This window comes from Streptomyces sp. NPDC107575 (assembly GCF_055657265.1).
Genome location: NZ_JBVKBG010000009.1, coordinates 112,597 through 225,834 on the forward strand (window position 1 = coordinate 112,597; position 113,238 = coordinate 225,834).

Consider the following 113,238-nt stretch of genomic DNA (forward strand, 5'->3'; position numbering starts at 1 on the left):
GGTCGAGGGCGGTGGCGGCGGGGCCCGCGAGCGCGGCCATCAGTTCGGCGGGGCCGGGCGGGGTGAGCGTGTACTGGCGCGGGTTGGCGTCGAGGTGCCGGCCGAGCAGGAACGCGAACGTGCCGCGGGCGCCGAGCTCCGCCGCGAGTTCGGCGGCGCCGCGCAGCAGCGGCACCGACGGCAGCAGGGCGGCGGGCGACGGCGTGGCGACGGCGCGTTCGGTGGCGTGGCCGAAGCGCGGGGTGAGGACGCCTTCGAGGGCGGCGGACAGGCGCTGGGCCAGGTCCCGGTCCTGATCCTGGTCGGTCGCGGCGTCGGCCGCGGCGAGCGCGAGCCATTCCGTGGGGCGGTCGTGCACGAGCAGCAGGGCGCAGCCCGTGTGCAGGAGTGCGGTGACCGGGCCCGCCGGGTGGCCCGCGAGCTGCTGCCACACGCGCTCGCGCAGCGGGACCTCGGCGAGCTTGCCCTGGTCGCGCAGCCACTCCTCGACCTCGGCGAGCGCGAAGGAGGGGCTGGTCTCGGTGCCGCCGACGGGCCTGGGGAAGTCCGCGTGTCTGCGCCGCCAGTTGCTGACGGCGGCGCGCCCCACCCCGGCGAGCCGGGCGATTCCCGCGGCCGTCACCTCTGTCGCGTTGTCCTGCACCGGGCCGACTCCTCTCCGGACGTCCGCCGCGCGGTGACGTCCTGACGTGCCTGTGCGACCGACCATACAGACTCCCGCGCAAGACCCGCATTCACAGCCGTGAGCGCATGAAGTTTTGTGAACCAGGTTGACTCGGTTCACAGCTAGTGCTGTTATTGCCTCAGCCAACCGCCGGATACACGGAAAGCCGGGGGGAGGTTGGCTTCTCTCATCTCGGAGGAACAGCTATGTCCCAGACCCAGCCGCCCCAGCAGTACCCCCAGTACCCGCCGTTCCAGCAGCAGCCGCCGCGGCAGGTCGCGCGCAACGGGCTGGGGACGGCGGCGCTGATCCTCGGCGTCATCGGCGCCCTGTCGGGTCTCATTCCGCTGCTGTTCTGGCTGGCGGGGATCCTCGGCGTGATCGCCCTGATCCTGGGCCTGACGGGGCGCGGCAGGGCCAAGCGCGGCGAGGCCACGAAAAAGGGCATCGCCCTGGCCGGCACGATCCTCGGCCTCGCGGCCATGGGCCTCGCGGTCTTCGGGGCGTACACGGTGTTCAAGGCGGCGGACGACCTGGTCGACGACCTCAACAAGTCGGTGTCCGACACGAAGGCCAAGGACACGTCGTCCGGCGACGCGAAGGGCAAGGACGGCGGCAAGGGCGGGGAGAAGCCGGCCGCGGGCAAGACGCTCGCCGCGGGCGACGCCGTGGTCTACGACGACGACCTGACCGTCTCCGTCTCCAACGCGGTCACGTACAGCCCGGACGAGTTCGCGGCGGGCCACAAGAAGGGCAACCACGCGTACAAGGTGACGGTGACCGTCACGAACGGCTCCAAGGAGAAGTTCGACGCGAGCCTGCTGACGGCCGACGCCCGTTCGGGCAAGGACGGCGTGAAGTCGGAGCAGATCTTCGACGAGAACGTCGGTGACGGCTTCAGCGGCACGATCCTGCCCGGCAAGAAGGCCACGGTCGTCTACGGCTTCGACGCCCCGGCGGACGCGAAGAACCTGACCGTCGAGGTCACGCCGAGCTTCGACTACGACGGCTCGCAATGGGACCTGAAGCTGTAACCGGCTTCGGAAAATGGGGGGAGTGGACGCGGCACGCGCTCAACGCGCGTGCCGCGTCCGCGTGTTCACAGGGTTCACAGCGGTTCACGGGTTCACACGGTGTGCCGCACCCACACGTTCGGCTCGACGTACACGGCGTAGTCGTGCTCGGGCTCGCAGCGCACCGGCACCAGCGCGGCGGGGACCTCGACCGGGCCCTCCTTGTCGAAGGGGAGACCGGTCCAGTTCCGCCACTCCGCCAGCGATCCCGCCACGACCATCGAGGCGGGCGCCACCTTCTCGATGACGCCGCCCGCCCGTACGTGCACCCGCAGCCAAGGGTCGTGCGGCAGCCCGTCCGCCTCCCGCACCCGGAACGCGTACTCGCCGATGGGCGCCCGGGGTTCGAGGTGCTTGGCGCTCGGCCGCACCGGAGCGACGACCTCGGCGAAGCCGCGGGCGCGGGCGTTCTCCCGCATCGCGGCCAGCATCCGGCCGGAGAGTCCGCGCCCCTGACACTCCGGCGCGATGGCGATCTCGATGGCACTCACGGTGTCCGGCGCGACCCCGGCGGACCGGTCGGCGAACGCCCACTGCAGCACCTGGTCCCAGCCCCCGTCCGGCAGCGCACCGCGCCCCTCACCGTGCAGCGCGAACGGCACGCTGTACGCCTTGGCGACCACGGCCCCCTCGGCGTCCGTCGCCACGAACGCGTACTCGGGCAGCTCCTGCCAGATGCGCCGCAGAAAGGTCGCGGCGCACGCGTCGTGCCCGATGAACGCGGGCCAGGTGTCCGGCATCGTCCACATGGCGAGGGCGAGTTCGGGCCGCTCGGCGAGGGTGGTGATCGTCAGGTCCGTGCCGGGGTCGGGGCTCATGCGCACATCGTGCAGCGGACGGGTCCGGGCCGCAGCCGGTTTTCCCGCCCGCGCCGTGTGTGTCAGGCGTAGACCCAGCGGTTGGAACCGGAGCTGAAGGTGCACTTCACGATGCGGCCGTTGGCGGCGTGCGTGGTGCGGCCGACGTCGGCGTTTCGGCAGAACTGGCCCGCGTTGTAGCAGTTGCCCGCGTTGGAGACGATCTCGCAGGTGGGCGCGGCCGGCTTCGGTGCGGCGGTCGTCCGCGTGGGCGCCGGGGCCTGGGTCGTCCTGGTCGGCTTCGGGGCGGGGGCCTGCGTCCTCGTCCGGGTCGGCGTGGGCGTCGCCCTGGGGGCCTTGGGAGTCGGCGAGTGCGTCGTCCGGGTCGGGCTCGGCGTCGGGGTCGGCGACTGCGTGGACGGGGTGGGGCTCGGAGTCGGCGTCGCGGAGACGGACTTCGAGGGCCGCGCGTCGGCGACGTCGTCCGTTCCGGAGCCGGCCCCGCAGGCGCCGACGGCCAGGGACAGGGCAAGGGCCCACGCGGCGGCGAAGCCCGCGGAGCGTCTGCGTATCGACGACTGGCCAGATCTGTTGAACATGTGGACCCCGTGTGGAGAAAGCGTGAAGAACTGCGGTCGTCGCGCACAGTAATCCACGAGGCGCCGCACGGGGAGCCTGTTCGGTTATTTGGGGCAGGTGAAAACAGGTGGGGGCGGGCCGACGCCCGCCCCCACCTGTTGATCGGCCGGAGGGCTACGCGCCCAGGATCGAGGTCAGGAACTCGCCGACCCACGCCAGCAGTTCGCGGCCGACCACCGGCTTGCCGCCCATCTTCTTGGGCTTCGGGCGCGGGACGAGGAGCTGGCCGGTGGCCGACTTGATGACCGTGCCGGGGTAGAGGCGCTTGAGGCGCAGCTCCTGGGACTCGCGCAGCTCCACCGGCGCGAAGCGGATGTTGTTGCCCTGGAGGACGATCTCGCCGACCCCGCAGGCCCGCGCCAGCATCCGAAGACCCGCCACGAGCAGCAGGTTCTCCACCGGCTCGGGCAACTTGCCGTAGCGGTCGACGAGTTCCTCGCGGACGTGCTTGACGTCCTCCTCCGTGTTCGCGGAGGCGATGGCGCGGTAGGCCTGGAGGCGCAGCCGCTCCCCCGGCGCGTAGTCGTGCGGGACGTGCGCGTCGACCGGGAGCTCGATCTTGACCTCCAGCGGCGGCTCCTCCTCGACGCCGCCTTCCAGCGAGGCGCGGTAGTCCGCGACGGCCTCGCCCACCATGCGTACGTACAGGTCGAAGCCGACGCCCGCGATGTGACCCGACTGTTCGCCGCCGAGCAGGTTGCCCGCGCCGCGGATCTCCAGGTCCTTCATCGCGACGTACATGCCCGCGCCCATCTCCGTGTGCTGGGCAATCGTCGCGAGACGCTCGTGCGCCGTCTCCGTGAGGGGCTTCTCCGGCGGGTACAGGAAGTACGCGTAACCGCGCTCGCGGCCACGGCCCACACGACCGCGCAGCTGGTGCAGCTGGGAGAGGCCGAAGTTGTCGCCGCGCTCGACGATCAGGGTGTTGGCGTTCGAGATGTCGATGCCGGACTCGACGATCGTCGTCGAGACGAGGACGTCGAACTTCTTCTCCCAGAAGTCCACGACGACCTGTTCCAGGGCCTGTTCGGACATCTGGCCGTGCGCCGTCGCGATCCGCGCCTCCGGCACGATCGCCCGGAGCCGCGCCGCCGCCTTGTCGATCGACTCGACGCGGTTGTGGATGTAGAAGACCTGGCCCTCGCGCAGCAGTTCGCGACGGATCGCCGCGCCGATCTGCTTCTCCTCGTACGGGCCGACGAAGGTGAGCACCGGGTGTCGCTCCTCCGGCGGCGTGGTGATCGTCGACATCTCGCGGATGCCGGTGACCGCCATTTCGAGCGTACGGGGGATGGGGGTCGCGGACATCGTCAGCACGTCGACGTTGGCGCGGAGCTTCTTCAGCTGCTCCTTGTGCTCGACGCCGAACCGCTGCTCCTCGTCGACGATGACCAGGCCGAGGTCCTTGAACTTGGTCTCGGAGGAGAACAGGCGGTGCGTGCCGATGACGATGTCGACCGCGCCGTCCTTGAGGCCTTCGAGCGTCGCCTTCGACTCGGTCTCCGTCTGGAAGCGCGACAGTGCCTTGACGCTCACCGGGAACTGGCCGTACCGCTCGGTGAACGTGCCGAAGTGCTGCTGCACGAGCAGCGTCGTGGGCACGAGGACGGCGACCTGCTTGCCGTCCTGGACCGCCTTGAAGGCGGCGCGGACCGCGATCTCCGTCTTGCCGTAGCCGACGTCGCCGCAGATCAGGCGGTCCATCGGGACCGTCTTCTCCATGTCCTCCTTGACCTCGGCGATCGTCGTCAGCTGGTCGGGCGTCTCCGCGTACGGGAACGCGTCCTCCAGTTCCCGCTGCCAGGGCGTGTCCGAGCCGAAGGCGTGGCCGGGCGCCGCCATGCGCGCGGAGTACAGCTTGATCAGGTCGGCCGCGATCTCCTTGACGGCCTTCTTGGCCTTCGCCTTCGTCTTGGTCCAGTCGGCGCCGCCGAGCCGGTGCATCGTCGGGGCCTCGCCGCCGACGTACTTGGTGATCTGCTCCAGCTGGTCCGTCGGGATGTAGAGGCGGTCGCCGGGCTGGCCGCGCTTGGCGGGCGCGTACTCGACGACGAGGTACTCGCGGGTCGCGCCCTGCACCGTGCGCTGCACCATCTCGATGTAGCGGCCGACACCGTGCTGCTCGTGCACGATGTAGTCGCCGGATTCGAGGGTGAGCGGGTCGATGGTCTTGCGGCGCCGCGCGGGCATGCGGGCGCCTTCCTTGCCGGCGGCCCGCTGCCCGGTGAGGTCGGTCTCGGTGAGGACGGCGAGCTTCAACGCCTGGTCCACGAAGCCGAATTCGAGGCTGCCGCAGGACACCTGGACGACGGACGGCGCGAGTTCGCCGAGGTCCTTCTCCAGGCGGGCCGCGATGCCCTCGCCGCCGAGCACCTCCACGGTGCGGGTCGCGGGGCCGTGGCCCTCGGTGACGTAGACCGCGCGCCAGCCGTCGGCGAGCCAGCCCTTGGTGTCGGCGAGCGCGCGGGCGGTGTCGCCGCGGTACGTCTCCGGGGCGTGCATGCCGAGCTGGAGGGTGTCCGTGTCCGAATCCGTGCTCGCCTCGTCCGCCGCGAACGGGGACACCGACCACCACATCATCCCGAGCTCGCGCGCCCGGTCCCGGACGTCCGCGATGGCCCACAGGGACGCGGCGCCGACGTCGATGGGGGCCTTGCCGCCGGTGGCGGAGGCCGCCCAGGACGCCTGGAGGAACTCCTGCGACGTCGCCACCAGGTCGGCTGCGCGCGTACGCACTCTCTCCGGGTCGCAGACGATGGCCATCGCCCGGGCCGGCAGCACGTCGAGCAGCAGCTCCATGTCGTCGACGAGGACGGGGGCGAGGGACTCCATGCCCTCGACGGCGATCCCCTCGGCGATCTTGCCGAGCAGTTCGCCCAGCTCCGGGTGCTGTTCGGCGAGCTCGGCCGCGCGGGCGCGGACGTCGTCCGTGAGCAGCAGCTCGCGGCAGGGCGGCGCCCACAGGCCGTGCTCGGCGATCTCCAGGGAGCGCTGGTCGGCGACCTTGAAGTAGCGGATCTCCTCGATGTCGTCGCCCCAGAACTCGACGCGGAGCGGGTGCTCCTCCGTCGGCGGGAAGACGTCGAGGATGCCGCCGCGCACGGCGAACTCGCCGCGCTTCTCGACGAGCTCGACCCGGGCGTACGCCGCCGCGGCCAGCGCCTGGACGGTCTCCTCCAGGTCGGCGCTCTGCCCGGTGCGCAGGGCCACGGGCTCCAGGTCTCCGAGGCCCTTGACCTGCGGCTGGAGCACGGAACGGATGGGGGCGACGACGACGGAGACCGGGCCGGTCTCCGGGTCGTCGGTGCTGGGGTGCGCGAGGCGGCGCAGCACGGCGAGGCGGCGGCCGACGGTGTCCGAGCGCGGGCTGAGCCGCTCGTGCGGCAGCGTCTCCCACGAGGGGTACTCCACGACGCCGTCGGCCGGGAGCAGTGAGCGCAGCGCTGCCGCCAGGTCCTCGGCCTCGCGCCCCGTGGCGGTCACCGCGAGGACGGGGCGCTTCGCCTCGCGGGCGAGCGCGGCGATGGCGAAGGGGCGGGAGGCGGGTGGGCCCACCAGGTCGACGTGCATCCGGTTGCCGTCACCGGCGGCCTTCACCGCTTCAACGAGGGCCGCGTCCTTGACGACGGCGTCGAGCAGTCCGTGCAGGCTCATGGAGAAGGTCCGTCCCGGGTCGGAGGGCAACGCGAAGGGCCCGACACGTGGTACGGGCCGGGGGTTCCCAGCGTACGTCTTCCTCCGGGGGCTCACCCGTTTGATCCGTTTCGCCCCGCCCGGGTGTGGCAGCCCCCGCGGCGTTGCGGTCGCGGGGCTCCGCCCCGGACCCCGCTGCTCAATCGCCGCAGGGGCTTGATTTGGCTCACTCTGCGCTTACTCCGTCGCGATCGCGCCCAGGACGTTCATGCGGCCTGCCCGGAACGCCGGGATCAGGGCGGCGAAGAGGCCCACGAAAGCCGAGGCTATGAAGACCGCGGTGATGGTCGGCCAGGGGATCTCCAGGACGCCGAGGCCCTCCAGGGCCAGGAGCTGCTGGGCCGTCGCGCCCCAGCCCATGCCGAGGCCGAGGCCCAGGAGGGCGCCGAAGACGGCGATGACCACCGACTCCAGGCGGATCATGCGGCGCAGCTGGCGACGCGAGAGGCCGATGGCGCGCATCAGGCCGATCTCCCGGGTCCGCTCGACCACCGAGAGGGCCAGCGTGTTCACGACGCCGAGCACCGCCACGATGATCGCGAGCGCGAGCAGCCCGTAGATCATGTTCAGGAGCTGGCCTATCTGGTCCTTCAGCGTCTGCTTGTAGTCGGTCTGGTCCTTGACGTGGACCGTCGGATCGGCGGCGACCGAGGCCTTGAGCGCCTTGTACGCCTGGTCGGCCTTGCCGGGCTCCGCCTTCGCGAACATCATCCCGTTCAGCGGCATCCGGTCCGCCGGCAGGTAACTCGCCGCCGTCGTCAGGTTCGTGTACATGGCGCCCTTGTCGAACGTGGTGTCGTCCGAGGTGACGGCCGCGATCCTGAGCTTGGCGGTGCGCCCGTGGTCGAAGGCGACGGTCATGGTGTCGCCGACCTTCACCCCGTGCTTCTCGGCGAAGCCGGAGCCGACCGACATCGCGTCCTTCCCGTACGCCGCCGACAGCTCGCCGGAGGTCGTCTCGCGGCGCAGGTCCTGGGCGTAGGTGGGGCTGGCCGCGACCAGCTCCTCCGACTTCTTCGCGCCGTTCGGCGCGGTCAGGTCGGCCTTGACGTACTTGACCTCCGTGACGTGGGAGACGTACCCGTCCTGCTCGACCTGCTTGAGCTCGTGGGCCGCCTGCGGCTTGATGCCGCCCTGGCCCTCGACGATGTAGTCCGCGCCGACCGACTTGTCGAGCTCGCTGGTCGCCGAGGCCACCATCGAGGAGCCGACGACGGAGAGGCAGGCGACGAGCGCGAGACCGATCATCAGGGCCGCGCCGGTCGCACCGGTGCGGCGCGGGTTGCGCAGTGCGTTGCGCTCGGCCATCCGCCCGACGGGGCCGAAGATCCGGAGCAGGACCGCGCTGATCACGCGGACCACGACGCCGGCGAGCAGCGGGCCCACGACGACGAAGCCGATGAGCGAGGCGACGATGCCGACGCCGAGCCACAGCGCGCCCTCGCTCGCCTTGTCGGCCTGCGCGGCGAGATAGAGGGAGAAGCCGCCGCCCGCCGTGAGGGCGACGCCGATGATGCCGCGTACGACGCCCGCCTTGACGTCGGCGGGGGTGCCCGCGTCGCGCAGCGCCGCCATCGGGGAGACCTTGCCCGCGCGGCGGGCCGGCAGATACGCGGCGAGGACGGTGACGACGATGCCGAGCAGCAGCCCGATCGCCGGGGTCGTCCACTTCACGGTGAGGTCGTCGGTCGAGAGGTCCATGCCCATGGAGGACATGAGCTTCATCAGGCCGATCGCCAGGCCCATGCCCGCGCCGACACCGAGCACCGAGCCGACGACGCCGAGCAGCAGCGCCTCGACGAGCACCGACCGGTTGACCTGCTTGCGCGAGGAGCCGATGGCGCGCATCAGGCCGATCTCGCGGGTGCGCTGGGCGACCAGCATCGAGAAGGTGTTGATGATCAGGAAGATGCCGACAAGGAAGGCGATGCCGGCGAAGCCGAGCAGGGCGTACTTGATGACGTCCATGAAGGAGCCGACGTCCGCCGCGTTGGCGTCCGCGGCCTCCTGCTGGGTCTGGATCTTGTACGTGCCGTCGGCGCCGAGGCCCGCGGCGACGTCCTTCTTGAGCTGCGCGTCGCTGACACCGTCGGCGGCGGCGACGTTGATCTGGGTGAACCGCCCCGTCTTGCCGATGAGTTCGTGCTGCGCGGTCGCGGTGTCGAAGTAGACGACGGCCGCGCCGGGGTTGGTGACCTTGAAGGAGGCGATGCCGGTGATCTTCGCCTTGATGTCACCCGAGGCCGTGATGGTGCGCAGCTCGTCGCCCATCGCGAGGTGGTGCTTCTTCGCCGTGTCGGCGTCGACCATCACCTCGGTGGGGCCGCGCGGCGCGTGCCCGGAGGTGATCTCCATCGAACGCAGGTCGTTGTGCGTCCAGTTGCCCGCGATGGTGGGGGCGCCGGTCGTGGACCCCATGTTCTTGTTGTCGGAGTTCACCACCGTCACGTTCATCGAACTGACCGCGCCCTCGGCGGACTTGACGCCCTCGGCCTTCCGGACGGTCGCGAGCGCGGACGCGGGCAGCGCCTCGGGCCGACCGGTGGCGCTGCCCTCGGCCTCGGCGTCCTTGGGACTGACGGTGACGTCCGACGCGGTGGCCGTGAACAGCTTGTCGAAGGTCTTGTCCATCGTGTCGGTGAACACGAGGGTGCCGCAGACGAAGGCGACCGAGAGCAGGACGGCGACCGCCGAGAGGGCCATCCGGCCCTTGTGCGCGAAGAAGTTGCGCAGGGAGGTCTTCATGACCGTGTTGGCACTCATGACGTGCGACCCCGGGCGTCGAAGTCCTTCATGCGGTCGAGGACGGCCTCGGCGGTCGGACGGGCCATCTCGTCGACGATGCGGCCGTCGGCGAGGTACAGGACGCGGTCCGCGTAGGAGGCGGCGACCGGGTCGTGCGTGACCATCACGATCGTCTGCCCCAGCTCGTCGACCGAGCGGCGCAGGAAGCCGAGGACCTCGGCGCCCGCCCGCGAGTCGAGGTTTCCTGTCGGCTCGTCACCGAAGATGATCGACGGCCGGGAGGCCAGGGCGCGCGCCACGGCGACCCGCTGCTGCTGACCGCCGGAGAGCTGCGTGGGCCGGTGCTTCAGGCGCTCGGCGAGCCCCACGGTCTCGACGACCTGGCGCAGCCACGCGGCGTCCGGCTTGCGGCCGGCTATGTCCATCGGGAGCGTGATGTTCTCGATCGCGTTCAGCGTCGGAAGCAGGTTGAACGCCTGGAAGATGAAGCCGATGCGGTCCCGGCGGAGCTTCGTGAGCTTCTTGTCCTTCAGGCCGGCGATCTCGGTCTCGTCGAGGAAGATCTGTCCCGACGTGACCGTGTCCAGGCCCGCCAGGCAGTGCATCAGCGTCGATTTACCGGAGCCCGAAGGGCCCATGATCGCGGTGAACCGGCCGCGCGCGATGTCCACGTCGACCTGGTCGAGCGCGACGACGCGGGTCTCCCCCGACCCGTACGCCTTCACCAGTTGCCGCGCTCGCGCGGCGACGGCCGAACTCTGTCCAGTGCCCCCGTGCCTGGGGATGGTTGCAGCCGTAGTCACGGTAAGTCTCCTAAGTCGGTCACGCGTCGGATGCGTGGAACAACGCCTTGTGCGGCCAAGTCTGGTGGAGCGGGGTGCCCCGGCGCGTTGCAGAAAAGCCCCGTCTTTTCCGGGGGAAAACCCCACCCCCCAAACGCTACGAAGGTCCCCGCGCCCCCTCGTCCTCCAGCGGGACGACCCGACCCTGCCCCCTTCTACGGAGCCCCCCTTAGGGGAGGTCCACCCCTCGGTGGACCTCTACTCAGGGTCGCCTCCACCCGCCTAAGCTCCTGACGTAGATACGTGCAGGGGGAACGCATGCAGGGAACCACCGACCGGCGCCGCGCGGCGGTCGTCGCCGCGCTGATGCTGAGCATGGCGCTCGCCGCGCTCGACACGACCATCGTCTCGACCGCGGTGCCGCAGATCGTCGGCGACCTCGGCGGCTTCTCCGTCTTCTCCTGGCTGTTCTCGGGCTATCTGCTCGCGGTCACCGTCACCCTCCCCGTCTACGGGAAGCTGTCGGACACCTTCGGCCGCAAGCCCGTGCTGATCGCGGGCAGCGTGCTCTTCCTGGTCGGCTCGCTGCTGTGCGCGTCCGCGTGGAACATGGGCGCCCTGATCGCCTTCCGGGTGGTCCAGGGCCTCGGCGGCGGCGCGATCCAGGGCACGGTGCAGACCCTGGCCGCCGACCTCTACCCGCTCAAGGAACGCCCCAAGATCCAGGCCAAGTTGTCGACCGTGTGGGCCACGTCATCGGTCCTCGGCCCGGCGCTCGGCGGGCTGCTCGCCTCGTACGCGGGCTGGCGCTGGATCTTCCTGATCAACCTGCCGATCGGCGCCGTCGCCCTCTTCCTCCTCGTACGTCATCTGCACGAACCCCGGGCGGACCGGGAGCGCACGGAGCGGCCCCGGATCGACTGGGCGGGCGCGCTCGCCGTGTTCGCGGCCGGCGGGGCACTGCTGACCTGGCTGGTGCAGGGCGGCGTCGCCTGGTCGTGGGGGTCCGCGCCCTCGATCGCCCTGCTCTGTACGGGAGTTGCCCTCATCGGCGCCGTGTTCGTGATCGAACGCAGGGTGTCCGAGCCGATCCTGCCGGGCTGGGTGTGGCGGCGGCGCACCATCGCGGCGGTCAATCTGGCGCTCGGCGCGATGGGCCTGCTGATGGTGGCACCGACCGCGTTCCTGCCGACGTACGCGCAGTCCGTCCTCGGCCTGTCCCCCACGGCCGCCGGCTTCGTGCTCTCCGTGATGACGCTGAGCTGGCCGGTCTCCGCGGCCCTGAGCCAGCACGTGTACCGCAGGATCGGCTTCCGCGACACGGCCGCGCTCGGCATGGCAGGGGCGCTCGTGCTGCTCGCCGCGTTCCCGCTGCTGCTGCCGTACCCGGGCGAGGTCTGGCAGCCCACGCTGCTCAGCCTGCTGCTCGGCGCGACCCTCGGCCTCTTCCAGCTCCCGCTCATCGTCGGCGTGCAGTCCACGGTCGGCTGGGCGGAGCGCGGCACCGCCACCGCGTCGGTGCTGTTCTACCGACAGATCGGGCAGACGGTCGGCGCCGCCGTCTTCGGCGCGGTCGCCAACGGCGTGATCTCGGCCCGCCTCGGCTCCGGCGCCGACCTCGACTCGGTGGCCCGCGACAAGGGCGCCGACGGGGTGCGCCGGGCGATCGACGCGGCCGTCGACTCGGTGTACGTCGGCGCGGCCTGCGCCGCCGCGGTCGCCCTGCTCGTCCTCCTGACACTGGCCCCGCGGCGCTTCCCCGTCCTGGAATCGGAGCCTCCCGATCCCATAGCGGACGGCGGCGATCAGGAAAAGTCATCCGCCGTACAAGTCCCCCACCAGCAACACTCACCTCACGTACAAGAAAAGTCGCCCCGCACGGACTGATCGTTCGACTAAACGCTCCCCAACTCGTCTACCTACGAGTAACGTTCCGGCTCCCCACACACTCCCTGCGGTCCGCCCAGTCCCCGGCGGACCCGAGCCACGCAAGGAGAACAGGGATGTCGTACCAGCCACACCCATCGCGGCCCCATCCGTTCCAGCCGTACGCCAACCCCCACACACCGCCCCGCTCGCAGCCCCACTCCCACCGCCTCCCCCGCCACCCCGACGCCCCCAGCGGCGAACTGCGCCTGCTGCGCACCGCCTACCGCTGGCAGCGCCGCGTCGCCACCCTCACGGCGCTCGGCTACTTCACGCTGTTCCTGCTGCTCTCCGCGTTCGCGCCGGGCCTGATGAACCGCTCGGCCACCGGCGGCCTCTCCACGGGTCTGCTCATCGGCCTGTGCCAACTCCCGGTCACCTGCCTGGCGTTGCTCCTGTACGAGTACACGGCCCGGCACCGCGTGGACCCGCTCGTCCACCGCATCCGCCGGCAGTGCCGCAAGGGCGGGGGCTACGCGCGATGACCCCAGGTCAAGCCGTCGCCGCCGCGTCCACCGACGCCATGTCCCTGGTCTCGTTCACGGCGGTGGCGACGATCACGCTGCTGCTGTGCATCATGACCGGCCCCGACCGCGACGGCCTCGAGGAGTTCTACACCGGCTTCGGCCGCCTCGGCCCGATCCGCAACGGCCTGGCCATCGCGGGCGACTACATCTCCGCGGCCACCGTCCTCGGCACCGGCGGCGTCATCGCGTTGCTCGGCTACGACGGCGTGGTGCTCGCCCTGAGCACCGCGCTCTCCCTGATGCTGCTGATGTTCCTGCTGGCCGAACCGCTGCGCAACGCGGGCCGGTTCACCATGGGCGACACGCTCGCACGCAGGATGCCGGGCCGCTCCGTACGCATGGCCGCCTGCGCGGCGACCATCGCGGCCCTGATGCCCATGATGCTCGTCCAACTGGCGGGCGCAGGCGATCTGTTGGCCTTCCTCCTCGGCTTCACCAACGAGGGCTTCAAGACGGCCTGCGTGATCGCGCTCGGCGGGCTCATGATCAGCTACGCGGCCATCGGCGGCATGAAGGGCACCGCCGTCATCCAGATCTTCAAGATCGTGATGCTGCTCGGCTCGGGCGCGGTGATCGCCGTACTCGTCCTGCGCCGCTTCGACTGGGACCCCGGAACCCTGCTCGCCGCCGCCGCACGCGGCAGCGGGGCGGGCAACGGCTATCTGACCTCGGGCCTCCAGTTCGCGCACAGCCCCACCCCCCGCCTCGACATGATCACTTCGGAGCTGACGGTGGTCATCGGCGGGGCCGCGCTGCCGCACGTCACGATGCGCATGTACACGGCCCGGCACGCGCGCGAGGTGCGCCGCTCGATGACCTGGGCGGTGTCCGCGGTCGGAATGTTCGTCCTGGTCATCTCCGTGGTCGCCTTCGGCGCGACGGCGATGCTCGGCGCTCCGGCCATCGCGGCGGCCGACCGCCAGGGCAACACGGCGTATCTGCTCGGGGCGCGGGCCGTCTTCGGCGCGACGACCAGCACGGGCGAGTCCCTGCTGTTCACCGCCGTCACCACGGCGCTGTTCCTGACACTCCTCGCCTCGGTCGCGGGCATGATCCTCGCCTGCGCCAACTCCCTGGCCCACGACGTGATCGCGTACGCCAAGCGGGACCTGACGGACCGTACGGAACTGTCGATCGCCCGGATGTCGGCCCTCGGCGTCGGCGCCTTCGCGATCGCCCTGGCCTGCGTCTTCCAGCACCGCAACCTGCAGCCGCTGGTCACGCTCTCCTTGTGCCTGGGCGCGTCCGCCATCGCCCCGGCCCTCGTGTACAGCCTCTTCTGGCGGCGCTACACGCGGGCGGGCCTGCTGTGGACGCTGCTCGGCGGCACGGCGGCCTGCGTCGTCCTGATGACCGGGACCAACCTGGTGTCGGGCTCGCCCACGTCGGCGTTCCCCGGCATGGACTTCAACTGGTTCCCGTTCACGTCGACGGGGCTCGTGTCCATCCCGCTGGGCTTCCTGTTCGGCTGGCTCGGCACGGTCCTCACGGACCGGCGCAGGGCCGACACCCAGCGACAGCAGTACGAGGCCGTGGAGGCGTGGATCCTGGCGGGCTCGCCGACGGCGCCGGGCGAGAGCACGCGGCACTGAGCGCGCCCCAGCGCTACTTCTTGCTACCGAGATTCATTCGTAGTGCATCGGGCTTCGGCCCGGTGGTGAAGCGGATCTGGTGACTGTGATGCGGAGGGTCGCAGTGTCGTTCCGGCGGAGCCGGATGGAGCGGTCCCTGGCGAGGGTGATGGGGCGAACGGGTGTTCCCGGTTACGGAGGGTGTGGTCCGTTCGTACGATCTTCGCATGCAGCTTCGGTATGCCTTCCGGTTGTACCCGGAGCCTGGTCAACGCGTCGCGTTGGCGCGGGCGTTCGGGTGTGCCCGTGTCGTGTTCAACGACGCGGTGCGTGCCCGCGAGGACGCCCGCAAGGCCGGGCGGCCTTCCCCCACGGCCGGGGAGCTGTCCCGCTCTCTGATCACCGAGGCCAAACGGACGAGCGAGCGGTCGTGGCTGGGCGAGGTGTCCGCGGTCGTGCTCCAGCAGTCCCTGCGGGACGCCGAGTCCGCCCACCGCAACTTCTTCGCCTCCCTCACAGGCGCCCGCAAGGGCCCGAGGCTTGGCCCGCCCCGCTTCAAGTCCCGCAAAGACGCCCGGCAGTCGGTCCGGTTCACCGCCAACGCCCGCTGGAGCATCACCGACAGCGGCCGCCTAAACCTGCCGAAGATCGGCGCGGTGAAGGTGAAGTGGTCCCGCACCCTGCCTACCACCCCCACCTCGGTCACCGTCATCAAGGACGCGTCAGGCCGGTACTTCGCCTCGTTCGTCATCGACACCGACCTTGCCGCCGACGCCGCCCGGATGCCGGAAACCGACCGCACCATCGGCATCGATCTCGGACTCACCCACTTCGCGGTCCTCTCCGACGGCACGAAGATCGACTCCCCCCGCTTCCTGCGGCGCGCGGAGAAGAAGCTGAAGAAGGCCCAGCGGGATCTGTCCCGCAAACAGAAGGGATCCAAAAACCGGGCCAAGGCCCGCCTCAAAGTCGCCCGCGCCCACGCCAAGGTCGCCGACGCACGCCGTGAGTTCCACCACCAGCTCTCCACGAAGCTGATCTCCGAGAACCAAGGGATCGCCGTGGAAGACCTGTCGGTGGCGGGACTGGCGCGCACCAGGCTGGCCAAGTCCGTGCACGACGCCGGATGGTCCACCTTCGTCGGCATGCTGGCCTACAAGGCCCAGCGCTACGGCCGCACCCTGGTGAAGATCGGCCGGTTCGAGCCGACCTCCCAGACCTGCTCCACCTGCGGGGGCAAGGACGGGCCCAAGCCCCTTGGTGTCCGGGAATGGACGTGTACCGCTTGCGGGACGGTCCATGACCGGGACATCAACGCCGCGATCAACATCAAAACGGCCGCCGGACTGGCGGTATCGGCCTGCGGAGCGCCGGTAAGACCGGGAGCAGTCCCGGCACAGCGCGCAGAAACAGGAAGCCACGGAATCCCGACCCAAGCCCGTGCCGCGTAGCAGCACGGCAACACGTCGGGAAGGCCAGAATCCTCGGGCTTCAGCCCGAGGAGCAAGTCATTTGCCGAGCCGCTCCGCCAGCTCGGCACGGCGCGCGAGGACGCCGTCCTTCAGCTCCTCCATCTCCCGCAGCGCGTCCTTGCGGTCGCGCTTGGCGAGGCGGTCGATGTAGAGGCGGCCGTACAGATGGTCCGTCTCGTGCTGGAGGCAGCGGGCGAAGTAGCCGCGGCCCTCGACGGAGATCGGGTTGCCGTCCTTGTCCTGGCCGCGCACGACGGCGTGGTCGGCGCGCGCCACGGACTTGTAGGGGCCCGGCACGGAGAGGCAGCCCTCCATCTCGTCGACGAGCCGGCGCTCGGCCGGGGGCTGCTCGTCGAGGACGGGGTTGCAGATGTGGCCGGTGTGCCGCACACCCCAGTCGTCCTCCATGTCGTAGACGAACAGCTGGAGGTCGACGTCGACCTGGTTGGCGGCGATGGCGGCGCCGTGCGCGACGTGGTTCGTGGCGAACATGTCGTCGATCAGGCGGTCGAGCTCCGGTGTCCCGAAGAGGGTGTCGGTGACGGGGGCGCAGCGGCGGCGCAGGACGTCCTCGCCCACGATGGTGATGCGCCGGACGGTGCCGCGCTCCACCTCCGGTGTCAGCTGGCCATCACCCATGCCGATTCAACCTCTCGCATCCGCCCACCACTTGACGACCGCCCACCTTAACGGTGCGCCCGTCCGCCCCTACGCCACGGGGCTCCGCCCCGGACCCCGCGCCTCAATCGCCGGCGGGGCTTGATAAATCAAGCCCCGCCGGCGGCTGATGGATCAAGTCCCGCGGTGCTTGGCATTTCAAGCCCCTGCGGCGATTGAGCAGCGGGGTCCGGGGCAGAGCCCCGAGAGCGGCGGACGGGTCGCCGTCACTCCGCGTCGGCCGTCTTGCCCGTCAGGGCGGACAACGACGCCCGGACATGTTCCATGTGCGCGCGGAGCTCCTCCCGCTGCTCCTCGTGCCCCTCGAGGATCGACTCCGTCTCCCGCTCAATGCGCTCCGCCCGCGCCCGCGCCTGCGCGAGCAGCTCCGCCGCAGCGGCCTCCGCGTCCTCCTGGCCGTGCCGCGCCTCCTCCTCGGTCTCGCCGAGCGCCCGCTTCGCCCCGGACAGGCGCTCCTCGGCCTCGGCGACGGCGCCCGCCTCCCACGCCTCGGACGCGGCGACCTGCTCGGCCGCCTCCCGGTCCGCCTCCTCGATCCGCTCGGCGTGCTCCTTCGCCTGGGCGGCGAGGTCCGCCTCCGTGCGCTCGCGCATCGCGCGCAGTTCCTCCAGGGCCTCGCCCCGGGTCTCCTTCGCGTCCCGCCGGGCGGACACCCGGATGTCGTCGGCCTCGGCCTGCCCGGCCGCGATGCGCCGCTGCGCGTACTCCTCGGCCTTGGCGCGCACCTCGTCGGAGTGGGCCTGCGCGTCGTCCCGCGCCTCGTCGGCCGCCGCCCGCGCGGCGTCGGCCTCGGCCTGCGCGTCGTCCCGCGCGGCGCCGCGCACGGCGATGTCCTCCTCCTCCGCCAGTTCGAGGAGGTACTGGGCCCGCTTGCCGAGCGACTCGTACGTCTGCGGGGCGAGGTTCGCGACGGCCTCGCGCAGCCGCTCGGCCTCCTCCTCCATCTCCTTGGCGAGGACGGTCAGGCGCGCGGCCCGCTCCCAGGCCTCGTCCCGTTCCCCGGAGAGTTGCGCGGCGGCGGCCTCCACCTGCTCGGGGCGGTAGCCCCGGCCCCGTACGACGACGAAGCCGTACTGCGACGACCCCGCTCCACCCGCACCGCTCATCTGGAACCCCTCTCCGGCAAGGCACACCGACCGGCATCGGCAGGCCCGATCTACGACATTTTGCGCGATTGGCGCACATCTTGATGGAACAACCGGAGGCGGCCACATTCCGACACACGTGACACTCAGGTCGACCCACTCGGTCCAGGATGCGTCAATTGCCGTCGAAAGTCGGAATCGCCTTGTCCTCGCGCAGCGCGGTGAAGAGCTGATCGGCCTCGCTCTCGTTCCACATCACCACGTCCCCGGCCCCCGAAACATTGGGCTCACTGCCCACAGGAACGGTCGTCGTCGCGGCCGGGTCCGACATTTTGACACCCATGTTCGCCAGCGCGGCGACCCCGGTGTCCTGGTCGACGGTCAGCGCGTCGAGCGAGGCGCTCATGAACGGGATCAGGTTCCACGGCGGCACCAGCACGCCCGGGCTGAGCGCCTTGGCGGCGATCGCGTCCACCAGCTGCTGCTGCCGCTTGACGCGGCCCAGGTCGCCGGTCGGATCGGAGTAGCGGGCACGCGCGTACTGCAGGGCCTGCGTGCCGTTCATCGTCTGGCAGCCCGCGTCGAAGTCGGCGCCCGACTTCTCGTCGTGCAGGCCGCCGTCGGCCACGCAGATCTCGACTCCGCCGAGCGAGTCGACGACATCGACGAGACCCAGGAAGCTGACCTCCGCGTAGTGGTCCATGCGCAGCCCCGTCGACTGCTCCACGGTCTGCGTGAGCAGCTTCGCGCCGCCCACCGAGTACGCGTAGTTGATCTTGTTCTGGCCGTGTCCCGGGATCGGGACGTACGAGTCGCGCGGGATCGAGACCAGATACGGGCCGTTGTCCCCGTAGTGCAGCACCATGATCGTGTCGGTGCGGTTGCCCTCGTCGTTGCCGACGTGCAGGTCCTTGCGCTGTTCGGGCGTCAGGTTCGCCCGCGAGTCCGAACCGACCAGCAGCCAGTTCGTGCCCGCGCCCGCGGCCGGACGGCCCTGGTAGTCGCTGAACGCGTCCGTCTTCTGCAGCCGCGAACCCGCCCAGAAATACAGGCCGACGCCGTACGCGACGAGCACCACCAGGACGACGAGCAGGGTCAGCACGAGCCGCCGGGGCCAGCGCCGCCGCGGCCGCGTCGCCCGCACCGTCGTCGGCTCACTCCACTCACCAGCCATGTGCGCATGATCGGGGCGCCCGACCGATCCCGCAGGTCGAGCGCCCCCTCACAACCGTCCGCGGGTGCCTACAGCAGGCCGTCCCACATCTGCTCGAGCAGCACCGACCACCAGGTCTCGGGCGAGCCGAGCGCCGCCGAGTCGATCGCGCTCAGCTCCGCCTGGAAGTCGACGGTCCAGCGGCCCGCCTGCTCCTGGTTGAGCCCGAAGCGCAGCCGCCACATCCGGCCGAGCAGGGCGAGCGACCGCACAAACTCCGGCAGCCCGCTGTTCACGAACTGCGGCGGCGCCGGGGCGCCATCGGGCCCGGCCTCCACCGGCACGGCCACGATGTTCGCCGTCCCGTACTGCACGCACAGCGCCTTGCCGAAGTCGCTGCCCATCACGAGGTACGAGCCCGCGTCCGACGCCGCCTGCACGCCACGCTCCTGCGCCAGCTCGGCGAGCGTCGGCACCGGGCGGCCCGGCTGGGCCTGCGCCCAGAAGAACGGCCCGAAGTCGGACGGCAGACCTGCGACGACGAGCGTGTGCGCCACGGTGTCCGGGACACCCTGCCGCGACACGGCCCGCTGGTCGAAGCGGAACACACCTGGCCCGAACGCCGCCGCCAGCTCCTGCGCGATCGCCTCCGGCGCGGCCGGGGGCGCGGGATGCGCGGGCTGCAGCGGGGCGCGCACCGGCGCCGGACGCGCCGGGCCGTCGGCGACCTGGTGCAGCTCGCCCTGGTGCGCGAGGAGCTGCTGCATGCCCTGCTGACGGCTCGCGTGATCCGTGCCGTACGGCGCGATCGACGTGATCCGCGCCTGCGGCCACTGCTCCTTGATCATGCGCGAGCAGTAGGCCCCCGGCAGCGAGCAGGACTCCAGCTCCGTGTGGAGCTCGAGGACCTGGTCCGGCGGGATGTTCATGCCGCGCAGCTCGTGGAAGATCTGCCACTCCGGGTGCGGCGTCCCCGGCGCGGACCGCCGGATGAGCTGCTGCTCGGACCCGTCGGGCGCGCGGTAGCGCAGCACGGCCTGGTACCCGGGCCCGACCGTCGGCTGCCCCACCGGCTGGGCGGGCGGCTGGGGCTGCTGCGGCTGCGGATACCCGTACGCCGCCGGGGGCGGGCCGGGAACCTGCTGACCGGGAGCGGGCGGGGGCATGGGGCCGGGCGGCGGGGGCTGGTGGCCGCCCGGGGCGCCGGGCGGGGGCGGAGGCGGAGGCGTCGCGCCGGGGCCCTGCGGGGCGGGGCCCGAGAGCATCGTCGCGGCGTGATGCACGCCCTCGCCGGGAGCACCCGGAGCGCCAGGAGGCGGCGGCGGACCAGGGACGCCCGGAGCGCCGGGAGGCGGCGGGGTCTGGCCCGCGGGACCGCCGGGCGGCGGGCCCGACAGCATCGTCGCGGCATGGTGCACGCCCTCGCCGGGAGCACCGGGAGCACCAGGAGTACCGGGAGCGCCAGGAGGCGGCGGCGGACCGGGCGTCCCGGACGTCTCCGGCGGCCCGTCCGGGCCGGGCGCGGACACCATCTGCGTGGGTACGTAGCCGCCCGCCGGGGCGCCGGGCGGTCCCGGCGGCGGCGGAGTCTGCGCGCCACCGCCCCGCGGGGGCTCCGCCTTGCTGGTCGCGGCGTTCGCGATGTCACCGGCGCCGGGCGCGAGCGGCCGGCCCGCGGCGTCGCGGCCCTCCGGACCCTCCTGCGGATAGCCGTACGAGGCACCCGGAGGCGGCGGCCCGGGAATCGCGGTCCCCGGAGCGGGCGGCGGGAACGAGGACGGAGGCGGCTGCGAGCCCGCGTCGGGCGCGGCCTGCGGGAAACCGTACGAAGGAGCAGGCGGCGCCGGCGGCTGCGCGGCCGGATCGGGCGGGCCCTGCGGACGGGCGTACGAAATGGGGACGTCCGACGGAGGCGGCGGCGGAGGCGGCGGGATCGCGCCCTGCGGATAGCCGTACGAAGAAGCCGGAGCAGGCGGAGCAGCAGGCGGCTGTGCAGCGGCCGCGTCGGGGGCGCCCTGCGGATAGCCGTACGACGACGCCTCCGGCTCCTTGTCCAGCGCAGGGGACACCGCCGTCGGCGGCAACTGGCTGCCGCCCACGATGCGGGCCGTGTGCGCGTCCGGCAGGACACCGGGCGGCGGCGCGTCCTCGGCGAGCGGCGGCGAGAACACCGTGTCGGGCAGCGGGACCGAACGGTCCTCCTCGTCGCCCACCCCGTTCGTGTCCGTACCGGCCCACGGCGTCGCGTCGACCGGAAGCGGCGGCACGGCGTCCCGCGGTTCGTCCTGGAACGCCGCCGGAACCGCGTCCGCGGGCGTCTCGTCAACCGAAGCGGACGCGGCCGAAGCGGGCACGGCAGAAGCGGCCGGAGCCACCGGCCCCGGCTCGTCCGCCTTCTTGTCCGCCGCCTCCTGCAACCACTCCGGAGGAGTCAGCAGGAACGACGTCTGGTTCAGGTCCACCCGCTCCGGCGGCTTCGCCGCCTGCGACCCGGCAGGCGCGTCCGGCAGCCCGTACTCCTCCTCGTACCGCCTGATCACCTCGCCCACCGGCAGCGCGGGCCACAGCGAGGCGTCCCCGCTGTCCCGCGCGATCACGAGGCGCTGCCGCCCGCCGTCGGACACCGGACCGGCCTCCCGGTCCTCCGCCCACACGACGAAGCCCAGCTCGAACTCCCGTACCCGCACCTCACGATGCTGGTACGCGGGCACGTCCCCGTTGATCCATTCCTCGGCGCGCTCCTGCGCCTGCGCGAACGTCACCATCGCAAGCTCACTCCCCACCGGCGACGGGAACGGCGCGCGCGAAGCCGCCGTCCACCATCAGATTCGCCACCGTCTCCAACTCCGGCGGACTGCCCGCGAGCCGGGACAGAAACCCGTCGAAGTCCGCACCACAGGGCAGCAGCAGCCGCTCCACCCGCTCGGCCACCGGCAGCTCCGCCGTCCCACCGCTGTCCCGCGCGTCGTCGTACGCGCAGAACCACACGGAACCGGCCGCGTCGCCCCGCACCTTCACGGCGAGCAGCCCGCCCTGCACGAACGCGACACCCAGATAGTCCTTCGTCAGGTGATCGCGCAGACACTTGTTGACGTACACGAGGTCGTTCACGGCCGCCTCGTCGCGCACCGTGAAGAACGGCTGGTCGACCAGCAGACCCAACTCGGCGTCCAGGCCCGTACCTACGGGCGCACACCCGCCGCCCGCCTTCAGGAACGAGCGGTACGCCCCCGGCAGCCGGTACCCCAAGTCCTCCTCCGCGGACAGCACTTGGCTCTCCGTCACCGCGACACCGGACTTCGGGAGACCGAAGTGCACGGGCCGCGTGTCCTGCAACGGCCGCGTGCCCCGCTTGTGCTGGTCCACCGCCGCCGTCGCGAGACCACCGTGATGCCGCAGCAGCGCCTTCACCTCGACCGGGATCAGCTCCAGACGCCGCGAACCGCGCGCGTGGTGCCACGTCCAGCCGTGCGGAGTCGCCACCTGCGGGACCGTGTCCCACAGTTCGTGCCCGGACGCCGCGAGCGCCGCGTTCGCCGACACGTAGTCCGTCAGCCGCAGCTCGTCGACACCGAAGCCCTGCGGCGGATCCGCGATCTCCGCCACGGCACGGGCATACGGGGCGAAATCCGGGAAACCGTCACCGTCCACCCGCACCCCGCGCGGATGACGGGCCGCACGGACCGGGTCCGGGAAGTGCACGACCTGCCCGGCATAAGCCGCGTTCGGCGGCGCGGCCTGCTGCCCGAGCCGACCTGTCGTCATGGCTGTTGCCCCCTGCGGCGCTGGTGACGGATGCGGATCTGTCCCGGGGCTGTTCCGGGTCTGTTCCGGACCTGCTCCCGATCCGTACGAATCAAACGACAGCCTATGCGGTTGCGCGACACCGGTCACCGGGCCTCCGGTTCCATGACCAGCAGTCACCCGAGGATCACCACGACGTGACGATCGGGCGATGACAGCGCCGAGATCGGGGTCCGGCTTCCGCTCCCGCAGGCCCGTTTGGCAGTCTGTGCAGGCAACCAGGGGGATTGCAGTGGGGAACTGCAGGAGGGGAAACAACAGATGCGCAGCGGTACCGCAGAGGAAACTGCACCCGCGGACGAGCAGCCCGGCGACGACCCGCGCGTCGGCTGGAGCGCCACCGACGACGGCGCCGTCCCCACCCTTCGCGTGCGCCGGGACGGCATACTCCCCACCGTCGCCGCCGCCCTCTCCGTCCGCGGCACCACCCTCACCGCGACCGCGGCCCGCGGCGAAAAGGCCCCGGAACTGCACCCGTTGGTCCAGGACTTCCTGGATACGTTGACCAGCGCGCAGCGCGACCGCTTCACCGGGCGCTGCGCCGAGGCCATCCTCGTCTCCCGGCACCTCGCGGCGAGCGACACCGAGCGCACCGAGAAGTCGAAGCGGGCCCGCCGCAGACCCATGACCATCGGAGAGGCCCGCAAGGCCCTCAAGCAGTCCAAGCTCACCACCCGGCGCATCCGCGAGGACGGGGACCCGCTGCACGGCGGCTTCGCCCGCCCCTGCCGCGCCTGCACCGCGCTGACGGCCCACTTCGGCGTCCACGTCGTGGCCCCCGACACCGACACCCCGCACGACGACAACGAGGCCGCGCACTGATGCCCCACCCCACCTCCCAGGACGCCCGCTTCTCCGACCTGGTCGACGCCACGCTGCGCGTCGCCGGGTGGCAGCCGGGCCGCTGGGACATCAAGCAGGCGGAGTTCTGGGCGGACGCGCTGCGCACGCACGTCTCGCCGGCGGGGCACCGGCACTCGGTGTTCCCCGCGGCGGTCGAGGCCTGGGCCGAATTCGGCGGCCTCCACCTCACGCCCACGGGCCCCGGCCGGCACATCGCCCCCGCCCAGCCGCACCTGGACCCGCTGCACGGCCTCCACGCGGCCCGCACCCTCGGCGACCTCGGCCGCGCCCTCGACACGGAACTCGCTCCGCTGGGGGCCGAGTCGGGCACGGAGGCGCTCCTCGCGATCGACACGGAGGGCCGCATCTACGCCCTCGACCACAGCGGCGACTGGTACCTGGGCCCCGACATAGACGAGGCCCTCTCCACCTTGATCACCGGCGTCCAGCCACCTCGGTTGTCGCCTCCGGGGTAACCGGGGCGGCCCCTGCGGGGTGGCTGAGGCTGTCCCTGCGGGGTGGCTGAGGCGGCCCCTACGGGGGCCGGGCCGGGCCGTCCGCGTACGGTGCGGCGCCCTTGGGCGGCACCGCCGCTCATGGCCGACGACGTGCCCTCGGCACCGCAACGTGTCCGCGGACGCCAACGGCCCCTCGGGCAACGTGCCGCCCACGCCCATACACGTGTCGCTCTCTCCCCCGCTCATCTCCCACCCACCCGCCCCCTCCGGGGGCTTCGGCGCCACGGGTGCCGGGACTGTCACCGGCTTCGGCTTCGGCCCGGGTGCCGGGCACCACCACCTTGGGTCTCGGCCCCGCCCGGTGCCGACTGCTGTCACAGGCTTGGGCAATCTGCCGCCACCCGCGGCTCCCCACCCGTGGCGGTCGGCCCCACCCGACTTGGGCAATCTGCCGCCTTGGGCGGCAGGGTGGGCAAGGCGGCCCCCGGTGCCGCGCACCCATGACGACGGGCCCCGCCCCCGGCAAGAGCCCCGGCCACCGGTGCCGCGCAACGACGACGAACGGCCCCGGCCACGACACAGCGACCGGGCCCCGGACGGGCCGAAGCCCCCGGAGGGGACGGGTGGTGGGAGATGAGCGGACACCGGCGCAGCCGACCGGAGGACCGGTGCCGCGCAACCATCACGCCGCCCGGCAGCACCACTCGGCCCCCAGTGCGCCCCGCCTAAGACGCCGCCGGCAGCACCGCCGACACCCGGAACCCACCCGCGTCCGTCGGGCCCGACACGAAGACGCCGCCGAGGCCCGCCACGCGTTCCTTCATGCCCACCAAACCGTTTCCCCCGGACGGCAGCCCGGCCGACGCGGCAGCGCCCGGCTCCGGCGGCGGATCGTTCTCCACCTGCATCGCCACCTCCGCACCCCGATGCGCCAGCCGGACATACGTCTTCGCGCCCGCCGCATGCTTGTGCACGTTCGTCAACGCCTCCTGAACCACCCGGTACGCCGTCTGCTCCACCACCGCCGCGTACCCCCGCACCTCACCCTCCACGGACACCTGGACCACCATCCCGGCCGCCCGCGACTGCTCCACCAGCTCCTCCACCTCGGACAGCAACGGCCCACCGTCCGTCTCCGCCTCGGCCCGCGAGGCCGCCGCCGCCGCGGCCACCCCCACCGCCTCCAACGGCATCCGGTCCGCACGCCGCGGCACCGGATCCCCGGCCCGCAGCACCCCCAACATCTCCCGCAACTCGGTCAGCGCCTGCCGCCCCATGTCCCCGACCAGCGCCGCGTTCTTCACAGCCTTCTCCGGGTCCTTCCGCGCAACCGCCTGCAACGCCGCCGCATGCACCACCATCAACGACACCCGGTGCGCCACCACGTCGTGCATCTCCCGCGCGATCCGCGTCCGCTCCTCGCCCCGCGCCCACTCGGCCCGCTCCTCGGCCCGCTCCGCGAGCAGCCCCAGCTCCCGCTCCAGCGACTCGTTCCGCTCCTGCAGCGAATCCATCAGCCGCCGCCGCGCCCCCACGTAGAGCCCGAGCAGCAACGGCGGGGCCGTCACCCCCAGCGCCGTCGTGATCGCCAGGAACGGCACCACCCAGTTCGCCACCTGGAACGTGTCCGCATGCGCCGCCGAGTCCTGCTGCACCCGCACCACCGACACGATCAACGTGCCGAGGAACGACATCCCCGCGAGCGCCCCGATGATCCGCCTCGGCACCTCGGACGCCGCCAGCGAATACAGCCCGACGACCGTGAGCAGCACGCCCATCTGCGCCGGCGTCACCGCCACCGAGATCAGCACCACCGCGATCGGCCACTGCCGCCGCAGCACGAGCGTCGAACCGGTGAGCACCCCGAAGAGCACCCCCACCCAGACCGGAAGACCGGCCTTGTGCGCGAACGGCACCCCCTCCACGGCACACTCCACCGCGGACGCCACCGCCAACACCACATCCAGCGCGGCGGCCCTGCGCCGCGCCCACCACCACGGCCCCCCGGCCGCGACTCGGTGAACTTCCCCCGCTGTGGTCATGCCTTCCAGACTACGGGCGTCGACTGCCCGTTTTCCGGTGAGTTTCGGTGGACATCGTCACCACTGGTCAGTACCGCCCCGCCCTCGCCCGTCACCTCGAAGGCTGTCGCATCGAAGGCTCTTGGTACGGCATAGTGTTGGGTGCTGATCGACGGCCTGACGTTATGTCCACTTCGGGCCGTAACGATCCCCCGTGGTGTAATTGGCAGCACTGTGGCTTTTGGTGCCATCTGTCCGGGTTCGAGTCCTGGCGGGGGAGCTGTACGCGGTTGCGGGGCCCGATCGAAACGGTCGGGCCCCGCCCCCATGCCCGGCCCAAAACGCCCCGGTATCCTGCGGATGTCCACCCCACAACGCATCCGACGCCGAAGGGCCCACCCGTGAGCAGCGCCAACACCCCGGCAGCCGTCGTCGTACTCGCAGCGGGTGAGGGCACCCGTATGAAGTCGGCCACGCCGAAAGTCCTGCACGAACTCTGCGGCCGTTCGCTCGTCGGTCATGTGCTCGCCGCCTCCCGTGAGTTGGAGCCCCAGGAGCTCGTCGTGGTCGTCGGTCACGAGCGGGAGAAGGTCGCCGCGCATGTGAACACCATCGACGCCGGGGCCCGTACCGCCGTGCAGGCGGAGCAGAACGGCACGGGGCACGCCGTGCGGATGGGGCTGGAAGGTCTCAACCCCGACAACGGCCTGGACGGCACCGTCGTCGTGGTCTGCGGCGACACCCCGCTGCTGACCGGCGGGACGCTCAAGGCGCTGTCCGCGACGCACGCCGCCGACGGCAACGCCGTGACCGTGCTGACCGCCGAGGTCCCGGACGCGACGGGGTACGGGCGGATCGTCCGCGACAACGTCTCGGGCGCCGTCACCGCGATCGTCGAGCACAAGGACGCGACCGAGGCGCAGCGGGCGATCAATGAGATCAACTCGGGTGTCTTCGCGTTCGACGGGCGGCTGCTCGTCGAGGCGCTGAAGCAGGTGCGGACGGACAACTCGCAGGGCGAGGAGTACCTCACCGATGTGCTCGGGATTCTGCGGGAGGCGGGGCACCGGGTCGGTGCGTCCGTGGCCGCCGACCATCGTGAGATCGCCGGGATCAACAATCGGGTGCAGCTGGCGGAGGCTCGTCGCACCCTCAATGACCGTCTTCTTGAGCGGGCCATGCTCGCCGGTGTCACCGTCGTCGACCCCGCCAGCACGTTCATCGACGCCACGGTGACGTTCGAGCGGGACGCGACCGTGCTGCCGGGCACGCAGTTGCACGGTTCCACGCATCTCGCCGAGGGTTCCGTGGTCGGTCCCAACTCCCGGCTCACGGACACCCGTGTCGGTGCGGGCGCGCACGTGGACAACACGGTGGCGTACAGCTCCGAGGTCGGGCCCGAGGCTTCCGTCGGGCCCTTCGCCTACCTTCGCCCCGGCACGCGTCTCGGCCTGAAGTCGAAGATCGGGACGTTCGTCGAGGCGAAGAACTCGTCGATCGGTGAGGGTACGAAGGTGCCGCACCTGTCGTACGTGGGCGACGCGACGATCGGCGACTTCACCAACATCGGTGCCGCGAGTGTCTTCGTGAACTACGACGGGGAGAGCAAGCACCACTCGGTCGTCGGGTCCCACTGCAAGACCGGTTCGGACAACATGTTTGTGGCTCCTGTCACTATCGGGGACGGCGCGTACACCGCCGCCGGGTCCGTGATCACGAAGGATGTGCCGGCCGGCTCGTTGGCCGTGGCGCGGGGCCAGCAAAGGAATATCGAGGGTTGGGTGGCCCGAAAGCGTCCGGGGAGCGCGGCCGCGAGGGCGGCCGAGGCGGCGTCCCGGAATCCGGAATCCGCGGACTGACGTGGTCTGACCGGAAACAGGTGCGCTCGACACGGCGTACCGTGATAGGTGCACACGATTCGCCTGGCTCGCTGCTAATGGGACGCGCGGGCAGCTGCGGCGGACGAACTCGTCTGAGGAGACTAGTGCTGTGAGCGGGATCAAGACGACCGGCGAGAAGAAGATGATGCTCTTCTCCGGCCGCGCCCACCCCGAGCTTGCCGAGGAGGTCGCGCACCAGCTCGGTGTCGGGATCGTCCCGACCAAGGCTTTCGACTTCGCCAACGGCGAGATCTACGTCCGCTACCAGGAGTCCGCTCGCGGCGCCGACTGCTTCCTGATCCAGAGCCACACGGCTCCGATCAACAAGTGGATCATGGAGCAGTTGATCATGATCGACGCGCTGAAGCGCGCGTCGGCCCGCTCCATCACCGTCATCGTGCCGTTCTACGGTTACGCGCGGCAGGACAAGAAGCACCGCGGACGTGAACCGATCTCGGCGCGTCTGGTCGCGGACCTGATGAAGACGGCGGGCGCGGACCGCATCCTGACGGTCGACCTGCACACGGACCAGATCCAGGGCTTCTTCGACGGCCCGGTGGACCACCTGTTCGCGCTGCCGATCCTGGCGGACTACGTGGGCGCGAAGGTGGACCGGAGCAAGCTGACGGTCGTCTCCCCGGACGCCGGCCGCGTGCGTGTCGCCGACCGCTGGTGCGACCGGCTCGGCGCGCCGCTGGCGATCGTGCACAAGCGCCGCGACAAGGACATCGCGAACCAGGTGACGGTCCACGAGGTCGTCGGTGACGTGAAGGGCCGCGTCTGCGTGCTCGTCGACGACATGATCGACACCGGTGGCACGATCTGCGCCGCCGCGGACGCCCTGTTCGCGCACGGCGCGGAGGACGTCATCGTGACGGCGACGCACGGTGTGCTCTCGGGCCCCGCCGCGGACCGTCTGAAGAACTCGAAGGTGAGCGAGTTCGTGTTCACGGACACGCTGCCGACGCCGGGCGAGCTGGAGCTCGACAAGATCACGGTCCTGTCGATCGCCCCGACGATCGCCTCCGCGGTGCGCGAGGTCTTCGAGGACGGCTCGGTGACCAGCCTCTTCGAGGGCGAAGCGTAAAGATCGATTTGAGTACGGCTTTCCTCGCCGAGTAGACTGTCGAAGTTGCTCGGCGAGGGAGGCCGTACTTTTTTGTACGGCGATCCGTTATCGACGCGCTCTTCGTAGCAGGCCGTTCGTGGCCGGGTGACCATTTCCCCAGATCTACGAGGAGTTGAAGAGCATGTCCGAGGTCAAGCTTTCCGTCGAGACCCGCACCGAGTTCGGCAAGGGTGCCTCCCGCCGTCTGCGCATGGTCGAGAAGGTTCCCGGTGTCGTCTACGGCCACGGCAACGAGCCGCAGCACATCGTCCTCGACTCGCACGCCCTGATGCTGGCCCTGCGTACGCCGAACGTCCTGATCAACCTGGACATCGACGGCAAGACCAACGAGCTGGTCATCCCGAAGTCCGTGCAGCGTGACGCGATCACGAGCTTCCTGGTCCACGTCGACCTGCTCCAGGTGAAGCGCGGCGAGAAGGTCACCGTCGAGCTCCCGATCCACACCGAGGGCGAGCTGGCCCCGGGCGGCAACCTGCTCGAGCACGTGCTGAACACGCTGTCGGTCGAGACCGAGGCCACGCACATCCCCGAGTCGGTCACCGTCTCCGTCGAGGGCCTCGAGGCCGGTGCCTCGATCCACGCCAAGGACATCGCGCTGCCCAAGGGCACCACGCTGGCCACCGACGAGGACGCCGTCGTCCTGCAGGTCCTGGCCGCGCAGGCCGAGGAGGCCCCGGCCGAGGCCGAGGGCGACGAGGCCGCCGCGGAGGCCTGAGCCTTCAGGGTCTGACCTGGTTGTACGGGGTGGTGGGCGCGGCCCACCACCCCGTTCCGCTATCTCTACGAAGGAATGTGCATGTCCGACGAGAACGCTCCCTGGCTGATCGCCGGCCTTGGCAACCCCGGGCCCGAGTACGCGATGAACCGGCACAACGTCGGTTTCATGGTGGCCGATCTGCTGGCGCAGCGGATGGGCGCCAAGTTCAAGCGGGCGACCAAGGGGCAGGCGCAGGTCGTCGAGGGGCGGATCGGTCCGCCGGGGCCGTTGAACCGCCGGGTGATCCTCGCGAAGCCGATGTCGTACATGAACGTCTCGGGTGGTCCGGTGACGGCGCTGTGCGACTTCTACAAGGTGCCGACGGAGCACATCGTGGCGGTCCACGACGAGCTGGACATCGACTACGGGGTGCTGCGGCTGAAGCTGGGCGGCGGCGACAACGGGCACAACGGCCTGAAGTCGATCACGAAGTCGCTGGGCCCCGACTACCACCGGGTGCGGTTCGGGATCGGTCGTCCGCCGGGGCGGATGCAGGTCGCGGACTTCGTGCTGAAGGACTTCTCGTCGACGGAGCGCAAGGAGCTCGACTACTTCGTGGACCGCGCGGCCGATGCGGCGGAGGCGTTGGTCATCGAGGGCCTTGAGCGGGCGCAGTCGACGTACAACTCCTGACCTGTACGGACTTGTCGGGGGCGGGTTCCGGCCGGGAGTTGACCGTGCGCAGGGTGATGGCCAAGGATCCCGGCCATGTTGCCTGTTGCCCGTCAAGTCGCGGCGGCCGTGGTCGCCGCGTTGTTGCTGATCGCCGGCGTGTGGGCGTCGTGGGGTGCGGCGCAGCACGTGATGTTCCCGACGGGCCGTGAGCGCGGCACGATGACGGTGAGCCGGTGTGCGGACGAGAGCTGCGCCGGCTCGTTCTCGCCGGCCTCCCCCACCGCCGTGCGGCATGCGAGCGTGACGATCGACCGCTCGATCGGGGAGAAGAAGGGCGCGCGCTTCCCCGTGGTCCTCAAGCCGAGTTCGACCGATGCGGTGCGCGCGGGCACGGCCGGTTTTCTGCACGCCTGGGTGCCGCTCGGCGGTGCGCTGCTGCTGGCGTCGGTGGTGCTCGCGGGCGGGATACGCAACCGGCGCCTCACGTGGGTCACGGGAGGCGCCGGTCTCGCGCTGCTGACGGCGGCCTTCGCCGCCCTGAACCTCTAGGTCAGCCGGTGTTGCGCAGGCCTGCCGCCACACCGTTCACGGTGAGCAGCAGGGCGCGGCCGAGCGTCGGGTCGGGGGTCTCGCCCGCGGCCGCCGCGTCGCGCTGCCGCTTGAGCAGGGCGACCTGGAGGTACGAGATCGGGTCGAGGTAGGCGTCGCGGATCGCGAACGTCTGCTTCAACACGGGCTGTGCGTCGAGGAGTTCGCTGCCGCCGGTGATGCGCAGGACCTCGGCGACGGTCAGCTCGTGCTCGGCGACGATGGCGTCGAAGACGTGCTTGAGGTTGTCGGGCACGAGCGTGTCGACGTAGTGCTTGGCGATCCGCAGGTCGGTCTTGGCGAGCGTCATCTCGACGTTGGAGATGAAGTTGCGGAAGAAGTGCCACTGCTCGTGCATCTCGTCGAGCACGGTGTCGAGGCCGGCCTCGCGCAGTGCCTTGAGGCCGCTTCCGACGCCGAACCAGCCGGGCACGATCTGCCGGGACTGGGTCCAGCCGAACACCCACGGGATGGCGCGCAGGCCGTCGAGGGAGACACCGGAGCCGGGGCGGCGCGAGGGCCGGGAGCCGAGGTGCAGGTCGGCGAGCTGGTCGACCGGCGTCGAGGCGAGGAAGTAGTGCGGCAGGTCCGGGTCCTCGACGAGCTCGCGGTACGCGGCGTGGGCGGCGTCGCTCACGACGTCCATGGCGGCGTCCCAGCGGGCGAGGGCCTCGTCGGACTGGCGCGGCGCCGTGTGCAGGGCGGAGGCCTGCAGTGTCGCCGCGACGGTCAGTTCCAGGTTCTCGCGGGCCAGGGACGGCACGAGGTACTTGTCGGAGATGACCTCGCCCTGCTCGGTCACCTTGATCTCGCCCTCCAGCGTTCCCCACGGCTGGGCGAGGATCGCGTCGTGCGAGGGGCCGCCGCCGCGGCCGACGGTGCCGCCGCGGCCGTGGAAGAGGCGCAGGCGGACGCCGTAGCGGTGTGCGACGTCGCGCAGGCGGCGCTGGGCGCGGTGGATCTCCCACTGGGAGGTGGTGATGCCGCCGAACTTGGAGGAGTCGGAGTAGCCGAGCATGACCTCCTGGACGTCCCCGTTGAGCGCGACGAGGCGCCGGTAGGACGGGTCGGAGAGCATGTCCTCGAGGATCGTGTCGGCGGCCTTCAGCTCGTCCGTCGTCTCCAGGAGCGGCACGATGCCGATCTTCGCCCAGCCGGCGTGCAGGTCGATGAGGCCCGCCTCGCGCGCGAGGACGGTCGCGGCGAACACGTCGTCGGCGCCCTGGCACATCGAGATGATGTACGACTCGATGACCTCGGGCCCGAAGACCTCGAGGGCCTTGCGGATGGTGTGGAAGACACCGAGCGTCTTCTCGCCGTCGGCGTCGAGGGGCGCCGGGGTCGGGCCCAGCGGGCGCCGGGAGCGCAGTTCCTTGGCGAGCAGCTTGCCGCGGTAGTCGCGCGGCATGTCGGCGTAGCGCCAGGACTCCTCGCCGAGCCGGTCGAAGAGCTGGCCGAGGGCGTGGTGGTGGGCGTCGGCGTGCTCGCGGACGTCCATCGTGGCGAGCTGCAGGCCGAAGGCGGAGAGCGTACGGATCGTACGGTTCATGCGGCCTTCGGCGAACAGTCCGCCGCGGTGCTCGCGCAGCGAGGTCTGGATGACCTTCAGGTCGTGGAGCAGCTCGGCGGTGCCGAGGTAGTCGCGGCCGTCCTGGTGCGGGGTGTTGTTGGCGAGCCGGGTCTTGGTGTTCTCCAGCTTCTGCCGGATCGCGGTGGCCTTGAGCCGGTAGGGCTCCTCGGCGTTGAGCCGCTTGTAGCGGGGGCTGATCTCGGGGAGGCGCTCCAGGTCGCACTGGAGCGAGGTGAGCAGCTCCTCGGTGGCGCCCGTGTAGCGGATGGAGTTGGAGAGGAAGCCGCGCAGCTCGTCGATCATGTCGAGCGCGTCGTTGATGCCGTGCTCGTGCTGGAGGATCAGGACGTCCCAGGTGACGGCGGGCGTCACGTTCGGGTTGCCGTCGCGGTCGCCGCCGATCCAGGTGCCGAAGGTGAGCGGGCGGCTCTCCTCGGGGAGCTGGAAGCCGACGCGCTCCAGTTCGGCGGTGAGGTCCTCGAGGACGTCGCCGACGGCGCCGGCGTGCAGCTCGTCCAGGTAGTAGATCGCGTTGCGGGACTCGTCGGTGACCTCGGGGCGTACGACACGCAGCTCGTCCGTCTGCCACACGAGGTCGATGTTCTCGGCCAGGCGGGTGTCGTAGCGGCGGCGGTCGGTCTCCAGGACCGGGGTCTCCAGGAGCTCGGCGACGCGGCGCAGCTTGTTGAGGACGCTTCGCCGGGCGGCCTCCGTCGGGTGCGCGGTGAAGACGGGCCGCACGTTGAGGTTCTTGACCGTGTCGCGCAGGTGCTCCGGGTCGGCGTCCTTGAGCCGGTCCGCGGTGCGGGCGAGGAGTCCGCCCTCGGCGGCCCGCATGGCGCGCAGCTCGCGGCCACGGTGCACCTGCTCCGTGACGTTGGCCAGGTGGAAGTACGTGGAAAAGGCGCGGACCAGCTTGGCCGCGGTGTCCAGCTCGGTGCCGCGCAACAGCTCGGCGGCGGCCTCGCCGTCCTCGCGGGTCAGGCGGCGGACCCTTTCGACCAGCTCGAGGAGTTCCGGGCCCTCCTGGCGGACCAGGGTCTCGCCCAGCAGGTCACCGAGCCGACGGATGTCGGCGCGCAGCTCGGCGCTCGTCGCAGCGGTCTGTTCGTCGGCACTGCTCACAGGTGCGGCTCCTTGCAATGGTGAAGCACGTGGTGAAGCACGTCGGGAGGAAGGATCCCCGGATCCGGGTACGTAACCCAGGGTGGAGATTCAGAGCGGACCGCGCTGTCCGACCGATTCCAAGGATATGTGCCACCGCCGACGGCGAGGTCGGAGCCTCTTGCCGCCACGGCTGCACGCTTACGTGGTTACGGTGCCGTAGGTTACGGAACCGTAGGCAAGCTGTCCGCGGATCCCCGTGGATCTCCTGACCCGTCTCAGCCCGTCTCAACCCTCGACTTACAGGGGACTCACATGGCCACCAGTACCGATGTGATCGAAGAACCCGCCGGTCCGGCGTCAGGACCGCCCGCCACCTCGCATTCTGCGACACTCGGCGGCGAACAGAAGCGTTCCGTGGAGCAGATCACACTGCTCCTGTTCATCGCCGTCCCGTTCCTGGCCCTGCTCGCGGCGGTGCCGCTGGCCTGGGGCTGGGGGGTGAGCTGGCTCGACCTCGGGCTGCTCGTCCTCTTCTACTTCGTCGGCTGCCACGGCATCACGATCGGCTTCCACCGGTACTTCACGCACGGCTCCTTCAAGGCGAAGCGGCCGCTGCGGATCGCGCTGGCGATCATGGGCTCGCTGGCGGTGGAGGGACCGGTCGTGCGCTGGGTCGCCGACCACCGCAAGCACCACAAGTTCTCCGACGCGGAGGGCGACCCGCACTCGCCGTGGCGGTACGGGGAGACGGTCCCCGCCCTGCTGAAGGGCCTGTGGTGGGCGCACATGGCCTGGATGTTCGACGAGGAGCAGACCTCGCAGGAGAAGTACGCGCCCGACCTGGTCAAGGATCCGGCGATCCGCGCGATCTCCCGCCAGTTCGTCCTGTGGACGGCGCTGTCGCTCTTCCTCCCCGCCCTGATCGGCGGTCTGGTCACGATGTCGTGGTGGGGCGCGTTCACGGCGTTCTTCTGGGGCTCGCTCGTGCGGGTGGCGCTGCTGCACCACGTCACGTGGTCGATCAACTCGATCTGCCACGCCGTCGGCAAGCGCCCCTTCAAGTCCCGGGACCGCTCGGGCAACGTGTGGTGGCTGGCCGTCCTGTCCTGCGGCGAGTCCTGGCACAACCTGCACCACGCGGACCCGACGTCGGCGCGGCACGGTGTGGAGCGCGGCCAGATCGACTCCTCGGCCCGTCTGATCCGCTGGTTCGAGCGGCTGGGCTGGGCGCACGACGTGCGCTGGCCGTCGCGGGACCGCATCGCCTCGAAGCGCAAGGAGCAGGTCGCCGACGCGGCCTGACCACCACACGGCATGATGGAAGACGTGGCGACCGACTCAAGCACCCCGGGCAACTCGAGCGACTCGAGCAGCGACAGGCCGGACCGGCCCGAGAAGACCCGGCGCGCGCGCAGAACGCGGATGACGGGGGCGGAGCGGCGTCAGCAGCTCCTGGAGATCGGTCGCGTCCTCTTCGCCGCGAAGGGCTTCGAGGGCACGTCGGTGGAGGAGATCGCGGCGAAGGCCGGGGTCTCCAAGCCGGTGGTGTACGAGCACTTCGGGGGCAAGGAGGGCCTGTACGCGGTGGTCGTGGACCGCGAGATGCGCCAGCTCCTGGACATGGTGACCAGCTCCCTGACGGCCGGGCACCCGCGTGAACTGTGCGAGCAGGCCGCCTTCGCGCTCCTCGACTACATCGAGGAGTACACGGACGGCTTCCGCATCCTGGTCCGCGACTCCCCCATTCCGCAGTCGACGGGTTCGTTCGCGTCGCTGATCTCCGACATCGCGACGCAGGTCGAGGACATCCTCGGCCGCGAGTTCAAGACCCGCGGCTTCGACCCGAAGCTGGCGCCGCTGTACGCGCAGGCGCTGGTCGGGATGGTCGCGCTGACGGGCCAGTGGTGGCTGGACGCGCGCAAGCCGAAGAAGGCGGAGGTGGCGGCGCATCTGGTGAACCTGGCGTGGCATGGGCTGGATGGTCTTGAGCCGAAGCCGAGGCTGATAGGTCACCGGAAGAGTTGAGCGCGCACCGGCGTTGACGTCTCGGGGCTCTGCCCCGGGCCCCGCGCCTCAATCGCCGGCGGGGCTTGAAATGTGGAGCTTCGAGTCCAGAATCTCCAGTCTGTTGCCCACGGGGTCTTCGCAGTAGAAGCGGCGGCGGCCCGGTAGCGCGTCGTCCCAGGTGAGCGGAACGCCCCACCCCGTCAGTCGTCGCGCGTACGCCTCGATGTCGTGGACCAGGAGGCCCGGGTGGGCCTTTTTCGCCGGGCGGAAGTCGGGGTCGATGCCCAGGTGGAGGTGGACCGGGCCCGCCTCGAACCAGCAGCCGCCGCGCGCCGCGAGCGCCGGGGGCTTCGGGACCTCGGTCATGCCGAGGGCGTCGGCGTAGAAGGAGCGCAGGGCCTCCTCGCTGCCCGGCGGCGCCGCGAGTTGCACATGGTCCACGCCGACGAGCGTCATGAGCGGGTCGCCACCACGAAGATGCGGCGGAACGGGAGCACCGTGCCGTGCTCCGTCGCCGGGTACGCCTCGCGGAGCAGGTCGCGGTATTCGGCGACGAACGCGTCGCGGGCCGTCGGGTCGTCCTCCAGTGCCGTCAGGACCGGGCGCAGGCCCGTGCCCTTGACCCAGTCGAGGACCGGGTCGGGGCCCTGGAGGAGGTGCAGGTACGTCGTCTCCCAGGCGTCGACCTCGCAGCCGAGGCCGGCCAGGCGTTCCAGGTACGCCGCGGGCGCGATCACCGCGTCGCCGTGGCGCAGCACTCCGGACAGGCGGTCCTTCCAGCGGGCCGATTCGGCCAGTTCGCGCATCAGGACGTGGCTGGGCGCCTCGAAGTTCCCCGGCACCTGGAAGGCGAACGTGCCGCCCGGGGCCACCGCGTCGATCCAGCGGGGGAAGGCGTCGGCGTGGCCCGGGACCCATTGCAGCGTCGCGTTCGACAGCAGCAGGTCGTACGTCTCCGTGGGCGCCCAGTCGGCGGCGTCCGCGTACGCGAAGTCGAGGCGGTCGGTGGCGTGGTCGGCCGCCTGTGCCAGCATCTCCCGCGAGTTGTCGTAGCCGGTGATGCGGGCGGTGGGCCAGCGCTCGGCGAGCAGTGTCGTGACGTTGCCGGGGCCGCAGCCGAGGTCGGCGATCCGGGCCGGTTCCCCGGGAAGATCGGGGACGCGGGCGAGCAGATCGACGAACGGGCGGCCGCGGTGGCCCGCGTGCCGGAGATACTGCTGGGGGTCCCAGGTGGGTGCAGGCGTCATGGTTTCAAGCCTCCGCCCGAAGTATCTCGATGTCAAGATAGTCGACCTCAAGAGACTTCACGTCGACACACCCCCTACACTGATCGTCATGGAGGACGAGGTCGACCGTCTGGTCTCAGCGTGGCGCCGAGAGCGCCCCGACCTCGACGTGGAGCCCCTTGAGGTGCTCAGTCGGGTCAGCAGGCTCGCGCGCCATCTCGACCGGGCCCGCCGCCTGGCCTTCTCCGAGCACAACCTGGAGCCGTGGGAGTTCGACGTCCTGACGGCGCTGCGCCGCGCGGGCACCCCGTACCAGCTCTCCCCCGGTCAGCTGCTCACGCAGACCCTGGTGACGTCCGGCACGATGACGAATCGTATCGACCGGCTCGCCAAGAAGGGGCTCGTCGAGCGGCTGCCCGATCCCAGCGACCGGCGCGGTGTCCTGGTCCGGCTCACGGACGAGGGGCGCGACCGCGCCGACCAGGCCCTGGCCGGGCTGCTCGACCAGGAGCGGGCGATCCTGGCGGAACTCTCGCGAGCGGAGCGGGGCGAATTGGCGTCGCTGCTTCGGCAGTTGACGGCGCCGTTCGACAACATTCCTGGTTGACGCTGGTCGACGTCGCGGGGCTCTGCCCCGGCCCCCGCGGGCTCTCGTCCCAAAAGCGGGGCTTAACTTGCTCAGCTGGCCGCCTCCAGGTCGACCGGGCCGACCCCCGCCCTGCGCGCGAGCGCGACCGCCGCCAGTGTCGAGTGGACGCCGAGTTTGCCCAGCACGTTCTGCATGTGCGTACGCACCGTGTGCGGGGACAGGAAGAGGCGTTCCGCCACCGCCTTGCGGCCGAGGCCCGCCACCATGCAGCGCAGCACCTCGCGCTCGCGCGGCGTCAGGGACTCGACGAGGCGCTCGGACTCGGTGCGGTGCTTGCGCGCCGCGGTCAGCTCCCGCAGGACGCCCGTGAGCAGCGCGGGCGGCAGGTGCGTCTCCTCCCGCAGCACGCCCCGTATGACGGTCAACAGGCGTGACAGGGAACAGTCCTTGGCCACCCAGCCGGACGCGCCCGCCTGCAGCGCGAGTGCCGCGCGGCGCGGGTCGTCGCGCTCGGCGAGCACCACCGTGCGGACGGCGGGCTGGGCCGAACGGACGCCCGCCACCAGGGAGATGCCGTCGACGAGGCCGTCCTGAGCGGCGCTGTCGGGCACCGGGGTCGGCGCGCGCATGCCCTGGAGCGATGCGGCACCCAGGTCCGCGTCGATCAGCAGCACGTCGAACCGGCGGCCCTCCGCGACCGCCCGGTCGAGGCAGCGCAGAGCGGCGGGGCCGCTCCCCGCGGCCGACACGTCGACATCGGGCTCGGCGGCGAGCGCCGCCGCGAGCGACTCGGCGAAGATGCGGTGGTCGTCGACCACAAGGACCCGGATGCGTACCACGTGATTACCCCCTTCCCCGAGCTCCGGTACGGAGCAGGGGATACCCCATCGTCGGGGAACGGATCAACGCAGGTACGGCGCCCGGAGTGCGGGTCGCCGCGACCGCACGGCCGCCGCCGTGAGCCGAACTGCCACCCCCGCCCCGGGCGTCGTACCCGGCTGTCTCGCCCCCTGATCGGCACCGGCCCCCACCGGTGCTGTCCTCAGACTAGAGGCGAAGGCCCACAGGGGAAGTCAATTCGCAGAACTGGTTGGCGGTTGGCGGAGCAGCGACTGTCCTGCGCGTTTATGGTGATGCGCATGTTTCGCATCGAGACAGAAGTCGACAAGGAGCGCGCCCTTCGACTCCGGTCGCTGCTGAGGGAGACCAACACGGCGGCGTCACCGGTCCTGCGGGAGCTGCGCGGCACCGCCGCCGACCAGCATCTCCCGTTGCAGGTCTGGCTGGTGGACGAGGACGGCTCCCTGGCGGCGGGGCTCGACGGGTACACGTGGGCGCACTGGCTGCACGTGGATCTGCTGTGGGTCGCCGAGCAGCACCGCGGCGCGGGCCTCGGCTCCCGCCTCCTCGCGGAGGCGGAGCGCATCGCGTACGAGGACCGCGGCTGCGGCGGCTCCCGCCTGGAAACCTGGGACTTCCAGGCCCCCGGCTTCTACCGCCTGCACGGCTACGAGATGGTGTCCGTGATCCCCGACTACCCGCCGGGGCTCAAGGAGTTCACGCTGACGAAGCGGCTCGGGTAGCCGTTACGCGGTGCGGCGGGCGCCCGCCGAGGGCACTGCCGGGAACACGCGCGGCGCCGTGAAGCCGGCCTCCGCGAAGGCGTCGGCGATCGACTTCGTGACGGTGTCGGCGTCGTCCGCCTCCACCAGGACGATCGCCGAGCCGCCGAAGCCGCCGCCCGTCATCCGCGCCCCGATCGCGCCGGAGGTCATCGCCGTGCCGACCACCAGGTCGAGCTCCGGGCACGAGATCCGCAGGTCGTCGCGGAGCGAGACGTGGCCCTGGACGAGGATCGGGCCGATGGCACGGACGTCGCCGGAGTCGAGCAGCTCGATGACGCGCTCGACGCGGTGGTCGTCGGTGACGATGTGGCGGACGTAGCGGACGACCTTCTCGCCGACCCCCGCCATCTCCAACTCGGCGACGGATTTGCCCAGTTCGGCGTACGGCACGTCGCGCAGGTGCGAGACGCCGAGGACGCGGGCGCCCTCCTCGCAGCCCGCGCGGCGCTCCGCGTACGCGCCGTCGCCCAGCTCGTGCTTGACGCGGGTGTCGACGACGAGGAGCTGCAGGCCGTGCGCCGCCAGGTCGAAGGGGACCTGGCGGATCGACAGGTCGCGGCAGTCGAGGTGCAGGGCGTGGCCCTCGGTGGCGCAGGACGAGGCCATCTGGTCCATGACGCCGCAGGGCACGCCGACGAAGGCGTTCTCGGCGCGCTGCGCGAGGACCGCCAACTCGGCGCCGGTGAGCCCGAGTTCGTACAGGTCGTTCATCGCGTACGCCGTGACGACCTCCAGGGCCGCCGAGGAGGACAGACCCGCGCCGGTCGGCACGGTGGAGGCGAGGTGGATGTCGGCGCCGGTGATGCCCGTGTGGCCAGCGTCGCGCAGCGCCCAGACGACACCCGCCGGGTACGCGGCCCAGCCGCCCTGCCCGTACTTCGAAAGGGGCGCCAGGTCGTCGACGCGCAGTTCCACGACCGGGGCGTCGATGTCGGCCGAGTGCAGGCGAAGCACGCCGTCCTCGCGCCGGGCCACCGCGGCGACCGCGGTGTGCGGCAGCGCGAGCGGCATGACGAAGCCCTCGTTGAAGTCGGTGTACTCACCGATGAGGTTGACGCGGCCGGGGGCCGCCCAGACTCCGGCGGGCTCGTACCCGTACAGGTCCTTGAACTGCGTGGCGACGGACATCAGTTGGCTACCTGACCCTCGTAGTGACTACTGCTGCTCTCGGGCCTGGGCGAACGCCCAGGCGTCGGCGACGATGCCCGCGAGGTCCGCGCGGGACGGGTTCCAGCCGAGGCGCTCGCGCGCGGTCGCGGCGGAGGCGACGAGGACGGCGGGGTCGCCGCCGCGGCGCGGGGCGACGACCTCGGGGATCGGGTGCCCGGTGACCTGGCGGACGGTCTCGACGACCTCGCGGACGGAGAAGCCGTTGCCGTTGCCGAGGTTGCAGATGAGGTGCTCGCCGGGCTGTGCGGCCTCGACGGCGAGCAGGTGGGCCTCGGCGAGGTCGGCGACGTGGATGTAGTCCCGGATGCAGGTGCCGTCGGGCGTCGGGTAGTCGTCGCCGAAGACGTTGATCGCCTCGCGCCTGCCCTGGGCGACCTGGAGGACGAGCGGGATCAGGTGCGACTCGGGGTCGTGCCGCTCGCCGCAGCTGCCGTACGCGCCCGCGACGTTGAAGTACCGAAGGGATACGGCAGCCAGTCCGTGCGCGGCCGCCTCACCGGTGATCATGTGGTCGACCGCGAGCTTCGAGGCGCCGTACGGGGACGTGGGCGCGGTCGGGTCGGTCTCCGTGATCGGGGTGTTGACCGGCTCGCCGTACGTGGCCGCGGTCGAGGAGAAGACCAGCTTGCGGACGTCGGCCGCGCGCATCGCGGCGAGCAGCTCCATGGTGCCGCCGACGTTGTTCGCCCAGTACTTCTCGGGCTTCACGACGGACTCGCCGACCTGGGAGAACGCGGCGAAGTGCAGCACGGCGTCGTAGGAGGAGTCGAGCCACTTGGCCGCGTCGCGGATGTCGCCCTCGACGAAGGCGGCGCCCGCGGGCACGCCCTCGCGGAAGCCGGTGGAGAGGTTGTCGAGGACGACGACCTCGTGGTTCGCCTCAAGAAGGTGCTGGGCGACGACCGAGCCGACGTATCCCGCACCACCTGTGACCAGGTACTTTCCCATTACTCGCTCGCTACCTCTCGCAGTCGCTCGGCCGCGGTCTCCGGCGGCACGTCGTTGATGAACACACTCATGCCGGACTCGGAACCCGCGAGAAACTTCAGCTTGCCGGAAGTGCGGCGGATGGTGAAAAGCTCGAGGTGCAGCGCGAAGTCGTCGCGGCTCACGCCCTCGAACTCGTCCAGCGAGCCGAACGGGGCCTGGTGCCAGGCCGCGATGTACGGCGTCACCGGCTGGTCATCACCGAAGATCCGGTCGAAGCGCCTCAAGAGTTCCAGATAAATCTTGGGGAACTCTGTGCGCGCGTCGTCGTCGAGCGCGAGCAGGTCCGGGACCTGGCGCTTGGGGTAGAGGTGCACCTCGTAGGGCCAGTGCGCGGCGTAGGGCACGAAGGCCACCCAGTGCTCGCCCTCGAGGACGACGCGCGTGCCGTCCTCGACCTCCTTCTCCACCACGTCGGCGAAGAGGTTGCGGCCGCCGGTCTGCTCCTTGTGCTCGGCGGCGTTGCGCAGCATCAGGGCCGTGCGCGGGGTGGTGAAGGGGTAGGCGTAGATCTGGCCGTGCGGGTGGCCGAGGGTGACGCCGATCTCGGCGCCGCGGTTCTCGAAGCAGAAGACCTGCTCGACGGAGTCGAGGTGGGACAGCTCGGCCGTGCGGTCGGTCCACGCGTCGAGGACGAGCCCGGCCTGCTCCTCGGTGAGGTCGGCGAAGGACTTGTCGTGGTCGGACGTGAAGCACACGACCTCGCAGCGGCCGGAGTCCCCGGCGAGCGAGGGGAAGCGGTTCTCGAAGACCACCACGTCGTACGAGGAGTCGGGGATCTCACTCAGCCGCTCGCCCTCGGAGGGGCACAGCGGGCACTCGTCGGCCGGCGGGTGGTAGGTGCGGCCCTGGCGGTGCGAGGCGATGGCCACGGAGTCGCCGAGCAGCGGGTCGCGGCGCACCTCGGACGTGGTGACCGTGGGGTCGAGGGGGCGGCGGTCGGCCGCGTCCCGGACGACGTCGTCGCGCGAGTCGTAATAGATGAGCTCACGACCGTCGGCGAGCCGGGTCGACGTCTTCTTCACGTCCGATGCTCCTCATCACACCAACCAAACAGAACCAAACACAACAAAGCATAAGCCAACAGTGACGTCAAGGGGAACGCGTCGCAGCCGTCTGTGCGCTTTCTGTGCCGTCCGGAAGGTTCGGAGCGGGATCTCGATCACAATCCAACAAAGAACATCACTCGAACTGTTCACTTATTGAAGCCGGAGGCGTAGGTTCCGGACTGTTTCAGTTCGCGCAACGAAGCGAGATCTTCATGCTGTCCCCCACAACAACCCTGGCCGAGGGGCTCCGGCTGCCCACCAACGGCCTCGACTACGCGATCATGGCGATCTACTTCGTCGTGGTGCTGGGCATCGGCTTCGCCGCCCGCCGGTCCGTGAAGACCAGCCTGGACTTCTTCCTGTCCGGGCGATCCCTGCCCGCCTGGGTCACCGGGCTCGCGTTCGTCGCGGCGAACCTGGGCGCCACCGAGCTCCTCGGCATGGCGGCCAACGGGGCGCAGTACGGCCTCTACACGGTGCACTGGTACTGGATCGGCGCCATCCCCGCCATGGTCTTCCTCGGCCTGGTGATGATGCCCTTCTACTACTCGTCGAAGGTGCGCTCGGTCCCGGAGTTCCTGCTGCACCGCTTCGGTCCCTCGTCCCACCTGCTCTCCTCGATCATCTTCGCCGTCTCCTCGGTGCTGATCGCGGGCGTCAACCTGTACGCGATGGCCCTGGTGCTCCAGGCGCTGCTCGGCTGGCCGCAGTGGGTGGCGATCGTCATCGCCGGTCTGTTCGTCCTCGCGTACATCACGATCGGCGGGCTCTCCTCGGCGATCTACAACGAGGTCCTGCAGTTCTTCGTGATCCTCGCGGCGCTGATCCCGCTGACGATCGTCGGCCTCAAGCGTGTGGGGGGCTGGGACGGCATCTCGGACTCCCTCACCCACTCGCACGGCGACTCGTTCATGACGGCGTGGCAGGGCACGGGCATCGGTGACGCCAACCCGCTCGGGGCCAACTGGCTGACCATCGTGCTCGGCCTCGGCTTCGTGATGAGCTTCGGCTACTGGACGACGAACTTCGCCGAGGTGCAGCGCGCGCTGTCCGCGAAGAACCTCTCCGCCGCCAAGCGCACGCCGCTGATCGCCGCGTTCCCGAAGATCCTCATCCCGATGGTCGTGGTGATCCCCGGTCTGATCGCGCTGGTCATGGAGCCGTCCATCGGCAAGTCCGCGGACGGCCTGCAGTACAACGACGCCATCCCGGTCCTCATGCGCGACCTGCTGCCCAACGGTGTCCTCGGCATCGCGGTGACGGGCCTGCTCGCCGCGTTCATGGCGGGCATGGCGGCCAACGTCTCGTCCTTCAACACGGTGTTCACCAACGACATCTGGGCCGCGTACATCAAGAAGGGCCAGAGCGACCGGCACTACCTGCAGACCGGCCGTGTGGTCACCGCCGTCGGCGTCGTGATCGGCATGGGCACCGCGTTCATCGCGGGCAGCTTCAGCAACATCATGAACTACCTGCAGACGCTGTTCTCGTTCTTCAACGTCCCGCTGTTCGTGGTCTTCATCATCGGCATGTTCTGGAAGCGCACGACGCCCGCCGCCGGTTTCTGGGGCCTGCTCTCGGGCACCGTGGCCGCGATGGTGAACTACTTCTGGTTCTACAAGCAGGGCGTCATCTCGATCCCCTCGGACCAGGGCGCCAACTTCGTGTCGTCGATCGTCGCGTTCGTGGTCGGCGCGGTGGTGATGTTCGTGGTCACGCTCTGCACCAAGTCCAAGCCCGCCGAGGAGCTGGCCGGTCTCGTGTACGGCACGAAGTCGCCGGGCATGGAGGAGCCGCCGGCCGAGGGTGACGACGCCTGGTACCGCAAGCCGGCCCTGCTGGGCTGGGGAGCGATCATCCTCGCCACCATCTGCTACATCCCGTTCTCCTTCTGAGGTCCGAGGTAACACGACATGAGCGACGAAATGAACCAGCACGTCGAGGAAGTGAAGGAGCTCGAGGCCAAGTCGGCGACGGCGGCCCGCCTCTTCGACGTGCGACGCATCATCGGCGGCCTCTTCGTGGTCTACGGCGTGATCGTCACGATCGCCGGCTTCACGGCGTCCGACGCCGACCTCAAGAAGGCCCAGGACATCAACATCAACCTGTGGACCGGCATCGGCATGCTGCTCCTGGGCCTCTTCTTCCTGATCTGGATGAAGCTGCGCCCGACGGTTCCACCGACCGCTGAGGAACTGGCGGAGGCGTCCGAGTAGCGCCGCCCACTCCGTGAAACCAGGGCCGGAGCCCACCACTTGGGAGAGTGGTGGGCTCCGGCCCTTCGCCTGCCGTGGGCCGCACCGCCCAACGCACAAGGCCCGTTCCACCGGAGTGGAACGGGCCTTGGGATGGAGTGCCGGGCAGGCCTTGCACCTGCATTTCCCCGCAGGAAGCGGGGCGTCTTTCCTTGGACCACCAACGCGCGGTCGTTCACCGCGAGTTGCGGTGACCAACAAGATCAACTGTAGCTCAGGACTCCTGTTCTGGCGAGCCCACCGGGCCCGCCCGGTCCAGCAGCCCCGTGCGCGCGGCCAGCGCCGCCGCCTCCAGGCGCGAGCCGACGCCCAGCTTCATCAGGACGCGCTGCACATGCGTACGCGCCGTGGACGGGGCGATCCCCATGCCCGCCGCGATCAGCCGGGTGTCCTCGCCGTCCGCGACCCGCACCAGGACCTCGACCTCGCGCGGCGTGAGCATCTGGAGCAGCCGCTGCCCCTCGTCGTCCGGCTGGGCCGCCGGGTTGAGCAGCTCCCCGAACGCGCCCTGCAGCAGCGCGGGGGCCACCGCCGCCTCCCCCGCCCGCGCCTTCATCAGCGCGCGCTCGACACCCTCTATGCGCTCGTCGTGCCGTACGTACCCGGAGGCGCCCGCCGCGAAGGCCGACGCGATGCCTCTGGGCGACGGGACGGGGCCGAGGACCACCACGGCCACCTGCGGGCGCTCGCGCTTGATGCGGACGACCGGGTCGAAGGTGCCGGGCTCCGCGGGGGTCGCCGTGCCCAGCAGGCAGACCTCGGGCGCCCGCGAGATGACCAGGTCCGCCGCTCCGGCCGCCGGTGCGGCCGCCGCGAGCACCCGGTGCCCGCGCAGCTTCAGGGCCGAGGCCAACGCCTCGGCCAGCAGTCGGTGGTCGTCGACCACCATCAGCCGCACTCCCATCGGGCCAACCCCCCAATCGACCCCGGGAGTCTCCTCCAACCCCCGGGCCCCCCAAGGACAGGCGAGCCCCCCGACTCCCCGTCCTCCTTCATCCCCCGGAAGCTACACGCTTGTTCGAGGTTGCGCGCCCCCTACCGGCCAGAAGCGGCCCTGAATGCTGAAATCCAGTGCATTGAGGGATGTTTGGGGGTACAGGAACGCAAAGCCAGCGCCATGTGACGTCCGTTCGGGGCGACTTCGCGATCCTTTTCAACCGGTGCCGAAACCGACCGCCGTGTACCGCTTGTCGCCGTCCGCATAGGGCTCGCCGATCAGCGGCTGACCGAGGAACAGTCTGCCCCCGGAATAGCGGAGTTCGGAATTCGATCGGCCCGGCGCCATGCCGCTGATCATCTCCCGGACGTCGGGTGTGGCCGGCACCTCCAGCAGCGTCGACCGCTTCAGTGTGCCGGGGTCGATCGTGACGATCCGGCTGCCCTTCTCGGCGGCGCCCGTCGCGAACGCCAGGAGGTTCCCGCCGTCCATCCGCACCGGAAAGATGTCGTGGTGGTCGCCGCCGGTGACGCGGTCACCCGTGCGCTTCCCGGTCTCCAGGGAGTACGACACGATCTCGTTGGCCGGACCCGCGCCGCGGGCGGACTCGTGCGGCCTGGTCGCGAAGTAGATCCGCCCATTGCCGACGGTGACCTTCGCGCAGCCCTCGATCTTCCCGACCTCGCAGGCGAAGTCGTACTTCTTGGGGTCGACGGCGATCCTGCTCGTGAGCCTTCCGCGGCCGTCCAGGGCGAAGACGTCGGTGATGGTGCCCGCCGCGTCGGTCCCTCTTCCCACTCCGAAGACGACCGGCTTGGTGGACAGGACCTTCACGTCGGCAAGGCCGGAGGGGAGTTTGTAGGACCACTTGGGCCCGCCCGTCATTGGGTCCAGGAGCTGGACGTCATACGTGGCGTTCTTCCCGTAGGTGCCGCATTTGCGGACCGTCACGAGCTGGGCGCCGCCGTGGTAGCCGAGGTCCTGGCACTCCCCCGTGTCGGGCTGCCACAGGATGCGGCCCGACTTGAGGTCGAACGCGGCACCGCCGTCGAGGCCGCCGCCCGCCGCGAGCGTGGTGCCCGTGAGGGAGAGCTCCTCGAAGATCCGCCGGTTCGAGCCCTGGCCGAGGCTCTGCGTCCAGAGCTTGTGCCCCGTGTTGACGTTGAACACCGTGATCTGGCTGCACGGCCTGTGGTCGCCGTTCGCGGGCCGCTTGCCCGCCTCGCTGACCACGGCCGCGAGCGCGCCGTCGGTGACGGTGTCCGTCCCCGCGCACGTCTGCCCCGACAGCGGGAGGGTCCAGGTCTTCTTGCCGCTCGCTGCGTCGTACCCGGCGAGCTGGTTCACGCCCGCCTTGGCGTACGTCCTGTCGGTCAGCCAGGAGCCCTGGACGCTGTCCACCTGCCGCTTCGCCACCTTCGGCGCGGGCAGCCGCAGCGTCACCCGCGCCGACGGGTCGGCGGGGGCCCGCTCCGCCCCGGATCCGGCGAGGCCTTCGCCGCCCTTGCCGCCGCCGTCGGCGCCCACGCCGGGGTCGTCGCCGGACCTCGACGCGTAGAGGAAGCCGCCGCCGACGATCAGTGCGAGGGCGACGACCGCGGCGCCGACGATCAGGGCGAGCGGCGGCACCTTGCTGCGGGCGGGCGGCGGCTGCGGGTGGCCGTACTCGGGCTGCTCGTACGGCTGTTGGCGCACCAGGCGGGCCCGGGCCTCGGGCGGGAGCGGGGTGCGCAGGGTGCCGTAACCGGGGGCGGTGTACGGCGGCATGGGCGGTGGGGCGCCGAATTCGCCCTGGGGGGACGGGGGTTCGTTCGGCGGGCGGGGCGGGGGTGGCTGGGTCATGACCTGGGTACCTCGGGGACGTTGAGTTTCGGCAAGGCCAGTCGCCGTGGGCCGGATCGCACGTTCTCGTCCCGGCGGCCCTTTTCTATCACTCGCGTCTGTCAGTCGTGTCTGTCAGTCGTGTCTGTCAGTCGCGGCCGACAGCAACGGGCCGGCCCCGCCCCGTACCCAGGGGAGGACCGGCCCGCGGTGCTCTTCGCTCACGCGTCCTCGGCGAGCTCCAGCCAGCGCATCTCCAGCTCCTCGCGCTGCGCGACGAGATCACGCAGCTGCGCGTCGAGCTCGGCGACCTTGCCGAAGTCGGTGGCGTTGTCCGCGATCTGCGTGTGCAGCTTGGTCTCCTTCTCGGAGATCTTGTCCATCTGCCGCTCGATCTTCTGGAGTTCCTTCTTCGCGGCGCGGGTGTCGGCCGCGGAGGGGCCGGTCTTCTCGGCCGCTGCGGGGGCGGCCGCGGGGGCGGGGGACGCCGCCTCGATCATCCGCTGCCTGCGCTCCAGGTACTCGTCGACGCCGCGCGGCAGCATCCGCAGCGTGGCGTCGCCGAGCAGGGCGTACGTGTTGTCGGTGGTGCGCTCCAGGAAGAACCGGTCGTGGGAGATCACGACCATCGAGCCGGGCCACCCGTCGAGCAGGTCCTCCAACTGCGTGAGTGTCTCGATGTCCAGGTCGTTCGTCGGCTCGTCGAGGAAGAGCACGTTCGGCTCGTCCATGAGCAGGCGCAGGATCTGGAGTCGGCGCCGCTCGCCACCGGACAGGTCGCCGACCGGCGTCCACTGCTTGTCCTTCGCGAAGCCGAACTGCTCGCACAGCTGGCCCGCGGTCATCTCGCGGCCCTTGCCGAGGTCGACGCGGTCGCGGACCTGCTGGACGGCCTCCAGTACGCGGAGGGATCCGGGGAGTTCGGTCACATCCTGGGAGAGATACGCGAGCCGTACGGTCTTGCCCACGACGATCTTCCCCGCGGCGGGCTGGACGTCGCCCTGGCTGCGGGCCGCCTCGTCGAGGGCGCGCAGCAGGGACGTCTTGCCCGCGCCGTTCACACCGACCAGGCCGACGCGGTCGCCGGGGCCGAGCTGCCAGGTCAGGTGCTTGAGCAGCACCTTCGGGCCGGCCTGGATCGTGACGTCCTCGACGTCGAAGACGGTCTTGCCGAGCCGGGCGTTCGCGAACTTCATCAGCTCGCTCTTGTCGCGCGGCTCGGGCACGTCCGCGATCAGTTCGTTGGCGGCCTCGATGCGGAAGCGCGGCTTGGAGGTCCGGGCGGGGGCGCCGCGGCGCAGCCAGGCCAGCTCCTTGCGCATCAGGTTCTGCCGCTTGGCCTCCTCGGTCGCGGCGATCCGCTCCCGCTCGGCGCGCGCGAACACGTAGTCCGAGTAGCCGCCCTCGTACTCGTACACGTCGCCCTTCTGCACGTCCCACATGCGGGTGCAGACCTGGTCGAGGAACCAGCGGTCGTGGGTGACGCAGACGAGCGCGGAGCGGCGGGCGCGCAGGTGCTGGGCGAGCCAGGAGATGCCCTCGACGTCGAGGTGGTTGGTCGGCTCGTCGAGGACGATCAGGTCCTGCTCGGCGATGAGCAGCTTGGCGAGCGCGATACGGCGCCGCTCGCCGCCGGAGAGCGGGCCGATCACGGTGTCGAGGCCCTGCGGGAAGCCCGGCAGGTCGAGGCCGCCGAACAGGCCGGTCAGTACGTCGCGGATCTTGGCGCTGCCCGCCCACTCGTGGTCGGCGAGGTCGCCGATGACCTCGTGCCGGACGGTGGCCTTCGGGTCGAGCGAGTCGTGCTGGGTGAGTACGCCGAGGTGCAGGCCGCCGCTGTGGGTGACGCGGCCGGTGTCGGCCTCCTCCAGCTTGGCGAGCATCCGGATCAGGGTGGTCTTGCCGTCCCCGTTGCGCCCCACGACGCCGATGCGGTCGCCCTCCTGCACGCCGAGGGAGACTCCGTCGAGCAGGGCACGGGTGCCGTACACCTTGCTGACTGCCTCGACATTGACCAGGTTGACTGCCATTTCGCTCCGCTCCGGGGGGGGTGGGCCAGTCTTCCAGCGTAGTCGGCTCACGGATGGTGCTGGTCACCCGTTCCGACGTCACGGGGCTCCGCCCCGGGCCCCGCGCCTCAATCGCCGGCGGGGCTGGAGAGAACGGGGCCTCTCCCTGGCCCCCGCGCATCAGACGCCGGCGGGGCTGATCTTGCCGAAGCGGCATTGCGCTCTCGGGGCTCCGCCCCGGACCCCGCTGCTCAATCGCCGCAGGGGCTTGAGATACCTGCCCGCACCGCCCTGCCCCCTCCAGGGGCGTGGGCCTCACGGGGTGCCGCAACGGTTGCAGCTAGCCGTCACCAGCTTGGGCAATCTGCCGCCTTGGGCGGCAGGGTGGGCAAGGCCACGGCACGGCGAAGGCACGGTGCCGCGCGATCGGGGTCAGAGGAGCGTGGCTCCGGGGGCCGGGGATGGGGCCGCGCGGGCCGTGCGGCAAACACCGGCGCTGGTCAGCGCCGCCGCCACCACCCGCGCCGAGGACTCGTCGGCCGTGAGGAACGCCGTCGTCGGCCCGGAGCCCGAGACCAGCGCGGCCAGCGCCCCCGCCGACCTGCCCGCCTCGAGCGTGTCCTTCAGGGACGGGAAGAGGGAGAGCGCGGCGGGCTGCAGGTCGTTGGTGACCGTGGCCGCGAGGGCCTCGGTGTCGCCGGTGCGCAGGGCCTCCAGGAGGGCGGGCGCGGCGACGGGGTCGGGGGCGGCGGGGCTGAGGCGGTCGAACTCGCGGTAGACGGCCGGCGTGGACAGGCCGCCGTCCGCCGCCGCGAACACCCACCAGAACTCGCCGCCCACGTCAAGGAGTTCGAGCTTCTCGCCGCGCCCGGTGCCGAGCGCGGCCCCGCCGACGAGGCTGAACGGCACGTCGCTGCCCAGCTCGGCGCAGATGTCGAGGAGTTCCTCGCGGGAGGCGTTCGTGCCCCAGAGCGCGTCGCAGGCGACGAGCGCGCCCGCCGCGTCCGCGGAGCCGCCCGCCATGCCGCCGGCGACGGGGATGTCCTTGGCGATGTGGATGTGGACGGTGGGCTCGCCGAGACCGTGGCGTTCCGCCAGTGCGAACGCCGCGCGCGCCGCCAGGTTCGTGCGGTCCAGGGGGACCTGGTCGGAGCCGGGGCCCGTGCAGGTGAGGGCGAAGGAGTCCGCCTCCGACACCGTCACCTCGTCGTAGAGGCCGACGGCCAGGAAGACGTTCGCCAGGTCGTGGAAGCCGTCCGCGCGGGCGCCGCCGACGGCGAGCTGGACGTTGACCTTGGCGGGTACGCGTACGGTCGCGCTCACTTGCTCTTGGCCTCCGCGATACGGGCGAACTCGTGGACGGTGAGCGACTCGCCGCGCGCCTGCGGGGAGACGCCCGCCGCGACAAGGGCCTCCTCGGCGGCCTGCGCGGAGCCCGCCCATCCGGCGAGCGCCGCGCGCAGCGTCTTGCGGCGCTGGGCGAAGGCGGCGTCGACGACCGCGAAGACCTCTTGCCGGGACGCCGTGGTGGGGATCGGCTCGGTGCGGCGCACGAGGGAGACGAGGCCGGAGTCGACGTTCGGGGCGGGCCAGAAGACGTTGCGGCCGATCCGGCCGGCGAGCTTGACCTCCGCGTACCAGTTGGCCTTCACGGACGGGACGCCGTAGACGCGGGAGCCGGGGCCCGCGGCGAGCCGGTCGGCGACCTCGGCCTGCACCATCACGAGCGTGCGCTCGATGGTCGGGAAGCTCTCCAGCATGTGGAGGAGGACGGGGACCGCGACGTTGTACGGGAGGTTCGCGACGAGGGCCGTGGGCGCGGGGCCGGGGAGCTCGGTGACCTGCATCGCGTCGATGTTGACGAGGTCGAAGGAGTCCTTCTTGGCCGGGAGGCGGGCCGCGATGGTGGCGGGCAGGGCCGAGGCCAGTACGTCGTCGATCTCCACGGCCGTGACGTGGCGGGCCGCTTCGAGGAGGGCGAGGGTGAGCGAGCCGAGGCCGGGTCCGACCTCCACGACGGCGTCGTCCTCGGTCACTTCCGCGGTGCGGACGATGCGGCGGACGGTGTTGGCGTCGATGACGAAGTTCTGGCCGCGCTGCTTGGTCGGCCGGACGTTCAGCGCCGCGGCGAGTTCGCGGATGTCCGCGGCGCCGAGAAGGGGACCCTGAGGTTCTGTGCTGCTCACCGTTCAAGGGTAGCCGTGCCCTGCCGGGGGGCTGCCTGTGACGTGGTTGCGGTCGCGGGGCTCCGCCCCGGACCGAGCGCCTCAATCGCCGGCGGGGCTTGATTTGCTCACCCGTGAGAGCCGCGGTGCCGCTAAAGGCGGCTCCCGCAATGAGGCCATGGCGTCGCGCCCCTGCTCACGTACAGCTTCTTCGCCCGGTACGTCTGCTCCGACGCCGGCGCGTCCTGGGGGCGGCCCGAGCCGCCGAGGCTCTGCCACGTCTGGGTGTCGAACTGGTAGAGCCCCCCGTACGTGCCGGTCGCGTCCGTGGCGTTCGGGCGGCCGCCCGATTCGCATGCCGCGAGCCCCGACCAGTTGAGGGAGTCCGCCCCGGACACGGACGTCGGCATCGGCTTCGTACCCACCCTGACCTGCTGCGTACGCGGCTCCCGCACGACCTCCTGCCGCACCCGCCGCGGCTTCCCCTTGACCCCGTTGACCGTGCGCACCGTGTACGTGACCCGCTTCATGCCCGGCTCACCGGCCCGCGTGACGATCTCCGTGCCCTGGAACTGCGAGGCGTCCTCGGTGCGCTCGGTCGCGTACGGGATCGGCTCCTCGCGGACCTCCTTCTCCCCCGTCACCCGCAGCACCGTGATGACCTGCCCGTCCCGCGGAAAGCTGGTCTGCGGCACCGACGTGGTGTCCTGCCCGCGCAGCGTGATGCCCGCGTCCTCGACGGCCTCGCCCACGGTCGCCGCGTTCGTGCGGATCGTGCGGCGATTGCCGTCCGCCATGATCGTGACGCTGCGCTCGGTACGGACGTCGAGGGCGAGGCCGTGGCGGGCGATGCGCTGGGAGCGGGAGGCGGACACGTACGCGCCCTCGGCCCGCACCCCGAGCTGCTTGAGCGCCCCGTGCACGGTCTGCGCCGTGGTCCACACCTCGCGCCGCTGCCCGTCGAGCGTGAGCCGGACGGGCCGCCCGAAGCGGACCGCGACCTCGTCCCCGCTGGCCAGCTCGGCCCCCTCGCCGGGCGCCACGACGTCGTGGTCGCCGACGTCCACGCCCTCGTCGGCCAGGAGTTCGGTGACGTCGTCGGCGAAGGTGTGCAGGGTGCGCTCCTTGCCGTCGACGCTGAGGTGGATCGCCTTGTCGTCGGCGACGAACGCGGACGTGCCGCCCGCCAGGAACGCGACGACCAGCGCCTGCGGCAGCAGCCTGCGCAGCGATTCGGGGCGCTGCGCCACCTTCTTGCGGCGTGCGGCGCGCCGGGCGGCGGCCCGCCCGCCGGGCGGCGCCGGGTCGACGACCGGGGCCTGCGCCTCGTAGGTCGGGTACGGCTCATACCGCTCGTACGTCTCCTGCGGCGTAATGCTCACGACGACGCTCCAGGCACTCACGGGTGTCCGGTCCCCGGGCAGGGGCGGATCGGGCGAGCAGAACCTAGCGGAGCGTTCGTCACTCTCCAAAGCACGACGACTACTCTGCGTGGCGACTTTGCCCGGAGGTGAGCGGACGCGAGCGGCCGCGAACGTTATCGCTCAGTAATCGAAGGCACGCGCGGTGTTGGCGGAGACCGACGTCGCGAGGGCTTCCTCCGTGACGCCCTTGACCCTGGCCATGGCCCGCAGCGTGACCGGAATGAGATACGGGGCATTAGGCCGACCGCGGTACGGGGCGGGCGTCAGGAACGGCGCGTCCGTCTCGACGAGGACCAGTTCGAGCGGGGCCACCGCGAGCGCGTCGCGCAGCGGCTGCGCGTTCTTGAACGTCACGTTCCCCGCGAACGACATGAAGTAGCCGTTCTCCGCGCAGATTTGGGCCATGTCCGCGTCACCGGAGTAGCAGTGGAAGACGGTGCGCTCGGGCGCGCCCTCCTCCTTCAGGACGCGTAGCACATCGTCGTGCGCCTCGCGGTCGTGGATGACCAGCGCCTTGCCGTGCCGCTTGGCGATCTCGATGTGCGCGCGGAAGGACCTCTCCTGCGCGGCCTTGCCCTCGGGGCCCGTGCGGAAGTAGTCGAGGCCGGTCTCGCCGACGCCCTTCACGTGCGGGAGGGCGGCGAGCCGGTCGATCTCGGCGAGCGCCTCGTCGAGCCCGGCGTCGCCGAGCGGCTGGCGCGCGCCCTGCCGGGACCAGCCGTCGGGGTCGCCGTGCACGATGCGCGGCGCCTCGTTGGGGTGCAGGGCGACCGTCGCGTGCACGCGCGCGTGCTCCTCGGCGACGGAGGCCGCCCAGCGCGAGCCCGCGAGGTCGCAGCCCACCTGGACGACCGTGGTCACCCCCACCGACGCGGCCTTGGCGAGCGCCTCCTCCACGCTGCCCTCCTGCATGTCCAGGTGGGTGTGGGAGTCGGCGACCTCGACCTCGAGGGGCGCCGGCAGCGGCGGCGGGGTGACGTCCTTGTTGCTGGGGCTCATGCCCCCGATCCTACGAAGCCGCCGTCACTCGTCCCGCTTGTGGTGGCTGAAGGGGTGCAGCAGGTCCGACAGGTGCCAGTGGTGCCCCTCGCGCTCCGCCGACTCCGGCTCCGGCACCTCGACCGGGCCCGCCTGCGGCGTGCGGTGCTGCTGCAGCGCGTCACGGGCCGAGGAGACCCGCCCCGAGCGCATGATGCGCACGACGTGGCCCCCGCAGTTCAGACACGTGGGCCGGGTCAGCGGCGACGGCACCCGCTCGCCCTTGACCACGTACATCACGAACTCCGCACCCTCCCCGTCGACGTGGTGCTCGATCTCGTAGGACTGCTCCCAGCCGTGCCCGCACCGCATGCAGGCGAACGCGTACGCCTCGTGGACGATGGATGTCGCGGCGCTGCGATTGGGGACCGGGGGCGTCTGTGCACCAATGGCTGTCTTGGAGACTGCGAACTCGCTCATGCCAGCTCCTCTTGCCCGCTGGACAAACGCTGCTCTTCAGCAGCGTGGGGACGGGTGCGTCCCCTTCAACCAGTGGACGCCTCCGCTGGGCCGAGCGCAAAAGCCCTGTCGACTATTGGATCCGATTTGGTCTTTCCCTGCCGAAAGGGGCCGGGCGCGCGGTCTTCGCTTTGCTTTTCAGGTTAGTCCTTTACGCCCTTATGGGGCGGTCCGCGCCGCATTCTTTGCCGCGACGACGGCATCGAAGACCTCCCGCTTGGGCAACCCGGCGTCGGCGGCCACCGCGGCGATCGCCTCCTTGCGCCGCTCCCCGGCCTCCTCCCGCACCCGCACCCTGCGCACCAGCTCATCGGGGGTGAGGTCGTCGGCGGACTTCTCCGGCGCGCCCTCGACGACGACCGTGATCTCGCCGCGGACGCCCTCGGCGGCCCACTCGGCGAGCGCCTTCAGGGGGCCGCGCTTCACTTCCTCGTACGTCTTGGTCAGCTCGCGGCACACGGCGGCGCGGCGGTCCTCGCCGAAGGCCTCGGCCATCGCGGCGAGGGTGTCGTCGAGGCGGTGCGGGGCCTCGAAGTAGACGAGGGTGCGGCGCTCCTCCGCGACCTCCTTGAGGCGGGAGAGCCGCTCGCCCGCCTTGCGCGGCAGGAAGCCCTCGAAGCAGAAGCGGTCGACCGGGAGCCCGGAGAGCGCGAGGGCGGTGAGGACCGCCGAGGGGCCGGGCACGGCCGTGACCCGGATGTCCCGCTCGACGGCCGCCGCGACGAGCCGGTACCCGGGGTCGGACACGGACGGCATCCCCGCGTCCGTCACGAGCAGCACCCGCGCCCCGCCGGCCAGCGCCTCGACCAGCTCCGGCGTACGGGCCGACTCGTTGCCCTCGAAGTACGACACGACACGCCCGCCGACCTGCACCCCGAGCGCCTGCGTCAGCCGCTTCATGCGCCGGGTGTCCTCGGCGGCGACGACATCGGCGGAGGCCAGCTCCTTCGCAAGGCGCGGCGGCGCGTCCGACACGTCACCGATCGGGGTGCCCGCGAGCACAAGGGTTCCGGTGGACTCGGGGGATTCTGCGGTTCCTGTCACGTTTCCAGTCTCGCAGGAGCGGGCGACAGGACTCGCACAGTCGTGTTCCCTACGATGGCGCGCGTGACCAGTACCGCGTCGTCGTCCGGGGCGACTCCGACCAGCGCACCGACCGAGCAGGCCGCCAGCGCGGAGCCGCAGCAGTCGTCGTGGCTGCGCGGGCTGCGCAGGTACGGATACCGGGCGCCGGCGAGAGACGGCGACGTGGGCACACGCCTGGTGCCGCCGTTCCCGCCGCTCGGGGGCCGCCTGTGGGCGTCCTTCGGGCTGAGCCGCTTCTCCGCCGCGCAGGCGGAGCGGATCGTCGGCTGGGTGGGCCCGCTGCTCGTCACGCTCGTCGCGGGCCTCGCCAGGTTCTGGAACCTGGGCAGCCCGAAGGCCGTGATATTCGACGAGACGTACTACGCGAAGGACGCGTGGGCCCTCATCCACCGCGGCTTCGAGGTGAACTGGCCCAAGGACGCCAACGACAAGATCCTGGCCACGGGCGGAAACGTACCGATCCCGCACGACGCCTCGTACGTCGTGCATCCGCCGGTGGGCAAGTACGTCATCGGTATCGGCGAGTGGATGTTCGGGTTCGACCCGTTCGGCTGGCGGTTCATGACGGCGGTCCTCGGCACGCTGTGCGTGCTGATGGTCTGCCGCATCGGCCGCCGCATCTTCCGCTCCACGTTCCTCGGCTGCCTGGCGGGCGCCCTGCTCGCCGTCGACGGCCTGTCGTACGTGATGAGCCGCACCGCGCTGCTCGACTCGGTGCTCGTCTTCTTCGTGGTGGCGGCGTTCTGCTGTCTGGTGCTCGACCGGGAGCGCACGCGCGGGCAGTTGGCCGCCGCGCTGCCCGTGGACGAGCACGGCCTGCCGCACCCCGACGCCGAGGTCGCCGAGACGCTGCGCCTGGGCTGGCGGCCGTGGCGGCTGCTCGCCGGTCTCTGCCTCGGGCTCGGCGCGGCGACGAAGTGGAACGGCTTCATCTTCCTCGCCGCGTTCGCGCTCATGTCGGTGCTGTGGGACGTGGGTTCGCGTCGCGTTGCGGGCGCCGAGCGCCCCTACCGCGCGGTCCTGAAGCGGGACGTCGTCCCGGCGTTCGTCTCGACCGTCCCCGTCGCCATCGCCACGTACGTGCTGTCCTGGCTCGGCTGGATCCTCTCCCCCGCCGACGGCTCCGGCGGCTACTTCCGCGACTGGGCGGCGACGGACGGCAAGGGCGGCAGCTTCACCTGGCTGCCGGACTGGGTGCGCAGCCTGTGGCACTACGAGCACGAGGTGTGGAACTTCAACACCACGCTCAGCTCGCCGCACACCTACCAGTCCAACCCGTGGAGCTGGATGGTCGACGGCCGCCCCGTCTCGTACTTCTACGAGTCGCCGAAGCCGGGCGCGCAGGGCTGTCCGACCGACGCCGCCGAGAAGTGCGCCCGCGAGGTCCTCGCGCTCGGCACACCGCTGCTGTGGTGGGCGGCCTGCTTCGCGCTCCTGTACGTGCTGTGGCGCTGGTTCTTCCGCCGCGACTGGCGGGCGGGGGCGATCCTGTGCGGCATCGCGGCGGGCTACCTCCCCTGGTTCAACTACCAGGAGCGGACGATCTTCTACTTCTACGCGGTTGTCTTCGCCCCGTTCCTCTGCCTGGCGCTCGCGATGATGCTCGGCGCGATCATCGGCAAACCGGGCTCACCGGAGCGCCGCCGGGTGATCGGCGCGGCGGGCGCGGGCGCACTGGTGCTGCTGATCGCGTGGAACTTCATTTATTTCTGGCCGATCTATACGGGGGACGCGATTCCGGTCGACTCCTGGCGTTCACGGATGTGGCTGGACACCTGGGTCTGAGTCGGTTTCGGTCAGCTTTGTGATCTCAATCCGGACACCTTCGGACATCATCTATAGAACTCACGGCACTTGGGGCACCCCCCGTGCTTACAGTCCCTTCCGTAAACCTGGGGAGGGGAGCGCGTCATGCGCAAGGGGGTCAAGATCGCCATCGTCGGCGGGGTGTTCACCGTCATGGTCGGCGGCGCGGGGTACGCGGGGTACAACCTCGTCACGGCGGTCACGGGCGGGAACACCGTGGCGTCGCAGGGGTCCGAGTACAAGTCGGGGCCGCCGAGCGGCGACGAGGTGAAGGAGACGTCGGAGCAGTTCCTCGCGGCGTGGGCGAAGAACGACTCGGCGGCCGCGGCGCGGCTGACGGACTACGCCGACAACGCCATGCGCGTACTTGAGGACTGGCACGACAAGGCGCACGTCACGCACACCGAGCTGACGCCGACGAAGGCGGACGGCGCGAAGGTCGCCTTCCACGTCAAGGCCACGGTCACGTACGGCAAGAAGACGAAGACGATGTCGTACGACTCCTCGCTCACGGTCGTGCGCGGGCAGACCACCGGGCGGGCGCTCGTCGACTGGTCGCCGGCCGTCGTGCACCCGGCGATGGAGAAGGGCGACACGCTCGTCACCGGTGAGGCGGCGGTACCGGCGATCGAGGCCGTGGACCGCAACGGAGTCGTGCTGACCAAGGGCAAGTACCCCTCGCTCGGCCCGGTCCTGGACCAGTTGCGCGCCAAGTACGGGGACTCCGCCGGGGGTTCGTCCGGCATCGAGACGTACGTGGAGCACACCGACGCGAACGGGGAGCCGACCACCGCGAAGACGCTCCTCACGCTCGCCAAGGGCAAGCCCGGCAAGCTGCGTACGACGATCAGCGCGACCGCCCAGGCGGCCGCCGAGCAGGCGGTGAACAAGTACGGGGAGTCGTCGGTGGTGGCGGTCAAGCCGTCCACCGGTGAGGTGCTCGCGGTCGCCAACGAGGCGAAGGGCGAGTTCAACGCCGCGTTCCAGGGCGGCACCGCGCCCGGCTCGGTCATGAAGATCGTCACCGCGGCCGCGCTGATCGACAACGGCGTCACCTCGGCGAACGGCCCGGCGCCCTGCCCGGATTCGGCGGTCGCGCTCAGCCAGACCTTCCACAACCTCAAGGGCATACGGCCGAGCGGGAACGCGACGCTGGCCGACAGCTTCGCGCGGTCCTGCAACACCGCCTTCATCAAGCTCTCCGACGACCTGGGCGCGGGGAACTTCGCCGCCGAGGCGGAGGAGCGGTTCGGGATCGGCAAGGACTGGAAGACGGGGATCGTCTCCCGGGACGGCTCGGTGGAGATGCCGGGCGACTCCGACGACGCCGCCGCGATGATCGGCCAGGGCCAGGTCAAGATGAACCCGCTGAACATGGCGTCGATCACGGCGACCGCCATCACCGGCACCTTCCACCAGCCGGTCCTCGTCTCCCGGGAGATCGACGACCACCCCCTCGCCACGGCGAAGGGCCTCAAGCCCGGCACTTCCGGCCAATTGCGGCAGATGATGCGGCTGGCCGCGACCAGCGGCACCGGCGCCGCGGCCATGGCGAACGTGCCCGGCGACAAGGGCGCGAAGACCGGCTCCGCCGAGGTCGACGGGCAGGGCGACGCCAACTCCTGGTTCACGGGCTACAGCGGCGACATGGCGGCCGCCGCGACGGTGCCGCGCGGCGGGCACGGCGGAGACGCCGCGGGCCCGGTCGTCGCGGCCGTACTGCGGGCCGGCTCGTAACCCCGTACGCCCCGGAGCGTAGTTCCCCTACGACTCCGGGCGCCTGGCAGTGAATCCACGCATCGCCAGGCGTTACCACGTCGTTCTGTCCTACGGAAAGTGCGTTCAGGGCCACCCCGTACCCTGGGCCACCCGTAGATCTCCGGAGGACTCAGGTGGGCAGCAGAGGCAAGCGTCGCGATGAGCCGCGGCGCAACACGAACGCCCTGGTGATCGGCGGCGTCGCCGCCGTCGCCGTCATCGGGGCAGGCGTCGGCGCGTACGCGCTGATCGGGAGCGGTGAGCAGGCGGGCAGCACCTCGGCCTCCGCCGCCGACGACAAGCCCGAGATCCCGAAGGGCCCGCCGACGGCCAAGGAGGTACGGGCCGTCGCCGACGGTTTCCTCACCGCCTGGCAGCACGGGGACGCCGCGAAGGCGGCCGCCTACACGAACGACCCGGCCGCCGCGAAGAAGGCGCTCGCCGACCTCGCCAAGGACGCCCACCTCACCGACCTGAAGCTCGCTCCCGGCACCCGCGAGAGCGCCGAGGTCCCCTTCCACGTCACGTCCACGGTCGAGTACAAGAAGCTGAGCAAGCCCCTCGCGTACGACTCCTCGCTGACCGCCGAGCGCCGCAAGAGCGACGGCAAGGTCCTCGTCGACTGGCAGCCCTCCGTCGTCCACCCGGACCTCAAGGAGGGCGACCACCTGGAGACCGGCGAGGCCGGCGATCCGCCGGTCAAGGCCGTCGACCGGGCCGGGAACGAGCTGGACGCGAAGAAGTACCCCTCGATCGGCACCATCGTCGACGGACTGCGCGAGAAGTACGGGAAGAAGGCGGGCGGCACCGCGGGCGTCGAGCTGCGCGTCGTACGGGCCAAGCCCGAGAAGAAGTCCGAGGACAAGAACGCGCTGCCCGACAAGACGCTGCTCACGCTCTCCAAGGGCACGCCGGGCACCGTGAAGACGACGCTCGACCCGGCGCTCCAGGCTGCGGCCGAGGACCAGGTGAAGTCCCGCAAGAAGGCCTCGGTCGTGCTCGTGAAGCCGTCGACCGGCGAGATCCTCGCCGTCGCCAACTCCGACCGCGGCTTCAACACGGCGTTCCAGGGCTCGCTCGCGCCCGGCTCCACGATGAAGGTCATCACGGCGTCGATGCTGCTGGACAAGAACCTCGCGGACGTCGACAAGAAGCACCCGTGCCCGAAGTACTTCACGTACGGGCACTGGAAGTTCCAGAACGACGACAAGTTCCAGATCAAGGACGGCACGTTCAAGGCGAGCTTCGCCGCGTCCTGCAACACGGCCTTCATCAGCCAGGCCCCGAAGCTGGACGACGACTCGCTGACCAAGCAGGCGCAGCAGGTCTTCGGCCTCGGCATGAACAACTGGTCGATCGGGGTGCCGAGCTTCGACGGCGCGGTGCCGGTGATGTCGCAGGCGCAGATGGCGGCCTCGCTGATCGGGCAGGGCGGCGTGCGGATGAACCCGCTGAACATGGCCTCGGTGGCGGCGACCGTGAAGGCGGGCGCCTTCCACCAGCCGTACCTGGTCTCGCCGGACTTCGACGACCGGACGCTGGCGAAGGCCGCGAAGCCGATCTCCGCCTCGACGGCCTCGAAGCTGCGGGAGCTGATGCACTACACGGCGATCGCGGGCACGGCCGTGAAGCCGATGTCCGGGCTCGGCTCCGACATGGGCGCCAAGACCGGTTCGGCGGAGGTCGACGGGCAGAAGGACCCCAACGGCTGGTTCACGGCCTGGCGCGGGGACCTCGCGGCGGCGGCCGTGGTGCAGCAGGGCGGGCACGGCGGCGACTCGGCGGGTCCCGTCGTCCGCAAGATGCTGCTCGCGGGCGGCTGACCGCGAGCCGATACAGGGTCGCGTGCCCCGTACACGTAGGGCTAGCGTGCGGCGCATGACGACAGCGGAAAGCAGCAACAACAGCACGGCGGCACACCCCCGGTTCGCCGAGGCCGTCACGGCGATGGGCCTGGCCGACCTCCTTCCGCGGGCGCGGCGCTTCCCCGAGGCGACCCGCACCGCGCAGGAGGCGGCCGACGCGATCGGCTGCGAACTGAGCCAGATCTGCAAGTCGTTGATCTTCGCGGCGGACGGCGTGCCGGTGCTGGTCCTGATGGACGGCGCCTCGCGCGTGGACCTGGATCTCGTACGCGAGGAGCTGGGCGCGGAGAAGGTGACCCGGGCGAAGGCGGACGTGGTCCGGGAGTTCACCGGCTACGCGATCGGCGGCGTCCCGCCCTTCGGCCACGCGAACAAGACGCGCGTCCTCGCCGACCGGTCCCTCCTCGCGCACGACACGGTGTGGGCGGCGGCCGGCAGCCCGTACGCCGTCTTCCCCATCGGTCCCAAGGAGTTGATCTCGCACGCGGGCGCCGCGCTCGTGGACGTGCGGGCATGACGCCGGTCGTCGCCGCGGCGGTGCTGCTGGCGGCGGTGACCCACGCCTCCTGGAACGCCCTGGCCCACCACATCACGGACAAGCTGGTCGGCTTCACGCTGATATCGGGCGGCGGGACGCTGATCGGGCTCGCGCTGGCGGTGTTCGCGCCGATACCGGCGGCGGGCGCGTGGCCGTACCTGATCGCGTCGGCGCTGATCCATGTCGCCTACTACGCGCTGCTGATGACGTCGTTCAAGCTGGGCGACTTCGGGCAGGCGTATCCGATCGCGCGGGGCACGGCGCCGCTCGTGGTGACGGTGCTCGCGGCGGTCTTCGCGGGCGAGGTGCCGGGCGGCTGGCAGGCGGCGGGCGTCGCGGTGTCCAGCGCGGGGCTCACCGGGCTCGCGCTGTGGGGGCTGCGGGGGTCGGGGCGGCGGCCGGACTGGCGGGCGCTCGGCGCGGCGCTGGCCACGGGGGTGGCGATCGCGTCGTACACGGTGGTGGACGGCCTTGGCGTACGCGCATCGGGGTCGTCGCTCGGGTACATCGCGTGGCTCATGGTCCTGGAGGGGATCGCGGTGCCGGTGTACGCGGCGTATCGCTGGCGCGGTGAACTGGTGCAGCGGTTGCGGCCGTTCGCGTGGCGCGGGCTGTTGGGGGCGGCGCTCTCCGTCGCCGCGTACGGGCTGGTGCTGTGGGCCCAGACACGGGCGGACCTGGCCCCGATCTCGGCCCTCCGCGAGTCCTCGATCATCGTCGGGGCGGCGATCGGAGCGGTGTTCTTCAAGGAACGCTTCGGCGCGCCGAGGCTTGTGGCGGCGGGTGTGGTGGTGGCGGGTATCGGGTTGATGCTGCACGCCGGTTGACGGTGACCCGTGGTGCTGGGGGCGCTGCCCCCAGACCCCCGCTGCTCAATCGCCGCAGGGGCTTGATTGTTCAAGCCCCGCCGGCGATTGAGGCGCGGGGTCCGGGGCAGAGCCCCGAGGCGTCAACCACGTAGGGCCATGAACCCACTGCTGACCGCGGTCGTCCCACCGTCGACCGGGAGGGTCACCCCGCACGGTGGCCGGCCAGCGTGCGGGTCAGGGACGCCTCCCGCACGGACTTCACGAGGGCCTGGGCGCGCGGGTCGGCGGTGACGCCCTTCTGCATGCCGTTCGTGACGTATCCGAACGCGAGCCCCGACTCCGGGTCGGCGAAGCCGAGGGCGCCGCCGCGGCCCGGGTGGCCGAAGGAGGCCGGGGAGAGGAGCGGGGAGGCGATGCCGTGCAGCATGTGGCCGAGGCCGAAGCGGGACGGAGAGATCAGGACCCGGTCCGCCCCCGACGAGGCCTCCGTGCGGGCGAGCCGGGCCGTCTCCGGGGTGAACAGCCGTACCCCGCCCTCCACTTCGCCGATCAGCGACGCGTAGACGCGGGCCAGTCCGTCCGCCGTGCCGATGCCGTTCGAGCCGGGGAGCTGCGCCGCGCGGTACGCCGGGTCGTTCTCGTCCGCCGCCGGGGCGATCGTGCCGAAGGCGCGGCTGGTGAGCGAGTCCGGGTTCGCGTACGCCTCGACGATGGCGCGCTTGGGGCGCGAGCGCAGGCCTCCGGCGGTCGCCGGGGGCTCGACGGGGCCGACGCGGCCGACCCGGTGGGCCTGCTCGTCCGGGAGGCCGATCCACACGTCGGCGCCGACCGGCCCCGCGATCTGCTCGGCGACGTACTCGCCGATGGTGCGGCCCGTGACCCGGCGCACCAGCTCCGCCGTGAGCCAGCTGTACGTCTGTGCGTGGTAGCCGTGGTCGGTGCCGGGCTCCCAGAAGGGTTCCTGTGCGGCGACGGCCGCCGCCGCGAGGTCCTGGTCGGCCGCCTCCGCGGGGGTGAGCGGGCGGTCGAGCGCCGGCACACCCGCCCGGTGCGCGAGCACGTCCCGTACGCGGGCGTCCTCCTTGCCGTGCGCCTTGAACTCGGGCCAGTACGAGCCGACGGGCGCGTCCAGGTCGAGCTCGCCGCGCTGGTGGAGCAGGAGCAGCGCCGCCGCCGCGATCCCCTTGGTGCCGGAGCGCAGGAGCTGGGCCGTGCCCGGCTGCCAGGCCGCGCCCCCGTCGACGTCCCGCGTGCCCGCGTACAGGTCGACGATCCGGCGGCCGTCCTGGTAGACGACGAGCGCGGCGCCGCGCTCACCGCGGGCCGCGAAGTTCTCGCCTAAGGCGGTGCGTACGCCGTCGAATCCGGGGGCCGTCGTGCCGTTCACTGCTGTGTCCACGGAGGGTGCAACAGGGGGCGCCGCCCCCGCATTCCGGATGATCGATCAAACCGGCTTGCTCGCCACCGACCTCGGGTCGAACCCGAACGGCAGCTCCAGCCGGTGCGCCGCCATCAGGTCCTCGTCCACGAGCAGGTCCCCGGTCGCCCCGTCCGCCGCGATCGCGCCGTCGCTGAGGATCACGGCGCGGGGGCACAGCTCCATCGCGTACGGCAGGTCGTGCGTGACCATGAGGACCGTGACGTCCAACGAGCGCAGGATGTCGGCGAGTTCGCGGCGCGAGGCCGGATCGAGGTTGGAGGACGGCTCGTCCAGGACGAGGATCTCCGGCTCCATGGCGAGGACGGTGGCGACCGCCACGCGGCGGCGCTGGCCGAAGGAGAGGTGGTGCGGCGGGCGGTCCGCGAACTCCTCCATGCCGACGAGGGCGAGCGCCTTGCGGACCTGTGCCTCCAGTTCGGCGCCCTTCATCCCCGACGCCGCCGGGCCGAACGCGACGTCCTCGCGGACCGTCGGCATGAACAGCTGGTCGTCCGGGTCCTGGAAGACGATGCCGACCTTGCGGCGGATCTCCGCCATGTTGCGCTTGTCCACGGGCAGGCCCGCGACCGTCACCGTGCCCGCGCCGCCCGTCAGGATGCCGTTGAGGTGCAGGACGAGGGTCGTCTTGCCGGCGCCGTTCGGGCCGAGCAGCGCGACCCGCTCGCCCTTGCCGATCGTGAGGTCCACGCCGAAGAGGGCCTGGTGCCCGTCGGGGTAGGCGAAGGCGAGCCCGGAGACGTCCAGGGAAGCGGGTACGGAAGAAACAGTCACAGCGTCCATCCCATCAGGCACACCACGAGCGCCGCACCCGGCAGGGTCAGCGCGTACGACCACTGGGTCCGGGTCGCCGCCAGATCGTCGATCACCGGCATCGCCCCCGCGTAGCCACGGCTGACCATGGCGAGGTGCACCCGCTCCCCGCGCTCGTAGGAGCGGATGAACAGGGCGCCCGCCGACTTGGCGAGCACGCCCCAGTGCCGTACGCCCTTGGCCTCGAAGCCGCGCGACTCCCGGGCGATCCTCATGCGGCGCATCTCATCGGTGATCACGTCGCCGTAGCGGATCATGAACGAGGCGATCTGGACGAGGAGCGGGGGCAGCTTCAGGCGTTGCAGGCCGAGGATCAGTTCGCGCAGTTCGGTGGTCGAGGCGAGCAGGACGGCCGCGGCGACGCCGAGCGTGCCCTTGGCGAGCACGTTCCACGCGCCCCACAGTCCGCTCTCGCTGAGCGACATCCCGAGGACCTGCACCCGCTCGCCCTCCGCCACGAACGGCATGAGGACGGCGAAGGCCACGAACGGGACCTCGATCAGGAGGCGCTTCAGCAGGAAGCCCGCCGGGACCCACGCCGCGTACGCCACGGCCGCGAGCAGCACCGCGTACAGGCCGAAGGCCCACATCGCCTCGCGCGGGGTGGAGACGACGACCAGGACGAAGCAGAAGACGGCGGCCAGCTTGGTGTGCGGGGGCAGCGCGTGCACGGGTGTGGTCCCGGCGCGGTAGAGCTGGTGGGCGTGGCCCGCGCCCATGTCAGGACACCTTCTCCTGCGCCGCCGGCACCTCGGTCGAGGTCGCGTCGCTGGTACGCCGCCTGCGCAGCGCCCAGAAGATCCCGGTGCCGGCGACGACGGTGACGCCGACGCCGATGATCCCGGCGAGGCCGCCGGAGAGGCGGGCGTCGGTGATGTCCTTCACGCCGTAGTCGGCGAGCGGGGAGTCGGAGGAGGCGTGCTCCTTCGTCTTCTTGTCGATGCCCTTGTCGTGGGCGACCTTCTCCAGGCCGTCGGGGTTGGCCGAGGCGTAGAAGGAGACGAATCCGGCGAGGACGACGGAGGCGGCCAGGCCGATGGCCCAGACCTTGCGGTGGGAGCGGGCGGCCGCGACCGGAGCCGCCGCGGGCGCGTCGACCAGCTCCCCGTTCACCCTCAGCTTCAGCGGCTGGTGCAGGCCCCGGGCCCCGTACACGAGGTCGGGCCGCACGGCGACGACCGCGCCGACGGTGAGCGCGGTGATCACGGCCTCGCCGATGCCGATGAGGACGTGCACGCCGACCATCGCGGTGGCGACCTTGCCGATGGAGACGTCGGTCGTCCCTCCGATGGCGTAGATCAGGGTGAAGACGACGGCGGCGGCCGGGACGGACAGCAGCGCCGCGACGAAGGACGCCACGGTGATCGAGCGGCGGGTGCGCGGCAGCAGCTTCACGAGGCCGCGGAAGACCAGGTAGGCGACGACGGTCGTGGTGATCGCCATGTCGGTGATGTTCACACCGAGCGCGGTCAGGCCGCCGTCGGCGAACAGCACGCCCTGCATGAGCAGCACCACGGACACACAGAGGACCCCTGTATAGGGGCCCACGAGTATCGCGGCCAGCGCCCCGCCCAGGAGGTGTCCGCTGGTGCCCGCCGCGACGGGGAAGTTGAGCATCTGCACGGCGAAGATGAACGCCGCGACGAGACCGGCGAGGGGCGCGGCGCGCTCGGAGCCCAGCTCACGGCGGGCGCCGCGCAGGCTGACGGCGACGGCGCCCGCGGCGACGACGCCCGTGGCGGCCGACACGGGGGCGTTGATGAATCCGTCAGGGACATGCATCGTTCGATGATAGAGGCTTGTTGCGAATGCCTTGCAAGAGCCTCCCGGCACCAATTGGCCCCGATCTCCCCCGGTCACCCCTGGTCTGTACACCTCCAGATATGCGACATTTAAGGACATGACGGTTGTCGAGCAGTACGTAGAGCAGTACGCCCGGGCCCGAGTCGTCACCGACTCCCCCGAGGCGCACCGGGCGGTCCCCGTCGTACTGCGCCACGAGGGCGGCACGGTCCGTGTCGCCCTGCCCGGCTCCGGCGAGTGGGGCTCCTTCCCCCGCGACCTCCTCGAACGCGGGGTGCGCACCCCGGTCTCCGCCGGCACCGTCCGCATCTGGCCGTGCGGGCGCGTTCAGACCGTCATCGAGTTCCACGCCCCGCACAAGCCGAGCGGGGTGACGGTCGTGCAGTTCGACACGAAAGCGCTGATCCGCTTCCTGCGCCGCACCCACACAGCCGTCACCCCGGCCAAGGCCCCTCAGAGCCTCACGCGCTGACGAGCTCCCGGTCCTCCTCGGGACGCTGATCGTCGGCGGCGGTCCGCAGCCCCTCGCCCTCGACGTCCACGTTCGGCAGCGCCTTCGCCAGCCACTTCGGCAGCCACCAGGCCTTCTTGCCGAGCAGCGCGAGCACGGCGGGCACGAGCGTCATGCGCACGATGAACGCGTCGAAGAAGACGGCGATGGCGAGACCGAAGCCGATCATCTTCACCATCTGCTCCGAGCTTCCGATGAAGCCGGCGAACACCGCGATCATGATGACCGCCGCGGCCGAGACCACCCGCGCCCCGTGCCTGAACCCGGTGACGACGGCCTGCGCGGGCCGCTCCCCGTGCACGTACGCCTCCCGCATCCGGGTCACGAGGAACACCTCGTAGTCCATCGCGAGGCCGAAGACCACGCCCACCATGAAGATCGGCATCATCGACATGACCGGACCGGTCTGCTCGACGCCGAACAGCGAGCCGAGCCAGCCCCACTGGAAGACCGCGACGACGGCGCCGAGCGCCGCGAGCACGGAGAGCAGGAAGCCGAGCGCCGCCTTCAGCGGCACCAGGATCGAGCGGAAGACCACCATCAGAAGCAGGAACGCCAGGCCGACGACGAGCGCCAGGTAGGGGATCAGCGCGTCGTTGAGCTTCTGCGAGACGTCGATGTTCATGGCGGTGGAGCCGGTGACACTCAGCTCGGCGCCGGTGTCCGCCTTGATGTCCTTGCCCGCGTCACGGATGTCGTGCACGACGTTCTCGGTGTCGACCGAAGACGGCTTGTACTTGGAGACGACGCTGATGACCGCGGTGTCGCCCGCCTTGTTGAAGGTCGGCGGGGTGACGGCCGCGACGCCGTCCGTGCCCTTGATCTCGCGGACGACCTCGGAGACGGCGGCCTTCGGGTCGTCCGAGCCCTTGGCGTCGACGACCGTCATGAGCGGCCCGTTGAAGCCGGGCCCGAAGCCCTCGGAGAGCAGGTCGTACGCCTTGCGCTGGGTGGTGCTGGTCGGCTGCGAGCCGTCGTCGGGCAGGCCGAGTTCGAGCGAGGCGACCGGGACGGCCGCGGCGCCGAGGCCGAGGATGCCCACGATCAGGACGGTGACCGGGCGGCGCAGCACGAAGCGGGCCCAGCGGGTGCCCATGTTGGCCTTGGGCTCCTTGTCCCCGCCCAGGTCCTTGCGGGCCTTGCGGCCGTGCACGCGCTTGCCGACGTAGCCGAGCAGCGCCGGGATCAGGGTGAGCGCGATGAGCACCGCGATGGCGACGGTGCCGGCGGCCGCGATGCCCATCTTGGTCAGCATCGGGATGTTGACGACGGCGAGGCCGACCAGCGCGATGACGACGGTGAGGCCCGCGAACACGACGGCCGATCCGGCGGTCCCGACGGCCCGTCCCGCGGCCTCCTCGCGCTCGCGGCCCTCGGCCAGTTCGGCGCGGTACCGGGACACGATGAACAGCGCGTAGTCGATGCCGACCGCGAGGCCGATCATCATCGCGAGGGTCGAGGTGGTGCTGCCCAGGTCGAGCACGCTGGCCAGCGCCGTGATGGTGGAGACGCCGATGCCGACACCGATCAGCGCGGTCAGCAGCGGCAGGCCCGCCGCGATCAGCGAGCCGAACGTGATCACCAGGACGACGGCCGCGATCGCGATGCCGATGACCTCGGTGGCGCCGGTCTCCGGCATGGCCTGGAGCGCGTCACCGCCGACCTCGACGGTCAGACCGGTCTGCTTCGCCTCGTCGATGACGTCCTGCAGCGCGTCCCGGTCGGCGTCGGTCAGCTCCATCGAGGAGACCTTGTACGAGGCCGAGGCGTAGGCGATCGTGCCGTCCTTGCTCAGCGTCTTGGCGACGAACGGGTCGGCCACGGAGGCGACCTGCTTCGAGCTGGACTTGAGGGAGGCGACGGTGTCCTGGATGTCGGCCTTGTTGGCCGGATCGGTGAGCTTCTCGCCCTTCGGCGCCTCGAAGACGACGCGGGCGGTGGCCCCGTCGGCGGCGGAGCCGGGGAAGCGCTGGTCGAGCAGGTCGAAGGCCTTCTGCGCCTCGGTCCCCGGTATGGAGAAGGAGCTGGAGGCCGCGGTCGGCGCGGAGGCGGCGCCCACGCCCGCGAGCGTGAGCAGGGCCACCCAGATCAGGGCGACGAAGTGCCGTCGGCGGAACGCGAGTTTGCCGAGTTTGTAGAGGAATGTGGCCACGGAGGCGTACTCCCGGTCAGGTCGTGGGTCCAACAGGACAGCAGGGCAGGTGTGATCGGCCCGACGACATGAGCGGTTGTGCGTCAGGTGGAACAGCTGGGGAAGGGTCAGGCGCTGAGGGCGGGGAGGACCACAGCGTCGATGTACGAGACGAGGTATTCCTGCGTCGGCGGTTCTTCGTCGATGAGCGTGCGGGTGGCGAACGCGCCGATCAGCATGTGGATCAGATAGCCGAGCGCCGGGTTGTCGGCCCGGACCTCGCCCCGGTCCACCGCTCTGCGCACCATCCGGTCGACGCCCGTCATCTCGGGCTCGACGATCCACTCCTTGAAGGCCGCGAGCAGATCCGGATTGGCGTGCACGGCCACCATCAGGCCGCGCATGAGCGCGCTGTTCTGCTCCATGTGACAGTCGTCCTCGCGGAACGCGATCGCATGCAGATCACCGCGCAGCGAGCCGGTGTCGACCTCGTCGAAGTGCGGCTTCTGGCTCCGCAGCGCCCTCACCACCAGCTCGGCCTTCCCGCCCCACTGGCGGTAGAGCGTCGCCTTGCTCGAGCGCGTGCGGGTGGCCACGGCGTCCATCGTCAGGGCGTCGTAGCCGACCTCACGGAGAAGTTCGAGCACGGCGCCGTACAGCTCGGCCTCGCGCTCGGGCGTGATCCGGCTGCGACGCGTCGTTGCCTCCGCGACCATGTCACCCACCTGACCTCTCCGTATGCGTACGCCATAAAAGTACCCTGCCCACTAGCGAAACGAAACGGTTTCGTACGTGCGCTGCGCCACATCGGTCCGGGCCACCCTTCTCAGCGAGTCCCGGTTGCCGGAGCCCGCGTCGCGGAAAAGCATGAGGAGGTGACTGAGGTGACTGAGGAATCCGATGCTGCCGACGGCCGTGCGTACCTGCGCTTCCCCCACATCAGCGGCGAGCGGCTGTGCTTCGCCGCGGAGGACGATCTGTGGGTCGCGCCGCTCGACGGCTCGGCGCGGGCCTGGCGGGTCACCGTCGACCGCACCAAGGTCAGCCACCCGCGCTTCTCCCCCGACGGCCGGCACATCGCGTACACGACGTGGCGCAGCCTCGACCCGGAGATCCATGTGGCGCCGGTCGACGGCGGCTCCGCGCGGCGCCTGACGTACTGGGGCAGCGTCGACACCCAGGTGCGCGGCTGGTCGCCGGACGGCGACATCCTCGCGGTGGCCTCGCACGGCGAACCGTTCTCGTACTTCACCTTCGCCTACAGCGTCCCGACCGACGGCTCCCCCGGCGGCAAGCTCCCCTGGGGCCCGGTCTCCGACATCCAGGTCGCCGACATCGACGGGGAGCGCCGGACGCTGCTCCTGACCGGTACGCCGCCGCACGAGCCGGCCGCCTGGAAGCGCTACCGGGGCGGCGCGCAGGGCCGGCTCTGGGTGCACGGGCAGCGCATCCTCGCCGACCTCGACGGGCATCTCGACGACCCGATGTTCGTGGACGGCCGCATCGCGTTCCTCTCCGACCACGAGGGCATCGGCAACGTCTACTCCTGCCTCCCCGACGGCACGGACCTGCGCCGCCACACCGACCACGACTCCTTCTACGCCCGGCACGCCACCACCGACGGCGGCCGCGTGGTCTACCAGTGCGCGGGCGACCTGTGGATCCTCGACTCGCTGTCCGCCGACTCCGTGCCGCGCAGGCTGCGGGTCCGGCTCGGCGGACCGCGCGCGGGCCGCCGCAGCTACCAGGTGCCCGCGGCGAACCACGTCGACTCGCTCTCCGTCGACGAGACGGGCCGGGCCAGCGCCGTCGTCGTCCGCGGCAGCCTGTACTGGCTCACGCACCGCGACGGCCCCGCCCGCACCATCGCCGACACCCCGGGCGTGCGCGTGCGCCTGCCCGAGATGCTGGGCTCCGGCGGACAGGTCGCCTACGTCACCGACGCCGACGGCGAGGACGCGATCGAGATCGCCTACCTGCCGCGGGCCAGCGGCGACCGCAGCCCGCGCCGGTTCGCCTCCGGGCGGCTCGGCCGCGTACAGGAGCTGGTCTCCGACCCGGCGGGCGAACGCCTCGCGGTCGCCTCGAACGACGGTCGGCTGCTGCTCATCGACGTCGGCGAGGACGAGGGCGGCGAGGCACCCCTTGAGCAGCCCACCGTCACCGAGCTGATCCGCTCCACGAACGGACCGGTCCGCGATCTCGCCTTCTCCCCCGACGGCTCCTGGCTGACCTGGTCGCACCCCGGCATCGGCCGCTCGCTGCGGCAGATCAAGATGGCCCGGATCAACCGGGGCGGCGGCTCCACCGCGCTCGGCGCGACCAAGCGCGAGACCGCGACGGTCGTCGACGTCACCAACGGCCGCTTCGAGGACGAGAACCCGGTGTTCACGCGGGACGGCCGCTACCTCGCCTTCCTCTCCTGGCGCGGCTTCGACCCGGTCTACGACGTGCACACCGGCGACCTGTCGTTCCCGCTGGGCTGCCGCCCCTACCTCGTACCGCTGTCGTCGGCGACGCCGTCCCCGTTCGCGCTCTCGCCGGACGGGCGGACGGCGGCGGGCGGCCTGGACCCGGTGGAGGACGCCGGTGGCGACGGGACGCCGACCGTGGAGATCGAGGGGCTCGCCAACCGCGTGGTCCCCTTCCCCGTCTCGGCGTCCAAGTACTCGTCGCTGCACGCGGTGGCCGGCGGCGGCCTCGTCTGGCTGCGCTGGCCGATCTCGGGCGCGCTCGGCGAGACCTTCGCCAACCCGGCCGACCCGTCGGCCCAGCCGACCCTCGAACACTTCGACCTGGTCAAGGGCAAGAAGTCCCAACTCGTCGCGCACATGGACTGGTTCGCGGTCAGCGGCGACGGCTCCCGGCTCGTCGTCGTCGACGAGGGCGAACTGGAGGCCGTGCCCTCCACCGAGGCCGGCGACAACGACACCACCGTCTGGATCGACCTGCGCCGCATCCTGCACGAGGTCGACCCGGCGGCCGAGTGGCGGCAGGCCTACGACGAGGCGGGCCGGATCATCCGCGCCTACTTCTGGGAGCCGCACATGTGCGGCATCGACTGGGACGCGGTCCTCGACCAGTACCGCCCGCTGGTCGAACGCGTCGCGTCCCCCGACGAGTTCGCGGATCTTCTACGGGAGGTCCTCGGCGAACTCGGCACCTCCCACGCCTACGTGGCCGCCGCCCGCCGCAACGAGGGGCCGCCGCACTACCAGCGCGCCCAGGGCCTGCTCGGCGCCAACTTCGTGTGCCGGGACGGCCATTGGACGCTCCAGCGGATCCTGCCCGGCGACTCCTCCGACTCCAAGGCCCGCTCCCCGCTCGCCGGCACCGGCATCCGCGACGGCGCCGTCCTCACCCACATCGACGGCCGCCCGGTCGACCCGGTCAAGGGCCCCTACCCGCTGCTCGCGGGCGCCGGCGGCACGACCGTCGAGCTGACCTTCACACCCGCCGAGGGCGGCGGCCGGCCCCGCCGCGTCGCGGTCGTCCCGCTCGTCGACGAACGGCCGCTGCGCTACCAGGACTGGGTCGCAAAACGCCGCGCCGTCGTCCGCGAGCTGAGCGGCGGCAAGTGCGGCTACCTGCACATCCCCGACATGGGCGGCTCCGGCTGGGCCCAGTTCAACCGCGACCTGCGCATGGAGGTCTCCCGGCCCGCGCTCATCGTCGACGTGCGCGGCAACGCGGGCGGCCACATCAGCGAACTCGTCGTCGAGAAACTCACCCGGAAGATCATCGGCTGGGACCTGACGAGGAACGCGCAGGCCGTCTCGTACGCCTCGAATGCGCCGCGCGGCCCGGTCGTCGCCCTCGCCGACGAGGCGACCTCCTCCGACGGCGACATGATCGCCGCCGCGTTCAAGCTGCTCGCGCTCGGCCCGGTCGTCGGCCAGCGCACCTGGGGCGGCGTCGTCGGCATGACGGGACGGCACAAGCTCGGCGACGGCACGGTGATCACGGTCCCGATGAACGCGGCCTGGTTCCCCCAGTACGGCTGGTCCATCGAGAACAAGGGCGTGGAGCCCGACATCGAGGCCCTGCGCACCCCGCTCGACTGGGCGGAGGGCCGGCACGCCCAGCTCGACGACGCGGTGGAGCTGGCGCTCAACCTCCTGGCGGAACAGGGCGCGACGACGCCGCCCGACTACTCCGACGTCCCTGACCGGCGGCGGCCGCAGCTGCCACCGCGGTGACCCGTCCCTCCGCCGGACCAATGTCCTGCGGAGGGCTTACCCCCTTCCCCCCTGGCATGACAGATTCTGGGCGCACACACGGCGATGTCGCGCTCAACCACCTGTCTCCCAGGGGGCTTTCATGTCGCACGGCTCACGAAGAGGGATCCTGCTCGGCGCCGCGGGAATCGGGGCGGGGCTCGCACTCGGCAGCGGAGGGAGGGCCGCGGCGGCTGCCGGCCTTCCGCCCGTCCTCATCACCGAACAGGCGAGCAAGCGGCTCCTGGTGATGGACTCCCGGGTGCGGGTGTGGGACCCCGCCGTGGAACCCGGCGTCGTGCGCTGGGCGTTCTCCCCGGTGGGCGACGCCCGGTACCGGGACACCGAGCCCGACATCAGCTGGGTGTACCCGAGCGAGGCGAAGGTGCGGCGCCATCGCGGGCGCACGTACGTGCTGACCACGGCCTCGTTCGGCTTCGTCGGCGTGGTCGAGTGGCCGAGCGGGCGGCGGTACTGGGCCGGGGCGCTCGGCCCCGGGGACGATCTGATCAACCCGCACACCGCCGAGATCCTCCCCGACGGGAACGTCGCCGTCGCGTGCAGCACGGGCGCGCGGGTGCGCCTGTACGCGGCGTCCCTTGGCCCGCACGCCACGCGGCACACCGAGGCCGAGCTGAAGGGCGCCCACGGGCTGCACTGGGACCCGGTGCGCGAGGTGCTGTGGGCCATGGGCGACGACGAACTGGTGGCCTACCGGGTGGAGGGATCGCGCGTACGCCCCGCGCTGGTGCGGCAGTACGCCGTGGCCCTGCCCGTCGCCACACCGGGGAAGTCCGCCGGCGGGCACGATCTGTTCCCGGTGGCGGGAGTGCCGGGGCGGATGTGGGTGACGACCTCCGCGTCGGTCTTCCAGTACGACATCGTCGGCCAGGGCTTCACGCAGGACTTCGCTGGGGCCTCGGAGATCGCCCGCAAGTCCGTGAAGTGCGTGGGGGACGACCCGCGCACCGGTCGGGTGATCACCACCGTCCCGGAGAAGGGGCTCGGCGAGACGTGGTGGACGACCACCGTGAGCCTGCACCGGCCGCCCGGCACCTTCACCTACGTCAACGGCGGGATCTACAAGGCCCGTTGGTGGCTACCCAGGTGAACCGTCGGACGACTCCAGGCGGCGGTCGATCGCCAGCGAAAGCTCCGCCTCCACCACGCCCTTCGCGAGCGGGCGCAGCCGGTCGATGTCCTTGTCGGAGGCGTGCTCGGCGACCAGGTCGGTGAAGAGCGCGGCCAGCGCCTCGGCATGGTCGCGCACCCGCCTGGCCGCGGCGAGCACGTCGGCCAGCGGGATGCCCTCGCGGACCAGGGCCGCCGAGATGTCGAGCAGCCGGCGGCTGATGTGCACGATCTCCTCGCCGTCGATGCCCAAGTAGCCGAGATCCAGGGCCGCCTGGAGGTTTTCGGGCGTGACGTCGTCCGCGAAGTAGTCGGCGAGTTCGGCGGCGGAGAGGCGGACGGGGACCTCCTCCGTGGGCTGCACGCCGAGGAGTTCACCGACGTCGCGGCCGCGGTCGAAGGCCTCGGAGAGCTCGCTGATCCCGTTGAGGGTGTGGCCGCGCTCCAGCAGCGAGGCGATCGTGCGCAGACGGTCCAGGTGCGTCTCGTCGTACCAGGCGATGCGGCCCTCGCGGCGGGGCGGCTTGATGAGCCCGCGCTCACGGTAGAAGCGCACGGTGCGGACGGTGATGCCGGCCGCCTTCGCCAGCTCCTCCATGCGGTACTCGCGCTTGCCCACGTCTTCTTTCACGTCTCCTCCCACGCGGGGAACCCTATGACAAGTACTGCGGCCCGGAGGGCCCCGTTGAGGGGCGGTGGTCGGGCGACGGGCGGGCGTACCGGGAGTAACTTTCCTCGGTCCGACCCCTACCCATGAGTACGTACAGCCTCTACTCTCCGAATTACGCCAGTGTTCACTGGCAGAGTCGCAGCGGCAAGGGAGGCGCCGGGATGGCCGAGCAGGAGCACGAACACGTACGAGTGGCGGTGATCGGATCCGGCTTCGGCGGCCTCGGCGCGGCGGTCAGGCTGCGCCGCGAGGGGATCACCGACTTCGTGGTCCTGGAGCGGGCCGGAGCGGTCGGCGGGACCTGGCGCGACAACAGCTACCCGGGATGCGCCTGCGACGTCCCGTCCCACCTGTACTCCTTCTCGTTCGCGCCCAACCCGGACTGGCCGCGGACGTTCTCCGGCCAGGAGCGCATCCAGGAGTACCTGGAGCACGTCGCCGACACCTTCCGGCTGCGCCCGCACATCCGCCTCGACTCCGAGGTGAAGCAGCTGCGCTGGGACAACGACAAGCTCTGGTGGGAGATCGACACCGCACAGGGCACACTCACCGCCGACGTCGTCGTCTCCGCCACCGGACCGCTCTCCGACCCCAAGACACCCGACATCCCCGGGATCGACACCTTCCCCGGCAAGGTCTTCCACTCCGCGCGGTGGGACCACGACTACGACCTCCGGGGCAAGCGCGTCGCCATGATCGGCACCGGCGCGTCCGCCATCCAGATCGTCCCCGCCATCCAGAAGGAAGTCGGCAAACTCACCCTCTTCCAGCGCACACCGCCCTGGGTGATGCCGCGCGCCGACCGGGCCATCACCAAGGCCGAGCGCTGGCTGCACCGCCAACTGCCCTTCACCACCCAGGCACGCCGCGGACTCCTGTGGGGCATCCGGGAGTTGCAGGTCCAGGCGTTCACCAAGCACCCCAATGAACTGGGCATGGTGGAGCAGCTCGCCAAGCGGAACATGCACCGGGCGATCAAGGACCCGGCGCTGCGCGCCAAGCTCACCCCGGACTACCGCATCGGCTGCAAGCGGATCCTGCTCTCCAACACGTACTACCCGGCGCTCGCCCAGCCCAACGTCGACGTCGTCGCCTCCGGACTGAGCGAGATCCGCGGCAACACCCTCGTCGCCTCCGACGGCACCGAGGCCGAGGTCGACGCGATCGTCTTCGGCACCGGCTTCCACGTCACCGACATGCCCATCGCCGACCGCGTCATCGGCGCCGACGGCGACACCCTCATGCAGTCGTGGAAGGACGGCATGAAGGCACTGCGCGGCGCCACCGCCGCCGGATTCCCGAACTTCATGACCGTCATCGGCCCCAACACCGGCCTCGGCAACTCCTCGATGATCCTCATGATCGAGGCCCAGCTGAACTACCTGGCCGACTACATGCGCCAACTGCACGTCCTCGGCGGCCGCGTCGCCCTGAACCCGCGCGAGACCGCCGTCACCGGCTGGAACAACCGCGTGCAGGACCGCATGAAGCGCACCGTGTGGAACACCGGCGGCTGCAACAGCTGGTACCTCGACGAGAACGGGGTCAACACCACCGTGTGGCCGGGCACGACCACCGAATTCCGGCACGCCACCCGGCATGTCGACGTAGGCGAGTACGAGGTGGTGCGCGCGCCCGCGAAGCCGGCCGCGTCCACCCCGCGTACCAAGAAGAAGGCCAAGGTGAACGCCGCATGAGCCGCCTGATGCGCCATGTCACGACGGGACCGTACGCACCGCCCGTCGCCGCCCGCGAGCTGACCGTCACCTCCGCGGACGGGGCCCGGCTGCACGTCGAGGTGCACGGACCCTCCGACGACACGACTGCCCCCGCCGTCGTGCTCTCGCACGGCTGGACCTGCTCGACGGCGTTCTGGGCCGCGCAGACCCGGGCCCTCGCCACCGACCACCGGGTGATCGTGTACGACCAGCGCGGACACGGCCGCAGCCCAGCCGCCGCCCAACCCCCGTACACCACGGACATGTTGGCGGACGACCTGGAGGCCGTGCTCGGCGCGACCCTGGAGCCGGGCGAGCAGGCCGTCCTCGCCGGACACTCCATGGGCGGCATGACGATGATGGCCGCCGCCGGACGCCCGAAGTTCCAGGAGCACGCGGCCGCCGTCCTGCTCTGCAGCACCGGAAGCTCGCAGCTCGTCGCCGAGGCCACCGTGGTGCCGCTGATGCGCGCGAGCAACCTGCGCACCCGCTTCACCCGCGCGATCCTCGGCTCCAAGGCGCCGCTCGGCCCCGTCACGCCCATCGGCAAGCGGGTCCTCAAGTACGCGACGATGGGCCCGGGTTCGGCCCCCGACAAGGTCGAGGCCTGCGCGCGGATCGTGCACGCCTGCCCGCGCGGGGTGCGATACGGCTGGTCGCACGTGCTCGAACACCTCCAACTGGACGCCGGACTCGGGCAGTTGACGATGCCCGTCGCCGTCGTCGCGGGAACCGCCGACCGCCTCACCCCGGTCGCGCACGCCCGGCGGATCGCCGCCGCGCTGCCCGACTGCGCGGGCCTGACCGAGCTGGCGGGGCTCGGCCACATGACACCCATCGAGGCGCCGGACGCCATCACGACGAAAATCCGCGAACTCTCCAATCAGTACGTGAAGTCGCAGCCGCAGTCGCAGTCGGACAAGGGAGCAGACGCCGCATGAGCAAGGTCAGCCTCGAAGGACAGGTCGCGGTCGTCACGGGCGCCGCGCGCGGCGTGGGCGAACTGCTCGCCCGCAAGCTGTCGGCACGCGGCGCGAAGATCGCGCTGATCGGTCTGGAGCCGGACGAGTTGAAGCAGGTCGCCGCCCGGCTGCACTCCGACGCCGACTGGTGGCACGCGGACGTCACGGACCACGTGGCGATGGCGCAGGTCGCACAGGAGGTCAAGGAACGCTTCGGGAAGGTCGACATCGTCGTCGCCAACGCGGGCGTCGCGACCGGCGGCCCCTTCGCCGACTCCGACCCGATCGCCTGGCGCCGCGTCATCGAGGTCAACCTCATCGGCTCCGCCGTCACGGCCCGCGCCTTCCTCCCCGTCCTGACGGAGTCCCGCGGCTACCTGCTCCAGATCGCCTCCCTCGCCGCGATCACCCCCGCCCCGATGATGACCGCCTACTGCGCCTCCAAGTCGGGCGTCGAGGCCTACGCGCACAGCCTGCGCGCCGAGGTCGGCCACAAGGGCGTCCGCGTCGGCGTCGGCTACCTGTCCTGGACCGACACCGACATGGTGCGCGGCGCCGACCAGGACGACGTGATGCGCGAACTGCGCCAGCAACTGCCCTGGCCGTCGAACAAGACGTACCCCCTCGGCCCGGCGGTCGACCGCCTCGTGGCGGGCATTGAGCGCCGCTCGCCGCACGTGTACGCGCAGTGGTGGCTGCGCGGCATGCAGGGCATACGCGGCTACCTGCCGTCGGCGATCGGCATCGTGGGCCAGCAGCGCGTGAAGCGCTTCGAGGGCCGCATGAGCGGCATCTCCAAGGGCCTGGTGGGCGCGGGCGGAGCCGCCGACGAGGCCTCACGAGGCCGCTGACCTGCGACGTCCCACACCCGCGCACGATCCGTCACTGATCGAAATGCGACATATCGGCCGCCGTGTCAGTCTGATCGAGGCCCATCCCCCATCCTTCATGGAGTGCATCAAATGGGTATCTCTGACCAGTTCAAGGACAAGGCCGAGCAGCTGCAGGACAAGGCCAAGGAAGCCATGGGCGGCTCCGAGGGCAAGACCGAGGAAGGCCAGGACCGCGCCAAGGAAGGCATGGACCAGGCCAAGGAAAAGGCGCAGGACACCGCCCAGGAGGCCAAGGACCGCTTCCAGCAGTGACGCCACCTGAACACATGTGACTGGGCCCCGTCCGAATCTCCGGACGGGGCCCAGTCATATTGCCCTGCGCGCGCCGCCGCCTACTCGTACACGACGGTGACGGGCGCGTGGTCCGACCAGCGCTCGTCATGCGTGGCGGCGCGCTCGACGAAGCCCTTCACCGCACGCCCGGCGAGGCCCGGCGTCGATACGTGATAATCGATGCGCCAACCTGAATCGTTGTCGAAAGCGCGCCCCCGGTACGACCACCACGAGTACGGCCCCTCGACGTCCGGGTGCAGGGATCGCACCACGTCGACGTAGCCGCCGTCGGACGGGTCGAAGACGGAGGTCAGCCACTCGCGCTCCTCCGGGAGGAAGCCGGAGTTCTTCTTGTTGCCCTTCCAGTTCTTGAGGTCGGCCTCCTGGTGGGCGATGTTCCAGTCGCCGCAGACCACGACCTCGCGGCCGTCGGCGGCGGCCCGCTCGCGCAGGGACTTCAGGTAGGGCAGGAACTCGCCCATGAAGCGGATCTTCTCGTCCTGGCGCTCCGTGCCGACCTCGCCGGACGGGAGGTAGAGGCTGGCGACGGTGACGCCCGGCAGGTCCACCTCGACGTAGCGGCCGCTGTCGGCGAACTCGGACGAACCGAAGCCGATCTGCACGCGCTCCGGCTCGCGCCGCGTATAGAGGGAGACGCCGGCCCGGCCCTTGGCGGCGGCCGGGGCGTGCACGACGTGCCAGCCCTCGGGCTCCCGCACGTTCTCGGGCAGCTGGTGGGGCTCGGCGCGCACTTCCTGGAGGCAGACGGCGTCGGCGGAGGTCTCGGCGAGCCACTCCACGAAGCCCTTCTTGGCGGCGGCCCGGAGCCCGTTCACATTCACAGAGGTCACAGTCAGCACCCCGGCACGATACCGGCAGACTGGACGGGACAGCCGCAAGCACCCGCATAGAGTTACGATGTCCCGTATGACTATTCAGCTTCCCGGAGTGGGGGCCCCGAGCCTGCGCCCCACCTCCTTCGGCCACCGCGACGCGATCGCGCTGAACGACCGCGTCCAGCTCGAATACGCGGAGCGCTACGGCGACGAGGGCGACGTCACACCCCTTGACCCGACGATGTTCGAGCCGCCGCGCGGCCTCTACCTGATCGCGTACGACGCGGCGGGCACGCCGCTCGCGACCGGCGGCTGGCGCGGCCAGGAGGCGAACGAGGAGGGGTACGCGGACGGCGACGCCGAGCTGAAGCGCATGTACGTCACCCCGGAGGCGCGCGGCCTGGGCCTGGCCCGGCGGATTCTCGCGGCGCTGGAGGAGGACGCGCGGGCGGCGGGGCGCACCCGCATGGTTCTGGAGACGGGCCTCAAGCAGCCGGAGGCGATAGCCCTGTACGCGTCGAGCGGTTACGAGCCGTGCGCGAAGTTCGGTCACTACCGGTTCGACGAGTTGAGCCGGTGCTTCGCGAAGGAGTTCTGAACCGAACCGGCTCTGGACATGCGAAAACCCCGGCGGTTTCCCGCCGGGGTTTTCGTTGCTGTGGACGTGAGGGGATTCGAACCCCTGGCCCCCTCGATGCGAACGAGGTGCGCTACCGGACTGCGCCACACGCCCTTGCAACGAGTGAAACTCTAGCACCCCGATCCGGGTGCTTGGAAATCCGTTCCCTGGCTGGTCAGCCGGGCGGGCTCCGAAGTGGTCCGGCTCACTCGTTGGCGGCGCGCGGCCGGCCGTCGGCCCCGTCGTCGAACTGGTCGAAGAGCGGGGTCCGTCCGCGCTCGCGGGAGCGGCGCGCGGAGGCGGCGCGGCGGGCGTCGCTGCGGCCGTCGTCGGCGACCGGCTCGGCGGACTCCGGGGCGGGCTCGGTGGCCTGCTCCTCCTGCCGCGCGGCCTGTTCCGCCGCGGAGGAGCGGGCGGAACTCCACGTCTCGGGCGCGTTGTAGTCGATGCCGCCGGTGGCGCGGGGGGCGACGGGGGCGGTGACGTAGGTGGGCAGCGGCACGGGGACCGGGTCCCAGCTGTCGCCGGGGCCCGGGTGGCGCTGCCGTTCGCGCTGCTGGTCGACCCACTCCTGATGGTCGGTCTGCTCGACGAGGGCGCGGCGGTCGGCGGCGAGGGCCTCGAGGCCGGGGTCGGTGGCGGTCCCGTCCACCGATGGGCCATCCTCCTGGTCCTCGGCCGCCGCGCGCGCCGCGGCCGGCTGCCGCCTGCGCGGCTGGCGCTCGCGCAGGCGCTGCGCTGCGACCTCGGCGCGGCGGCGGTCCATGACGTAGGCGAAGCGGCGTCGTTCCTGGGTGCGCAGGTAGACGATGTACGCGCTGAGGAGCAGGGCGGGGGCCGCGGGCGCCCAGAGGAACGCGACACCCCCGACGGCGGCCACGACGGCGCCGATGGTGAAGGCGGCGAAGAGCAGCACGGTTGTGCGGCGGCGGCGCGCGAGCACCTTGGTGCGCCGGGCGCGTGCGGCCTGCGCCTCGGCCGCGGCGGCGGAAGTGGCGCGGGCGGCGCGGGGCTTGGCGGGCGGCTCGGGCTCGGCCGCCGGTTCGGGTTCGCGGGCGGGTTCCGCGCGCTCGTGGGCCGGTTCCGCGAACTCTCGGGCGGAATCGGGATGTTCACGGCTTTCGCGACGTTCGCGTCCCGGGTGCGGGGCACGCCGCTCCCCGGACGGAGACATGCCGACGTCCCGGACGTCCACCCCTTCGGTGGGTGCGTCCGGGTCGACCGGGTCGCCGCGCCGCTCGTCCGACTCGGGCGAGCGCGCCTGCAGGTCCTTGGCGTACCGGCGCTCCATGCCCGCCCGGCCGGAGAGAAGCCGGATGGCGGTGCTGAAGCGTTCCGTCGGACGGGCTTCGTTCAACTCGTCCTGCCTACGGAGCCACATCGGCACCAAGTAGGCGGCCCAGGCCCCGACGATGACTGCGTAGATGAGGCCGCTGCTGCTCACGGACACACCGTAGAGGGGTTTACGCGGGGCCATCCGCCAATTGAGCCGGTGTGTCGCACGATCTGGCTGATAATCCGAGCTTTTTTGCGATGGATGTGATCAACGGGCCGACCTTCGGGGGAATTCAATGACCCCTGACGGTGCCTCATCGATCAATTTCGAACATTTATTTCATTTCGAGGGGGCGCCCGGATCGACCGTATTGGGGGCACTCGGACCTGCGGCATTGCCCCGTCGCTCACGACGGCGTCGCTTCAGGAGCCCCTCCGGGACCTCTTCGGCGGTGAGCGCGAAGACAAGGTGGTCGCGCCAGGCCCCGTCGATGTGAAGATATCGTGGACGCAGGCCCTCCTCGCGGAATCCGAGTTTCTCCACGACCCTGCGGCTCGGCCCGTTCTCCGGCCGAATACAGACCTCGATGCGGTGGAGTCCCACGGTCCGGAAGCAGTGGTCGACCGCGAGGGCGACGGCCGTCGGCATCACGCCGCGGCCCGCCACCGACTGGTCCACCCAGTACCCGACATGGCCCGAGCACATCGACCCCCAGGTGATCCCGGCGACGGTCAACTGCCCGACGAGGCGGCCCTGGTACTCGACGACGAAGGGCAGCATCCGGCCCGCGTTCGCCTCCGAGCGCAGGTGGCGCACCATTTGACGGTATGTCGGGCGGTGGGTGATCGGACCGCTCGGCGTGGGCGGCGGGATGGTCGCCTCCCAGGGGCGCAGCCAGTCGCGGTTGCGCCGGTTCACCTCACGCCACGCGCGCTGGTCGCGCAGCCTTATGGGGCGGAGGACGACTTCGCCCTCCACCAGCACGACGGGCCACGACGGGCTGTTCAGTGCGCACCCCCGGGTGCCTGGACGTCGGGTCTGGGGTGGTCGCCGCCGTGGATCTGGTCGACGGCGTGGGTCAGCAGCGGCCCGAGGACGGCGAGCCCGTCCTTCACGCCCCCGCTGGAACCCGGCAGGTTCACGATCAGTGTGCGCCCGGCGACCCCCGCGAGGCCACGCGAGAGTGCCGCCGTGGGCACTTTCTCGCGGCCGTACGCGCGGATCGCCTCCGGGATGCCCGGTACCTCCCGGTCGAGGACGCGGGCCGTCGCCTCGGGGGTGCGGTCGGTGGGCGAGATGCCGGTGCCGCCTGTGGTGATCACGACGTCGTACGCCGCTTCGATCGCGGCGCGCAGGGCGGCCTCCACGGGGTCGCCGTCCGGGACGACCTGGGGGCCCTCGACGGCGAAGCCCAGCTCTCTGAGGCCCGCGGCGATCAGCGGGCCGCCCTTGTCCTCGTAGACCCCGGCGGCGGCCCTGTTGGAGGCCGTGACGACGAGGGCGCGGTAGCTGTCGGTCATGCCCGGTCCTCCCGGTTCCAGGTGCCGGACTTGCCGCCCGTCTTCTCCTCGACCCGGACGTCGGAGATGACGGCGCCCTTGTCGACGGCCTTGACCATGTCGACGACGGTGAGCGCGGCGACGGAGACCGCGGTGAGCGCCTCCATCTCGACGCCCGTGCGGTCCGTGGTCTTCACGGTGGCGAGGATCTCCACCGCGTCGTCCGCCACGGACAGGTCGAGCTTGACCCCCGACACGGCCAGCGGGTGGCAGAGCGGGATCAGGTCGGGGGTGCGCTTGGCGCCCATGATTCCCGCGATCCGCGCCGTGGCGAGCGCGTCGCCCTTGGGCACGCCCTCGCCGCGCAGCAGCTCCACGACGCGCGGCGAGACGAGGACGCGGCCGCTGGCGCGGGCGGTGCGCGCGGTCACGTCCTTCTGCGACACGTCGACCATGCGGGCGGCGCCCGCCTCGTCGATGTGCGTGAGCCGGTCGGTCCGGTCCTGCTGGTCCTGCTGATTCTGCGAAGTGCTCATGGTGCTGTGGCGCTCCCGATCCGAGCCGTGCGCGGTGCGGCGCGCCGGACGATTTGTGCGCGACACGCTATCGCGAGCCTCCGACAGTCGGCCCTGTCAGCCCAGCAGGACCACGTCCACCTCGGCGCCCGGCTCCACCGACGTCGTGTCCTCGGGGACCACGATCAGCGAGTCGGCCTGCGCGAGCGCCGCGATGAGGTGGGAGCCCGCGCCGCCGACGGGGGCGACCTCGCCGGCCTCGGCGTCGTACACGCCGCGCAGGAACTGGCGGCGGCCGGAGGGCGAGCTCAGCGCCTTGTCGGCGGTGAGGGTCGCGCGGGCCTTCGGGCGGTGCACGGCGTCCGCGGGCAGGCCCATCAGGGCGCGGATCGCGGGCCGTACGAACAGTTCGAAGGAGACGTACGACGACACGGGGTTGCCCGGCAGCGCGAGCAGCGGGGTGTGGTCGGGGCCGATGGAACCGAAACCCTGCGGCTTGCCGGGCTGCATGGCGAGCTTGCGGAACTCGACGCCGCTGCCGGCCCCGATGCCCTCTTCGTCCTCCGGGTCGCCGATGCCGGTCAGGGCCTCCTTGACCACGTCGTACGCGCCGACGCTGACGCCGCCGGTGGTGACGATGAGGTCGGCGCGGATGAGCTGGTCCTCGATGGTGGAGCGGAGCGTCTCGGCGTCGTCGGAGACCGCGCCCACCCGGTAGGCGATGGCTCCGGCGTCGCGGGCGGCGGCGGTGAGGGCGAAGCTGTTCGAGTCGTAGATCTGGCCGGGCGCCAACTGTTCGCCGGGCTGGACGAGTTCGGTTCCGGTGGAGACGACGACCACGCGCGGGCGCGGGCACACGCGTACGGTGCCGCGGCCGATGGCGGCGAGGAGCGCGATCTGCGGCGGGCCGAGGACGGTGCCGACGGTGAGTGCCCGGTCGCCGGCCTGGACGTCGCTGCCCTGCGCGCGTACGTGCGCGCGTGCCTCGGCGGGGCGGTGCACGCGGACCTCGCCCGACGCGCCCTCAGGGGCGGTGCTGTGGGCGGGCATCGAGGTGACGGGGCCCGCGCCGAGCCCTCCGTCGGTCCACTCGACGGGGACGACGGCCTCGGCGCCGGGCGGCAGCGGGGCGCCCGTCATGATGCGGGCGGCCTCGCCGGGGCCGACGGTGGGCTGTTCGGCCTGGCCCGCGGCGACGTCGCCGATCACCGTGAGCACGGCGGGGAACTCCTCGCTCGCGCCCGCGATGTCCGCGACGCGCACCGCGTAGCCGTCCATCGAGCTGTTGTCGAACGGCGGCAGGGACAGCGGGACCGTCACCTCTTCGACGAGCACGCAGCCCTGCGCGTCGAGGAGTTGGAGCTCGATGGGGTCGAGCGCGTGGACGGCGGCGAGGATGTCCTCCAGATGCTCGTCCACCGACCAGATCTGTGCCTGGCCCTCGCTGGCACTGAAACTGTTCACTGCTGCTCCCCTGCTCCTCGTGCCGGTCTTTCTGCTACTCCGGTGTTACTACCACGGGCCGGATGTGACGCCCCGGAGGTGGTGTTCCGTACCGGGGCGCAGGTCCGCCGGGGAGCGGGGTGTCAGATCTCCTCGGCGACGTAGCCGCGCAGCCAGGTCCGGAACTCCGGTCCCAGGTCCTCACGTTCGCACGCGAGGCGGACGATCGCCTTGAGGTAGTCGCCGCGGTCGCCGGTGTCGTAGCGGCGGCCCTTGAAGACGACGCCGTGCACGGGGCCGCCGATCTTCTCGTCTGCGGCGAGCTGCTGGAGCGCGTCGGTGAGCTGGATCTCGCCGCCGCGGCCGGGCTCGGTCTTGCGCAGTATGTCGAAGACGGCGGGGTCGAGGACGTAGCGGCCGATGATCGCGTAGTTGGAGGGGGCGTCGGCCGGGTCGGGCTTCTCCACCAGGTCGGTGACCTGCACGACGGCGCTGTCCTCGGTGGCCTGGACGGCGGCGCAACCGTAGAGGTGGATCTGGGAGGGCTCGACCTCCATGAGCGCGATGACGCTGCCGCCGTGCTCCTCCTGGACCTCCACCATCTTCTGGAGCAGCGGGTCGCGGGGGTCGATCAGGTCGTCGCCGAGCAGCACCGCGAAGGGTTCGTCGCCGACGTGCGGGGCGGCGCACAGGACCGCGTGGCCGAGGCCCCTGGGGTCGCCCTGGCGCACGTAGTGGATGGTGGCCAGGTCGTTGGACTCCTGGACCTTGGCCAGGCGGCCCGCGTCGCCCTTCTTCTGAAGCGCCGCCTCCAGCTCGTGGTTGCGGTCGAAGTGGTCCTCCAGCGGGCGCTTGTTGCGACCTGTGATCATCAGTACGTCGCCGAGCCCCGCCGACGCGGCCTCCTCGACCACGTACTGGATCGCCGGCTTGTCGACGACCGGGAGCATCTCCTTGGGGGTCGCCTTCGTGGCGGGCAGGAACCGGGTGCCGAGGCCCGCGGCGGGGATGACAGCCTTGGTGATCCTGGTGTGCGCGTCAGTCATGCGGGTCACCATATCCGGCTGCTATGGGCGGAATCTGTGGGTCCGCTTTGTAGGCACATATATGCGTCGAATAGGAGAGGTTTGTGACCCGGCTATGAGTCCGCACACCGATGACCCCGCGGCGGAACCGCGCGGCGCCCACCCTGACAAGCGTTCCTTGCGCAGGGAGTTCCTCCGGGTGAGGAGCGCGTTGACGGAGGATGAAGTACGGGAGACGGAGCGGGCCGTGGCCCGCCGGGCCCTCGAACTCGACGAGCTGGCACGGGCCCGCACGGTGGCGGCGTACGTCTCCGTGGGCGGCGAGCCCGGGACCGGCGCGCTCCTCGACGCCCTCCGCGCGCGCGGCACGCGCGTGCTGCTCCCTGCCCTGCTGCCCGACAACGACCTGGACTGGGGCGCGTACGAGGGTGCGGCCTCGCTCACCACGGTGCGGCACCCCGGAAAGATGGCCCTGTTGGAGCCCGGCGGCGAGCGGCTCGGCCCCGATGCCGTCCTGGAGGCCGACGCGGTGCTGCTGCCGGGGCTCGCCGTGGACGCGCGCGGGATGCGGCTCGGCCGCGGCGGCGGCTCGTACGACCGGGTGCTCGCGCGCCTGGAGGCGGCCGGTGCGCGGCCCGCGCTGGTCGTGCTGCTCCACGACAGCGAGGTCGTCGCGCAGCTCCCCCAGGAGGCGCACGACAAGGCCGTGGACGCGGTGGTGACACCCTCGGGCGTGCGGCGGTTCTGACACCCCAGCACCACACATGCGAAAGGGGCCTCCACGCGCGCGTGGAGGCCCCTTCGGTGCTCATCGCTGTTACGGCTTCAGGACCAGCGAGTCCTCCGTGCTGTCACCGACGGCCTTCTCGGAGAAGTTCCACGGCAACAGGTCACCCTTGATCCACTTCTCGGTCTGGTCCGTGTAGTGGTCGCTGAAGGTGTGCCCCGAGGCGCCCGTGAGGTTGATCCACTTCGACTTGTCGAGGTCCGCCATGTTGACCACCATCCGCATGGACGGCACCCAGTCGACCCCGTAGCCGCCCGCGGCGTTCCAGCCGGTCGCGTTCACGGCCGCCTCGCCGCCGCCCAGCTTCCAGGGGCCGCGGTTGAGCACGTACTGCAGCCAGCCCGGTCCCTCGGTGCCGAGGGTCTGGTTCTTCAGCTCCAGCTTGTGCAGCCGGCCCCAGCTCCAGGTGTCGATGTCCTTGCCGAGCTTGGCCGTGAGGTCCCAGCGGGCGTCCTCCATGGCGCGGGCGAACAGCTGGTCACGGTTCTCGGTGGGGTCGTTCGTGCGGCTGCCCGGCGTCTTCCACCAGTCGTTCTTCGGATCCTTGATGATCTTGCGGACGACCTCGAACCAACGGTCACCGCCGTCCGGCTGCGCCGAGTGCGTGTCCCGCTCGCCGCACTCGCGGACCTTGCGGTCCTCGTCGGCGGGGCCCGTCTTGTCGACCGGCTCGACGCTCAGGCACTGGCCGTCGACGCGCAGTTCCTTGGGCAGCTTGTTGCCGAAGGCGAGCTTGAGGATGTTGCGCCACACCGAGTTGAAGTAGGCCGCGGCGGCGGAGTCCGGGTTCTGCGTGTAGTCCCAGTTCTCCAGGAGCTGCTGCGCGTCCCTGACGTCCTTGTCCTTGACGTCGATCTTCTGCAGATAGGGCACCAGGAGCTTGGCGATCTCGCTGCTGTTGTCCATCTGCATGGTGCGCATGTCGTCCGTGGAGATCTTCCCGCCGTCCTTGATCTTCGACTCGATCAGGTCGGTGATGCGCTGGCTACGGGTGCCGTAGCCCCAGTCCTTGGTCAGCGTGTACGGGTAGCTGTCGTCGACCACGGCCTGGTTGGCGGTCACGATGTAGCCGCGCTTCGGGTTGAACTCGTAGGGCAGCTCGGACTGCTTGATGTAGCCGGTCCAGCGGTACTCGGAGTCCCAGCCGGGGGACGGCAGCGAGCCGTCGCCCTCGCCGCGGGTCGGGATCCGGCCCGGCAGCTGGTAACCGATGTTGCCCTCGGTGTCGGCGTAGGTGAGGTTCTGCGAGGGCACCTGGAAGTCGGCGGACGCCTTGCGGAACTCGGACCAGTTCGACGCCTTGTCGAGGTTGAAGACGGCGTCCATGGTGTTGCCCGGCTGGAGCGCGGTCCAGCGCAGCGCGATGCCGTAGCCGTCGCCCCGGTCGGGGGCCGCCGCGTCCACGCCGGCCTTCTTGCCGACCTTGACGAGTTCGGAGTCGCGGTCGGACAGCAGCGGCCCGTTGTCGGTCTCGCGCACCGTGATCGTCTTGGACTCGCCGCCGGCGACCTTGATGGTCTCCTTGCGGGTCTTGAACGGCACGGTCTTGTCGTCGACCAGGTAGCCGTCGCCGCTGAACTTCTCCAGGTACAGGTCGGTGACGTCGACGCCCGAGTTGGTCAGGCCCCACGAGATGTTCTGGTTGTGGCCGATGACCACGCCCGGCATGCCCGCGAAGGTGTAACCCGAGGTGTCGTACTGGCACTTGCTGGAGACGCTCGTGCAGTGCAGGCCCATCTGGTACCAGACGGAGGGCAGTTGCGGCGCCAGGTGCGGGTCGTTGGCGAGCAGCGGCTTCCCGGTGATGGTGTGGTCGCCCGAGACCACCCACGAGTTCGAGCCGATGCCGTTGCCGTTGGGCCCGAGGCCCGCGGAGTCGGGGATCTCGTCCAGGACCTTGGAGAGGCCGCCCAGCTGGCTCTGGAGGCCGCCAGGGGCCTGTGTGCCGCCCGCCAGGCCGGTGCCCGCCGCCCCGGCCGACTGCGTGCCCGTACCGCCGCCGGAGGACGCGTCGAACGACTTCGTGGCGCTGTTGTACCCGCCCTCCTGCACGATCGGCTTGTGCCGCGCGTACGGGTAGTCGGGGTACAGGTCGGCGATCTGCTTCGGGCCGAGCCGGCTCGTCATCAGCGAGCGGTCGATCTCCTCCTGCATGTTGCCGCGCAGGTCCCAGGCCATCGCCTTGAGCCAGGCCACCGAGTCGACCGGCGACCACTTCTGCGGCTTGTAGTCGTTCTCGAAACCGAGCGCGACGTACTCCGCGGAGATCTCCTTGCCGCTCTTGCCCCCCAGGTAGGAGTTGACTCCCTTGGAGTACGCCTGGAGGTACTTCTTGGTCGAGGGCGACAGCTTGGTGTCGTACTCCTTCTGCGCCACGCGATGCCAGCCCATGGTGCGCAGGAACTCATCGGTCTTGACCTGGCCCTTGCCGAACATCTCGGAGAGCCGACCGGAGGTCGTATGGCGCCGCACGTCCATCTCGTAGAACCGGTCCTGTGCCTGCACATAGCCCTGCGCCATGAACAGGTCGTGGTCCGTGGACGCGTAGATCTGCGGGATCCCGTAGCTGTCCCGCTTGACCTGCACCGGTCCGTCGAGCCCGTCGAGTTGGATGGACCCCGTCGTCTGCGGCATGGACGCGCGGACGCTGTCGACGCTCCAGTAGGCACCGAATCCGATGCCCGCGAGAACGGCCAACACGAGCACGATCACGATCAGTCGGGCTCGGCGCCCCTTCTTCTTGCCGGGCGGGCTGCCGGCAGAGGCGTTCGTAGTGGAGGGCATCGCGGTCCTTGCTGTCCTTCGCTAACCGGGCGGGGCGAGAGCAACCTTACGAGCAGTGCGCAGTGGCTCCGGACGCGGAGTGGGGAAGCGGGGTTCTACGGAGAACGGCGTGACGTATCCGGCATCAAGAAAGCGTTAACGATTAGGTAAGGTAACGAAGTAACTTGCCTGTCGCAGTGCCCCTCCTGAAAGGAACGGCCCCTGACTGTCCACCAGCTCAACCAGCTCCTGCTCGTCAGCGCCCTCGTGCTGCTCGTGGCGGTCGCCGCCGTGCGCATCTCCTCGCGCAGCGGACTGCCCAGCCTCCTGCTCTACCTCGGCATCGGCGTCGCCATGGGCCAGGACGGCTTCGGCCACGTCGACTTCAGCAACGCCGAGATGACCCAGGTCATCGGCTACGCGGCGCTCGTCGTGATCCTCGCCGAGGGCGGTCTGGGCACGAAGTGGAAACAGATCAAGCCCGCCCTGCCCGCTGCCGCAGCCCTGTCGCTCGTGGGCGTCGCGGTGAGCGTGGGCGTGACGGCGGCAGGCGCGCACTATCTGGTAGGCCTCGCGTGGCAACAGGCACTGATCATCGGCGCCGTGGTCTCCTCCACGGACGCGGCGGCGGTCTTCTCCGTTCTCCGTAGGGTGCCGCTCCCCGCGCGCGTCACCGGTGTCCTGGAGGCGGAGTCCGGATTCAACGACGCCCCGGTCGTCATCCTCGTCGTCGCGTTCTCCGCCGCCGGCCCCATGGAGCACTGGTACGTCCTCATCGGCGAGATCGCCCTGGAGCTCGCCATCGGCGCCGCCATCGGCCTCGCGGTCGGCTGGCTGGGCTCCTTCGGCCTGCGGCACGTGGCCCTGCCCGCCTCCGGCCTCTACCCGATCGCCGTCATGGCCATCGCCACGTCCGCGTACGCCGCGGGCGCCATGGCCCACGGCAGTGGATTCCTCGCCGTTTACCTGGCCGCGATGGTGATGGGCAACGCCAAGCTGCCGCACTGGCCCGCCACCCGCGGCTTCGCCGAGGGCCTCGGCTGGATCGCACAGATCGGCATGTTCGTCCTGCTCGGCCTGCTCGTCACCCCGCACGAACTGGCCGACGACATCGTGCCCGCGCTCCTCATCGGCCTGGTCCTCACCATGGTCGCGCGGCCCCTGTCGGTCGTCGTCAGCCTGGTGCCCTTCCGCATACCGTGGGCGGAGAAGGCCCTCATGTCATGGGCCGGGCTGCGCGGCGCCGTGCCCATCATCCTGGCGACCATCCCGATGGTGACGGGCGTCGCCGACAGCCAGCGGATCTTCAACATCGTCTTCGTCCTGGTCGTCGTCTACACCCTCATCCAGGGACCCACGCTGCCGTGGCTCGCCGGGAAGCTGCGCCTGGCCGGCTCCTCCGACGCCGCCGACCTCGGCATCGAATCGGCTCCCCTGGAGCGGCTGCGCGGCCACCTGCTGTCCGTGTCCATCCCGGAGGGCTCACGGATGCACGGCGTGGAGGTCGGCGAGCTGCGGCTGCCCAAGGGCGCCGCCGTCACGCTCGTCGTCCGCGACGGCACCTCCTCCGTGCCCGCCCCGACCACCGTGCTCCGCAAGGGCGACGAACTCCTGGTCGTCGCCACCGACCCGGTGCGGGACGCCGCGGAGGCGCGCCTGCGGGCCGTCGCCCTCGGCGGCAAGCTGGCCGGCTGGTTGGGCACCGCGGGCCCGGGAGCCCGTTAGCATGGATGCACAGACCATGTACGACCGACTCTGCCTGACGTAGAGCCGGCGCGACCGCAAAGCGGCCGCGGTCCCCTTGCAGCACTGTGCTTCACGGCCTGACCTGCTTGGCCCAGGGCCTCTCCTGGCGCGGACCGTAGGTATCACTCGGTTCCCGGCGCATGAGGACGGCTCTCGGCGCGACGCCTTCTCGACCAGAGGGCGGCCGCGCTACCAGGCGGCAGAAAGGCAAGGCCGTGCCACAGAAGGACACGGTCACCGGATCCGACCAGCGGGCCGAGCGCCCGGGCTACGGGCAGCTCCTGCGCACCCGCGGAGCCTGGACGTTCCTGCTTCCCGGCTTCGCGGCGCGCCAGCCGTTCGCGATGCTCACGATCTCCATCGTGCTGCTCGTGCAGCACACCACCGGCTCCTACGGCACCGCGGGCGCGGTCTCCGCGACGACCGGTGTCGCCATGGCGCTCTTCGCTCCCTACAGCGGCAAGCTGGCCGACCGTTTCGGGCAGCGGGCCGTCCTGCTGCCCGGCGTGCTCGTGCACTCCGCCGCGGGACTCACGCTCACCGTGCTCGCGCTGTCCGGCGCGCCTACGTGGGCGCTGTTCGTGGCCGCCGTGCCCACGGGTGCCTCGACACCGCAGATCGGGCCCATGGTGCGCGCCCGCTGGGGCGTGAAGCTGCAGGGTTCGCCCCTGATGCAGACGGCCGCCGCCTTCGAGTCGGTCACCGACGAGTTCACGTTCGTGCTCGGCCCGCTGTTCGCGACGGCCCTGTGCACCGGCATCGACCCGGCCGCGGGCCTCGTCACCGAGGCGGCGCTCACGCTCGTCGGCGGCCTCCTGTTCGCCGCCCAGAAGGGCACCCAGCCTCCCGTGGCCGGCCTGGCGGAGCACGCGCGCGTGCAGCACAGCTCCGCGCTCCGCGTCCCCGGTGTGCGCGTCCTGATCGTCACGTTCCTCGGCATCGGCTCCGTCTTCGGCGGCATGCAGGTCTCGCTCGCCGCGTACACCGAGTCGATCGGCGAGCCCGGCCTCAACGGCGTCCTGTACGGGATCTTCGCCGCGGGCAACATGCTCTCCGGCCTCGTCTGCGGCGCCATCGCGTGGAAGGTCGCCCCGCAGCGCCGGCTCCTCGTCGGCTACACGGCGCTCGCCGTCATGGCCTCCGGGCTGTGGGCGGCGCAGTCCGTGGTGCTGCTCGCCGGGCTCGGCCTGCTGGTCGGCGTGTGCATCGCGCCGTCCCTGATCACGGGCTACACGCTGGTCGAGAAGATCGTCCCCGTGGGCTCCCGCACCGAGGCCTTCACCTGGCTGACCGGGGCCGTCGCGCTCGGCCAGGCGGCCGCCGTGTCGGTGGCGGGACAGCTGGAGGACCGCCTCTGGGACGGTGCCGGATTCCTCGTCCCGATGGGCGGCACGGTGCTCGCCCTGGTGGTCATGTTCCTGCTGCGCTCGAAGCTCACGCCGCCCTCCGCGGGGCGGACCGTGGCACGTGGTGTGGGTCACCGCGAGCCCGTGGCAGTGGACTGATCCCGCGGAATAGGTCACTATGGATCGTCGTTAGCACTCAATGAGTGAGAGTGCCAGGAGGAAGACACAGTGCCGACTTACCAGTACCAGTGCACCGAGTGCGGCGAGGGCCTCGAGGCGGTGCAGAAGTTCACCGACGATGCCCTGACCGTGTGCCCCAGCTGCAACGGCCGCCTCAAGAAGGTGTTCTCGGCCGTCGGCATCGTCTTCAAGGGATCCGGCTTCTACCGCAACGACAGCCGGGGCTCCTCGTCGAGCAGCAGCCCGGCGTCGGCCTCGAAGTCGTCGACCGGTTCCGAGTCGAAGTCCTCCGACTCGAAGCCGTCCTCGGACGCGAAGCCGTCGACGTCGACCTCTTCGACCTCGGCCGGCTCCTCGAGCTCTTCGACGTCGTCCGCCGCGTAAGCCACGCCGCGAATTCTTACGAGACCCTGTCGTCTTCGGACGACAGGGTCTTCGGCGTTCCCCGCGTGACTACTGTGCTGAGCCATGGCGACCAACTCAGGGAACGTACACACAAGTGCCGCCGCCGAGATCGGCGTGATCGGCGGCTCCGGCTTCTACTCGTTCCTGGACGACGTGACGGAGATCCGCGTCGACACCCCCTACGGGCCGCCGAGCGACTCGCTCTTCCTCGGTGAGGTGGCGGGACGCCGGGTCGCCTTCCTGCCCCGGCACGGCCGCGGCCACCACCTGCCGCCGCACCGCATCAACTACCGCGCCAATCTGTGGGCGTTGCGCTCGGTCGGCGTGCGCCAGGTCCTCGGCCCGTGCGCGGTGGGCGGCCTGCGGCCCGAGTACGGACCGGGAACACTGCTCGTGCCCGACCAGTTCGTGGACCGTACGAAGTCGCGGGCGCAGACCTACTTCGACGGTCGGCCGCTTCCGGACGGGACCGTGCCGAACGTCGTGCACGTCTCGCCCGCCGACCCCTACTGCCCCGCGGGGCGCAGGGTCGCGGTGAAGGCGGCGCGCGGCAAGGGCTGGGAGCCGGTGGACGGCGGGACGCTCGTGGTGGTCGAGGGGCCCCGGTTCTCCACCCGCGCCGAGTCCCGCTGGCATGCCGCCATGGGCTGGTCGGTGGTCGGGATGACCGGGCACCCGGAAGCGATGCTCGCCCGTGAACTTGAGCTCTGCTACACGTCGTTGACCCTCGTCACGGACCTGGACGCGGGCGCGGAGAGCGGCGAGGGCGTCTCGCACGACGAGGTGCTCCAGGTGTTCGCGGCCAATGTGGACCGGCTCCGGACGGTGCTGTTCGACGCGGTGGCGGGGCTGCCGGCGGACGCGGAGCGGGACTGCCCGTGCGCGGGGGCGCTCGGCGGGATGGATCCGGGGTTCCGGCTGCCGTGATGCCGGGGTTCCGATGCCGGAACTACCCCCTCGGGTGAGGGAGTTGTCCACAACCGATCGGTAGTGCACGGGCGTCGGCGGGATACGGCGCGGAGGCGGATCGTGTTCGGCGAGACGGGCGCGGTGCCCGTCCGGCCCGACCGATCCGCAGGCGGTGACGACTGTGTCCGCATCTGTACCTGTCCCGTACGAGCTCGGCATTCCCCCGACGTCCGAGGTGCCGCCCTTCCCTCCCGTGCGGGTGCGCGGCGCGCGGTGGCGGCCGGGGCGCCCGGGTCGGCGTCGACACCGGCCGGCCGTGGCGGCGGGGCTCGTCCTGACCGCCGCGGCGCTGGCGGCCGCGGTGCCGTCGTCCGGCGCGGGAGGCGGACCCGAGCCCCCGCATACGAGTTCGGCGCCGGGCGGGCGGGCCGCCGCGTCCGCCGTGACGGTGTCGGCGCCGGTGCGGATCGCGGACGCGGGCGCGGTGCGGCTGCTGCGGCCGGGCGACCGGGTCGACGTGGTGGCGGCGCGGGCGGACGGTGGGCCTGGGGTGCGGGTGCTCGCGTCCGGCGCCCGCGTGGCGTCCGTTCCGAAGCCGGGGCCAACTCTCGGTCAAGACGGCGATGTCGGCGAAACCTCCGCGGCGGGCGGGGCGTTGGTCGTGCTGACGGTGGAGCGCGCGACCGCGACGCGGCTCGCGGGCGCCGGAGCCGCCTCTAGGTTGGCGGTGACGGTGTGGTGACGTATATCTCCCCAAGTCCCCCGATCGAGCTACCGAATTGGACAGGTCTGACCCGAACTGTCGTAGGTTGCGGAAGCGTTTGCTCCACAACCTGGACATGTGAAGAGAGGCCTTCTGGTGAGCGAGAACAACGGACCGAGCCTGTGGGAAGGCTTCAAGGCCTTCCTCATGCGGGGCAATGTGATCGACCTCGCGGTGGCCGTGGTCATCGGCGCCGCGTTCACCAACATCGTGAACGCGGTGGTGGAAGGGGTCATCAACCCGATCGTCGGCGCGTTCGGCACGCAGGACCTGAACAAGTACGCGTACTGCCTGAAGGGCACGTGCGAAAAGGGCAGCGACGACAGCATCCAGATCATGTGGGGCACGGTTCTCAGTGCCGCGATCAGCTTCCTGATCACGGCCGCCGTCGTGTACTTCCTGATGGTGCTGCCGATGGCCAAGTACCTCGCCCGGCAGGCCGCGAAGAAGGCCGAGAAGGAAGGCACCCAGGAAGTCCTGGAGGTCTCCGAGCTGGAGGTGCTCAAGGAGATCCGCGACGCGCTCGTGGCGCAGCGCGGTTCTGGCCACACCGAGCCCTAGCAGGGCTCGCCGCGGCCCTTCAGATGTGGTGGGGCGGCTTCTCGTCGAGGAAGCGGGCCAGGTCGGCGGCGCTGTTGTCGTCGGCCGTCGGCCGCTCGCCCCAGCCGCGGTCCGTGTCGTCGGAGGACTGCGCCGACAGCGGATCGTCGAAGATCAGGGCGGCCTTGGGGTCGCGCTTCTTCGGATCGCGCTTGGCGGGGTCGGGGGCGGGGCTGCTCATGGCTCCAGGGTACGTCGCCGGGGGCGACGGCCCCCGGAGCGCCGGGTCAGACGGCCGTGAGGCCGTGGGACTCGAAGATCGCCCTGGCGGAGGCGACCTGCTCGGGGGTGGGCGAGGGGGTGTCGTGCAGCGTGAAGGTCTTGCCGAGCGCCTGCCACTTCGCCTCGCCGAGCTTGTGGAAGGGCAGCACGTCGACCCGGGAGACATTGCCGAGGGAGCCCGCGAAGGCGGCGACGCCCTCGATGTTGGCGGGGTCGTCGGTCAGGCCGGGGACGAGCACGAAGCGCACCCACACGTTCTTGCCGAGGTCGGCGAGCCGGTGCGCGAAGTCGAGGGTGGGCTGCAGCGGACGCCCGGTGACGTGCTTGTACGTGTCCCGGTCCCAGGACTTGATGTCGAGCAGCACGAGGTCGACGTCGCGCAGCAGGGCGTCGGTGGCGCGCACACCGAGGAAGCCCGAGGTGTCGAGGGCGGTGTGCAGGCCCAGCTCGTGCTTGAAGCGGTGCAGCAGCTCGCCGGCGAAGACCGGCTGGAGCAGGGGCTCGCCGCCACTGATGGTGGCGCCGCCGCCGGCCGCCTCGATGAACCGGGTGTACTTGGCGGCTTCGGCGACGATCGAGTCGGCGGCGGTGCGCTTGCCGTCGCGCATCTTCCAGGTGTCGGGGTTGTGGCAGTACAGGCAGGTCAGCGGGCAGCCGGAGAGGAACGTCACGAAGCGGGTGCCCGGCCCGTCGACGCCGGTCGACAGGTCCCAGGAGTGCACCGAGCCCTCGATGGGCCGGTGCGTCGCGGCGGCGGCCGGGGTGGCGGCGGCGTTCGCGGTGAGGTTCTGGGTGAGCAGCACGGTCATGGCGTTCCTCCTCGTGTCCTTCGGGGTGTCTCGGTCGGGAGGAGCGGCTCAGAGGGAGCCGTGGAAGGTGCGGTTGATGACGTCCAGCTGCTGCTCGCGCGTCAGGCGGACGAAGTTCACCGCGTACCCGGAGACCCGGATGGTGAGCTGCGGGTAGTTCTCCGGGTGCTCCATGGCGTCCTCCAGGGTCGCCTTGTCGAGGACGTTGACGTTCATGTGGAAGCCGTCGCTGGCCATGAAGCCGTCGAGCACGCCGGACAGGTTGCCGATCCGCTCGGTGGGCGTGCGGCCCAGGGCGTCCGGGGTGATCGTGTTGGTCAGCGAGATGCCGTCCTCGGCGTCGTCGTAGGGCAGCTTCGCGACCGACAGGGCGGAGGCGATGTAGCCGTGCTCGTCGCGCCCGTTCATCGGGTTGGCGCCGGGGGCGAAGGGGGTGCCCGCGCGGCGGCCGTCCGGGGTGTTGCCGGTCTTCTTGCCGTAGACGACGTTCGAGGTGATCGTCAGCACCGACTGGGTGTGCACGGCGTTGCGGTAGGTCGGGTGCTTGCGGACCTTCTCCATGAAGCCGTGGACGATGCGCTGGGCGATCTCGTCGGCGCGGTCGTCGTTGTTTCCGTAGGCCGGGTAGTCGCCCTCGATCTCGTAGTCCACGGCGAGGCCGGTCTCGTCGCGGACGACCTTCACCTTGGCGTGCTTGATCGCCGAGAGGGAGTCCGCGGCGACCGAAAGACCCGCGATGCCGCACGCCATGGTGCGCAGGATCTCCTGGTCGTGCAGGGCCATCTCGATGCGCTCGTAGGCGTACTTGTCGTGCATGTAGTGGATGACGTTGAGGGCGTGGACGTAGGTCCTCGCCAGCCAGTCGAGCATCGCGTCGTACTGCCGGGCCACGGTCCCGTAGTCCAGGTACTCGCCCTCGATGGGTTCGAAGCCCTCGACGACCCGCTTGCCGGTCTTCTCGTCGCGGCCGCCGTTGATCGCGTAGAGGAGCGCCTTGGCGACGTTCACGCGGGCGCCGAAGAACTGCATCTGCTTGCCGACGGCCATCGCGGAGACGCAGCAGGCGATGGCGGTGTCGTCGCCGTACTTGGGGCGCATCAGCTCGTCGGACTCGAACTGGATGGCCGAGGTGTCGATGGCGACCCGGGAGGCGAAGTCCTTGAAGCCCTTGGGGAGTTCGCGCGACCAGAAGACCGTCAGGTTCGGCTCGGGGGCCGGGCCGAGGTTGTAGAGGGTCTGCAGCGCGCGGAAGGTGGTGCGCGAGACGAGCGGGCGGCCGTCCTCGCCGATGCCGGCCATCGACCAGGTCACCCAGGTCGGGTCGCCGGAGTAGAGGTCGTTGTACTCGGGGGTGCGCAGGAAGCGGACGATGCGGAGCTTGATGACGAAGTCGTCGATGAACTCCTGGGCCTCGGACTCGGTGATCCGGCCGGCCTCGATGTCGCGCTGCAGGTAGATGTCGAGGAAGTTGTCGATGCGGCCGATCGACATGGCCGCGCCGTTCTGCTCCTTCACGGCGGCGAGGTAGGCGAAGTACAGCCACTGGACCGCCTCGCGGCCGGTGGTGGCCGGGCCCGAGATGTCGTAGCCGTACGCCATGGCCATGGCCTTGAGCTCGTTGAGCGCCTTGATCTGCTCGGAGATCTCCTCGCGGTCCCGGATGACGTGCTCGGTGGGCCAGGCGGAGCCGAGCTCGTCCTTGTCGGCCTGCTTGGCGGCGATGAGGCGGTCGACGCCGTAGAGGGCGACGCGGCGGTAGTCGCCGATGATCCGGCCGCGGCCGTAGGCGTCCGGGAGGCCGGTGATGATGCCGGAGGAGCGGCAGGCGCGGATCTCGGGGGTGTACGCGTCGAAGACGCCCTCGTTGTGGGTCTTGCGCAGGTGGGTGTAGATCTCGCGGACCTGGGGGTCGGCCTCGTAGCCGTAGGCGTTCAGGGCGCCCTCGACCATGCGCCAGCCGCCGTTGGGCATGATCGCGCGCTTCAGCGGGGCGTCGGTCTGGAGACCCACGATGAGGTCGTTGTGATTCGCGGCCGTGCCGTCGATGTAGCCGGGCCGGAAGGCGTCGATCCGGGACGGGGTCCGCACGTCGACGTCGTGGACGCCGCGCTCGATCTCGGCGGGGAACATCCCGAGGAGCTTGTCCCACACGGCGGTGGTGCGCTCGGTCGGTCCCGCGAGGAAGGAGCCGTCGCCCTCGTAGGGGGTGTAGTTCCGCTGGACGAAGTCGCGGACGTCGACGGCGTCGCGCCACAGCCCTCCCTTGAAGCCTTCCCAGGCCTCGCCGTGCGTCGTCTTTTCCGCGGGAGTGGCAGTCATCTGCGGCACCTTCCCCATCTCTTCGACCGGTGGGTTGCTACGTGTTCATTGCACTCCCGCGGGGCTCCCTGGAGGGGCGGCAATGGTCCTGAGTTCAGGACCATAGGACCCTGCTTCGGGCCGGGATCCGCCGAAACCTCCGGTGTGACCTGGGGTTCTCCTCGGGACCTTCGACCCTTGTCCGCTTGTGAACGCATTCACAAGAAATGTGCCGAATTTCCGTGGTACTCGCGGCCGCCGCACATGCGTGGACTGCGTGCCGATTCCCCCACGCCGCCGCCCGATCTGCTGGGGTGGGCCCATGACGTCCACGCCAGACAAGCGCTCCCCGATCCGCCGCATGGTCGAGAGGGGGCGCGACGAGGAACACCGGGCCGCGTCCCCGCTGGAGCTCTTCTTCGACCTGTGCTTCGTCGTCGCCGTCGCGCAGGGCGGGGCGGAGCTGGTGCACGCGGTCGCGGAGGGGCACTCGGGCGCCGGCGTGATCGACTACGCGCGCGTCTTCTTCGCGATCTGGTGGGCGTGGATGAACTTCACGTGGTTCGCCTCCGCCTACGACAACGACGACGCGGTCTACCGCGTGATCACACTCGTCCAGATCGCGGGCGTCCTGGTGCTCGCGGCCGGCGTCTCGCAGGCGTTCGCGCACGACAACTACACGGTGGTCTGGCTGGGCTACCTGATCATGCGGGTCGCCATGGCCACGCACTGGCTGCGGGCCGCCCTCTCCACCACCGGGGCCGAGCGCCGGGTGGCGCTGCGGTACACCTGCGGGGTGCTCGCCTGCCAGATCGGCTGGCTCGGCCTGCTGCTCACGCCGAAGGCGGCGCAGGGCTGGGTGTTCCTGGCCATGGCGATCATCGAGATGTGCGTACCGGTGTACGCGGAGCGGGACCGCCGCACGTCCTGGCACCCGCACCACATCGCCGAGCGCTACGGCCTGTTCACGATCATCGTGCTCGGCGAGACGATCGCCGCGGCCACGGTCGCGGTGAAGTCCGGCATCGAGGAGAACGACGCGCTCGGCGAGCTCCTGCCCATCGCGGCGGGCGGTCTCCTGGTCGTCTTCGCCGCCTGGTGGATCTACTTCGCGGTGCCGATCCACGACCGGCTGCGCAGCAACCGGCAGGCGTTCGTATGGGGCTACGGCCACTTCTTCATCCTCGCGTCGGCGGCGTCCATCGGGGCGGGCATCGAGGTCGCCGTCGAGCAGGCGGTGGGCAAGGCGCACATCTCCACGGCCGCGGCCTCCGCTGCCGTGACCGTCCCGTCGGCGGTGTTCCTGCTCCTGGTGTGGGCGCTGCACGCGCGGTTCTTCAAGGTGGGGGCCGCGCAGCAAATGGCGCTGCCGGTCAGCGCGTTGCTGGTGCTCGCGTGCACGTTCGCGGGGCACTGGGCGGTGCTCGCGGCGGGGATCGTCGCGGCGCTCACGGTGGTGGTCGGGGTGACGCTGTCCTCGCGGGCGGCCGAGGAACAGCCGGCCTGACGCAGCCCGCACGCCCCGGCCGGGCGCCAACTGCCGTGGTAGGCATGGCACATGACGCCACGCAACGATGCCCTCACCGATGTCCCCGGCCTGCGCGTCGGACACGCCACCCGCGTCGGGGACGGGTTCCTGACCGGTACGACGGTCGTGCTCGCCCCCGAGGGCGGCGCGGTCACCGCCGTGGACGTACGCGGCGGTGGCCCCGGCACCCGGGAGACCGACGCGCTCGACCCACGCAACCTCGTGCAGCGGATCGAGGCGATCGTGCTCACGGGCGGCAGCGCGTTCGGGCTCGACTCCGCGTCGGGTGTGATGACGTGGCTGGAGGACCGGGGACGCGGGGTCCCCGCCGGCGCCCGCCCGGGAGAGGTGGTGCCGGTGGTGCCCGCGGCCTGCGTGTTCGACCTCGGCCGGGGCGGCGACTGGCGGGCCAGGCCGGACGCGTCGACGGGCCGCGCCGCCGTCGAGGCCGCCGCCGCGACGGAGCCCGGCGCCCCCGTCCAGGAGGGCAGCATCGGCGCGGGCACCGGCGCGCTCGTAGGGAAGCTGCGCGGCGGCATCGGCACCGCGTCCACGGTCCTCGACTCCGGGATCACGGTCTCCGCGCTGGTCGTCGCGAACGCCGCGGGCTCCGCCGTGGACCCGGCCACCGGGGCGCTGTACGGCGAGTTCTTCGCGGGGCGCGGGCCGGTGACGTACCCGACGCCGCAGGCGCACGAGGCGGCAAGCAAGCGACTGGCGGAAGCGGCCGCGGCTGCACCCCCGGCGAGCGGGGCGGGGCCGCTGGACGGGGAGGGCTCAGCCGGGCGCGCGGCAGGGGCCACGGCCGGGGCCGGCGCGCGGGACGGCGCCACCGCTCCCACCGATCCCCCGCCCCTCAACACCACCCTCGCCGTCGTCGCCACCGACGCCGACCTCAGCCGCGCCCAGGCGCAGAAGGTCGCCGGCACCGCGCACGACGGGATCGCGCGGGCCGTACGTCCGGTGCACCTGCTGAACGACGGGGACACGGTGTTCGCGCTCGCCACCGGGGAGCGACCGCTCGACGCCGCGAACCCCCTCGCCCTCAACGAGGTGCTCGCGGCCGGTGCCGACCTCGTGACACGGGCGATCGTGCGGGCCCTGCGCACGGCGGAGACCGTGTCGGCCGGCGGCCGCACCCACCTCTCGTACAGCGACCTCTACGGGGGCCAGAGCGGCACCGTGTAACAGAGATCCACCGCCGCGTAACAGAACTGTCCCTGTGGCTGCGTTCACAGCAAGCGGAAGGAACCCTTCCGTCCGTCTCGCGCTCTTCCCCCACATCGGTAGAGAAGCTGCGGAACAGCAGAAACCACGAAAAGGGGAGCAGACCGTGAGCAGGCAGAACATAGCCGTCGTGTGCGCGGCCATCGCCGTCGGCGCACTGACCCTCACGGCCTGCGGGGGCGACGCCACCGCCAGCGACGACAAGGGCGACGACGCCCCGAAGATCGCCATCTCCGCCAAGGACGGCTCGACCGGCGCATCGATCAACGCGACGGGCGTGAAGGTCAGCGACGGCAAGCTGACCACCGTGAAGATGACCGAGTCGGCGAGCGGCAAGACCGTCCCCGGCACGATCACCGCGAACGGCGCGGCGTGGAAGCCGAAGGAGCAGCTGGAGCGCGGCACCAAGTACCGGATCTCCGCAGCCGCCAAGGACGACGGCGGGCACAAGGCCGCCGCCAACTCCATCTTCACGACGGTCTCCAGCGCCAACAGCTTCATCGGCACCTACACGCCGGACGACGGCTCGACGGTCGGCGTCGGCATGCCCGTCTCCTTCACGTTCGACAAGGCGATCACCAACAAGAAGGACGTGCAGTCGCACATCACGGTGACGTCCAGCAGCGGCCAGAAGGTCGTCGGCCACTGGTTCGGCGCGCAGCGACTCGACTTCAGGCCCCAGGAGTACTGGAAGGCCGGCTCCAAGGTCACCATGAAGATCGACCTCGACGGCGTCGAGGGGGCGAACGGGGTGCACGGCGTGCAGGACAAGACCGTGCGCTTCACCGTCGGCCGCGCCCAGGTCTCCACGGTCGACGCGAACACGCAGGAGATGACGGTCGTCCGCGACGGCAGGACCATCAAGACGGTCCCCGTCTCGACCGGCAGCAACCAACACCCGACGTACAACGGGCAGATGGTGATCTCCGAGAAGTTCGTCCAGACGCGCATGAACGGCGACACCGTCGGCTTCGGCGGCGAGTACGACATCGCGGACGTGCCGCACGCCATGCGCCTGTCCCAGTCCGGCACGTTCATCCACGGCAACTACTGGAGCTCGCCCGGCATCTTCGGCTCGCAGGGCACCAGCCACGGCTGCGTCGGCATGCGCGACGTGAAGGGCGCGGGCGGCGACACGACCGCCAAGTGGTTCTTCGACAACTCGCTCGTCGGCGACGTCGTCGTCATGAAGAACTCGCACGACGAGACGATCGCCCCCGACAACGGCCTGAACGGCTGGAACATGGCCTGGAGCCAGTGGACGGCGGGCAGCGCCTCCTGATCCGGAAGCACGCAGACGCACTCTCACCGACACGGGCCGCGCGGGAACCTCCCGCGCGGCCCGCGCGTTGTCCAGGCACGTTGCTCAAATCCCGTCCCCCGTTTGTCATTTCACGGGCATCAGGTCCGGCCGACGGACTACGGTATGCACCCACGAGGTGACACGAAGCAATACTGGGAGGTGCCTTGAGCGCTCCGCATGACTCCGGGCCCGGTATCGGGTTCGGGACCGAGCCGGACGCGTCACCCGAAGCACAGCTCGGGCGACTCCTCGGACGCGCGCTCAACTCCTTCGACCTGCCCGACGAGGCGCTCGAGCGGCTCGACGGCGCACTCGCCTACGCGGGCTCCCTGCACTCGGCCCACCACAGCGCCGGCCGCCACCGCGAGACCTACCGGCACAACTGGCTGCTGATCGACGGCGGCTCGCTCACCCTCTGGGAGCTCGTGCACAACACGGGCCGCGACGGCACCCCGCAGCACGAGGTCTACGTGACCGAGGACGAGCTGCACCTGGCGACCGGGCGGCTCCCGCTGCCCCAGGGAGTCGAGCCCGAGTTCGACCTCCACGTCCCCATGGCGCCCGTCAAGCTCCCCGCACCCCCGCCGATGCGCCGCACCTTCGGCGCCGCCGACCCGGACAGCTCCGTCGACCACGCCCGCCGCCTGCTGCGCCGCGCGGAGAACCCGGACGTCACGACGCGCCCCGGCCCCGGCACCGCGCGGCTGCTGCAAGAGGCGTGCGCACACCAGATCACCCAGGCCTTCGGCTGCCGCGTCAGCCACGGCTTCGCGCTGTACGAGCACGCGTTCCTGCTGAACGACGGCTGCGAGCTCAGCCTCTGGGAGGTCGAGCACACGGCGACGCCGGACGGCCGGCACATGTGCGAGGTGTACGCGACGCAGGAGTCGGCGCGGGCCGCCATGGAACACCGGGCGGCATCCCACCCCCGGGCCCGCAGATAGCACTCCCCCGGACTACCGGCGGCTGAACTCCCGTACAAGCCCCGCGAAAGCGTCCTGCTCGTCGGCCGTCAGCGGCACCGACTCCAGCGCGGGCGCCCGCGACTGCGTCGGCAGCGCGCCCATCGGCAGCTGTGTCCGCGGCCGCGGCGGCTCGAAGGCGACGGTGCGCACCAGGCGGGCCAGACCGATCACCCAGGCCACGGCCGCGAGAGCGACCAGGGCCAGACCCAGCTGCTGAAGGATCGACACGTGCTCAGGCATGCGGTCCAGTGAACACCACAGTCCGGGACTTTGGTCCCGGACCGTGACGTATCTCGCAAGGCTCCTATCGCCTCGCCAACCATGCCAACCGCACTCATCACGCCGATCGCGGCAGGTCTCACACCTTCGCGGGCTGCACCGCCTCCGGCTCCGGGGCGGTCACCGTCCGCGACGGGGTCTGCACGGCCTCCGGCTGCCCGCCGGCGGCCGGCTGCTTGCGCACCGACTTGAGCAGGACGGTCAGCGCCGCGGTGACGCACGTACCGGCCGCGATCGCCACCAGGTAGAGCCAGGCGTTGCCGATCAGGGGGACCACGAAGATGCCGCCGTGCGGGGCGCGGAGCGTGGCGCCGAAGGCCATCGACAGGGCGCCGGTGACCGCGCCGCCCGCCATGGAGGCGGGGATCACGCGCAGCGGGTCGGCCGCGGCGAACGGGATGGCGCCCTCGGTGATGAAGGAGGCGCCGAGGACCCAGGCCGCCTTGCCGTTCTCCCGCTCGGTCTTGGTGAAGAGCTTGCCGCGCACGGTGGTGGCGAGGGCCATCGCCAGCGGCGGCACCATGCCCGCGGCCATCACCGCGGCCATCACCTTGAGCGAGCCGTCCGTGGGGTTGGCGAGTCCGCCGACCGCGAAGGCGTAGGCCACCTTGTTGAGGGGGCCGCCGAGGTCGAAGCACATCATCAGGCCGAGGATGACGCCGAGGACGATCGCGTTGGCGCCGGACAGGGAGTTCAGCCAGTCCGTCAGGGCGCTCTGCAGCGAGGCGATCGGCTTGCCGATCACCACGAACATCAGGAAGCCGACGGCGATCGAGGAGAGCAGCGGGATCACGACCACCGGCATGATGCCGCGCAGCACCGCCGGGACGTTCACCCGCTGGATCGCCATCACCACGCCACCCGCGATGAGACCGCCGACCAGGCCGCCCAGGAAGCCCGCGTTGGTGGTCACCGCGATCGAACCGGCGACGAAGCCGGGCACGAGCCCCGGCCGGTCCGCCATGCCGTACGCGATGTAACCCGCGAGGACCGGGACCAGGAAGGCGAAGGCGGCCTGACCGGTGTAGAAGAGGAGCGCGGCCCAGCTCGTCGTCGAGCCCCAGTCGAAGCTGTTGAGCAGCGTCTGGACCTTGACGTCGGCGACCTCGTAGCCGCCGATCGCGAAGCCGAGCGCGATCAGCAACCCACCCGCCGCCACGAACGGCACCATGTAACTGACGCCCGACATCAGCCACTTGCGCAGCTTTGTGCCGTAACCGTCCGTCGGCTCGCCGGAGTTGTCCACAGGTGTGGACGACGCGTCGGCGTGGGGCGTGGTCTCGCCGCGGGAGGCCTTTTCGCGGACTTCCGCGATGAGTTCGGCGGGGCGGTTGATGCCCGCCTTGACGCCGACGTCGACCGTGGGCTTTCCGGCGAAGCGGTCCTTCTCGCGTACGGGGACGTCGTGGGCGAAGATCACGCCGTCGGCGGCCGCGATGACGGCCGGGTCGAGGCGGGTGAAGCCGGAGGAGCCCTGCGTTTCGACGACGAGTTCGACGCCGTCGGTGTCGCGGCCGGTGTTCTCCAGGGACTCGGCCGCCATGTAGGTGTGGGCGATGCCGGTGGGGCAGGAGGTGACGGCGACGATCTTGAACACCGCCGGAGTCTCCGCGGGCGTCTCCTCCGCGTCCGCTTCCTCGGCGGAGGGCTCCGATTCCGTACGTGCCGGTGCTACGGGTTCCGGGGACGGTTCGTCGCCGCGTATCAGGGCCGCCGTCGCCCCGGCGTCGGTCGCCGCGCGCAGGGCCGTCTTGAAGTCCTCGTCCATCAGCTGGCGGGCCAGCGAGGAGAGGATCGTGAGGTGGGCGTCGTCCGCGCCCGCCGGGGCCGCGATCAGGAAGATCAAGTCGGCGGGGCCGTCCGGGGCGCCGAAGTCGATGCCCTCGGCGCTGCGGCCGAAGGCGAGCGTCGGCTCGGTGACGTGAACGCTCCGGCAGTGCGGAATGCCGATGCCGCCGTCGAGGCCGGTCGGCATCTGGGCCTCGCGGGCCGCGACGTCGGCGAGGAAGCCGTCGAGGTCGGTGACCCTGCCGAGGGCCACCATCCGTTCGGCCAGCGACCTGGCCGCCGCTTCCTTCGTTCCGGCGGACAGGTCGAGGTCGACCAGGTCCGCGGTGATCATCTCCGTCATCGCGGGCTCCTTTGCCTACGCAGGGGTGGGGTGACTGTTCGGGTCCGGGCTGCCGTCGTCATCGCACGGGCTCCTTCAGGGCGCGGTCCACCGGGACCTCGGCCGTCAGCCGCACCGCGTCCGGGCGGAGGTCCCGCGGCGTCGGCATCGCGCTGCCCGGCAGCTGGACCGCCGCCGCGCCGTGGGCGACCGCCGAGGCCAGTGCCTTCGGGCCGGCGCCGCCCGCGATCAGGAAGCCGGCGAGGGAGGAGTCGCCCGCCCCGACGTTGCTGCGCACCGCGTCGACGGGGGCCGAGGCGAACCAGGTGCCGCTCGCGTCGACCAGGAGCTGGCCGTCCGCGCCGAGCGAGGCGAGCACGGCGACCGCGCCCAACTCCCGTAGTTCCTCCGCCGCCTTGACCGCGTCGCCGACCGTGGCGAGCGGGCGGCCGACGGCCTCGGCGAGTTCCTCGGCGTTGGGCTTGACGACGTCGGGGCGTTCCCGGAGGGCCGCGAGGAGGGCGGGGCCCGAGGTGTCGAGCGCGATGCGGGCGCCCGCGGCGTTCGCGCGGGCGACCAACTCGGCGTACCAGGAGGGCTCCAGGCCGCGCGGCAGGCTGCCGCAGCAGGCGATCCAGTCGGCGCCCGCGGACCTCTCCCCCACGGTGCTCAGCAGCAGTTCGGCTTCTGCGGCCGTGAGTTCGGGGCCCGGCGCGTTGATCTTCGTGAGGGTGCCGTCGGCTTCCGCGAGCGCGATGTTCGAGCGGGTGTGGCCCTCGACCGGGACGGGGGCGACCTTGATGCCCTGTCCGTCGAGGAGTTCTGCGACCAGGGCGCCGGGGGCGCCGCCCAGCGGAAGGACGGCCAGCGTGGGGGCTCCGGCGGCGGCCACGGCCCGCGACACGTTGACGCCCTTGCCGCCCGGGTCCATGCGCTCGCCGCGCGCGCGGACGACCTCGCCGCGGTCGAGGCCGGGGATCTCGTAGGTGCGGTCGAGGGAGGGGTTGGGGGTGACGGTGAGGATCATGCGGGTGCCGTTGCCTTCGTGCTCGGAGTGGTGCCGGTGGGAGGTGCCGGTCATACGCGGACCACCTCCGTGCCCCCCGCCTCGATCGCCGCCGCGTCCTCGGGGGCGAGCCCGGTGTCCGTGATCAGCAGGTCCACGTCGGCGAGGTCGCCGAACCGGGCGAAGTGCTCCTGGCCCCACTTCCCGGAGTCGGCGAGCAGCACCACGCGGCGGGCGGCGGCGACGGTGGCCCGCTTCACGGAGGCCTCGGCGAGGTCGGGGGTGGTGAGTCCGGCCTCGGCGGAGAAGCCGTTGGCCGCGAGGAAGAGGACGTCCGCGCGGATCTCCCCGTACGCGCGCAGCGACCAGGCGTCGACGGCGGCGCGGGTGCGGTGGCGGATGCGGCCGCCGACGAGGTGCAGCTGGATGCCGGGGTGGTCGGCGAGCCGGGCAGCGGTGGGCAACGAGTGGGTGACGACGGTCAGTTCGGATTCCAGCGGGAGCGCGGTCGCGAGCCGGGAGACCGTCGATCCGGCGTCGAGGATCATGCTGCCCTCGGACGGGAGTTCGGCGAGGGCGGCCGCGGCGATGCGGTCCTTCTCGTCGGCCGCGGTGCCCTCGCGCTCGGCGAGGTCGGGCTCGAAGTCGAGGCGTCCTGCGGGGATGGCGCCGCCGTGCACGCGCCGGACGAGGCCCGCGCGGTCGAGGGCCTTCAGGTCGCGCCGGATGGTCTCGGCGGTGACCTGGAACTCCTCGGCGAGGGACAGTACGTCGACCCGGCCGCCGTCGCGGGCGAGGCGGAGGATCTCCTGCTGGCGCTCGGGTGCGTACATGTCCGTTTACCTGTGCTCTCGTCCGTGAGCCTGCCCGAATGTGTTGCTCACCCCTGAGGCTACGACCGGATTTCCGGAAAGTAAACAGGTTCGGGCATTCGACAGACACAAACGGGCATCGACTGCGTTGGCGCGGCAGGCACGTACGACAAAGGGCCCGACCCTCCGTGGGCGGAGGACCGGGCCCTGTGCGGGGCGAGCGCCGGGGGCTTACTGCCCCATCACGTACTTCACCGTCGGACCCGTGGTCCAGCCGCCGTCCACGGCCAGCTCGGCGCCGGTCATGTACGAGGAGTCGTCCGACAGCAGGAACACGACGGCCTTCGCGATCTCGTCGGCCTCGCCGACGCGGCCCATCGGGGTGTTCGGGTAGTTGCCCTCACCCTGCTGGATGCCGACCTGCGCGGTCATCGGGGTGTACGTCATGCCGGGGTGCACGGAGTTCACCCGGATCCGCGCGGTGCCCTGCTCGACCGCGGCGATCTTGGTGAGTCCGCGGACGCCCCACTTCGAGGCGCCGTACGAGGAGGTGAGCGCGAGGCCCATCAGACCGGCCGCGGAGGAGATGTTGACGATGGAGCCGCCGCCGGCCTCCTTCATCGCGGGGACGACGGTCTTCATGCCCGCGAAGACGCCGACGAGGTTGACGTCGAGGACCTGGCGGAAGCGCTCCACGCTCTCCGTCTCGAACGGCATGCCGGTGGAGATGCCGGCGTTGTTGACCAGGCCGTCGATGCCGCCGAACTCGGTCGTGGCATGGGCGAGCGCGGCCTGCCACTCGGTCTCCGACGTCACGTCGAGGTGGGTGTAGCGGGCGTTCTCGCCGAGTTCGGTGGCGAGGGCCTTGCCCTCCTCGTCGAGTACGTCGCCGATGACGATGTTGGCGCCGGCGGTTGCGGCGAGGCGGGCGATCTCGGCGCCTATGCCGCGGGCTCCGCCGGTGACCAGGACCGTCTTGCCGGTGAGGTTGTTCATTTCGGCTCCCTTTGGATTACGTCCCCCGTGGTTGACGACTCGGGGCTCCGCCCCGGGCCCCGCTGCTCAATCGCCGCAGGGGCTTGAAAAGCAGATCCCGTTGGCCCGGGTCAGGCATTCCAAGGCCAGCGCTGCCGGGCCCGTCGGGCCCGTCGGCGGCGCGTCGGAATCGGCCCATGTCTCCACCGCGACCCGCACCGCCGTCGTCGCCAGGCCGGCGAGGAGGCGTAGGTGCAGGTCAGGGGCGGTTGTCTCGCCCGTGCGGTGTGCGAGGACCGTGAGGAGGGTGGACTCCGAGACGCGGCACGTGTCGCTCCAGACGGCGCGCAGCGCGGGGCTCTCGCCGGTGAGGCGGAGCAGGGCGCGGACCCAGCCGAGGGACGCCGCGTTCGCCGGGTCGGCGCCGGTGAGGGCGCGCTCGACGGCGTGCCGAAGCGCGGCGGGGACCGACAGCTCCGCGGGCGCCTCGCGGACCGCCTCCGCCCACTGGTGGGCTCCGGCGTCGAGGAGCGGCGCGACCGACTCCTCCTTGGTCGCGAAGTAGCGGTAGAAGGTGCGCGGCGCGACGCCCGCCGCCCGCGCGATGTCCTCGGCGCGCGTGGCCCGCAGGCCGTCCCGCGTGAACAGCTCGGCCGCGGCGCGGGCGATGTCCAGGCGCGTGGCGGCCTTGCGTCGCTCCGTCAGTGTCGGGATCGTCACCGCAGTACCTGCCATACGGACATGGTATGCCTCTATGGCACAATCTGCCACTGTCAGGTAATGACCATGCCAAGCGGAGCGAGGCGAGAGCGGTGCGGCGGCGGCAGTTTCTGAGGACGACGGGCCTGGCCGGAGCAGGGGCGGGCGCCCTGGCCCTGACCGGCTGCGGTTCGGGCGACGGGAGCGACGGCGCCGGCGGCGACAAGGTCACGCTCGACCTCCTCGTGTCGAGCTACGACAAGAGCGTCGGCGCCTCCATCGGCGACCAGTGGGACGACGTCGCACGGGCCTTCGAGAAGAAGCACCCGGACATCCACGTCGAGGTGGAGCGCGTCCCGTTCCTCAAGATCGACGCGGTGCTCGCCCGCCGGGTCAAGGACGGCCGCGCGCCCGACATCGCCCAGGGCCACCTCTTCGCCCCGTACGCCGAGGACGGCCTGCTGTACCCGGCCGAGCGGCTCTTCGACGTGCCCACGCAGGCGAACTTCATCCGTTCCTTCGCCGACGCGGGCCGGGTCGACTCCATTCAGTACGGCATCCCGATCCTCGCCAGCACCCCGCGCCTCTTCTACAACACGGGCCTCTTCGAGCGGGCCGGGATCGCGGGCCCGCCCCGCTCCTGGGCCGAACTCCGCGCCGCCGCCCGGGCCTTGAAGACCATCGGCGTGCCCACCCCGTACGCCCTCCAGTTCGGCCCCGAGGCAGCGGAGGACGAACTCCTCGCGTGGCTGCTCTCGGGCGGCGGGGGTTACGCCGACTTCGGCGGCTACGACTTCGGCTCCGCCCAGAACAGGGCGACGCTGACCTGGCTGCGCGACGAACTGGTCAGGCCCGGCCTCGCGGGCGCCGACCCCGGCAGGCTCACCAGGACACAGGCCTACGCCCAGTTCCTCGGGGGCAAGGCCGGCATGATCATCGCCCACCCGGTGCTGCTCGGCGCCGCCGACAAGGCGCGACTGCCGTACGCGCACGCCGCGTTCCCGCTCAAGGACGGCAACGAGGCGGCGCCTCCGGTGGGACTCAACGACTGGATGATGGCGTTCAAGAGCGGCGGCCACGTCACGGAGGCCGGGAAGTTCCTGACGTTCCTGTTCAGCACCGGCTCGGCGAAGACGTACGGGGGCGCGCAGGCCACGCTTCCCGTGACCATGACGGCCTCCGACAAGCTGCGGGCCGACCGCTCGCAGCGGAAGCTGTGGAAGTTCGTCGACCAGATGCCCGACGCGGAGTTCCACCCGGTGGGCCTGCGCTCGTGGCCCAAGGTGCGCTCCGCGGTACGCGAACGGATCGGCGCGGCGGTGGCCCCCGGCGGCAACCCCGCCCAGGTCCTGGAGTCCTTGGACGGGGTCAGCCCCTCCGGCGATTGAGGCGGGGGGCGATCCATCAAGCCCCGAGCCATCAAGCCCCGCCGGCGATTGAGGCGCGGGGCCCGGGGCAGAGCCCCGCGACCGTCACACCAACTCCCGCTCCCCCTCGGGCTCCCGCTCCGCCGACGCCGCACCGTCCTCCACGTCCCCCGAAACAACCTCACCCGCCCCGCCGGAGGCACCCGCCCCGCCGGCGGCCTTCGGCAGAGCGAACATCAGCACGAAGATCCCGACGAGAATCCCCGCCACCCACACCAGCGCGCTGCGGAACCCGTCCACGAACGCCGCGTTGCCGACGCCCTGCGCGAACTTGTCCTCCACCACGTTGAAGAAGACGACGGAGACGAGGCTGAGCCCGAGCGCGTTGCCCATCTGCATCACCGTGTTGATGAGCCCGGACGCCGAACCCGCGTGCTCGCGCGGCACCTCGGACAGCACGGAGTCGGTCAGCGGCGCGACGATCAGGCCCATGCCGAGCCCCATCACGACCAGCGGCAGCGCCATCTGCCAGGAGGCGATGCCGAGTCCGTAGTGCCCGGCCTCGACGATGTAGACGAGGACGCCGACCGCCATCGTGAGCGCGCCCGCCTGCAGCACCTTGCGCCCGAACCGCGGCACCAGCTTCTGCACGGAGATGCCCGCGGCGATCGACACGGCGACCGAGAACGGGACGCCCGTCAGACCGGCCCGCAACGCGCTCCAGCCGAGGCCGAGTTGCATGTACAGCGTCCAGGTCAGGAAGAAGATGCCCATGACGAGACCGAAGACGGTCTGCACGGCGATACCGGCCGCGAAGCTCTTCACCTTGAACAGCGACAGCTCGATCAGCGGCGACCCGTCGCGCCGCGTCTTCGCCCGCTCGTACGCGACGAGTACGCCGACGATCACGACGGACGCCGCCATCATCACGTACCCCCACAGCGGCCAGCCGTTCTCGCGGCCCTGGGTGAGCGGGTAGACGAGCGCCAGCATGGCGAGCGTGACGAGGACGACGCCGACGAGGTCCAGCCTCAGCGCCTTCGGGGCCTTGGACTCGCTGATGACCCGCGAGCCGAGGACGAGGGCGGCGATGCCGACGGGCAGGTTGATGAGGAAGATCGGACGCCATTCGAGGCCGGCGACGTTCCACTCGGTCAGCAGCGCGCCGAGCAGCGGCCCGGTCACCGCTCCCATGCCGACGATCGCGCCGAACAGGCCGAAGACCTTTCCGCGTTCGTGCGCGGGGAACGTCGCGTGCACGATCGACAGCACCTGCGGCACCATCATCGCCGCCATGCCGCCCTGCAGGATCCGCGAGGCGACCAGCATCTCGGGGTTCGCGGCGAAGCCGCACAGCGCGGAGGCGACCGTGAATCCGGCGACCCCGAGCAGGAAGAGCCGCTTGCGGCCGAAGATGTCGCCGAGCCGGCCGCCCGTGATCAGCAGCGCGGCGAAGGCCAGCGCGTAACCGGCGGTGATCCACTGGATCTGCCCGGTCGAGGCGCCCTCGTCGTGCTGAATGGTCGGCAGGGCGACATTGACGATCGTGACGTCGACGAGGTCCATGAAGGCCGCCGTCATCACGATGGCGAGGGCGAACCAGCGCCTGCGGTCCGCCTCCGGCGGGGCTACTGGAGAAGTGGTGCTGCTCGAAGAACTCATGCCGTGAGGCTAGGAGGGATATAGGCCATAAGAGGTCCTAGTTCCCGGGCATGCTGGTCGCATGACGATGACGACAGGCACCTCGACCGCTACGGCGGCGCGGCGATGACCGGGGCGACCGGCGCCCAGACGCCCGTACGGCTGCTGCAGCTGCTGTCTCTTCTGCAGACGCCCCGCGAATGGCCCGGCAGCGAGCTCTGCGAGCGGCTCGGGGTCAGTCGCCGCACGGTGCGGCGGGACGTCGACCGGCTGCGGGACCTGGGGTATCCCGTCCAGGCGACGCAGGGCGCGCTCGGCGGTTACCGGCTCGTCGCGGGCAAGGCGCTGCCGCCGCTCGTGCTCGACGACGAGGAGGCGGTGGCCATCGCGGTGGGCCTGCGGGCCGGCGCGGGTCACGCGGTGGAGGGCATCGAGGAGGCCTCGGTGCGGGCCCTCGCCAAACTCGAACAGGTGCTGCCGTCGCGGCTGCGCCACCGGGTGGCGACGCTCCAGGCAGCCACCATC

At 71.1% G+C, this 113,238-nt stretch carries 97 protein-coding genes and 2 tRNA genes (2 of these 99 cut by a window edge); 45 read left to right on the top strand and 54 right to left on the bottom strand.

All coding sequences use genetic code 11. The features are described from left to right. A protein-coding gene (locus ACZ7L4_RS36680) for an N-6 DNA methylase (protein WP_472109381.1) crosses the window boundary here: on the bottom strand, window positions 1–643 show its 5' portion. Its footprint begins 1,460 nt before the window's first position; only the first 643 of its 2,103 coding nucleotides appear in the window; its start codon is at window positions 641–643; its stop codon lies off the left edge, out of view. A gap of 227 nt (window positions 644–870) precedes the next feature. Between ACZ7L4_RS36680 and ACZ7L4_RS36685 the strand changes: the two genes are divergently transcribed. Continuing rightward, window positions 871–1,698, top strand: a complete 828-nt coding sequence (locus ACZ7L4_RS36685) for a DUF4190 domain-containing protein (RefSeq protein ID WP_472109382.1) — start codon at window positions 871–873, stop codon at window positions 1,696–1,698. Window positions 1,699–1,790: 92 nt separating this feature from the next. Here the strand turns inward: ACZ7L4_RS36685 and ACZ7L4_RS36690 are convergent, their stop codons facing one another. The 5 genes from ACZ7L4_RS36690 to ACZ7L4_RS36710 form a co-directional block, all read right to left on the bottom strand. Continuing rightward, complete coding sequence (locus tag ACZ7L4_RS36690) at window positions 1,791–2,555, bottom strand: GNAT family protein (protein WP_472109383.1); 765 nt, start codon at window positions 2,553–2,555, stop codon at window positions 1,791–1,793. Between the two features lie 62 nt (window positions 2,556–2,617). Next, on the bottom strand, window positions 2,618–3,133 hold the full coding sequence (locus ACZ7L4_RS36695) for a hypothetical protein (RefSeq protein WP_472109384.1): 516 nt from the start codon (window positions 3,131–3,133) through the stop codon (window positions 2,618–2,620). A 154-nt stretch (window positions 3,134–3,287) separates the two neighbouring features. Continuing rightward, window positions 3,288–6,827 carry a transcription-repair coupling factor gene (mfd, locus tag ACZ7L4_RS36700; RefSeq protein ID WP_472109385.1) on the bottom strand — a complete coding sequence of 1,180 codons (3,540 nt, stop codon included), beginning with the start codon at window positions 6,825–6,827 and terminating at the stop codon, window positions 3,288–3,290. Between the two features lie 216 nt (window positions 6,828–7,043). Next, the gene (locus ACZ7L4_RS36705; protein ID WP_472109386.1) at window positions 7,044–9,629 is read right to left on the bottom strand and encodes an ABC transporter permease; all 2,586 of its coding nucleotides are present in this window, start codon (window positions 9,627–9,629) and stop codon (window positions 7,044–7,046) included. Beyond that, window positions 9,626–10,414, bottom strand: coding sequence for an ABC transporter ATP-binding protein (locus ACZ7L4_RS36710; protein ID WP_472109387.1), 789 nt, complete (start codon window positions 10,412–10,414; stop codon window positions 9,626–9,628). The genes ACZ7L4_RS36705 and ACZ7L4_RS36710 overlap by 4 nt, the downstream gene beginning before the upstream one ends. Window positions 10,415–10,711: 297 nt before the next feature. Between ACZ7L4_RS36710 and ACZ7L4_RS36715 the strand changes: the two genes are divergently transcribed. The 4 genes from ACZ7L4_RS36715 to ACZ7L4_RS36730 all read left to right on the top strand — a co-directional run bounded on the left by ACZ7L4_RS36715 (window position 10,712) and on the right by ACZ7L4_RS36730 (window position 15,868). Then, window positions 10,712–12,280 (top strand): MDR family MFS transporter, encoded by a 1,569-nt coding sequence (locus ACZ7L4_RS36715; RefSeq protein WP_472109388.1) that lies wholly within the window; start codon window positions 10,712–10,714, stop codon window positions 12,278–12,280. Window positions 12,281–12,396: 116 nt separating this feature from the next. Further along, window positions 12,397–12,804 carry a DUF485 domain-containing protein gene (locus ACZ7L4_RS36720; RefSeq protein ID WP_472109389.1) on the top strand — a complete coding sequence of 136 codons (408 nt, stop codon included), beginning with the start codon at window positions 12,397–12,399 and terminating at the stop codon, window positions 12,802–12,804. Next, a complete protein-coding gene (locus ACZ7L4_RS36725) occupies window positions 12,801–14,438 on the top strand; it encodes a sodium/solute symporter (protein ID WP_472109390.1) in 1,638 nt (545 codons plus the stop codon). The genes ACZ7L4_RS36720 and ACZ7L4_RS36725 overlap by 4 nt, the downstream gene beginning before the upstream one ends. A gap of 206 nt (window positions 14,439–14,644) precedes the next feature. Next, window positions 14,645–15,868, top strand: coding sequence for an RNA-guided endonuclease InsQ/TnpB family protein (locus tag ACZ7L4_RS36730; protein WP_472109391.1), 1,224 nt, complete (start codon window positions 14,645–14,647; stop codon window positions 15,866–15,868). A 57-nt stretch (window positions 15,869–15,925) separates the two neighbouring features. Here ACZ7L4_RS36730 and def read toward each other — a convergent pair whose 3' ends face one another. The 5 genes from def to ACZ7L4_RS36755 all read right to left on the bottom strand — a co-directional run bounded on the left by def (window position 15,926) and on the right by ACZ7L4_RS36755 (window position 22,570). Next, entirely contained in the window at window positions 15,926–16,528 is a 603-nt protein-coding gene (gene def, locus ACZ7L4_RS36735) for a peptide deformylase (RefSeq protein WP_472109392.1), read from the bottom strand. Between the two features lie 245 nt (window positions 16,529–16,773). Beyond that, entirely contained in the window at window positions 16,774–17,673 is a 900-nt protein-coding gene (locus ACZ7L4_RS36740; RefSeq protein WP_472109393.1) for a cellulose-binding protein, read from the bottom strand. A gap of 154 nt (window positions 17,674–17,827) precedes the next feature. Next, entirely contained in the window at window positions 17,828–18,826 is a 999-nt protein-coding gene (locus ACZ7L4_RS36745; RefSeq protein WP_472109394.1) for an LCP family protein, read from the bottom strand. Between the two features lie 68 nt (window positions 18,827–18,894). Then, window positions 18,895–21,570, bottom strand: a complete 2,676-nt coding sequence (locus tag ACZ7L4_RS36750; RefSeq protein WP_472109395.1) for an SUKH-4 family immunity protein — start codon at window positions 21,568–21,570, stop codon at window positions 18,895–18,897. Between the two features lie 7 nt (window positions 21,571–21,577). Next, entirely contained in the window at window positions 21,578–22,570 is a 993-nt protein-coding gene (locus ACZ7L4_RS36755; protein WP_472109396.1) for an SMI1/KNR4 family protein, read from the bottom strand. 300 nt (window positions 22,571–22,870) lie between these two features. On the opposite strand from ACZ7L4_RS36755, the gene ACZ7L4_RS36760 reads away from it, so the two are divergent. Next, entirely contained in the window at window positions 22,871–23,431 is a 561-nt protein-coding gene (locus ACZ7L4_RS36760) for a YwqJ-related putative deaminase (RefSeq protein WP_472109397.1), read from the top strand. Then, entirely contained in the window at window positions 23,431–23,928 is a 498-nt protein-coding gene (locus ACZ7L4_RS36765) for an SUKH-3 domain-containing protein (protein ID WP_472109398.1), read from the top strand. The genes ACZ7L4_RS36760 and ACZ7L4_RS36765 overlap by 1 nt, the downstream gene beginning before the upstream one ends. Window positions 23,929–24,635: 707 nt before the next feature. Here the strand turns inward: ACZ7L4_RS36765 and ACZ7L4_RS36770 are convergent. Next, a complete protein-coding gene (locus ACZ7L4_RS36770) occupies window positions 24,636–25,952 on the bottom strand; it encodes a sensor histidine kinase (RefSeq protein WP_472109399.1) in 1,317 nt (438 codons plus the stop codon). Between the two features lie 187 nt (window positions 25,953–26,139). Here ACZ7L4_RS36770 and ACZ7L4_RS36775 point away from each other — a divergent pair. The 6 genes from ACZ7L4_RS36775 to ACZ7L4_RS36800 all read left to right on the top strand — a co-directional run bounded on the left by ACZ7L4_RS36775 (window position 26,140) and on the right by ACZ7L4_RS36800 (window position 30,861). Beyond that, a tRNA-Gln gene (locus tag ACZ7L4_RS36775) sits at window positions 26,140–26,211 on the top strand. Window positions 26,212–26,332: 121 nt separating this feature from the next. After that, window positions 26,333–27,790, top strand: coding sequence for a bifunctional UDP-N-acetylglucosamine diphosphorylase/glucosamine-1-phosphate N-acetyltransferase GlmU (gene glmU / locus ACZ7L4_RS36780; protein ID WP_472109400.1), 1,458 nt, complete (start codon window positions 26,333–26,335; stop codon window positions 27,788–27,790). Between the two features lie 130 nt (window positions 27,791–27,920). After that, window positions 27,921–28,898 carry a ribose-phosphate diphosphokinase gene (locus ACZ7L4_RS36785; protein WP_450809945.1) on the top strand — a complete coding sequence of 326 codons (978 nt, stop codon included), beginning with the start codon at window positions 27,921–27,923 and terminating at the stop codon, window positions 28,896–28,898. A gap of 163 nt (window positions 28,899–29,061) precedes the next feature. Then, window positions 29,062–29,655 (top strand): 50S ribosomal protein L25/general stress protein Ctc, encoded by a 594-nt coding sequence (locus tag ACZ7L4_RS36790; RefSeq protein ID WP_472109401.1) that lies wholly within the window; start codon window positions 29,062–29,064, stop codon window positions 29,653–29,655. Between the two features lie 81 nt (window positions 29,656–29,736). After that, window positions 29,737–30,330 (top strand): aminoacyl-tRNA hydrolase, encoded by a 594-nt coding sequence (pth, locus tag ACZ7L4_RS36795; RefSeq protein ID WP_472109402.1) that lies wholly within the window; start codon window positions 29,737–29,739, stop codon window positions 30,328–30,330. A gap of 75 nt (window positions 30,331–30,405) precedes the next feature. After that, on the top strand, window positions 30,406–30,861 hold the full coding sequence (locus ACZ7L4_RS36800) for a hypothetical protein (protein WP_472109403.1): 456 nt from the start codon (window positions 30,406–30,408) through the stop codon (window positions 30,859–30,861). Window position 30,862: 1 nt separating this feature from the next. On the opposite strand, the gene ppc is transcribed toward ACZ7L4_RS36800, so the two are convergent. Next, complete coding sequence (ppc, locus tag ACZ7L4_RS36805; protein WP_472109404.1) at window positions 30,863–33,595, bottom strand: phosphoenolpyruvate carboxylase; 2,733 nt, start codon at window positions 33,593–33,595, stop codon at window positions 30,863–30,865. Between the two features lie 294 nt (window positions 33,596–33,889). Between ppc and ACZ7L4_RS36810 the strand changes: the two genes are divergently transcribed. Next, on the top strand, window positions 33,890–34,879 hold the full coding sequence (locus ACZ7L4_RS36810; protein ID WP_472109405.1) for an acyl-CoA desaturase: 990 nt from the start codon (window positions 33,890–33,892) through the stop codon (window positions 34,877–34,879). 12 nt (window positions 34,880–34,891) lie between these two features. Next, entirely contained in the window at window positions 34,892–35,602 is a 711-nt protein-coding gene (locus tag ACZ7L4_RS36815; RefSeq protein WP_472109406.1) for a TetR/AcrR family transcriptional regulator, read from the top strand. A 48-nt stretch (window positions 35,603–35,650) separates the two neighbouring features. Here the strand turns inward: ACZ7L4_RS36815 and ACZ7L4_RS36820 are convergent, their stop codons facing one another. Beyond that, a complete protein-coding gene (locus ACZ7L4_RS36820) occupies window positions 35,651–36,040 on the bottom strand; it encodes a VOC family protein (RefSeq protein WP_472109407.1) in 390 nt (129 codons plus the stop codon). Next, window positions 36,037–36,831, bottom strand: a complete 795-nt coding sequence (locus tag ACZ7L4_RS36825) for a trans-aconitate 2-methyltransferase (protein ID WP_472109408.1) — start codon at window positions 36,829–36,831, stop codon at window positions 36,037–36,039. Before ACZ7L4_RS36825 ends, ACZ7L4_RS36820 begins: the two co-directional genes overlap by 4 nt. Window positions 36,832–36,919: 88 nt before the next feature. Between ACZ7L4_RS36825 and tamR the strand changes: the two genes are divergently transcribed. Next, window positions 36,920–37,417 carry a MarR family transcriptional regulator TamR gene (gene tamR / locus ACZ7L4_RS36830; RefSeq protein ID WP_399237694.1) on the top strand — a complete coding sequence of 166 codons (498 nt, stop codon included), beginning with the start codon at window positions 36,920–36,922 and terminating at the stop codon, window positions 37,415–37,417. A gap of 71 nt (window positions 37,418–37,488) precedes the next feature. On the opposite strand, the gene ACZ7L4_RS36835 is transcribed toward tamR, so the two are convergent. After that, window positions 37,489–38,238, bottom strand: a complete 750-nt coding sequence (locus ACZ7L4_RS36835; RefSeq protein WP_385760490.1) for a LuxR C-terminal-related transcriptional regulator — start codon at window positions 38,236–38,238, stop codon at window positions 37,489–37,491. A gap of 288 nt (window positions 38,239–38,526) precedes the next feature. Between ACZ7L4_RS36835 and ACZ7L4_RS36840 the strand changes: the two genes are divergently transcribed. Next, complete coding sequence (locus ACZ7L4_RS36840) at window positions 38,527–38,982, top strand: GNAT family N-acetyltransferase (RefSeq protein WP_472109409.1); 456 nt, start codon at window positions 38,527–38,529, stop codon at window positions 38,980–38,982. A 3-nt stretch (window positions 38,983–38,985) separates the two neighbouring features. Here the strand turns inward: ACZ7L4_RS36840 and galK are convergent, their stop codons facing one another. From galK to galT, 3 genes are read right to left on the bottom strand one after another with little or no spacing between them, the layout of a single operon-like run. Then, the gene (gene galK / locus ACZ7L4_RS36845; protein ID WP_472109410.1) at window positions 38,986–40,152 is read right to left on the bottom strand and encodes a galactokinase; all 1,167 of its coding nucleotides are present in this window, start codon (window positions 40,150–40,152) and stop codon (window positions 38,986–38,988) included. 27 nt (window positions 40,153–40,179) lie between these two features. Then, the gene (gene galE / locus ACZ7L4_RS36850; protein WP_472109411.1) at window positions 40,180–41,142 is read right to left on the bottom strand and encodes a UDP-glucose 4-epimerase GalE; all 963 of its coding nucleotides are present in this window, start codon (window positions 41,140–41,142) and stop codon (window positions 40,180–40,182) included. Then, entirely contained in the window at window positions 41,142–42,206 is a 1,065-nt protein-coding gene (gene galT, locus ACZ7L4_RS36855) for a galactose-1-phosphate uridylyltransferase (protein ID WP_472109412.1), read from the bottom strand. The genes galE and galT overlap by 1 nt, the downstream gene beginning before the upstream one ends. Before the next feature lie 236 nt (window positions 42,207–42,442). Between galT and ACZ7L4_RS36860 the strand changes: the two genes are divergently transcribed. Beyond that, window positions 42,443–44,125, top strand: a complete 1,683-nt coding sequence (locus tag ACZ7L4_RS36860; RefSeq protein ID WP_450809932.1) for a sodium:solute symporter family protein — start codon at window positions 42,443–42,445, stop codon at window positions 44,123–44,125. A gap of 18 nt (window positions 44,126–44,143) precedes the next feature. Beyond that, window positions 44,144–44,446, top strand: a complete 303-nt coding sequence (locus ACZ7L4_RS36865) for a hypothetical protein (protein WP_385760508.1) — start codon at window positions 44,144–44,146, stop codon at window positions 44,444–44,446. Window positions 44,447–44,699: 253 nt separating this feature from the next. On the opposite strand, the gene ACZ7L4_RS36870 is transcribed toward ACZ7L4_RS36865, so the two are convergent. From ACZ7L4_RS36870 to rsmI, 9 genes are all read right to left on the bottom strand, one after another. Further along, window positions 44,700–45,389 (bottom strand): helix-turn-helix transcriptional regulator, encoded by a 690-nt coding sequence (locus ACZ7L4_RS36870; RefSeq protein ID WP_422407874.1) that lies wholly within the window; start codon window positions 45,387–45,389, stop codon window positions 44,700–44,702. 249 nt (window positions 45,390–45,638) lie between these two features. Then, window positions 45,639–47,264: an outer membrane protein assembly factor BamB family protein gene (locus ACZ7L4_RS36875; RefSeq protein WP_472109413.1), complete on the bottom strand. Its 1,626-nt coding sequence runs from the start codon at window positions 47,262–47,264 to the stop codon at window positions 45,639–45,641. A 200-nt stretch (window positions 47,265–47,464) separates the two neighbouring features. Further along, complete coding sequence (locus tag ACZ7L4_RS36880) at window positions 47,465–49,273, bottom strand: ABC-F family ATP-binding cassette domain-containing protein (RefSeq protein ID WP_472109414.1); 1,809 nt, start codon at window positions 49,271–49,273, stop codon at window positions 47,465–47,467. 411 nt (window positions 49,274–49,684) lie between these two features. After that, window positions 49,685–50,575: a 4-(cytidine 5'-diphospho)-2-C-methyl-D-erythritol kinase gene (locus tag ACZ7L4_RS36885; protein WP_472109415.1), complete on the bottom strand. Its 891-nt coding sequence runs from the start codon at window positions 50,573–50,575 to the stop codon at window positions 49,685–49,687. Beyond that, a complete protein-coding gene (gene rsmA, locus ACZ7L4_RS36890; RefSeq protein WP_472109416.1) occupies window positions 50,572–51,438 on the bottom strand; it encodes a 16S rRNA (adenine(1518)-N(6)/adenine(1519)-N(6))-dimethyltransferase RsmA in 867 nt (288 codons plus the stop codon). The genes ACZ7L4_RS36885 and rsmA overlap by 4 nt, the downstream gene beginning before the upstream one ends. Window positions 51,439–51,569: 131 nt before the next feature. After that, a complete protein-coding gene (locus ACZ7L4_RS36895) occupies window positions 51,570–52,799 on the bottom strand; it encodes a ubiquitin-like domain-containing protein (RefSeq protein ID WP_472109417.1) in 1,230 nt (409 codons plus the stop codon). A gap of 162 nt (window positions 52,800–52,961) precedes the next feature. Further along, entirely contained in the window at window positions 52,962–53,840 is an 879-nt protein-coding gene (locus ACZ7L4_RS36900) for a TatD family hydrolase (protein ID WP_472109418.1), read from the bottom strand. A 24-nt stretch (window positions 53,841–53,864) separates the two neighbouring features. Continuing rightward, on the bottom strand, window positions 53,865–54,299 hold the full coding sequence (locus tag ACZ7L4_RS36905; RefSeq protein WP_450809921.1) for a hypothetical protein: 435 nt from the start codon (window positions 54,297–54,299) through the stop codon (window positions 53,865–53,867). A 198-nt stretch (window positions 54,300–54,497) separates the two neighbouring features. Continuing rightward, window positions 54,498–55,382 carry a 16S rRNA (cytidine(1402)-2'-O)-methyltransferase gene (gene rsmI / locus ACZ7L4_RS36910; protein ID WP_472109419.1) on the bottom strand — a complete coding sequence of 295 codons (885 nt, stop codon included), beginning with the start codon at window positions 55,380–55,382 and terminating at the stop codon, window positions 54,498–54,500. Window positions 55,383–55,445: 63 nt separating this feature from the next. Between rsmI and ACZ7L4_RS36915 the strand changes: the two genes are divergently transcribed. The 5 genes from ACZ7L4_RS36915 to ACZ7L4_RS36935 all read left to right on the top strand — a co-directional run bounded on the left by ACZ7L4_RS36915 (window position 55,446) and on the right by ACZ7L4_RS36935 (window position 62,218). Next, window positions 55,446–57,209 (top strand): dolichyl-phosphate-mannose--protein mannosyltransferase, encoded by a 1,764-nt coding sequence (locus ACZ7L4_RS36915; RefSeq protein WP_472109420.1) that lies wholly within the window; start codon window positions 55,446–55,448, stop codon window positions 57,207–57,209. Between the two features lie 126 nt (window positions 57,210–57,335). Beyond that, window positions 57,336–58,967, top strand: a complete 1,632-nt coding sequence (locus ACZ7L4_RS36920; protein ID WP_472109421.1) for a penicillin-binding transpeptidase domain-containing protein — start codon at window positions 57,336–57,338, stop codon at window positions 58,965–58,967. Window positions 58,968–59,122: 155 nt separating this feature from the next. After that, window positions 59,123–60,811: a penicillin-binding transpeptidase domain-containing protein gene (locus tag ACZ7L4_RS36925; RefSeq protein WP_472109422.1), complete on the top strand. Its 1,689-nt coding sequence runs from the start codon at window positions 59,123–59,125 to the stop codon at window positions 60,809–60,811. Between the two features lie 55 nt (window positions 60,812–60,866). Next, window positions 60,867–61,370 (top strand): YbaK/EbsC family protein, encoded by a 504-nt coding sequence (locus tag ACZ7L4_RS36930; protein ID WP_450809916.1) that lies wholly within the window; start codon window positions 60,867–60,869, stop codon window positions 61,368–61,370. Beyond that, a complete protein-coding gene (locus tag ACZ7L4_RS36935) occupies window positions 61,367–62,218 on the top strand; it encodes an EamA family transporter (RefSeq protein WP_472109423.1) in 852 nt (283 codons plus the stop codon). Before ACZ7L4_RS36930 ends, ACZ7L4_RS36935 begins: the two co-directional genes overlap by 4 nt. Window positions 62,219–62,402: 184 nt before the next feature. Here the strand turns inward: ACZ7L4_RS36935 and ACZ7L4_RS36940 are convergent, their stop codons facing one another. The 4 genes from ACZ7L4_RS36940 to ACZ7L4_RS36955 are packed head-to-tail and all read right to left on the bottom strand — an operon-like array spanning window position 62,403 to window position 66,233. Further along, on the bottom strand, window positions 62,403–63,587 hold the full coding sequence (locus ACZ7L4_RS36940) for a serine hydrolase domain-containing protein (RefSeq protein ID WP_472109424.1): 1,185 nt from the start codon (window positions 63,585–63,587) through the stop codon (window positions 62,403–62,405). A 57-nt stretch (window positions 63,588–63,644) separates the two neighbouring features. Next, on the bottom strand, window positions 63,645–64,421 hold the full coding sequence (locus ACZ7L4_RS36945) for an energy-coupling factor ABC transporter ATP-binding protein (protein ID WP_472109425.1): 777 nt from the start codon (window positions 64,419–64,421) through the stop codon (window positions 63,645–63,647). Next, window positions 64,409–65,170 carry a cobalt ECF transporter T component CbiQ gene (cbiQ, locus tag ACZ7L4_RS36950; protein ID WP_472109426.1) on the bottom strand — a complete coding sequence of 254 codons (762 nt, stop codon included), beginning with the start codon at window positions 65,168–65,170 and terminating at the stop codon, window positions 64,409–64,411. The genes ACZ7L4_RS36945 and cbiQ overlap by 13 nt, the downstream gene beginning before the upstream one ends. Window position 65,171: 1 nt before the next feature. Then, window positions 65,172–66,233, bottom strand: coding sequence for an energy-coupling factor ABC transporter permease (locus ACZ7L4_RS36955; protein WP_472109427.1), 1,062 nt, complete (start codon window positions 66,231–66,233; stop codon window positions 65,172–65,174). A 118-nt stretch (window positions 66,234–66,351) separates the two neighbouring features. Between ACZ7L4_RS36955 and ACZ7L4_RS36960 the strand changes: the two genes are divergently transcribed. Further along, complete coding sequence (locus ACZ7L4_RS36960; protein ID WP_472109428.1) at window positions 66,352–66,726, top strand: SsgA family sporulation/cell division regulator; 375 nt, start codon at window positions 66,352–66,354, stop codon at window positions 66,724–66,726. Here the strand turns inward: ACZ7L4_RS36960 and ACZ7L4_RS36965 are convergent. Both ACZ7L4_RS36965 and ACZ7L4_RS36970 read right to left on the bottom strand, forming a co-directional pair. Further along, window positions 66,716–68,917 carry an MMPL family transporter gene (locus ACZ7L4_RS36965; RefSeq protein WP_472109429.1) on the bottom strand — a complete coding sequence of 734 codons (2,202 nt, stop codon included), beginning with the start codon at window positions 68,915–68,917 and terminating at the stop codon, window positions 66,716–66,718. The genes ACZ7L4_RS36960 and ACZ7L4_RS36965 overlap by 11 nt on opposite strands. A gap of 107 nt (window positions 68,918–69,024) precedes the next feature. Next, window positions 69,025–69,612: a TetR/AcrR family transcriptional regulator gene (locus tag ACZ7L4_RS36970; protein ID WP_399237723.1), complete on the bottom strand. Its 588-nt coding sequence runs from the start codon at window positions 69,610–69,612 to the stop codon at window positions 69,025–69,027. Between the two features lie 168 nt (window positions 69,613–69,780). Between ACZ7L4_RS36970 and ACZ7L4_RS36975 the strand changes: the two genes are divergently transcribed. Both ACZ7L4_RS36975 and ACZ7L4_RS36980 read left to right on the top strand, forming a co-directional pair. Then, window positions 69,781–73,095, top strand: coding sequence for a S41 family peptidase (locus tag ACZ7L4_RS36975; RefSeq protein WP_472109430.1), 3,315 nt, complete (start codon window positions 69,781–69,783; stop codon window positions 73,093–73,095). 121 nt (window positions 73,096–73,216) lie between these two features. Beyond that, window positions 73,217–74,224 (top strand): DUF6528 family protein, encoded by a 1,008-nt coding sequence (locus tag ACZ7L4_RS36980; RefSeq protein WP_472109431.1) that lies wholly within the window; start codon window positions 73,217–73,219, stop codon window positions 74,222–74,224. Here ACZ7L4_RS36980 and ACZ7L4_RS36985 read toward each other — a convergent pair. After that, a complete protein-coding gene (locus ACZ7L4_RS36985; RefSeq protein ID WP_472109532.1) occupies window positions 74,213–74,842 on the bottom strand; it encodes a MerR family transcriptional regulator in 630 nt (209 codons plus the stop codon). The two genes, ACZ7L4_RS36980 and ACZ7L4_RS36985, sit on opposite strands and share 12 nt — an antisense overlap. Window positions 74,843–75,075: 233 nt before the next feature. Here ACZ7L4_RS36985 and ACZ7L4_RS36990 point away from each other — a divergent pair, with 233 nt between their 5' ends. The 4 genes from ACZ7L4_RS36990 to ACZ7L4_RS37005 all read left to right on the top strand — a co-directional run bounded on the left by ACZ7L4_RS36990 (window position 75,076) and on the right by ACZ7L4_RS37005 (window position 78,739). Beyond that, window positions 75,076–76,611 carry a flavin-containing monooxygenase gene (locus ACZ7L4_RS36990; RefSeq protein WP_472109432.1) on the top strand — a complete coding sequence of 512 codons (1,536 nt, stop codon included), beginning with the start codon at window positions 75,076–75,078 and terminating at the stop codon, window positions 76,609–76,611. Beyond that, window positions 76,608–77,573, top strand: coding sequence for an alpha/beta fold hydrolase (locus ACZ7L4_RS36995; RefSeq protein WP_472109433.1), 966 nt, complete (start codon window positions 76,608–76,610; stop codon window positions 77,571–77,573). Before ACZ7L4_RS36990 ends, ACZ7L4_RS36995 begins: the two co-directional genes overlap by 4 nt. Further along, the gene (locus ACZ7L4_RS37000; protein WP_472109434.1) at window positions 77,570–78,445 is read left to right on the top strand and encodes an SDR family oxidoreductase; all 876 of its coding nucleotides are present in this window, start codon (window positions 77,570–77,572) and stop codon (window positions 78,443–78,445) included. The genes ACZ7L4_RS36995 and ACZ7L4_RS37000 overlap by 4 nt, the downstream gene beginning before the upstream one ends. Before the next feature lie 111 nt (window positions 78,446–78,556). Continuing rightward, a complete protein-coding gene (locus ACZ7L4_RS37005; protein ID WP_472109435.1) occupies window positions 78,557–78,739 on the top strand; it encodes a hypothetical protein in 183 nt (60 codons plus the stop codon). Window positions 78,740–78,819: 80 nt separating this feature from the next. On the opposite strand, the gene ACZ7L4_RS37010 is transcribed toward ACZ7L4_RS37005, so the two are convergent. Continuing rightward, on the bottom strand, window positions 78,820–79,620 hold the full coding sequence (locus ACZ7L4_RS37010) for an exodeoxyribonuclease III (RefSeq protein WP_472109436.1): 801 nt from the start codon (window positions 79,618–79,620) through the stop codon (window positions 78,820–78,822). A gap of 67 nt (window positions 79,621–79,687) precedes the next feature. Here ACZ7L4_RS37010 and ACZ7L4_RS37015 point away from each other — a divergent pair, with 67 nt between their 5' ends. Further along, on the top strand, window positions 79,688–80,194 hold the full coding sequence (locus ACZ7L4_RS37015) for a GNAT family N-acetyltransferase (RefSeq protein ID WP_472109437.1): 507 nt from the start codon (window positions 79,688–79,690) through the stop codon (window positions 80,192–80,194). 61 nt (window positions 80,195–80,255) lie between these two features. Here the strand turns inward: ACZ7L4_RS37015 and ACZ7L4_RS37020 are convergent. The 7 genes from ACZ7L4_RS37020 to galU form a co-directional block, all read right to left on the bottom strand. Then, window positions 80,256–80,329 (bottom strand) — tRNA-Ala (locus ACZ7L4_RS37020). Between the two features lie 91 nt (window positions 80,330–80,420). Then, window positions 80,421–81,659 (bottom strand): divisome protein SepX/GlpR, encoded by a 1,239-nt coding sequence (gene sepX / locus ACZ7L4_RS37025; protein ID WP_472109438.1) that lies wholly within the window; start codon window positions 81,657–81,659, stop codon window positions 80,421–80,423. Window positions 81,660–81,830: 171 nt separating this feature from the next. After that, on the bottom strand, window positions 81,831–82,475 hold the full coding sequence (locus ACZ7L4_RS37030; protein WP_472109439.1) for a GNAT family N-acetyltransferase: 645 nt from the start codon (window positions 82,473–82,475) through the stop codon (window positions 81,831–81,833). 20 nt (window positions 82,476–82,495) lie between these two features. Further along, window positions 82,496–83,011 carry a MogA/MoaB family molybdenum cofactor biosynthesis protein gene (locus ACZ7L4_RS37035; RefSeq protein WP_472109440.1) on the bottom strand — a complete coding sequence of 172 codons (516 nt, stop codon included), beginning with the start codon at window positions 83,009–83,011 and terminating at the stop codon, window positions 82,496–82,498. Next, on the bottom strand, window positions 83,008–83,526 hold the full coding sequence (gene moaC, locus ACZ7L4_RS37040; protein ID WP_450809897.1) for a cyclic pyranopterin monophosphate synthase MoaC: 519 nt from the start codon (window positions 83,524–83,526) through the stop codon (window positions 83,008–83,010). Before moaC ends, ACZ7L4_RS37035 begins: the two co-directional genes overlap by 4 nt. Before the next feature lie 96 nt (window positions 83,527–83,622). Further along, window positions 83,623–84,969, bottom strand: coding sequence for a molybdotransferase-like divisome protein Glp (gene glp, locus ACZ7L4_RS37045; RefSeq protein ID WP_472109441.1), 1,347 nt, complete (start codon window positions 84,967–84,969; stop codon window positions 83,623–83,625). Window positions 84,970–85,091: 122 nt separating this feature from the next. Further along, entirely contained in the window at window positions 85,092–85,994 is a 903-nt protein-coding gene (galU, locus tag ACZ7L4_RS37050) for a UTP--glucose-1-phosphate uridylyltransferase GalU (protein WP_472109442.1), read from the bottom strand. Window positions 85,995–86,088: 94 nt separating this feature from the next. Between galU and ACZ7L4_RS37055 the strand changes: the two genes are divergently transcribed. Then, window positions 86,089–86,721 (top strand): 5-formyltetrahydrofolate cyclo-ligase, encoded by a 633-nt coding sequence (locus tag ACZ7L4_RS37055; RefSeq protein ID WP_472109443.1) that lies wholly within the window; start codon window positions 86,089–86,091, stop codon window positions 86,719–86,721. 69 nt (window positions 86,722–86,790) lie between these two features. Here the strand turns inward: ACZ7L4_RS37055 and ACZ7L4_RS37060 are convergent, their stop codons facing one another. Beyond that, entirely contained in the window at window positions 86,791–89,544 is a 2,754-nt protein-coding gene (locus ACZ7L4_RS37060) for a penicillin acylase family protein (protein WP_472109444.1), read from the bottom strand. A 246-nt stretch (window positions 89,545–89,790) separates the two neighbouring features. Between ACZ7L4_RS37060 and ACZ7L4_RS37065 the strand changes: the two genes are divergently transcribed. From ACZ7L4_RS37065 to mscL, 6 genes are all read left to right on the top strand, one after another. Further along, the gene (locus ACZ7L4_RS37065; RefSeq protein ID WP_472109445.1) at window positions 89,791–91,248 is read left to right on the top strand and encodes a potassium/proton antiporter; all 1,458 of its coding nucleotides are present in this window, start codon (window positions 89,791–89,793) and stop codon (window positions 91,246–91,248) included. Window positions 91,249–91,484: 236 nt separating this feature from the next. Then, window positions 91,485–92,774 (top strand): MFS transporter, encoded by a 1,290-nt coding sequence (locus ACZ7L4_RS37070; RefSeq protein WP_472109446.1) that lies wholly within the window; start codon window positions 91,485–91,487, stop codon window positions 92,772–92,774. A gap of 69 nt (window positions 92,775–92,843) precedes the next feature. Beyond that, complete coding sequence (locus ACZ7L4_RS37075; protein ID WP_472109447.1) at window positions 92,844–93,179, top strand: FmdB family zinc ribbon protein; 336 nt, start codon at window positions 92,844–92,846, stop codon at window positions 93,177–93,179. 84 nt (window positions 93,180–93,263) lie between these two features. Then, entirely contained in the window at window positions 93,264–94,127 is an 864-nt protein-coding gene (locus ACZ7L4_RS37080; RefSeq protein ID WP_472109448.1) for an S-methyl-5'-thioadenosine phosphorylase, read from the top strand. A gap of 298 nt (window positions 94,128–94,425) precedes the next feature. Beyond that, on the top strand, window positions 94,426–94,851 hold the full coding sequence (locus ACZ7L4_RS37085; protein WP_472109449.1) for a hypothetical protein: 426 nt from the start codon (window positions 94,426–94,428) through the stop codon (window positions 94,849–94,851). A 117-nt stretch (window positions 94,852–94,968) separates the two neighbouring features. Further along, window positions 94,969–95,433, top strand: coding sequence for a large conductance mechanosensitive channel protein MscL (gene mscL / locus ACZ7L4_RS37090; protein WP_422476536.1), 465 nt, complete (start codon window positions 94,969–94,971; stop codon window positions 95,431–95,433). A 19-nt stretch (window positions 95,434–95,452) separates the two neighbouring features. Here mscL and ACZ7L4_RS37095 read toward each other — a convergent pair whose 3' ends face one another. From ACZ7L4_RS37095 to pflB, 3 genes are read right to left on the bottom strand one after another with little or no spacing between them, the layout of a single operon-like run. Continuing rightward, window positions 95,453–95,653: a hypothetical protein gene (locus tag ACZ7L4_RS37095; RefSeq protein ID WP_472109450.1), complete on the bottom strand. Its 201-nt coding sequence runs from the start codon at window positions 95,651–95,653 to the stop codon at window positions 95,453–95,455. Window positions 95,654–95,699: 46 nt separating this feature from the next. Then, entirely contained in the window at window positions 95,700–96,503 is an 804-nt protein-coding gene (gene pflA, locus ACZ7L4_RS37100; protein ID WP_472109451.1) for a pyruvate formate-lyase-activating protein, read from the bottom strand. A 48-nt stretch (window positions 96,504–96,551) separates the two neighbouring features. Then, the gene (pflB, locus tag ACZ7L4_RS37105; RefSeq protein ID WP_472109452.1) at window positions 96,552–98,822 is read right to left on the bottom strand and encodes a formate C-acetyltransferase; all 2,271 of its coding nucleotides are present in this window, start codon (window positions 98,820–98,822) and stop codon (window positions 96,552–96,554) included. Window positions 98,823–99,123: 301 nt separating this feature from the next. On the opposite strand from pflB, the gene ACZ7L4_RS37110 reads away from it, so the two are divergent. The 4 genes from ACZ7L4_RS37110 to ACZ7L4_RS37125 all read left to right on the top strand — a co-directional run bounded on the left by ACZ7L4_RS37110 (window position 99,124) and on the right by ACZ7L4_RS37125 (window position 103,803). After that, window positions 99,124–100,308: a low temperature requirement protein A gene (locus tag ACZ7L4_RS37110; RefSeq protein WP_472109453.1), complete on the top strand. Its 1,185-nt coding sequence runs from the start codon at window positions 99,124–99,126 to the stop codon at window positions 100,306–100,308. Window positions 100,309–100,359: 51 nt separating this feature from the next. Continuing rightward, window positions 100,360–101,517, top strand: a complete 1,158-nt coding sequence (locus ACZ7L4_RS37115; protein WP_472109454.1) for a P1 family peptidase — start codon at window positions 100,360–100,362, stop codon at window positions 101,515–101,517. A gap of 145 nt (window positions 101,518–101,662) precedes the next feature. Further along, window positions 101,663–102,838, top strand: a complete 1,176-nt coding sequence (locus ACZ7L4_RS37120) for a L,D-transpeptidase (RefSeq protein WP_472109455.1) — start codon at window positions 101,663–101,665, stop codon at window positions 102,836–102,838. A 185-nt stretch (window positions 102,839–103,023) separates the two neighbouring features. Then, the gene (locus ACZ7L4_RS37125) at window positions 103,024–103,803 is read left to right on the top strand and encodes a DUF6227 family protein (RefSeq protein WP_472109456.1); all 780 of its coding nucleotides are present in this window, start codon (window positions 103,024–103,026) and stop codon (window positions 103,801–103,803) included. A 12-nt stretch (window positions 103,804–103,815) separates the two neighbouring features. On the opposite strand, the gene ACZ7L4_RS37130 is transcribed toward ACZ7L4_RS37125, so the two are convergent. The 6 genes from ACZ7L4_RS37130 to ACZ7L4_RS37155 form a co-directional block, all read right to left on the bottom strand. Next, on the bottom strand, window positions 103,816–104,064 hold the full coding sequence (locus ACZ7L4_RS37130) for a hypothetical protein (protein WP_472109457.1): 249 nt from the start codon (window positions 104,062–104,064) through the stop codon (window positions 103,816–103,818). A gap of 118 nt (window positions 104,065–104,182) precedes the next feature. Then, entirely contained in the window at window positions 104,183–106,234 is a 2,052-nt protein-coding gene (locus tag ACZ7L4_RS37135) for a PTS fructose transporter subunit IIABC (RefSeq protein ID WP_472109458.1), read from the bottom strand. Between the two features lie 58 nt (window positions 106,235–106,292). Then, a complete protein-coding gene (pfkB, locus tag ACZ7L4_RS37140) occupies window positions 106,293–107,240 on the bottom strand; it encodes a 1-phosphofructokinase (RefSeq protein WP_472109533.1) in 948 nt (315 codons plus the stop codon). Between the two features lie 50 nt (window positions 107,241–107,290). Further along, a complete protein-coding gene (locus tag ACZ7L4_RS37145) occupies window positions 107,291–108,052 on the bottom strand; it encodes a DeoR/GlpR family DNA-binding transcription regulator (RefSeq protein WP_472109459.1) in 762 nt (253 codons plus the stop codon). Window positions 108,053–108,262: 210 nt separating this feature from the next. Further along, window positions 108,263–109,027 carry a glucose 1-dehydrogenase gene (locus ACZ7L4_RS37150; protein ID WP_472109460.1) on the bottom strand — a complete coding sequence of 255 codons (765 nt, stop codon included), beginning with the start codon at window positions 109,025–109,027 and terminating at the stop codon, window positions 108,263–108,265. Between the two features lie 66 nt (window positions 109,028–109,093). Beyond that, window positions 109,094–109,741, bottom strand: coding sequence for a TetR/AcrR family transcriptional regulator (locus ACZ7L4_RS37155; protein WP_472109461.1), 648 nt, complete (start codon window positions 109,739–109,741; stop codon window positions 109,094–109,096). 77 nt (window positions 109,742–109,818) lie between these two features. Between ACZ7L4_RS37155 and ACZ7L4_RS37160 the strand changes: the two genes are divergently transcribed. Beyond that, window positions 109,819–111,093, top strand: coding sequence for an extracellular solute-binding protein (locus tag ACZ7L4_RS37160; RefSeq protein WP_472109462.1), 1,275 nt, complete (start codon window positions 109,819–109,821; stop codon window positions 111,091–111,093). Window positions 111,094–111,177: 84 nt separating this feature from the next. On the opposite strand, the gene ACZ7L4_RS37165 is transcribed toward ACZ7L4_RS37160, so the two are convergent. After that, entirely contained in the window at window positions 111,178–112,734 is a 1,557-nt protein-coding gene (locus ACZ7L4_RS37165; protein ID WP_472109463.1) for an MFS transporter, read from the bottom strand. Between the two features lie 105 nt (window positions 112,735–112,839). Here ACZ7L4_RS37165 and ACZ7L4_RS37170 point away from each other — a divergent pair, with 105 nt between their 5' ends. After that, a protein-coding gene (locus tag ACZ7L4_RS37170; protein ID WP_472109464.1) for a helix-turn-helix transcriptional regulator crosses the window boundary here: on the top strand, window positions 112,840–113,238 show its beginning. Its footprint extends 591 nt past the window's final position; 399 of the gene's 990 nt are visible here — the first part of the coding sequence; it begins with the start codon at window positions 112,840–112,842; the stop codon falls past the right edge of the window.

What these genes read in the sequence shown, in the direction of transcription:
- ACZ7L4_RS36685 (WP_472109382.1), top strand. Translation starts at nt 871, where the DNA reads ATGTCCCAGACCCAGCCGCCCCAGCAGTACCCCCAGTACCCGCCGTTC.
- ACZ7L4_RS36690 (WP_472109383.1), bottom strand. Translation starts at nt 2,555, where the DNA reads ATGAGCCCCGACCCCGGCACGGACCTGACGATCACCACCCTCGCCGAG.
- ACZ7L4_RS36695 (WP_472109384.1), bottom strand. Translation starts at nt 3,133, where the DNA reads ATGTTCAACAGATCTGGCCAGTCGTCGATACGCAGACGCTCCGCGGGC.
- mfd (WP_472109385.1), bottom strand. Translation starts at nt 6,827, where the DNA reads ATGAGCCTGCACGGACTGCTCGACGCCGTCGTCAAGGACGCGGCCCTC.
- ACZ7L4_RS36705 (WP_472109386.1), bottom strand. Translation starts at nt 9,629, where the DNA reads ATGAGTGCCAACACGGTCATGAAGACCTCCCTGCGCAACTTCTTCGCG.
- ACZ7L4_RS36715 (WP_472109388.1), top strand. Translation starts at nt 10,712, where the DNA reads ATGCAGGGAACCACCGACCGGCGCCGCGCGGCGGTCGTCGCCGCGCTG.
- ACZ7L4_RS36720 (WP_472109389.1), top strand. Translation starts at nt 12,397, where the DNA reads ATGTCGTACCAGCCACACCCATCGCGGCCCCATCCGTTCCAGCCGTAC.
- ACZ7L4_RS36725 (WP_472109390.1), top strand. Translation starts at nt 12,801, where the DNA reads ATGACCCCAGGTCAAGCCGTCGCCGCCGCGTCCACCGACGCCATGTCC.
- ACZ7L4_RS36730 (WP_472109391.1), top strand. Translation starts at nt 14,645, where the DNA reads ATGCAGCTTCGGTATGCCTTCCGGTTGTACCCGGAGCCTGGTCAACGC.
- def (WP_472109392.1), bottom strand. Translation starts at nt 16,528, where the DNA reads ATGGGTGATGGCCAGCTGACACCGGAGGTGGAGCGCGGCACCGTCCGG.
- ACZ7L4_RS36740 (WP_472109393.1), bottom strand. Translation starts at nt 17,673, where the DNA reads ATGAGCGGTGCGGGTGGAGCGGGGTCGTCGCAGTACGGCTTCGTCGTC.
- ACZ7L4_RS36745 (WP_472109394.1), bottom strand. Translation starts at nt 18,826, where the DNA reads ATGGCTGGTGAGTGGAGTGAGCCGACGACGGTGCGGGCGACGCGGCCG.
- ACZ7L4_RS36750 (WP_472109395.1), bottom strand. Translation starts at nt 21,570, where the DNA reads ATGGTGACGTTCGCGCAGGCGCAGGAGCGCGCCGAGGAATGGATCAAC.
- ACZ7L4_RS36755 (WP_472109396.1), bottom strand. Translation starts at nt 22,570, where the DNA reads ATGACGACAGGTCGGCTCGGGCAGCAGGCCGCGCCGCCGAACGCGGCT.
- ACZ7L4_RS36760 (WP_472109397.1), top strand. Translation starts at nt 22,871, where the DNA reads ATGCGCAGCGGTACCGCAGAGGAAACTGCACCCGCGGACGAGCAGCCC.
- ACZ7L4_RS36765 (WP_472109398.1), top strand. Translation starts at nt 23,431, where the DNA reads ATGCCCCACCCCACCTCCCAGGACGCCCGCTTCTCCGACCTGGTCGAC.
- ACZ7L4_RS36770 (WP_472109399.1), bottom strand. Translation starts at nt 25,952, where the DNA reads ATGACCACAGCGGGGGAAGTTCACCGAGTCGCGGCCGGGGGGCCGTGG.
- ACZ7L4_RS36790 (WP_472109401.1), top strand. Translation starts at nt 29,062, where the DNA reads ATGTCCGAGGTCAAGCTTTCCGTCGAGACCCGCACCGAGTTCGGCAAG.
- pth (WP_472109402.1), top strand. Translation starts at nt 29,737, where the DNA reads ATGTCCGACGAGAACGCTCCCTGGCTGATCGCCGGCCTTGGCAACCCC.
- ACZ7L4_RS36800 (WP_472109403.1), top strand. Translation starts at nt 30,406, where the DNA reads ATGTTGCCTGTTGCCCGTCAAGTCGCGGCGGCCGTGGTCGCCGCGTTG.
- ACZ7L4_RS36810 (WP_472109405.1), top strand. Translation starts at nt 33,890, where the DNA reads ATGGCCACCAGTACCGATGTGATCGAAGAACCCGCCGGTCCGGCGTCA.
- ACZ7L4_RS36815 (WP_472109406.1), top strand. Translation starts at nt 34,892, where the DNA reads ATGATGGAAGACGTGGCGACCGACTCAAGCACCCCGGGCAACTCGAGC.
- ACZ7L4_RS36820 (WP_472109407.1), bottom strand. Translation starts at nt 36,040, where the DNA reads ATGACGCTCGTCGGCGTGGACCATGTGCAACTCGCGGCGCCGCCGGGC.
- ACZ7L4_RS36825 (WP_472109408.1), bottom strand. Translation starts at nt 36,831, where the DNA reads ATGACGCCTGCACCCACCTGGGACCCCCAGCAGTATCTCCGGCACGCG.
- tamR (WP_399237694.1), top strand. Translation starts at nt 36,920, where the DNA reads ATGGAGGACGAGGTCGACCGTCTGGTCTCAGCGTGGCGCCGAGAGCGC.
- ACZ7L4_RS36840 (WP_472109409.1), top strand. Translation starts at nt 38,527, where the DNA reads ATGGTGATGCGCATGTTTCGCATCGAGACAGAAGTCGACAAGGAGCGC.
- galK (WP_472109410.1), bottom strand. Translation starts at nt 40,152, where the DNA reads ATGTCCGTCGCCACGCAGTTCAAGGACCTGTACGGGTACGAGCCCGCC.
- galE (WP_472109411.1), bottom strand. Translation starts at nt 41,142, where the DNA reads ATGGGAAAGTACCTGGTCACAGGTGGTGCGGGATACGTCGGCTCGGTC.
- ACZ7L4_RS36860 (WP_450809932.1), top strand. Translation starts at nt 42,443, where the DNA reads ATGCTGTCCCCCACAACAACCCTGGCCGAGGGGCTCCGGCTGCCCACC.
- ACZ7L4_RS36865 (WP_385760508.1), top strand. Translation starts at nt 44,144, where the DNA reads ATGAGCGACGAAATGAACCAGCACGTCGAGGAAGTGAAGGAGCTCGAG.
- ACZ7L4_RS36870 (WP_422407874.1), bottom strand. Translation starts at nt 45,389, where the DNA reads ATGGGAGTGCGGCTGATGGTGGTCGACGACCACCGACTGCTGGCCGAG.
- ACZ7L4_RS36875 (WP_472109413.1), bottom strand. Translation starts at nt 47,264, where the DNA reads ATGACCCAGCCACCCCCGCCCCGCCCGCCGAACGAACCCCCGTCCCCC.
- ACZ7L4_RS36880 (WP_472109414.1), bottom strand. Translation starts at nt 49,273, where the DNA reads ATGGCAGTCAACCTGGTCAATGTCGAGGCAGTCAGCAAGGTGTACGGC.
- ACZ7L4_RS36900 (WP_472109418.1), bottom strand. Translation starts at nt 53,840, where the DNA reads ATGAGCCCCAGCAACAAGGACGTCACCCCGCCGCCGCTGCCGGCGCCC.
- ACZ7L4_RS36905 (WP_450809921.1), bottom strand. Translation starts at nt 54,299, where the DNA reads ATGAGCGAGTTCGCAGTCTCCAAGACAGCCATTGGTGCACAGACGCCC.
- ACZ7L4_RS36920 (WP_472109421.1), top strand. Translation starts at nt 57,336, where the DNA reads ATGCGCAAGGGGGTCAAGATCGCCATCGTCGGCGGGGTGTTCACCGTC.
- ACZ7L4_RS36930 (WP_450809916.1), top strand. Translation starts at nt 60,867, where the DNA reads ATGACGACAGCGGAAAGCAGCAACAACAGCACGGCGGCACACCCCCGG.
- ACZ7L4_RS36935 (WP_472109423.1), top strand. Translation starts at nt 61,367, where the DNA reads ATGACGCCGGTCGTCGCCGCGGCGGTGCTGCTGGCGGCGGTGACCCAC.
- ACZ7L4_RS36945 (WP_472109425.1), bottom strand. Translation starts at nt 64,421, where the DNA reads ATGGACGCTGTGACTGTTTCTTCCGTACCCGCTTCCCTGGACGTCTCC.
- cbiQ (WP_472109426.1), bottom strand. Translation starts at nt 65,170, where the DNA reads ATGGGCGCGGGCCACGCCCACCAGCTCTACCGCGCCGGGACCACACCC.
- ACZ7L4_RS36955 (WP_472109427.1), bottom strand. Translation starts at nt 66,233, where the DNA reads ATGCATGTCCCTGACGGATTCATCAACGCCCCCGTGTCGGCCGCCACG.
- ACZ7L4_RS36960 (WP_472109428.1), top strand. Translation starts at nt 66,352, where the DNA reads ATGACGGTTGTCGAGCAGTACGTAGAGCAGTACGCCCGGGCCCGAGTC.
- ACZ7L4_RS36970 (WP_399237723.1), bottom strand. Translation starts at nt 69,612, where the DNA reads ATGGTCGCGGAGGCAACGACGCGTCGCAGCCGGATCACGCCCGAGCGC.
- ACZ7L4_RS36980 (WP_472109431.1), top strand. Translation starts at nt 73,217, where the DNA reads ATGTCGCACGGCTCACGAAGAGGGATCCTGCTCGGCGCCGCGGGAATC.
- ACZ7L4_RS36985 (WP_472109532.1), bottom strand. Translation starts at nt 74,842, where the DNA reads ATGGAGGAGCTGGCGAAGGCGGCCGGCATCACCGTCCGCACCGTGCGC.
- ACZ7L4_RS36990 (WP_472109432.1), top strand. Translation starts at nt 75,076, where the DNA reads ATGGCCGAGCAGGAGCACGAACACGTACGAGTGGCGGTGATCGGATCC.
- ACZ7L4_RS36995 (WP_472109433.1), top strand. Translation starts at nt 76,608, where the DNA reads ATGAGCCGCCTGATGCGCCATGTCACGACGGGACCGTACGCACCGCCC.
- ACZ7L4_RS37000 (WP_472109434.1), top strand. Translation starts at nt 77,570, where the DNA reads ATGAGCAAGGTCAGCCTCGAAGGACAGGTCGCGGTCGTCACGGGCGCC.
- ACZ7L4_RS37005 (WP_472109435.1), top strand. Translation starts at nt 78,557, where the DNA reads ATGGGTATCTCTGACCAGTTCAAGGACAAGGCCGAGCAGCTGCAGGAC.
- ACZ7L4_RS37015 (WP_472109437.1), top strand. Translation starts at nt 79,688, where the DNA reads ATGACTATTCAGCTTCCCGGAGTGGGGGCCCCGAGCCTGCGCCCCACC.
- ACZ7L4_RS37035 (WP_472109440.1), bottom strand. Translation starts at nt 83,011, where the DNA reads ATGACCGACAGCTACCGCGCCCTCGTCGTCACGGCCTCCAACAGGGCC.
- moaC (WP_450809897.1), bottom strand. Translation starts at nt 83,526, where the DNA reads ATGAGCACTTCGCAGAATCAGCAGGACCAGCAGGACCGGACCGACCGG.
- galU (WP_472109442.1), bottom strand. Translation starts at nt 85,994, where the DNA reads ATGACTGACGCGCACACCAGGATCACCAAGGCTGTCATCCCCGCCGCG.
- ACZ7L4_RS37055 (WP_472109443.1), top strand. Translation starts at nt 86,089, where the DNA reads ATGAGTCCGCACACCGATGACCCCGCGGCGGAACCGCGCGGCGCCCAC.
- ACZ7L4_RS37060 (WP_472109444.1), bottom strand. Translation starts at nt 89,544, where the DNA reads ATGCCCTCCACTACGAACGCCTCTGCCGGCAGCCCGCCCGGCAAGAAG.
- ACZ7L4_RS37080 (WP_472109448.1), top strand. Translation starts at nt 93,264, where the DNA reads ATGGCGACCAACTCAGGGAACGTACACACAAGTGCCGCCGCCGAGATC.
- ACZ7L4_RS37095 (WP_472109450.1), bottom strand. Translation starts at nt 95,653, where the DNA reads ATGAGCAGCCCCGCCCCCGACCCCGCCAAGCGCGATCCGAAGAAGCGC.
- pflA (WP_472109451.1), bottom strand. Translation starts at nt 96,503, where the DNA reads ATGACCGTGCTGCTCACCCAGAACCTCACCGCGAACGCCGCCGCCACC.
- pflB (WP_472109452.1), bottom strand. Translation starts at nt 98,822, where the DNA reads ATGACTGCCACTCCCGCGGAAAAGACGACGCACGGCGAGGCCTGGGAA.
- ACZ7L4_RS37110 (WP_472109453.1), top strand. Translation starts at nt 99,124, where the DNA reads ATGACGTCCACGCCAGACAAGCGCTCCCCGATCCGCCGCATGGTCGAG.
- ACZ7L4_RS37115 (WP_472109454.1), top strand. Translation starts at nt 100,360, where the DNA reads ATGACGCCACGCAACGATGCCCTCACCGATGTCCCCGGCCTGCGCGTC.
- ACZ7L4_RS37130 (WP_472109457.1), bottom strand. Translation starts at nt 104,064, where the DNA reads ATGCCTGAGCACGTGTCGATCCTTCAGCAGCTGGGTCTGGCCCTGGTC.
- ACZ7L4_RS37135 (WP_472109458.1), bottom strand. Translation starts at nt 106,234, where the DNA reads ATGACGGAGATGATCACCGCGGACCTGGTCGACCTCGACCTGTCCGCC.
- pfkB (WP_472109533.1), bottom strand. Translation starts at nt 107,240, where the DNA reads ATGATCCTCACCGTCACCCCCAACCCCTCCCTCGACCGCACCTACGAG.
- ACZ7L4_RS37145 (WP_472109459.1), bottom strand. Translation starts at nt 108,052, where the DNA reads ATGTACGCACCCGAGCGCCAGCAGGAGATCCTCCGCCTCGCCCGCGAC.
- ACZ7L4_RS37150 (WP_472109460.1), bottom strand. Translation starts at nt 109,027, where the DNA reads ATGAACAACCTCACCGGCAAGACGGTCCTGGTCACCGGCGGAGCCCGC.
- ACZ7L4_RS37155 (WP_472109461.1), bottom strand. Translation starts at nt 109,741, where the DNA reads ATGGCAGGTACTGCGGTGACGATCCCGACACTGACGGAGCGACGCAAG.
- ACZ7L4_RS37165 (WP_472109463.1), bottom strand. Translation starts at nt 112,734, where the DNA reads ATGAGTTCTTCGAGCAGCACCACTTCTCCAGTAGCCCCGCCGGAGGCG.